At 44.6% G+C, this 115,343-nt stretch carries 106 protein-coding genes and 3 pseudogenes (1 of these 109 running past the window's edge); 43 read left to right on the top strand and 66 right to left on the bottom strand.

All coding sequences use genetic code 11. The features are described from left to right. The 12 genes from gucD to dgoD form a co-directional block, all read right to left on the bottom strand. Window positions 1–340, bottom strand: partial view of an alpha-ketoglutaric semialdehyde dehydrogenase GucD gene (gucD, locus tag ACE4RR_RS10705; protein ID WP_375535416.1) — the 5' end (the start) only. 1,109 nt of this gene lie to the left of the window's left edge; only the first 340 of its 1,449 coding nucleotides appear in the window; the start codon lies at window positions 338–340; its stop codon lies off the left edge, out of view. 34 nt (window positions 341–374) lie between these two features. Further along, window positions 375–1,553: a UxaA family hydrolase gene (locus ACE4RR_RS10700; protein ID WP_375535485.1), complete on the bottom strand. Its 1,179-nt coding sequence runs from the start codon at window positions 1,551–1,553 to the stop codon at window positions 375–377. Continuing rightward, window positions 1,540–1,845, bottom strand: a complete 306-nt coding sequence (locus ACE4RR_RS10695) for a UxaA family hydrolase (RefSeq protein WP_375535415.1) — start codon at window positions 1,843–1,845, stop codon at window positions 1,540–1,542. The genes ACE4RR_RS10700 and ACE4RR_RS10695 overlap by 14 nt, the downstream gene beginning before the upstream one ends. A 12-nt stretch (window positions 1,846–1,857) precedes the next feature. Then, window positions 1,858–2,760, bottom strand: a complete 903-nt coding sequence (locus ACE4RR_RS10690; protein ID WP_375535414.1) for a fumarylacetoacetate hydrolase family protein — start codon at window positions 2,758–2,760, stop codon at window positions 1,858–1,860. A gap of 72 nt (window positions 2,761–2,832) precedes the next feature. Next, window positions 2,833–3,609, bottom strand: coding sequence for an IclR family transcriptional regulator (locus ACE4RR_RS10685; protein WP_375535413.1), 777 nt, complete (start codon window positions 3,607–3,609; stop codon window positions 2,833–2,835). Between the two features lie 174 nt (window positions 3,610–3,783). Then, entirely contained in the window at window positions 3,784–4,731 is a 948-nt protein-coding gene (locus tag ACE4RR_RS10680) for a U32 family peptidase (protein ID WP_375535412.1), read from the bottom strand. A 12-nt stretch (window positions 4,732–4,743) separates the two neighbouring features. Continuing rightward, window positions 4,744–6,948 (bottom strand): dihydroxy-acid dehydratase domain-containing protein, encoded by a 2,205-nt coding sequence (locus ACE4RR_RS10675; RefSeq protein ID WP_375535411.1) that lies wholly within the window; start codon window positions 6,946–6,948, stop codon window positions 4,744–4,746. A gap of 17 nt (window positions 6,949–6,965) precedes the next feature. Next, the gene (locus ACE4RR_RS10670; protein WP_375535410.1) at window positions 6,966–8,318 is read right to left on the bottom strand and encodes a hypothetical protein; all 1,353 of its coding nucleotides are present in this window, start codon (window positions 8,316–8,318) and stop codon (window positions 6,966–6,968) included. Between the two features lie 5 nt (window positions 8,319–8,323). Further along, entirely contained in the window at window positions 8,324–9,577 is a 1,254-nt protein-coding gene (locus ACE4RR_RS10665; protein WP_375535409.1) for a nickel pincer cofactor-dependent isomerase, group 22, read from the bottom strand. A gap of 27 nt (window positions 9,578–9,604) precedes the next feature. Then, the gene (locus ACE4RR_RS10660; RefSeq protein ID WP_375535408.1) at window positions 9,605–10,528 is read right to left on the bottom strand and encodes a dihydrodipicolinate synthase family protein; all 924 of its coding nucleotides are present in this window, start codon (window positions 10,526–10,528) and stop codon (window positions 9,605–9,607) included. A 25-nt stretch (window positions 10,529–10,553) separates the two neighbouring features. Continuing rightward, window positions 10,554–11,546, bottom strand: coding sequence for a C-terminal binding protein (locus tag ACE4RR_RS10655; RefSeq protein ID WP_375535407.1), 993 nt, complete (start codon window positions 11,544–11,546; stop codon window positions 10,554–10,556). Window positions 11,547–11,586: 40 nt separating this feature from the next. Beyond that, window positions 11,587–12,735 carry a galactonate dehydratase gene (gene dgoD / locus ACE4RR_RS10650; protein WP_375535406.1) on the bottom strand — a complete coding sequence of 383 codons (1,149 nt, stop codon included), beginning with the start codon at window positions 12,733–12,735 and terminating at the stop codon, window positions 11,587–11,589. Window positions 12,736–12,901: 166 nt separating this feature from the next. Between dgoD and ACE4RR_RS10645 the strand changes: the two genes are divergently transcribed. Beyond that, entirely contained in the window at window positions 12,902–14,884 is a 1,983-nt protein-coding gene (locus ACE4RR_RS10645) for a YjhG/YagF family D-xylonate dehydratase (RefSeq protein ID WP_375535405.1), read from the top strand. A gap of 875 nt (window positions 14,885–15,759) precedes the next feature. Here the strand turns inward: ACE4RR_RS10645 and ACE4RR_RS10640 are convergent. The 5 genes from ACE4RR_RS10640 to gnd all read right to left on the bottom strand — a co-directional run bounded on the left by ACE4RR_RS10640 (window position 15,760) and on the right by gnd (window position 20,243). Next, window positions 15,760–17,040, bottom strand: a complete 1,281-nt coding sequence (locus ACE4RR_RS10640; protein WP_375535404.1) for a TRAP transporter large permease — start codon at window positions 17,038–17,040, stop codon at window positions 15,760–15,762. Window positions 17,041–17,070: 30 nt separating this feature from the next. After that, complete coding sequence (locus ACE4RR_RS10635) at window positions 17,071–17,646, bottom strand: TRAP transporter small permease (protein ID WP_375535403.1); 576 nt, start codon at window positions 17,644–17,646, stop codon at window positions 17,071–17,073. Between the two features lie 185 nt (window positions 17,647–17,831). Further along, window positions 17,832–18,080, bottom strand: a complete 249-nt coding sequence (locus ACE4RR_RS10630) for an HPr family phosphocarrier protein (RefSeq protein ID WP_375535402.1) — start codon at window positions 18,078–18,080, stop codon at window positions 17,832–17,834. A gap of 101 nt (window positions 18,081–18,181) precedes the next feature. Next, a complete protein-coding gene (locus ACE4RR_RS10625) occupies window positions 18,182–19,270 on the bottom strand; it encodes a TRAP transporter substrate-binding protein (protein WP_375535401.1) in 1,089 nt (362 codons plus the stop codon). A 76-nt stretch (window positions 19,271–19,346) separates the two neighbouring features. Next, window positions 19,347–20,243: a phosphogluconate dehydrogenase (NAD(+)-dependent, decarboxylating) gene (gene gnd, locus ACE4RR_RS10620; RefSeq protein ID WP_375535400.1), complete on the bottom strand. Its 897-nt coding sequence runs from the start codon at window positions 20,241–20,243 to the stop codon at window positions 19,347–19,349. 197 nt (window positions 20,244–20,440) lie between these two features. Here gnd and ACE4RR_RS10615 point away from each other — a divergent pair, with 197 nt between their 5' ends. The 3 genes from ACE4RR_RS10615 to ACE4RR_RS10605 all read left to right on the top strand — a co-directional run bounded on the left by ACE4RR_RS10615 (window position 20,441) and on the right by ACE4RR_RS10605 (window position 25,035). Next, entirely contained in the window at window positions 20,441–21,286 is an 846-nt protein-coding gene (locus tag ACE4RR_RS10615) for a MurR/RpiR family transcriptional regulator (RefSeq protein ID WP_375535399.1), read from the top strand. Window positions 21,287–21,310: 24 nt separating this feature from the next. Then, window positions 21,311–22,837, top strand: a complete 1,527-nt coding sequence (locus ACE4RR_RS10610) for a gluconokinase (RefSeq protein ID WP_375535398.1) — start codon at window positions 21,311–21,313, stop codon at window positions 22,835–22,837. Window positions 22,838–23,028: 191 nt separating this feature from the next. Continuing rightward, entirely contained in the window at window positions 23,029–25,035 is a 2,007-nt protein-coding gene (locus ACE4RR_RS10605) for a putative bifunctional diguanylate cyclase/phosphodiesterase (RefSeq protein ID WP_375535397.1), read from the top strand. 13 nt (window positions 25,036–25,048) lie between these two features. On the opposite strand, the gene ACE4RR_RS10600 is transcribed toward ACE4RR_RS10605, so the two are convergent. Beyond that, window positions 25,049–25,999, bottom strand: a complete 951-nt coding sequence (locus ACE4RR_RS10600) for a 2-hydroxyacid dehydrogenase (protein WP_375535396.1) — start codon at window positions 25,997–25,999, stop codon at window positions 25,049–25,051. 346 nt (window positions 26,000–26,345) lie between these two features. Here ACE4RR_RS10600 and ACE4RR_RS10595 point away from each other — a divergent pair, with 346 nt between their 5' ends. Beyond that, a complete protein-coding gene (locus tag ACE4RR_RS10595) occupies window positions 26,346–28,205 on the top strand; it encodes an SEC-C metal-binding domain-containing protein (RefSeq protein ID WP_375535395.1) in 1,860 nt (619 codons plus the stop codon). Window positions 28,206–28,274: 69 nt separating this feature from the next. Continuing rightward, window positions 28,275–28,457, top strand: a complete 183-nt coding sequence (locus ACE4RR_RS10590; RefSeq protein WP_375535394.1) for a CsbD family protein — start codon at window positions 28,275–28,277, stop codon at window positions 28,455–28,457. A gap of 420 nt (window positions 28,458–28,877) precedes the next feature. Here ACE4RR_RS10590 and ytvA read toward each other — a convergent pair whose 3' ends face one another. The 11 genes from ytvA to ACE4RR_RS10535 form a co-directional block, all read right to left on the bottom strand. Continuing rightward, window positions 28,878–29,663 (bottom strand): YtvA family blue-light photoreceptor, encoded by a 786-nt coding sequence (gene ytvA / locus ACE4RR_RS10585; RefSeq protein ID WP_375535393.1) that lies wholly within the window; start codon window positions 29,661–29,663, stop codon window positions 28,878–28,880. Between the two features lie 102 nt (window positions 29,664–29,765). Continuing rightward, window positions 29,766–31,655 carry a cytochrome c oxidase subunit I gene (locus ACE4RR_RS10580; protein WP_375535392.1) on the bottom strand — a complete coding sequence of 630 codons (1,890 nt, stop codon included), beginning with the start codon at window positions 31,653–31,655 and terminating at the stop codon, window positions 29,766–29,768. A gap of 120 nt (window positions 31,656–31,775) precedes the next feature. Beyond that, window positions 31,776–32,981, bottom strand: a complete 1,206-nt coding sequence (locus ACE4RR_RS10575; RefSeq protein ID WP_375535391.1) for a multidrug effflux MFS transporter — start codon at window positions 32,979–32,981, stop codon at window positions 31,776–31,778. Window positions 32,982–33,206: 225 nt separating this feature from the next. After that, window positions 33,207–33,428, bottom strand: a complete 222-nt coding sequence (locus ACE4RR_RS10570) for a hypothetical protein (RefSeq protein ID WP_375535390.1) — start codon at window positions 33,426–33,428, stop codon at window positions 33,207–33,209. Window positions 33,429–33,482: 54 nt separating this feature from the next. Then, window positions 33,483–34,385: an ABC transporter permease gene (locus tag ACE4RR_RS10565; protein ID WP_375535389.1), complete on the bottom strand. Its 903-nt coding sequence runs from the start codon at window positions 34,383–34,385 to the stop codon at window positions 33,483–33,485. Between the two features lie 27 nt (window positions 34,386–34,412). Further along, window positions 34,413–35,414 carry an ABC transporter permease gene (locus ACE4RR_RS10560; protein WP_375535388.1) on the bottom strand — a complete coding sequence of 334 codons (1,002 nt, stop codon included), beginning with the start codon at window positions 35,412–35,414 and terminating at the stop codon, window positions 34,413–34,415. Between the two features lie 57 nt (window positions 35,415–35,471). Then, window positions 35,472–37,070 (bottom strand): ABC transporter substrate-binding protein, encoded by a 1,599-nt coding sequence (locus ACE4RR_RS10555; RefSeq protein WP_375535387.1) that lies wholly within the window; start codon window positions 37,068–37,070, stop codon window positions 35,472–35,474. Window positions 37,071–37,095: 25 nt separating this feature from the next. Further along, on the bottom strand, window positions 37,096–38,085 hold the full coding sequence (locus tag ACE4RR_RS10550) for an ABC transporter ATP-binding protein (protein WP_375535386.1): 990 nt from the start codon (window positions 38,083–38,085) through the stop codon (window positions 37,096–37,098). Beyond that, window positions 38,082–39,071 (bottom strand): ABC transporter ATP-binding protein, encoded by a 990-nt coding sequence (locus tag ACE4RR_RS10545; RefSeq protein WP_375535385.1) that lies wholly within the window; start codon window positions 39,069–39,071, stop codon window positions 38,082–38,084. The genes ACE4RR_RS10550 and ACE4RR_RS10545 overlap by 4 nt, the downstream gene beginning before the upstream one ends. A gap of 430 nt (window positions 39,072–39,501) precedes the next feature. Then, on the bottom strand, window positions 39,502–39,696 hold the full coding sequence (locus ACE4RR_RS10540) for a hypothetical protein (RefSeq protein ID WP_375535384.1): 195 nt from the start codon (window positions 39,694–39,696) through the stop codon (window positions 39,502–39,504). A gap of 15 nt (window positions 39,697–39,711) precedes the next feature. Further along, window positions 39,712–40,095: a thioredoxin domain-containing protein gene (locus ACE4RR_RS10535; protein ID WP_375535383.1), complete on the bottom strand. Its 384-nt coding sequence runs from the start codon at window positions 40,093–40,095 to the stop codon at window positions 39,712–39,714. A gap of 458 nt (window positions 40,096–40,553) precedes the next feature. Between ACE4RR_RS10535 and ACE4RR_RS10530 the strand changes: the two genes are divergently transcribed. The 7 genes from ACE4RR_RS10530 (at window position 40,554) to ACE4RR_RS10500 (ending at window position 47,794) form a co-directional block, all read left to right on the top strand. Continuing rightward, the gene (locus ACE4RR_RS10530) at window positions 40,554–41,630 is read left to right on the top strand and encodes a branched-chain amino acid aminotransferase (protein WP_375535382.1); all 1,077 of its coding nucleotides are present in this window, start codon (window positions 40,554–40,556) and stop codon (window positions 41,628–41,630) included. Window positions 41,631–42,276: 646 nt separating this feature from the next. Continuing rightward, the gene (locus ACE4RR_RS10525) at window positions 42,277–43,029 is read left to right on the top strand and encodes an STAS domain-containing protein (protein ID WP_375535381.1); all 753 of its coding nucleotides are present in this window, start codon (window positions 42,277–42,279) and stop codon (window positions 43,027–43,029) included. 23 nt (window positions 43,030–43,052) lie between these two features. Further along, a complete protein-coding gene (locus ACE4RR_RS10520) occupies window positions 43,053–43,292 on the top strand; it encodes a hypothetical protein (protein WP_375535380.1) in 240 nt (79 codons plus the stop codon). A gap of 378 nt (window positions 43,293–43,670) precedes the next feature. Next, window positions 43,671–44,525 carry a LysR family transcriptional regulator gene (locus ACE4RR_RS10515; protein WP_375535379.1) on the top strand — a complete coding sequence of 285 codons (855 nt, stop codon included), beginning with the start codon at window positions 43,671–43,673 and terminating at the stop codon, window positions 44,523–44,525. A 199-nt stretch (window positions 44,526–44,724) separates the two neighbouring features. After that, entirely contained in the window at window positions 44,725–45,837 is a 1,113-nt protein-coding gene (locus ACE4RR_RS10510) for a Bug family tripartite tricarboxylate transporter substrate binding protein (RefSeq protein WP_375535378.1), read from the top strand. Window positions 45,838–45,861: 24 nt separating this feature from the next. Next, on the top strand, window positions 45,862–47,358 hold the full coding sequence (locus tag ACE4RR_RS10505) for a tripartite tricarboxylate transporter permease (RefSeq protein WP_375535377.1): 1,497 nt from the start codon (window positions 45,862–45,864) through the stop codon (window positions 47,356–47,358). After that, the gene (locus ACE4RR_RS10500) at window positions 47,351–47,794 is read left to right on the top strand and encodes a tripartite tricarboxylate transporter TctB family protein (RefSeq protein WP_375535376.1); all 444 of its coding nucleotides are present in this window, start codon (window positions 47,351–47,353) and stop codon (window positions 47,792–47,794) included. The genes ACE4RR_RS10505 and ACE4RR_RS10500 overlap by 8 nt, the downstream gene beginning before the upstream one ends. Before the next feature lie 45 nt (window positions 47,795–47,839). On the opposite strand, the gene ACE4RR_RS10495 is transcribed toward ACE4RR_RS10500, so the two are convergent. Next, the gene (locus ACE4RR_RS10495) at window positions 47,840–48,766 is read right to left on the bottom strand and encodes an NAD(P)-dependent oxidoreductase (RefSeq protein ID WP_375535375.1); all 927 of its coding nucleotides are present in this window, start codon (window positions 48,764–48,766) and stop codon (window positions 47,840–47,842) included. A 183-nt stretch (window positions 48,767–48,949) separates the two neighbouring features. Between ACE4RR_RS10495 and ACE4RR_RS10490 the strand changes: the two genes are divergently transcribed. From ACE4RR_RS10490 to ACE4RR_RS10480, 3 genes are read left to right on the top strand one after another with little or no spacing between them, the layout of a single operon-like run. Beyond that, the gene (locus ACE4RR_RS10490; protein ID WP_375535374.1) at window positions 48,950–50,137 is read left to right on the top strand and encodes a 2-methylaconitate cis-trans isomerase PrpF family protein; all 1,188 of its coding nucleotides are present in this window, start codon (window positions 48,950–48,952) and stop codon (window positions 50,135–50,137) included. A 20-nt stretch (window positions 50,138–50,157) separates the two neighbouring features. Further along, window positions 50,158–51,666 carry an FAD-dependent tricarballylate dehydrogenase TcuA gene (gene tcuA, locus ACE4RR_RS10485; protein WP_375535373.1) on the top strand — a complete coding sequence of 503 codons (1,509 nt, stop codon included), beginning with the start codon at window positions 50,158–50,160 and terminating at the stop codon, window positions 51,664–51,666. Between the two features lie 15 nt (window positions 51,667–51,681). Continuing rightward, complete coding sequence (locus ACE4RR_RS10480; protein ID WP_375535372.1) at window positions 51,682–52,764, top strand: isocitrate/isopropylmalate dehydrogenase family protein; 1,083 nt, start codon at window positions 51,682–51,684, stop codon at window positions 52,762–52,764. Between the two features lie 495 nt (window positions 52,765–53,259). Here ACE4RR_RS10480 and ACE4RR_RS10475 read toward each other — a convergent pair whose 3' ends face one another. Next, the gene (locus ACE4RR_RS10475; protein ID WP_375535371.1) at window positions 53,260–53,952 is read right to left on the bottom strand and encodes a class D sortase; all 693 of its coding nucleotides are present in this window, start codon (window positions 53,950–53,952) and stop codon (window positions 53,260–53,262) included. A 415-nt stretch (window positions 53,953–54,367) separates the two neighbouring features. Here ACE4RR_RS10475 and ACE4RR_RS10470 point away from each other — a divergent pair. After that, window positions 54,368–54,943: pseudogene (locus ACE4RR_RS10470) on the top strand (peptide-methionine (S)-S-oxide reductase MsrA); the annotation flags it as partial. A 289-nt stretch (window positions 54,944–55,232) separates the two neighbouring features. Here ACE4RR_RS10470 and ACE4RR_RS10465 read toward each other — a convergent pair. After that, on the bottom strand, window positions 55,233–55,736 hold the full coding sequence (locus tag ACE4RR_RS10465) for a hypothetical protein (protein ID WP_375535370.1): 504 nt from the start codon (window positions 55,734–55,736) through the stop codon (window positions 55,233–55,235). 114 nt (window positions 55,737–55,850) lie between these two features. Further along, the gene (locus tag ACE4RR_RS10460; RefSeq protein WP_375535369.1) at window positions 55,851–57,659 is read right to left on the bottom strand and encodes an S-layer homology domain-containing protein; all 1,809 of its coding nucleotides are present in this window, start codon (window positions 57,657–57,659) and stop codon (window positions 55,851–55,853) included. Between the two features lie 344 nt (window positions 57,660–58,003). Here ACE4RR_RS10460 and ACE4RR_RS10455 point away from each other — a divergent pair, with 344 nt between their 5' ends. Next, window positions 58,004–58,513 (top strand): sigma-70 family RNA polymerase sigma factor, encoded by a 510-nt coding sequence (locus ACE4RR_RS10455; protein WP_375535368.1) that lies wholly within the window; start codon window positions 58,004–58,006, stop codon window positions 58,511–58,513. Window positions 58,514–59,039: 526 nt separating this feature from the next. On the opposite strand, the gene ACE4RR_RS10450 is transcribed toward ACE4RR_RS10455, so the two are convergent. Further along, entirely contained in the window at window positions 59,040–59,525 is a 486-nt protein-coding gene (locus tag ACE4RR_RS10450) for a hypothetical protein (RefSeq protein ID WP_375535367.1), read from the bottom strand. Window positions 59,526–59,561: 36 nt separating this feature from the next. Further along, window positions 59,562–60,863: a ParM/StbA family protein gene (locus ACE4RR_RS10445; RefSeq protein WP_375535366.1), complete on the bottom strand. Its 1,302-nt coding sequence runs from the start codon at window positions 60,861–60,863 to the stop codon at window positions 59,562–59,564. A gap of 598 nt (window positions 60,864–61,461) precedes the next feature. Here ACE4RR_RS10445 and putP point away from each other — a divergent pair. The 8 genes from putP to ACE4RR_RS10405 all read left to right on the top strand — a co-directional run bounded on the left by putP (window position 61,462) and on the right by ACE4RR_RS10405 (window position 68,985). Beyond that, the gene (gene putP / locus ACE4RR_RS10440; RefSeq protein WP_375535365.1) at window positions 61,462–62,961 is read left to right on the top strand and encodes a sodium/proline symporter PutP; all 1,500 of its coding nucleotides are present in this window, start codon (window positions 61,462–61,464) and stop codon (window positions 62,959–62,961) included. 198 nt (window positions 62,962–63,159) lie between these two features. Continuing rightward, window positions 63,160–63,816, top strand: a complete 657-nt coding sequence (locus ACE4RR_RS10435; protein WP_375535364.1) for a GntR family transcriptional regulator — start codon at window positions 63,160–63,162, stop codon at window positions 63,814–63,816. 11 nt (window positions 63,817–63,827) lie between these two features. Continuing rightward, a complete protein-coding gene (locus tag ACE4RR_RS10430; protein ID WP_375535363.1) occupies window positions 63,828–64,532 on the top strand; it encodes a DUF2848 family protein in 705 nt (234 codons plus the stop codon). Then, on the top strand, window positions 64,529–65,323 hold the full coding sequence (locus tag ACE4RR_RS10425) for a carbon-nitrogen family hydrolase (RefSeq protein ID WP_375535362.1): 795 nt from the start codon (window positions 64,529–64,531) through the stop codon (window positions 65,321–65,323). The genes ACE4RR_RS10430 and ACE4RR_RS10425 overlap by 4 nt, the downstream gene beginning before the upstream one ends. 19 nt (window positions 65,324–65,342) lie before the next feature. Beyond that, window positions 65,343–66,359 carry a DctP family TRAP transporter solute-binding subunit gene (locus ACE4RR_RS10420; RefSeq protein ID WP_375535361.1) on the top strand — a complete coding sequence of 339 codons (1,017 nt, stop codon included), beginning with the start codon at window positions 65,343–65,345 and terminating at the stop codon, window positions 66,357–66,359. Window positions 66,360–66,439: 80 nt separating this feature from the next. Then, window positions 66,440–66,892, top strand: coding sequence for a TRAP transporter small permease (locus ACE4RR_RS10415; protein WP_375535360.1), 453 nt, complete (start codon window positions 66,440–66,442; stop codon window positions 66,890–66,892). Next, complete coding sequence (locus ACE4RR_RS10410; protein WP_375535359.1) at window positions 66,889–68,178, top strand: TRAP transporter large permease; 1,290 nt, start codon at window positions 66,889–66,891, stop codon at window positions 68,176–68,178. The genes ACE4RR_RS10415 and ACE4RR_RS10410 overlap by 4 nt, the downstream gene beginning before the upstream one ends. 27 nt (window positions 68,179–68,205) lie before the next feature. Continuing rightward, entirely contained in the window at window positions 68,206–68,985 is a 780-nt protein-coding gene (locus tag ACE4RR_RS10405) for a putative hydro-lyase (RefSeq protein WP_375535358.1), read from the top strand. Between the two features lie 382 nt (window positions 68,986–69,367). Here the strand turns inward: ACE4RR_RS10405 and ACE4RR_RS10400 are convergent, their stop codons facing one another. Beyond that, window positions 69,368–70,057: an aspartate/glutamate racemase family protein gene (locus ACE4RR_RS10400; RefSeq protein ID WP_375535357.1), complete on the bottom strand. Its 690-nt coding sequence runs from the start codon at window positions 70,055–70,057 to the stop codon at window positions 69,368–69,370. 195 nt (window positions 70,058–70,252) lie between these two features. Between ACE4RR_RS10400 and ACE4RR_RS10395 the strand changes: the two genes are divergently transcribed. Beyond that, window positions 70,253–70,549, top strand: coding sequence for a hypothetical protein (locus tag ACE4RR_RS10395; RefSeq protein WP_375535356.1), 297 nt, complete (start codon window positions 70,253–70,255; stop codon window positions 70,547–70,549). A 42-nt stretch (window positions 70,550–70,591) separates the two neighbouring features. Here ACE4RR_RS10395 and ACE4RR_RS10390 read toward each other — a convergent pair whose 3' ends face one another. The 14 genes from ACE4RR_RS10390 to ACE4RR_RS10325 form a co-directional block, all read right to left on the bottom strand. Further along, on the bottom strand, window positions 70,592–71,149 hold the full coding sequence (locus ACE4RR_RS10390) for a DJ-1/PfpI family protein (RefSeq protein WP_375535355.1): 558 nt from the start codon (window positions 71,147–71,149) through the stop codon (window positions 70,592–70,594). Window positions 71,150–71,505: 356 nt separating this feature from the next. Next, on the bottom strand, window positions 71,506–72,396 hold the full coding sequence (locus ACE4RR_RS10385; RefSeq protein ID WP_375535354.1) for a DUF6282 family protein: 891 nt from the start codon (window positions 72,394–72,396) through the stop codon (window positions 71,506–71,508). A 15-nt stretch (window positions 72,397–72,411) separates the two neighbouring features. After that, window positions 72,412–73,320 carry an alpha/beta hydrolase gene (locus ACE4RR_RS10380; RefSeq protein WP_375535353.1) on the bottom strand — a complete coding sequence of 303 codons (909 nt, stop codon included), beginning with the start codon at window positions 73,318–73,320 and terminating at the stop codon, window positions 72,412–72,414. Window positions 73,321–73,353: 33 nt separating this feature from the next. Beyond that, entirely contained in the window at window positions 73,354–74,709 is a 1,356-nt protein-coding gene (locus ACE4RR_RS10375; RefSeq protein WP_375535352.1) for a sodium/glutamate symporter, read from the bottom strand. A gap of 118 nt (window positions 74,710–74,827) precedes the next feature. Then, the gene (locus tag ACE4RR_RS10370; protein WP_375535351.1) at window positions 74,828–75,205 is read right to left on the bottom strand and encodes a hypothetical protein; all 378 of its coding nucleotides are present in this window, start codon (window positions 75,203–75,205) and stop codon (window positions 74,828–74,830) included. Continuing rightward, window positions 75,192–76,631: a nitrilase-related carbon-nitrogen hydrolase gene (locus tag ACE4RR_RS10365; protein WP_375535350.1), complete on the bottom strand. Its 1,440-nt coding sequence runs from the start codon at window positions 76,629–76,631 to the stop codon at window positions 75,192–75,194. Before ACE4RR_RS10365 ends, ACE4RR_RS10370 begins: the two co-directional genes overlap by 14 nt. A 453-nt stretch (window positions 76,632–77,084) precedes the next feature. Continuing rightward, on the bottom strand, window positions 77,085–77,219 hold the full coding sequence (locus ACE4RR_RS10360) for a hypothetical protein (RefSeq protein WP_375535349.1): 135 nt from the start codon (window positions 77,217–77,219) through the stop codon (window positions 77,085–77,087). Between the two features lie 4 nt (window positions 77,220–77,223). Next, window positions 77,224–77,880, bottom strand: coding sequence for a class II aldolase/adducin family protein (locus tag ACE4RR_RS10355; RefSeq protein WP_375535348.1), 657 nt, complete (start codon window positions 77,878–77,880; stop codon window positions 77,224–77,226). After that, window positions 77,880–78,812 carry a 1-phosphofructokinase family hexose kinase gene (locus tag ACE4RR_RS10350; protein ID WP_375535347.1) on the bottom strand — a complete coding sequence of 311 codons (933 nt, stop codon included), beginning with the start codon at window positions 78,810–78,812 and terminating at the stop codon, window positions 77,880–77,882. Before ACE4RR_RS10350 ends, ACE4RR_RS10355 begins: the two co-directional genes overlap by 1 nt. Then, complete coding sequence (locus tag ACE4RR_RS10345) at window positions 78,809–80,191, bottom strand: PTS galactitol transporter subunit IIC (RefSeq protein WP_375535346.1); 1,383 nt, start codon at window positions 80,189–80,191, stop codon at window positions 78,809–78,811. The genes ACE4RR_RS10350 and ACE4RR_RS10345 overlap by 4 nt, the downstream gene beginning before the upstream one ends. 13 nt (window positions 80,192–80,204) lie before the next feature. Further along, entirely contained in the window at window positions 80,205–80,480 is a 276-nt protein-coding gene (locus tag ACE4RR_RS10340) for a PTS sugar transporter subunit IIB (RefSeq protein WP_375535345.1), read from the bottom strand. Beyond that, window positions 80,477–80,953 carry a PTS sugar transporter subunit IIA gene (locus tag ACE4RR_RS10335; RefSeq protein ID WP_375535344.1) on the bottom strand — a complete coding sequence of 159 codons (477 nt, stop codon included), beginning with the start codon at window positions 80,951–80,953 and terminating at the stop codon, window positions 80,477–80,479. The genes ACE4RR_RS10340 and ACE4RR_RS10335 overlap by 4 nt, the downstream gene beginning before the upstream one ends. Beyond that, window positions 80,943–82,994: a PRD domain-containing protein gene (locus ACE4RR_RS10330; protein ID WP_375535343.1), complete on the bottom strand. Its 2,052-nt coding sequence runs from the start codon at window positions 82,992–82,994 to the stop codon at window positions 80,943–80,945. The genes ACE4RR_RS10335 and ACE4RR_RS10330 overlap by 11 nt, the downstream gene beginning before the upstream one ends. 535 nt (window positions 82,995–83,529) lie before the next feature. After that, complete coding sequence (locus ACE4RR_RS10325) at window positions 83,530–83,775, bottom strand: hypothetical protein (RefSeq protein WP_375535342.1); 246 nt, start codon at window positions 83,773–83,775, stop codon at window positions 83,530–83,532. A gap of 166 nt (window positions 83,776–83,941) precedes the next feature. Here ACE4RR_RS10325 and ACE4RR_RS10320 point away from each other — a divergent pair, with 166 nt between their 5' ends. The 8 genes from ACE4RR_RS10320 (at window position 83,942) to ACE4RR_RS10285 (ending at window position 92,105) form a co-directional block, all read left to right on the top strand. Continuing rightward, a complete protein-coding gene (locus tag ACE4RR_RS10320; RefSeq protein ID WP_375535341.1) occupies window positions 83,942–85,174 on the top strand; it encodes a PrsW family glutamic-type intramembrane protease in 1,233 nt (410 codons plus the stop codon). 246 nt (window positions 85,175–85,420) lie between these two features. Further along, complete coding sequence (locus ACE4RR_RS10315) at window positions 85,421–86,044, top strand: GntR family transcriptional regulator (protein WP_375535340.1); 624 nt, start codon at window positions 85,421–85,423, stop codon at window positions 86,042–86,044. Window positions 86,045–86,065: 21 nt separating this feature from the next. Further along, window positions 86,066–87,301 (top strand): glucuronate isomerase, encoded by a 1,236-nt coding sequence (locus tag ACE4RR_RS10310; protein ID WP_375535339.1) that lies wholly within the window; start codon window positions 86,066–86,068, stop codon window positions 87,299–87,301. A gap of 12 nt (window positions 87,302–87,313) precedes the next feature. After that, complete coding sequence (locus ACE4RR_RS10305) at window positions 87,314–88,330, top strand: C4-dicarboxylate TRAP transporter substrate-binding protein (protein WP_375535338.1); 1,017 nt, start codon at window positions 87,314–87,316, stop codon at window positions 88,328–88,330. A gap of 29 nt (window positions 88,331–88,359) precedes the next feature. Next, a complete protein-coding gene (locus ACE4RR_RS10300) occupies window positions 88,360–88,881 on the top strand; it encodes a TRAP transporter small permease (protein WP_375535337.1) in 522 nt (173 codons plus the stop codon). Further along, a complete protein-coding gene (locus ACE4RR_RS10295; RefSeq protein ID WP_375535336.1) occupies window positions 88,878–90,158 on the top strand; it encodes a TRAP transporter large permease in 1,281 nt (426 codons plus the stop codon). The genes ACE4RR_RS10300 and ACE4RR_RS10295 overlap by 4 nt, the downstream gene beginning before the upstream one ends. Window positions 90,159–90,191: 33 nt before the next feature. Further along, window positions 90,192–91,256, top strand: coding sequence for a mannonate dehydratase (uxuA, locus tag ACE4RR_RS10290; protein ID WP_375535335.1), 1,065 nt, complete (start codon window positions 90,192–90,194; stop codon window positions 91,254–91,256). Then, the gene (locus tag ACE4RR_RS10285; RefSeq protein WP_375535334.1) at window positions 91,257–92,105 is read left to right on the top strand and encodes an SDR family oxidoreductase; all 849 of its coding nucleotides are present in this window, start codon (window positions 91,257–91,259) and stop codon (window positions 92,103–92,105) included. It begins immediately after the preceding gene. A gap of 226 nt (window positions 92,106–92,331) precedes the next feature. Here ACE4RR_RS10285 and ACE4RR_RS10280 read toward each other — a convergent pair whose 3' ends face one another. Beyond that, on the bottom strand, window positions 92,332–93,147 hold the full coding sequence (locus ACE4RR_RS10280) for an HAD family hydrolase (RefSeq protein WP_375535333.1): 816 nt from the start codon (window positions 93,145–93,147) through the stop codon (window positions 92,332–92,334). A 188-nt stretch (window positions 93,148–93,335) separates the two neighbouring features. Further along, on the bottom strand, window positions 93,336–93,887 hold the full coding sequence (locus ACE4RR_RS10275) for an AAA family ATPase (protein ID WP_375535332.1): 552 nt from the start codon (window positions 93,885–93,887) through the stop codon (window positions 93,336–93,338). An 82-nt stretch (window positions 93,888–93,969) separates the two neighbouring features. On the opposite strand from ACE4RR_RS10275, the pseudogene ACE4RR_RS10270 reads away from it, so the two are divergent. Continuing rightward, window positions 93,970–94,236 (top strand): annotated as a pseudogene (locus ACE4RR_RS10270) (helix-turn-helix domain-containing protein); the annotation flags it as partial. A gap of 331 nt (window positions 94,237–94,567) precedes the next feature. Here the strand turns inward: ACE4RR_RS10270 and ACE4RR_RS10265 are convergent. Then, on the bottom strand, window positions 94,568–94,888 hold the full coding sequence (locus ACE4RR_RS10265) for a MazG nucleotide pyrophosphohydrolase domain-containing protein (RefSeq protein ID WP_375535331.1): 321 nt from the start codon (window positions 94,886–94,888) through the stop codon (window positions 94,568–94,570). A gap of 91 nt (window positions 94,889–94,979) precedes the next feature. On the opposite strand from ACE4RR_RS10265, the gene ACE4RR_RS10260 reads away from it, so the two are divergent. After that, on the top strand, window positions 94,980–95,561 hold the full coding sequence (locus ACE4RR_RS10260) for an LOG family protein (RefSeq protein WP_375535330.1): 582 nt from the start codon (window positions 94,980–94,982) through the stop codon (window positions 95,559–95,561). Between the two features lie 208 nt (window positions 95,562–95,769). Further along, window positions 95,770–96,990, top strand: coding sequence for an MFS transporter (locus ACE4RR_RS10255; RefSeq protein ID WP_375535329.1), 1,221 nt, complete (start codon window positions 95,770–95,772; stop codon window positions 96,988–96,990). 245 nt (window positions 96,991–97,235) lie between these two features. Here the strand turns inward: ACE4RR_RS10255 and ACE4RR_RS10250 are convergent. The 4 genes and pseudogenes from ACE4RR_RS10250 to ACE4RR_RS10235 form a co-directional block, all read right to left on the bottom strand. Then, window positions 97,236–97,346: pseudogene (locus tag ACE4RR_RS10250) on the bottom strand (carbohydrate ABC transporter permease); the annotation flags it as partial. Window positions 97,347–97,409: 63 nt separating this feature from the next. Then, window positions 97,410–98,405: a tripartite tricarboxylate transporter substrate binding protein gene (locus ACE4RR_RS10245; RefSeq protein WP_375535328.1), complete on the bottom strand. Its 996-nt coding sequence runs from the start codon at window positions 98,403–98,405 to the stop codon at window positions 97,410–97,412. Window positions 98,406–98,502: 97 nt separating this feature from the next. Next, window positions 98,503–99,516, bottom strand: a complete 1,014-nt coding sequence (locus tag ACE4RR_RS10240; protein ID WP_375535327.1) for a mannonate dehydratase — start codon at window positions 99,514–99,516, stop codon at window positions 98,503–98,505. 786 nt (window positions 99,517–100,302) lie between these two features. Next, window positions 100,303–100,656 carry a hypothetical protein gene (locus ACE4RR_RS10235; RefSeq protein WP_375535326.1) on the bottom strand — a complete coding sequence of 118 codons (354 nt, stop codon included), beginning with the start codon at window positions 100,654–100,656 and terminating at the stop codon, window positions 100,303–100,305. Between the two features lie 87 nt (window positions 100,657–100,743). On the opposite strand from ACE4RR_RS10235, the gene ACE4RR_RS10230 reads away from it, so the two are divergent. Further along, complete coding sequence (locus ACE4RR_RS10230) at window positions 100,744–101,274, top strand: YiiX/YebB-like N1pC/P60 family cysteine hydrolase (RefSeq protein WP_375535484.1); 531 nt, start codon at window positions 100,744–100,746, stop codon at window positions 101,272–101,274. Between the two features lie 795 nt (window positions 101,275–102,069). On the opposite strand, the gene ACE4RR_RS10225 is transcribed toward ACE4RR_RS10230, so the two are convergent. From ACE4RR_RS10225 to ACE4RR_RS10210, 4 genes are all read right to left on the bottom strand, one after another. After that, a complete protein-coding gene (locus ACE4RR_RS10225; RefSeq protein WP_375535483.1) occupies window positions 102,070–102,765 on the bottom strand; it encodes a FadR/GntR family transcriptional regulator in 696 nt (231 codons plus the stop codon). Between the two features lie 872 nt (window positions 102,766–103,637). Further along, complete coding sequence (locus ACE4RR_RS10220; protein WP_375535325.1) at window positions 103,638–104,075, bottom strand: disulfide oxidoreductase; 438 nt, start codon at window positions 104,073–104,075, stop codon at window positions 103,638–103,640. Then, a complete protein-coding gene (locus ACE4RR_RS10215) occupies window positions 104,068–104,748 on the bottom strand; it encodes a DsbA family protein (RefSeq protein WP_375535324.1) in 681 nt (226 codons plus the stop codon). The genes ACE4RR_RS10220 and ACE4RR_RS10215 overlap by 8 nt, the downstream gene beginning before the upstream one ends. 289 nt (window positions 104,749–105,037) lie before the next feature. Continuing rightward, window positions 105,038–105,565, bottom strand: a complete 528-nt coding sequence (locus ACE4RR_RS10210) for a dihydrofolate reductase family protein (protein ID WP_375535323.1) — start codon at window positions 105,563–105,565, stop codon at window positions 105,038–105,040. A 562-nt stretch (window positions 105,566–106,127) separates the two neighbouring features. Here ACE4RR_RS10210 and ACE4RR_RS10205 point away from each other — a divergent pair. Further along, a complete protein-coding gene (locus tag ACE4RR_RS10205) occupies window positions 106,128–107,069 on the top strand; it encodes an ABC transporter ATP-binding protein (RefSeq protein WP_375535322.1) in 942 nt (313 codons plus the stop codon). Further along, window positions 107,066–107,920 carry an ABC transporter permease gene (locus tag ACE4RR_RS10200; RefSeq protein ID WP_375535321.1) on the top strand — a complete coding sequence of 285 codons (855 nt, stop codon included), beginning with the start codon at window positions 107,066–107,068 and terminating at the stop codon, window positions 107,918–107,920. Before ACE4RR_RS10205 ends, ACE4RR_RS10200 begins: the two co-directional genes overlap by 4 nt. 41 nt (window positions 107,921–107,961) lie before the next feature. On the opposite strand, the gene ACE4RR_RS10195 is transcribed toward ACE4RR_RS10200, so the two are convergent. From ACE4RR_RS10195 to ACE4RR_RS10180, 4 genes are all read right to left on the bottom strand, one after another. After that, entirely contained in the window at window positions 107,962–108,732 is a 771-nt protein-coding gene (locus ACE4RR_RS10195) for a DUF817 domain-containing protein (protein WP_375535320.1), read from the bottom strand. Between the two features lie 88 nt (window positions 108,733–108,820). Continuing rightward, window positions 108,821–109,060: a helix-turn-helix domain-containing protein gene (locus ACE4RR_RS10190; RefSeq protein ID WP_375535319.1), complete on the bottom strand. Its 240-nt coding sequence runs from the start codon at window positions 109,058–109,060 to the stop codon at window positions 108,821–108,823. 15 nt (window positions 109,061–109,075) lie between these two features. Further along, window positions 109,076–109,558: a DUF2975 domain-containing protein gene (locus ACE4RR_RS10185; protein WP_375535318.1), complete on the bottom strand. Its 483-nt coding sequence runs from the start codon at window positions 109,556–109,558 to the stop codon at window positions 109,076–109,078. 339 nt (window positions 109,559–109,897) lie between these two features. Beyond that, window positions 109,898–111,463 (bottom strand): MFS transporter, encoded by a 1,566-nt coding sequence (locus ACE4RR_RS10180; protein ID WP_375535317.1) that lies wholly within the window; start codon window positions 111,461–111,463, stop codon window positions 109,898–109,900. 238 nt (window positions 111,464–111,701) lie between these two features. Here ACE4RR_RS10180 and ACE4RR_RS10175 point away from each other — a divergent pair, with 238 nt between their 5' ends. Beyond that, the gene (locus ACE4RR_RS10175; RefSeq protein ID WP_375535316.1) at window positions 111,702–111,869 is read left to right on the top strand and encodes a hypothetical protein; all 168 of its coding nucleotides are present in this window, start codon (window positions 111,702–111,704) and stop codon (window positions 111,867–111,869) included. Here the strand turns inward: ACE4RR_RS10175 and ACE4RR_RS10170 are convergent. After that, window positions 111,866–112,228 carry a hypothetical protein gene (locus tag ACE4RR_RS10170; protein WP_375535315.1) on the bottom strand — a complete coding sequence of 121 codons (363 nt, stop codon included), beginning with the start codon at window positions 112,226–112,228 and terminating at the stop codon, window positions 111,866–111,868. The genes ACE4RR_RS10175 and ACE4RR_RS10170 overlap by 4 nt on opposite strands. A gap of 243 nt (window positions 112,229–112,471) precedes the next feature. Between ACE4RR_RS10170 and ACE4RR_RS10165 the strand changes: the two genes are divergently transcribed. Continuing rightward, entirely contained in the window at window positions 112,472–115,003 is a 2,532-nt protein-coding gene (locus ACE4RR_RS10165) for an NlpC/P60 family protein (protein WP_375535314.1), read from the top strand. Window positions 115,004–115,343 lie beyond the last annotated feature (340 nt).

Below are 115,343 nucleotides of genomic sequence, written 5' to 3'. Positions count from 1 at the left end.
CATAATATCGGAGAATAGCGACACCACGCATGGTTTCACCTTTCGCCTCAGGAAATGTTTTCCCCATCTCTCTTGTCATCATTTCTGCTACTTCATCCACTCGCTTTTCGAGTGCATCGGCTGCTTTGTGCAGGATATTTCCACGGGCCGGGCCGCCGATTTTCTGCCATTCTTTTTGTGCCTGCTTGGCAGCCTGTACCGCTTTATCCAGATCTTCCTTCGTTGATTTTTGAACGTTTCCTACATTATCATCTGCATTCGCAGGATTAATGCTTCCAGTAGTTTCTCCTGCAGCTCCATCTACCCATTCTCCGTTGATTAGATTCTTATACGTAGTCATATATATCCTCGTCCTTTCCATAGTTGAAATAAAATTAAAATGTTGGTCCGATTCTCCAAATTCCAAAATCATGCTGCTTTAAAATTTCTGCTTTTGTTTTCTTCCCTGAGCTTACCTGCATAATTTCTTCGAGAAGACGCCCGCCTACTTCATCAACAGACTCTTTTCCTTCAATCACTGTGCCTGCATTGATATCCATGTTGTCGCCCATACTTTCATACATCGTCGTGTTTGTGGAAATTTTGATGACCGGTGCAATTGGAGAGCCTGTTGGTGTACCACGGCCGGTCGTAAATAAAACCACCTGTGCTCCACCTGCTACCATCCCCGTAAGCTGTTCAATATCATGCCCGGGCGTATCCATCCAAACGAGGCCTTTTTTTGTCGGCGGCTCCGCATAATCAATCAGTTCCTGCAATGGGCTTGTTCCTGCTTTGTTAGCAGCACCGAGTGATTTTTCCTCCAGGGTGGACAGCCCGCCGCGGACATTACCAGGACTCGGATTGCCCGTACGAATATCCACGCCCATTTGAATGGAGCGGTTTTCCATTGCTTCAATTACTTCATATACACGTTTGGCTACCTGATCATCTGCAGCCCGCTCCGCCAAAAGATGCTCTGCACCAATCAGCTCAGTTGTTTCCGCCAAAATCGCAGTAGCTCCCCGCTCGACAAGCTTGTCAGAAACGGCCCCTACAGCAGGATTGGCTGATAAGCCCGAGCATGCATCGGAACCTCCGCACTCCGTGCCAACGATCAATTCATTAATATCACACGGCTCGCGGTGGACCATCGAAGCGTCCTGGACCATTTGAGAGGCTACCTTCGCTCCTTCTGCAATCGTCTGAAGCGTGCCTCCGTTTTCCTGAATGGAGACGGTTTCTACCGGTTTCCCGCTTTTTTTAGCAATTTCATCCGCGACTGTCCATGCTTGATGTGTTTCACAGCCGAGACCGAGAACAACAACACCATATACATTAGGGTTCATTCCCAGGCCGGCGTACGTGCGAAACGTCTGCTCATAATCAACTCCCACCTGCGCACAGCCATGCTGATGAATAAAGGTTACAGTACCGTCCACCAGCTCATTGATCTGCTTTGCAGCCTGGGTCGCACAGGTAATGGTAGGCAGTATGAGCACGTGATTACGCACCCCGACTTTCCCATCCGGCCTTCTATACCCCAAAAATTGACCATCTTTAAGCTCCAGCAATTTTGTCACCTCTTCCTCTTTTCCCTTCGACGTTGTGGACATGTACATGTTCGCCTACAGCTATTGCCCGCTGCGCGCTTCCTATGACTTCGCCGTATTTCATTACATCATCCCCTGGTTTCATTTGCTTCACCGCAAATTTGTGCCCAAATTCTATATCATGCTTCAGAGTGACGTGAAACTGTTCCTGTTGAGATGTAATTATGAGAGACGTCCCTTTTTCCAGGGCCTGAAGTGCAACTGCCACTGTGTCGACCGGCTTCATCATCACTGCTTTATGTTGTTCGCTCACCGTATTTCCTCCTTATGAAGAAGCTGCTGTTTTTGAAGCAGGCTGTTTGACAGGGTTGCGAAGGATACCGATGCCGGGAATTTCAATTTCGATCTGATCGCCGTCCTGCAGGGTAAATTCATTTGGAGGAACGACACAAGTACCGGTTAATAGAATCATCCCATCAAAGACATCATTATCTTTCACCAAATATTCCACCAGCTCTTCCAGTTTTCGTTTCAGTTGATTGACGTAGGCTTCCCCTTCAAATACTTTTTCCCCGTCCCGGAAAATTCTGCACTGAAGCTGGAAATCATAAGGGTTTTTCACCGTTTCAGCTAATCGGATTGCAGGACCGATAGAGCAGGAGTTTTTCCATATTTTTGCCTGCGGCAGATACAATGGATTTTCCCCTTCAATGTCACGGCAGCTCATATCGTTACCAATCGTGTAGCCGATAATTTCGCCTTTTCGATTCAGCACGAGCCCAAGCTCCGGCTCAGGAATCTGCCAATTGGAATCCGAGCGGAGATAGACGTCCGTATTTTGGCCGACGACACGCTGTCCCGTCGCTTTAAAAAATATCTCCGGACGCACTGCTTCGTACACTTTATCATAAAAAGTGGCTGCATCCAGCTTTCCTTCTGTCGCTTCGTAATTTCTCGCCTCCCTGCTTTTTTGATACGTCACACCTGAGGCCCACACTTCTGTCACTTCTGTGGGAACAAGCAGCTCGAGTTCTTCAGGATTAGTGCTCACCGGCTCTTGATTTTGGATAAGCTCCTCTACGAGTTCGAGGGTGGTTTTTCCCTGTGATACAGCTTCCGCAAATAATTTTGTAGTCGTGTCAAACGGAAGAGCATATACTTCTTCCTGATCTGTCAATGCCGCTGTCTGTACTTCTTTTTCCGCCGATTTTATCCGAATAATTCTCATTTTCCGCCTCCAAAGTTTTATAATATAGAACTAAGTTTTTATGAAAAGCAACAAAGAATTCGTGATTCCTTGTTAATACCCTCTGATTGATTGATAGCCGTAGCCGAGCTTCTGGGAGAGCTCTGTTCCGGCCTGCTTCAAAAGCTCTACGTACCGCAGTATTTCTTCCTCACTGACCTTCATCGTATTCGCAGAAATACTAATAGCGGCTGCCACATCACCGGTATGGTCTCTTACCGGTATGGCCACGCAGCGTACCCCTGGTTCATTTTCCTGATTATCTTCCGCATAGCCTTTGTCACGGATCTTCTGAATTTCTTTTCGAAAGGATTTTTCATTTGTAATTGTATTTTCTGTGCGCACGATATAGTCATAATCCTTTAGTATACTGTTGATTTCCCGCTCCGTCTTGAACGCAACCAGCGCTTTGCCGACACCGCTGCAGTGAATCGGAATCCGCCTGCCTATTCTTGAATAGAGCACTGTTGCCGTTGAGCTTTCCACCTTATCTATATACACGCCTTCCTTGCCGTCGAGTATAACAAGGTGAACGGTCTGGCCCGAATCCTTTGATAATGAAAATAAAAACTCTCTTGCGATCGCGCGAATGTCACGGCTGTGAATAACAAAATTTCCTCTTTCAAACAGCTTCATTCCGAGTTTATACTTCCCGTTTTCTGGATTCTGCTCAATATAATCGTGTTTCTGCAGCGTTTTTAAGAGGGAGTGAACCGTGCTTTTGTGCAGCAGCATTTTGTCACTGATATCTGTTATTTTCAGTTCTGTTTCGTATTCGTCGAATAAATCGAGAATTTTCAAAGCGCGGTCAACTGACTGAATAATGGGCATAGAAGTCTTCCTCCTGTAGAAGCAGTTTCTCTGACGTTTTCTCTATCATAGCACGAATGAGAGCGATTTTTTAGCTGAGCTGTCCGAGCGAAGAGAATTTACTGCCTCTACCGGGGATGTCCAACCGCACGGCACCTGTCATTTCATGCTTTTATTATACAGCTTATATTTGTGTCAGCGCTGCTGTAAAGCAGTGTCTGCAGGAAGCCCGAGACCTTCTGCCCCTTTTTGTGACACCTTTGCATCCGGTGCATAGCGCTGGAGCAGATCCAGGCCTATTTTTGCTCTTCTGACTCTTTCTTTCGTCAGTTTGATAGCCGTATCTTCTAAATGGGTCCCTGACGGATAAATATTCGGAGCATTACGCAGACCGAATTTAATATAGACGGGAGCCGCAACTCGAATAATTTCAGGGATATCATAATGACGGATAAAACCACCGATGTCATCCGGAGCCTCGATGTAAATATCAATTGGAATATCAATGGCCTGTCGAACTGCCGCCAGGCGGGCCAGCGTCATATCGGTCGGTACATTGTACGTATCCGCCCCTATGGTTTCCATCAGCTTGATAGAAACGGGATTAGCATGTGCCACCTGCACAGAAACCTTTACGACGAGGTCCTGCGGAAGCTCGCCGGCTTTTTTTGCTTCATTCACAAGCCAGAGCAGTCCTTCATCTGCCACAAGAATTCCCCGGATGCCGAGTTCGCAGGCTCTTTTTACATCCTCGAGTGCATAAACAAGCTGATCCATCCCCTGCGAGCGCAGACCCGATACCTGTCCGGCACTTGCCCGCTGCATTGGAGTGATATCAAAAGTTCCGCGTGGACCGACAAACAAGCTGAGCTCCATCTTTTCCTCCCGGCAGGTGGCTGCCATTTCCTGCATTTCTTCATCGGTCTGCAGCATTATTCCGCTTCCCTGCGATACCCTGTGCACCTCAATGCCGTATTCTTTTGTTTTTTCCACCATAGCTTTCAGTGCGTTCGGACCTTCCACACTTGGAATTTCTACCCGGTACTGCGCCCCGTCCGGAAAACGCTTCTCCGATGTTGGGAGATCGTTTGCGTCTCCTCTTAGAAAACCTAGCTTTTCAATAAATTCACGTGTTTTTTCCATCAGTACAGCCTCCTAATTTGTCGTCTTCGTCTTCCATGAACCCTGTTCAAGAATTGGACGGTAATCCTCCCATGCATCTTCCAGGACTGCTTCCGGCACCACACCGTTAGCTGCATCCGTATGACGGGTCATCCGGTTACTTGCAGCAATCAGCTTCTGACGCTTTTTCATCAACGCAAGCCGCTGTTCCGCAAGCTCTTTTCTGCTTTCTTTAATGCCTTCAAAGGAATATTCGAGCTTTCCTTCAGAAAATGCTTTCTTGTCAGCAAATTCAATGACATTTTCCCGAAGGCCGAGATAAAGTATGTCTCCGGTATTTACATAAAGAATGCCGCCCCCATTTATCGCCTCCGGTGTCATATGTCCTATCGCCGCTCCGAAGGTGACACCAGAATAACGCCCATCGCTGATGATGGTTCCGAGCTTTTTCATTTTGCGGTTTGCATTCAAATGCTGCATCGGAGTGAACATCTCAGGCATTCCAAATGCTTCCGGCCCCTGACCGGAAATCACGATCGCAAGCTTCAGCGCTCCGCTCGCTGCCATGTAGTCAAACAGTTCCTCGTAGGAAGCATCTCTATACTGTTCAACTGCTTCCGGTTCATTGTGCTTCAGCTGACTGCGGAGAATGTCTTCTGGAAAAGTCCTATTGTCCCGAAGCTCATCCACGAGTCCGGAGTTAAGCAGATGCCGGTTTGCTTCTTCTTCATTTTCATAATAAAGAACGAGGGCGGTTTTCTTATCAAATTGGTCCAGCTGCAGAGTCGGCATACCGCTGATTTTTACGACAGCACTTTCGAAAAAGTTGCCTTTCAGTACATCAACACCGCTGTAAGCCCTGCGCGGCTTCGAAAGGATAATCGGATTTTCTTTTACATTATCTGCAGACAGAGTTTCTTCATCGTCCAGTCTGTCCCTCCACGCCTGGCCGGTCACAGTCAGGGCATGAATATCCATCGGCACTCCATTTTCAATTAATTCGTAGAAAAGACTTTCCATACCGCGGCTGTCGCTGTCACAGCACTGAATGGCGAGCTGAAAGATATCACGGTCTTCTGTGAGACTATAATTAAACAAATCAGGAATCATATGCTCGTGATGAAGCTTATCAAGGTCCCACAAGCTGAATTGGTAACCGCCAAAAAGCATGGCTGAGACTACATGCATCATCAGATTCGTGGATCCGCCGCTTGCACTGTGAATCCGGATTGCATTCCGAATATTTGCGCCGACCAGCTTGGAGACCCCAAATTCTGGTTTATTAATAATATGGGCAAGACTGTCCAATGCAGCATTTACCTGATGCTGCTCCGGTGCCGCGGTCAGCAGCTCCAGGCTGGGGTGAACGAGCCCAAAACCGGCGACAATATGGCGGGAGCTGTTGCCCGTGCCATTGAAAGCACAGATTCCTCCAGAGCCGTCACATGTGTTGACTGCCAGCCGCTGTTCGAAATATTTGTGTTCTTTCTTAGAAATAATGCCGCGGTCTGCCGCTCTTTCAAACACCCCTTGAAAGGATGTGTTCGAGGAGCATTGTAATATATAAGCCATTGCATCATGCAGGTCCTCCGAAATATCCGGAAATTCCTGCTGCACAGCCCGCTCCGCTACTTCCTCAAGCTCTTTAACGAGATCTGCAGGAATTGTTCCTCCCTCCAGCACATGAGCTGGGGCAAATGTTGCGAAAAACGGTGCTTCTCCGCGTTCCTGTCTTAGACGGTCAAGATGAGCGAGGCCGCTTACGACTCCGAGCGGCTGTTTATCACATCCCTGAATGATAAATGCGCCATGATAGCTGTGGGCTTCGAGCTGGTTTACGATCATCTGGGCCACCGCGTTCCGGCTTTGCAGGGAATAGCTCATCCCTTTATTGTTCTGCGCTGTGCCGTCACACATAACCGGAGTGGAAAAGTAAAACGGAACACCGCCGTTCTGCCAGATACGAACCGCAGCTCTGGCAGAGGTTTGAAAATCCATGATATGAGCCGGATGATCAGATGAGCCTCCGATTATAGCGATTCGCGGCGCGTTGTTCTCCAGGCGTTCATAAATTGCATCAAGTGACCAGTCCGGCGTATCGCCTTCATACGTATTTCCGAGTATCTGCTTCGAGCGATCGAGCAGTCCCGCTACGGTGATCGGCTCATTAGCTTTCCCTTGAACGTTGTCTCTATAGGGGTTTACTGAGTTTTCAATGAGCGGATATGTAGCACTCATTATTTTCACAACCTTTCTCAACTAAAAAATAATATGACGAGAGCAAAAAGCGTACCGATACTGCTGAATAAAAAAGCAAATCCGATATTCCACATCGAGACCCGGTACGGGTTTTGATGAATCAGCATTCCAGTAAGCGATACACTTATATTAAACGGACCGGCGATGACTGTACTCAGGCCGGATGTAATAAGCACAATCGCGACACTGAACGGAGAAACGGAATCCAGAAGCGGCTGAATCATACCACCGACAAGACTTATTGTCACTAGTGGGTGAAACCCTACCATTGCCAGGCCGAGAAACAATAGTTGAATGACAACGAATAACAGGACCGGCAGATTTTCCAGCAGCAGAAACGGGTACTGCAGGTATTCAATTAGAACAGACTGTTCAAGAATACTAATGAAAAACCCGACGGAGAGAAACAATACTACATAATTCTGCAGTGCAGATGTTCTTGCTTTCCATGTGCGTATTCCATAGACCAGAAAGGAACGGATCCTTCTTATCGAAAACGCCCAAAAAAACGAATACGGAATGATGACAAGCCCTACCGTTTCAAGAAATGACAGTTCCAGGCTCTGGCGAGTAAAAATAACGACAAAAATAAATAAAAATAGAAAGAATAAGAGACTGGCAATCTTTTTATAAATAACTGAAGGATCAAGCTGAGTTTTCTCTGTTTCTACGGGATATCCCTGAAAAGACCTGCCTGCAAGAAACGTGATCAACAGGAGCAGAAGGGAAAACAATAATAGCAGCGGCAGCAGCCTTCCATAGCCGACACCTGTAATATCCACAGAGAGTGCGACGAGAATTTCCATCGGACTCCATACGAGACAAAGCGCGTAGCCCCGCAGCATCGCAGAGCTGATAAACTTATTGCGAAGCGCGGTCGTCTGGTTTTTCAGGTTTCGCTGCAGCACTTGAATAATAAGCGGAATCGTAGCTATATTTAAAAAAGAGCCGAGTAAAAAGCTTACGGTCGATACTTTCCGGTAAAGCTGACTCATATCATCCACATTCATTTTCAACAATCTATTAACCTTCTGGTCGTATCTTCCAACAATAATGACGCTGTTTATAAACGGAAGTACATAAAAGATTAAAATTAGAATAGCCGTAGACGTCATATAATATGGAAAGTCCCGCACTGGTATTCCCTCTGCAGCAGCGGTGATGACAGCAATCAGCACAAAAATCGCTGCAGTCACTTTAAATAAACGCTGTGCTTTATGAAACGATGTTAAAACTGCCAGAATGACGAGCAGCCCCGTCGTATATTCGAGCCCTTCCGCTTTTATAAATATAGTACCGGCATAGCTGAAAACGAGCGCACTGTAAATGAACAGAAAAACTGTTTTCAATGCAATTAACCTGTTGGAAACATAGGCTCGGGATCAGATAAAATCTCCATCTGCGGGTGATCGTTTACTTCTTCTGCCAGTGCTTCGGAAACATAAATATCTTTAATATCAAGGGTGTTTTTAATTCTCACGGCCCGGACCTTTTTCATATCCAGGGCATTGCAGGTTTTGACCGCAGCCTTCACAGCAAGCTCGGGAGTGTCCATCACCATCGGAACTTTGACGACATCAATAACGGTACTGGTGAGAGCATTGGCATAGCCTTTATGCCATTCGATTTGATCAAACGCTTGTTTAGTAGTAATGTGCGCCATGCCGATGCCATTGGCATTGCCGTGGGTCTTTTCAGTGAGCCGCAGCACTACAACTTTAGAAGCGTCTGCCCCGCCTTCAGCGTAAGGAGTGGCAAAGGTGCCGGTGATATTCGGGTCCATCCCGTCACCGGAAATATCTTTGCCAATCTCATCAACAATTAGAACATCCATCGGGTTGACCAGAATACCAGGCATCAGTGCTTTTGCCTCGAGCAGCAGCTCCGGCTCCTCTTCCTCAAACCGCCCGGCCGGGACGGCGACAATTTTAGCCGGCCTGTCATACGCATTTTCAATAGTGCCGAGCCCTAATAAAATAGGGGACTCACGGCATACAATTTTGCACATTTCCGGTACATGCTCGGCCATATGCTTAAAGCCGTATAAATGAGCCGCTTCCGCCCCTTTTTGTTTACCAAGGCCGATCGTCACCATTTTCATCAATCCGCTCTCGACTTTTCCCCGAAAAGCGGTATGCGGCTTGATGCGGTTCACGACAATAATATGATCTGCTTCAAAGGCGTTTTTATCAGTGTAAATCGGCAGACCGTTAGGAAGATCTCCTACATGGACCACTTCCATGCTGGCTCGAATCGGGGCCTCTACAAAGCTTTCAGTGACTCCGAGATCCTCTAACACTTCTTTCTGTCCCGGTCCGGTTGCCCCGCCATGACTTCCCATCGCAGGCACTATAAAAGGCTCGCCGCCCGCTGCCCGGATGACCCGTACGGTTTCCCTCACTAATATATGAAGATCTGCCACGCCGCGGCTGCCTGCGGCTATCGCTACAGTCTGCCCCTGTTTTACTTTCTTCAGAGCCTCTGACTGCTGTAGAACTCTGGCTGTTTCTCCGGCGACATCGGCGATTTCTTTATCATCAAAGTACTGCCGGACCTTCATCATTTTTGGTACTGGAATCGTCTCAAGAAGTTCATCTATAATCGACATTATCCTTCCTCCTTTGCTGGAAACCGCTCAGCGGACAGCTGAAGACAACAGACCTGCTTTGGCCAGTAAATCTTTTAGTTCACCTCTGGTTTTATCAGTGAGGGTCTCCCCCGGCCCGAAGACGTGTGGCTGAATAGCTTTTCCCCGAATCAGCATTGCTTCCTTGATCACATTTACAAACGGAGTATCGAGCTTATACATAAGAGGAATGTAGGCGAGCTTCCGGTGTAAATGAACTGCCGTTTCAAAATCCTTCTGCAGATACGCATTATAAATTCCAACCTGAAGCTCAGGCGCAAAATTCACCCCGGCTGAAATGGCCCCGTCGCCGCCAAGTGTCAGTGTATTGAGGAGATGGTCATCAAAGCCCGAGAACACTTTAAATTCAGGCCGCACCTCTTTTGTTTTTATAATCATTTCTCTAATATGGCCTGCTTCATCCACCGTTTCTTTAATCCCAATAATCGATGGAATCCCACTGGCAAGTCTCACGGTAAAATCAGGGGTCAGGTCCTGTCCGGTTGCCCCGGGAAAATTGTACAGCACGATTGGCAGAGTAACAGAATCTGCCAGAGACTGATAATAAGAAAAGAGATGATCCTCACTTACATTCCAGTAATAAGGATTGATGATAACCAGTGCGTCTGCTCCCGCATGCTGCGCATGCAGAGATAATTCTTTTGTTTCTTCATATCCGGCTGTCCCGGTACCTATTAAAACAGGCACCCTGCCCGCTGTTTCACGGACGGCAATCTCTGCTGTCTGCTTTCGCAGGTGAATCGGTACTTGAGCAAATTCTCCTCCGGTCCCTAAGAAAAACAGACCATCAACTCCGCTCTCAATTAATTCGTTAATATGCTGTTTCATTGCAGGCTCATCGATGGTTTTATCACGGTTTAATAATGTTACCACTGGAGGGATAATCCCTTTAAGATCAAGAGTATTACTCACATCTTTCACCGGCTTTCACAAATATTTATTTCACGAACACGGATTCATTCTTTTTGACTTCCACGTTAAAAAGATAGGCCGGATAACTTCCCTTTAATACGTCCGTGACATTCTGCGCTGTTTTTGTTTTTAGTTCAAGCTGTGATTCCTCTGAATACCAGGCGACGTGAGGATTTAAAATCACCTGGTCCATTTCCAGCAGCGGACTGTCGCTGGAAATCGGTTCTTCTTCCACTACATCAAGCCCGGCCCCGGCTATTTCACCTTCCTGAAGCGCTCCAATCAGCGCTTTTTCATCAATAACAGGTCCGCGGGCGGTATTGACAATGAATGCCTCTTTTTTCATTAAAGAAAATTGTCTGGTACTCATCATGCCGCGGGTGCTTTCCACCAGCGGCGCATGAACTGATATAAAATCGGACCTTTCACATAATTCATCCAGCTCCACGATCTCTGTATTTAATTCACGTGCCGTTTCTTTATTCACATACGGATCATGCGCAATAACTTTTAGTCCGAGCGCCTGCGCTTTCACCGCAAGTGTCTGAGGGATTTTTCCAAATCCGACAAGCCCGAGCGTCCGCCCGCGAAGCCGGAAAATAGGAACACCAGCTTTATAATCCCAATTTCCGGATTTTACAGCGTTATTCAGTAACGTAACTTTTCGCGAGCACGCCATAATGAGGGCAAGGGCATGATCGGATACCTCATCCATGCAGTAGTCAGTCACGTTCGCTACGATGATTCCTCTTTCAGTTGCCGCATCAATATCAATCGTGTTTACCCCGACTCCGTAACGGGAGATAACCTTGCAGTTCTCCAATTTTTCAATGACAGCTCTTGATATCGGAGCATATTGATTAATGATGCCATCCGCGTCACGACATGCTTCTATCACTTCTTCTTCAGTTTTGCACTGTGCTTTCACAAATTCCACGTCAGCCTGTGCCAGCACCTTTTCCTCCGGTGCTAACGTTGCAAATTCATAATCTGTAATAACTACTTTATATTTAGCCATTTTGTTTCGTCACCTCGTTTGTATTGTGAAAAGCTGCAGTTTACCACTCTGCAATCGTTCCATCTTTATGGCGCCAGATTGGATTTTTCCACTGATGCCCTTCCTTTGCTTTTTCCCGGACGTACTCTTCATTAATATCAATTCCAAGACCCGGTCCTTTAGGGAGCGTTACGTACCCGTCCTTGTATTCAAAAACTGTGCGGTCTTTTACATAATCCAGAATGTCATTACCTTTGTTATAATGAATCCCAAGGCTCTGCTCCTGGATAAATGCGTTATGGGAAGTAGCGTCCACCTGCAGGCACGAAGCAAGTGCAATGGGTCCGAGCGGGCAGTGCGGAGCAAGAGCCACATCGTATGCTTCAGCCATGGAAGCAATCTTTTTACACTCTGTGATTCCGCCTGCATGAGAGAGATCCGGCTGGATAATGTCCACATATCCCTGCTCCAGCAGCGGTTTAAAGTCCCAGCGGCTGTACATTCTCTCGCCCGTTGCTATCGGGGTTGACGTCTGCGCTGCCACTTCGCGGAGTGCCTCGTTGTTCTCGGCAAGGACAGGCTCTTCAATGAACATCGGCCGGTAGGGTTCCAGCTCCTTTACGAGAACCTTTGCCATTGCTTTATGTACTCTTCCGTGAAAATCAATCCCGATTCCGATGTTCCTGCCTGCTGTTTCTCTAATCGCTGCTACTCTTTCCAGCACTTCATCTATTTTGGAATACGAATCAATGTACTGCATTTCCTCGGTGCCATTCATTTTAATGGCCTGAAATCCTGTGTCTGCGACCGCTTTTGCTGCTTTTCCGACGTCGCTCGGACGGTCCCCGCCAATCCAGGAATATACTTTAATAGAGTCACGGCACGCGCCACCCATTAATTCATAAACGGGTGCGTTATAATATTTACCTTTGATATCCCACAGAGCCTGGTCTACCCCTGCAATCGCACTCATTAAGATAGGACCGCCTCTGTAAAAGCCGCTGCGGTACATTTTGTTCCAGTGATCTTCGATGTGAAGCGGATTCTCTCCTATTAAATAATCACTAAGTTCTTCGACTGCTGCTTTGACGGTTGCAGCACGGCCTTCCACAACTGGCTCCCCCCAGCCTGCAATACCTTCGTCGGTTGAAATTTTTAAAAAACACCACCTCGGCGGGACTAAAAAGCATTCTAAATTTGTTATTTTCATTATCCTCATCCATTTCCTCTGTATTGTTTTATATTATAAAACTCAGTTCTATTAAATTGACAAAAATTAAATTTCCTATTACTATTAATTTGTATTTTATATGAAACCGCTTTTAAAATCAATCTTTTCCAATTAATCTTTTTACAATTAATTTTAGGAGGTTATTATGTATTCTTCATTGAAAGAATTAATGGAGCCCCTTCATAAATGGGCCTATGACATACAGACAAAAGCAGAGGGTCCGGAGGGCTCACTCCCCCTTGACAGCAATATGCTCAAGAATTCTCCGAGCGGAAATCTGTTCGGTCTTTCCCAAAATGTAGGAATGGGCTGGGAGCCCGGCAAGCTGAATGGAAAACAGGTTCTCCTATTAAGCACACAGGGCGGCATGAGAGGAGAAGATGGCGAACCGATTGCACTCGGATATCATACCGGCCATTGGGAAGTCGGCTTACTAATGAAAGAGGCTGCGGAGGAAATCAGTCATTTCGGCGGGATTCCGTTCGCAGGTTATGTTAGTGATCCGTGTGACGGCCGTTCGCAGGGAACAACTGGAATGTTTGATTCCTTTCCGTATCGAAATGATGCAGCGATGGTGTACCGGCGCCTGATCCGCTCACTGCCGACAAGAAAGGCAGTCGTCGGAATTGCGACGTGTGATAAAGGACTTCCTGCAATGATGATCGCACTTGCTTCTATGCACAATCTCCCGACGGTTGTCGTTCCGGGCGGTGTCACTCTGCCGCCGGCCAGAGGCGAAGATGCCGGAAAGGTACAAACTATCGGAGCACGCTATTCCAACGATGAATTGACTATGGAAGAAGCTGCGGAGCTCGGCTGCCGCGCCTGTGCTACTCCGGGCGGCGGCTGTCAGTTCCTCGGAACGGCTGCGACTGCTCAGGTCGTAGGAGAAGCGATGGGACTGTCTGTTCCTCATTCCGCTCTTGCTCCATCCGGCCAGGAAATCTGGAAAGACATGGCAAGACAGTCTGCCCGCGCTGCGATGAAGCTGGAGGAAGAGGGAACAACGACGAAGGATATATTAACTGACGGAGCAGTCCGCAACGCCATGATTATTCACGCCGCCTTCGGCGGATCTACCAATCTATTGCTTCATATTCCAGCGATTGCCCATGCAGCACGCCTTTCCATTCCATCCGTAGAGGATTGGAGCGAAATCAATAAAACTGTGCCCCGTCTTGTCAGTGTCCTTCCAAATGGGCCGGTTCACCACCCGACGGTCCAGGTTTATTTAGCAGGCGGTGTACCTGAGGTTATGCTGCGGATCAGGCATTTAAATCTGCTGGATGAATCAGTGAAGACAGTAACCGGACAGACATTAGGTGAGGTACTGGATTGGTGGGAAGCCTCTGATCGCAGAAAGATGATGAAGCAGCGGCTTCTCGAGGAAGATAATGTAGACGCGGATGAAGTCATTATGACACCGGAACGGGCAGCTGAACGCGGCTTAACGTCTACGGTGACGTTTCCAATCGGCAATTTAGCCCCGGAAGGAGCGGTGATAAAATCTACCTCCATCGACCCTTCTGTGCTTGATGAAAATGGAATCTATCACCACCGTGGGAACGTGAAGGTCTTTACGACAGAAAGAGCGGCAATACGCGCCATTAAGGATGGCACGATTAAAAAGGGTGACATAATGGCAGTGACCGGCCGCGGCCCGTTAGGCACGGGAATGGAGGAGACATATCAGCTCACCTCCGCATTGAAGCACCTATCGTACGGAAAATATGTAACCCTTTTAACCGATGCTAGATTTTCCGGTGTTTCTACGGGAGCCTGCTTCGGTCATATAGGACCAGAGGGTCTGGCAGGCGGACCGATTGGAAAGCTTCAGGATGGGGATGTTGTTGATGTACGTGTGGACACACGAGCGCTGGAGGGACATATCCATTTTGTCGGAACGAAGGAAAATGAACTATCTCCTGAAGAGGGAAAACTTGAACTAATGAGACGAAGCAGCCATTCCGCGATGGCACCCGATGACGACCTTCCTGACGATACTCGGCTGTGGGCGGCGCTGCAGGAAGTAAGCGGCGGCACATGGCGTGGAAGTGTGTATGACACGGATCGAATTATCGAAGTGCTTGAAGCTGGTAAGAAAGCGATGGCTGAGCAGAAATCATAGATTCTATTGTTGTAAGAGCAAGGGGCTGTATCATAATTGATACTCGCCCCTTTTTGCATGGTAAAAAAGCATTGGACAAGTCCTTCACTTTCCGTGGGCAGCGCTTCAGCTAACCGGGCGAAACCCGCGCCCGGCGGATCTTCAGCCGCTGCTCTTCCCACAGGAGTCTTCGGACTTGTCCCCTGCTATCTTCTATTTAGGATACTACTTTTTCTATAAAAAGGGGCTTTTGATACAGCCCCTCTTTGTTGTGATCAACATTTGTACTCCATTGGACTCATTTGGCAGTTGAAACGCTTTTCGTGGAAAGCTTCCTCCTGCCCGCAGCGTGCGGTTTCTTAGCGAAAAAGTATTCCGGGCAGCCAGGACAGGTTCTCCGGACACTCGTGCCGCTATTGGCCGAAAAAGAGAGGTTTTAAATCAAAGTACGGCTCTCCTGTCCGCACCAGCCCAAGAACGTGGCGGTTTTCATCGACCAGGAGTCTCGCATTTTGACTACGCAAATGACTTAATTCAAAAGAACAGAAGGCGGCGACTCCGTTGGGATCAGCGCAGTCTGAAAATCCATTCTGGCGAAGCTTTGCTGAGACAGAATTAGTTGAAGACAAGCCCCGCGGAAAGCGTCCGCCTGCAGGGATGAAATCAACAAAAACTTTCTAATCATTAAAAATAAACTGTATCGAAAGAAGATAATCTATTAACTTCATCCCAAAAATAATCCCGTATCACTATAAAAGTGGTACGGGATAACTTGTTTTGGTGTGATTTTAACCACCAAAGTGAGGACTAAAATTTTTTGAAAAGACTTTTGATACAGCCCCCAGGAAGTGCTGTATCAATAAGTTGGTCACACCGTTTAGGACGCACACTGCTTCTTATTGTTTAAATTCGAGCAGGTACAGAGAGATCTGTGGTAAAAAGATAATAATAAACAACGTAATTAACATCGCGATGAAATAAGGAATCACCGCTTTAGACAGTGCTTCTATCGATAACCCTGAGATACCTGACCCGACAAATAGATTTACACCCAGCGGCGGAGTGATAAACCCAATAGCAAGGTTGACAATCATGATAATACCAAAGTGAATCGGATCATAGCCAAGCTGGGTTGCGATCGGAAGCAGAATTGGCGTCAGAATAATAATAGCCGCCAGCGTGTCCATGAAGCAGCCAACGATCAGCAGCAGCACTGTAATCAGCAAGATAATGACGATCGGATTTTCCGAAATAGAGATCATAAAGCTTGCGACCTGATTCGGAATTTGTTCGATCGTCAGGAGTCTTCCGAATGCCGTAGCAGTACCGACAATGATAAGCACAGTGGCTGTAGTAAGCGCTGCATCTCCGAATACCTTTGGCAGATCTCTGATTTTAAGCTCTTTGTAAAAGATCACTCCGGCAAACAAACCGTACACTACCGCAATGACCGCAGCTTCCGTCGGCGTGAAAATACCGCCGTAAATACCACCGAGAATGATAACCGGGATGAGCATGGCCCATTTTGCTTCCCACAGTGCTTTACCGATTCCTTTTAAGGTTGTTTTTTCATTCATTCCTTTGTAGCCATTTTTCTTAGAATGAATATACGCGTAAGCAATAAGTCCAAGTGCCACGATAATACCTGGGACGATACCTGCGATAAATAGATCTCCAATGGAAGTACTTCCTGTTACACCATAAATAACCATCGGAATACTCGGCGGAATGATAACCCCGAGTGAACCTGCAGCTGCCACGGTAGCTGTAGCAAACCGCTTATCATAGCCCTGTCGCACCATCGCCGGTATCATAATGCCCCCGATTGCTGCAACCGTTGCCGGTGCAGAGCCCGAAATAGCCGCAAAAAACATACAAGTAATGATCGTTGCGATCGCAAATCCGCCGGTTTTATTACCGACAATGGCATTTGCAACCCGGAATAACCGGTCTGATACTCCGCCTTTTCCCATGATTTCCCCCGCGAGAATAAAAAACGGAACAGCCATCAGCGGGAATGAATCTACGGAAGTAACGAGCCCCTGCGCCAGAAATTCAACCGGCAGGGAGCCAGAGTAAACAATGGAAAAAAGTGTTGCCAGACCAAGCGCGATACCGATGGGAACACTAAGTAATAGAAAAAATGCAAAGCTTCCGAATAATACTGCAGCAGTCATAATCCAACTTCCTCCTCTCAGCCTGCCAGCTTATTTTGATTTTACCTCTACACCGCTGGCTTTAAGATTTTCCTGAACTTCCCCGGATTCGAGAACCTCATCCATTTCTGTTTTTACTTTGAACTCTCTTTTACCCATTAATGCAAGAACCTGCTTGATCATCTGCTGAATAATCCGGAAAGAGGTTAATGCCATGCCGACCGGCGTTGCCGCATATACAAGACTCATCGGTACCTTGAGTGACGGTGACGTTTGTCCGAATCCCATCTGTTGTTCTACGACGCCGTACCCGACAAAAATAACAAAAATGGCAAAGCCAAGAAATAATAAATTAGCAATTAAGCCGAGAATAATTTTGCCGCGTTCTTTCAAAAGCACAAGCAGCACATCTACTTTTATGTGTCTTTGTTTTTTTACACCATAGCTGATGCCGATATAGACAAGCCAAATAAAGCAATAACGTGCAAGCTCCTCTGACCAGGATAATGAACTGCCGAGCACGTACCTCATAAATACCTGCAGGGAAATGACAACAACCATGACCAGAGTAAATAAAACCAGCAGAACTTCTTCTAAATGATCATCGAGGTATTTAACTGCTTTCATTTCTCCTCACCACCTTACATTCATTGAACCGCTTACATAATTGGAAAAAATACTAATTTCTTATCTGCAATACTACATAAAACAATTTTTGTTTTACATTATAAAATCAAGTTTTGTTATTTACTATAAATCATAATAATACATGTTTCATAGTAGGTCAATCTTCTTTTTTACAGGCTTCGACATTATGTTAGATATTCCACAACCGCTTCAAGTGCATTTTCTGCATCTTTTCCTTCGGTGCGTACATTGACTCTATCGCCGTTTTGAAGTCTCATCGTAATTAAGCCGAGAAAGCTTTTTAAATTCACTTCTATAATATGGGAGCCATCCTTCTTTTCCAGGTAAATTTCTGCTTGATAGGGGTGCAGTAATTGACTGAGCTCCGTAATTGTTTGATTTTCACTGATTTGGATAATAATTTCTTTTTTCACTGCTCATCCGTCCTTTCTATAATTGCACCACGGTTATATAGAAAAAGCAGGACCGGCCGGAGCAGCTTAATGCTCTGGACCGGCCCCGCCCTCCTCATAAACTACTCCTGGGCAGCTTCTACTGCGTCATACACTTCCTGTACGGTGTCTTCACCGATTTCAGATGCATATTCGTCAATGACAGGTTGAACGATTTCTGCCATTTCTTCACGATCTTCCTCTGATACCTCGGTAATTGTAACACCCTCATCTTCAAGTCCCTGAACATATTCTTCATTTGCTGAACGGTTTTCTTCCCGCTGATATTCTCCAGCTTCGATTGCTGCTTCTTCTACAATCGTCTGCTCTTCGCCGGAAAGTCCATCATAGAACTGTTTGCTCATCATAAATACGAACGGGCTGTATACGTGGCGTGTTGTAGAAACGTAATCCTGAACTTCAGCAAACCCTTCAAGATAAATCGTAGACATTGGGTTTTCCTGGCCGTCAACCGTTCCCTGCTGCAGAGCTGTAAACAGCTCAGTAAATGCCATCGGGGTAGGGTTGGCGCCAAGCTCACGGAAAGCATCAATGTGAAGGTCATTTTCCATCGTACGGATAGAGAGTCCCTTCATATCTTCAGCAGTTGCTACTTCCCTGTCACTATTTGAAAGATCACGGAATCCATTTTCCCAATATGCCAGGCCGACCATTTGCTGATCCTCAAGCATGTCAAGAAACTTTGTGCCAACTTCCCCGTCAAGTACTTCGTCTGCTACTTCCTCTGTTGGAAATAGGAAAGGGAAATCAAACACTGTATATTCAGGTACGAAGTTTGCAATTGGAGCTGTGGAAGGCACAGTGACTTCCTGAGAGCCGAGCTGAAGTGATTCCATCATCGAACGGTCGTCACCAAGCTGACCGCTGTGGTAGAGCTCTACTTCAAGGCTTCCGCCGCTTTCTTCTTCAACAATCTCTTTAAAACGCTCAAGACCCATATATTGTGGATGCTCATTATTTAGACCAATTCCGGCGCGGATCGTTTTGGCATCGCCGCTGTTTTCTGCTTCGCCGCCTTCTTCTTCACCAGATCCGGAAGCGCTGTCATTTTCGCCGCCATTTTCTTCTTCACTGTCGTCTCCGCCGCCGCAAGCAGCGAGAACGAATACCAGCATTGCTGCCATAAGTAAACCTATTAATTTCTTAGCCATTTCTTATTCTCCCCCATATTAATATTGTTTTTATAATGAAGGCCGGTAAGGTGCCGGCCTTTCAAACTATGTCAGGTTAAGACTTTACTACATCATGCCCGCCAAATTCGTTGCGGAGCGCAGCGACCACCTTGCCGGTAAACGTGTCATCTTCCTGGGAACGGTAGCGCATCATCAAGGATAACGCGATAACTGGAGCAGCCGTTTCAAAATCAAGGGCTGATTCTACGGTCCACTTTCCTTCACCGGAAGAATTCATAACTCCACGGATGCCGTCAAGTCTTGCATCTTTGCTGAAGGCACTCTCTGTCAGCTCCATCAACCAGGAGCGCACTACTGAGCCATTGTTGAATACGCGGGCGACTGCTTCATAATCATAATCAAATGGGCTTTTCTCCAAAATGTCAAACCCTTCGGCAATCGCCTGCATCATGCCGTACTCAATGCCGTTGTGAATCATTTTCAAAAAGTGTCCGCTGCCCGGATTTCCAGTATACAAATAGCCGTTTTCAACGGTCACATCCTCAAAAATGCTTTCGATAGAACGAACGGTTTCTTCTCTGCCGCCAACCATCAGACACGCACCGTTTCTGGCACCGCTGACACCGCCGCTTGTTCCGGAATCAACGAGGTCGATTCCTTTTTCTTGTAAGGACTCGCCTCTTGCCAACGTCTGTTTGTAGTTAGAGTTGCCTCCATCAATGATTGTGTCGCCTTTATCGAGTAATTCACCCAGCTGATTAATTACTTTGTCTGTGATCTCTCCCGCCGGCACCATCACCCATACGGTTCTGGGCTTATTTAGCTTTTCTACAAGCGCTTCCAAGGTTTCCGCTTTTTCTGCGCCTTTTTCTGCAATGGCTTCCAGCTGCTCCTGATTCGTGTCATTGGCCACCACTTCATGCTGCTTCTCCAGTAAATTTTCCGTTAATTGAAAACCCATTTTTCCAAGGCCGATCATTCCTAGTCTCATAAATAGCGGCTCCTTTCAATACTCTCCCAGACGAAAGCTTATTTCGTTTATTTTATGTTTTGTGAAATTAATTTTCTTTGACTTAATTATATAATAAAAAATTTCTTTTACAACCCTTTTTTGTGAAAAATATTTTTTTATTGGTTATAATTCGCTATACTATAAAGTAAGCCATTACATGACGCAGGAGGAAGCCTATGACAAAACACTGCTTGCCGAGAATTAAGTCGTCCTACTCTTTGTTCAGCGAAAAAGAAAAACGGATTGCTGATTATATTATGGAACAGCCTCAGGAAATAGTTCATTCTTCCATCAGTCAAGTTGCAGATGATTTAGGTGTTGCAGAAGCTACAGTCTTTCGTTTTTGCAAAAGACTTGGATTTAAAGGATATCAGGCGATGAAAATTGCCCTCGCCTCTGAGATTGTTTCTCCTATTAAAGACATTCACGAAACGATTCAGGAGGATGATGATGAAAGAGACATCGCAGAAAAAGTTTTTAAATCAAATATCCGGACACTTGAGGATACGCTTCAGGTTTTTCAGCAGGAGCATTTCCAGTGCGCTGTAAGCGCTTTACTTGAAGCCGGCCGGATTGAATTTTATGGCAACGGCGGCTCCGGGATTATTGCGATGGATGCCCACCACAAATTTATGCGCACAGGCCTGACTACCTATGCATACCAGGATTCACATTTTCAAATCATGTCCGCATCCCAGCTTACAGAAAAGGACGTTGCCGTACTCATTTCCCACTCCGGCTCTAACCGGGATATGCTTGAAATTCTTGATCTCGTCAAAGAAAAAGGCACAAAAACAATTGGAATTACGACACTTGCTAAATCACCGCTCAGTGAGAAAGTTGATATTCCTTTATATACCGTTTCTCAAGAAACAGAGTTCCGATCTGAGGCACTGGCTTCCCGGCTGGCTCAGCTGAGCATCATTGACGCGCTGTTTGTAAACGTGGCGAAAAAACGCCAGCAGCTTATGACTACATCTCTTCAAAACATGCGCCAGGCCATATCACGAAAGCGTGTGTAAGGAAGAAAAGAAAGAGGTTTAACCATGCAAAAAAAGTATGTATTAGGTCTTGATATAGGTACTACAAGTGCAAAAGCCGTTATTTTTTCGATCGATGGAAAGGTAGTCGCTGAAGTGGAGCGCGGCTTCCCGACGATGCACCCCCGTCCGGGCCGGAGCGAGCAGGATCCGGAAAATATCCGTGTCCAGACAGAAACCGCAGTTAAGGCAGTCATCAACTCCAGCGGGATCGCGGCCGACGAGCTTCATGCGATGGGCTTGTCCACCGCGATGCATTCTCTTATTTGCTGTGATGGAGAAGGTTTTGCACTTTCCCCACTTCTCACATGGGCGGACGGACGCAGCAGCGAGATTGCAGATGAATGGAAAAAAGACGGGACAGATAAGATATATTTAGAAACCGGCACCCCTCTCCATCCTATGTCTCCAATTCTGAAGCTTGCCTGGATGAAAAGAGTTCAGTATGAACCGTATGTTAATGCGAGCTACTTTTTCTCCATGAAGGAATATTTACTGTGGCACTGGTCCGGAGAGTCTGTTGTAGATTATTCAGTTGCTTCCTCTAATGGATTTTTTAATATTTTCAGCCTTGATTGGCATGAGGACGCTCTTCGTCTAGCGGGGATTTCAAGAGACAAGCTCTCACGTCCGGTGCCCCCGGAATATCAGTTAAACAGTATTGACAAGGCTGCTGCTGAACGGATGGGTATTTCCCCGTCACTTCCCATTGTGATAGGCGGCAGTGACGGGCCTCTGGCAAACCTTGGCATCGGGGCAATCCAGCCTGGGGCTTCAGCGCTGACCGTGGGAACGAGCGGGGCCATCCGCCAGATGACTACGGAGCCTGTGACCGATGATAAAAAAGAAATTTTCTGCTATGCCGTCGATAAAAACCTCTGGGTAATGGGTGGCCCGACTAATAATGGAGCAGTGGTGCTTCAATGGCTCAAAGAATTATTTCAACACGAGCACGATGAAGTGAACGCTGCTTCCCTTGACCTTGAGGCACTGACGAAGGAAGCCGCTGCGATTCGCCCTGGTGCAGAAGGTCTCTTATTTCTTCCCTATTTGAATGGTGAACGCGCGCCCTACTGGGATGCGGATGCACGCGGCTCGTATGTTGGCCTCTCGATGATACATAAGCGCCCGCACCTTGTCCGAGCCGGGATGGAGGGGGTAATTTTTAACCTGTATCAAATATTTAATACTGTGAACCGGCTCGGCGGAGAATCTCAACAGGTTTACGCGAGCGGCGGCTTTGCCCGTTCTTCTTTATGGCTGCAGATGCTGGCTGACATTTTCGGCAAGGATATCCACGTGCCACTCAGTCATCAGAGCTCCGCCTGGGGCGCCGCCTGGTATGCACTTAAATCCGTTGGAGCCGTTTCCTCATTGGAAGCGATCGCTGATTCAGTCCCAATGAAGGAAGTCATTTGTACTAACATGCAGGCTCATGAGGAATATGAAGCGTATTATGAAACGTTCCGGGAGCTGTATGCAGTGATGCACCCCCATTTTAAGAAGCTGGCGAAAGCCGCCCGTAACCAATAATACCCGGCCTGGCCCCGTTGTAAAAACGGGGCCAGGCCCCCCTCATAATCCCACAATCATTGGACGTTCTTTATTCATTCCTTTAACGCCATGTACACCAATACAACGCAATTCTTCGACAGTCTACTATTTTATTACTCGAATTATTGAGCTATAATAGTACTAATAGACTAGCAAAGGAGGAATGCGGAATGAAAGAGAGGAGCATGATCCGTCAGCCATTGCATGAAATGAAGCAAAATGGCCGTTTGAAAAGCCAGCTCGTGATTTTATTCACCCTGCTGACGATTGTTTTGCTTTTGTACGGCACTTTTTCTTCCTTTGGCAGCACCGCCAGCGGGGATCTGAAATGGTGGCTTATTTTATCATATGTACTTGTTGGGCTGGCGGGAAGTCCTCTGGCGATGGATTATAAGATATACTCTGCGTTATCTCCGATTATTTTTTACAGTGCGATACTTTTAATGGACCTTCCCAGCGCTTTTTTCATTTTATCAGCAGGTACCTTCCTTTTACTTTTATTTTATTTTTTCCACTCCGTGCTTTTTGACGAAATTTTATTGCAATCGTTCATTTATGCAATAACCGGCTTCGTACTTCATTTCCTTCTTGATTCTGCAGGTGTTTATGAGACAGGTGTGTACAATGCTGAACTCTTATTAATTGTTGCTTTTTATGTATGGGCAGCCGCAGTGACTGCAAGTACACTTATGGCTGGCTATCAATTTTTTATTTTACATAACCGACCTTCTATAGATTCTTTATTTATAACGACCGTACGTGGAGCTCTCCTGCTTCCAAGTGCGGTACTCAGCTTTCTCTTATTTTATGAAGCGATGGAATGGCTGGGCATTCTCTTTTTTGATGCACTTCTTATTCTTTATGGTATTACTTTATACCAGCGCTTCACACTCCAGCAAAAATTGTATACCAAAACCTTTTACGATGATTTAACTGGCGTTCAAAACCGTCATAGTCTCCGCAGAAAAGCGGCCGAATGGATAGAAGCAGAGAAGTCTTTCCGTTTATATATCATCAATATCGACGAATTCAAGCAAATAAATCAATATTTCAGCCGCAGCGCAGGGGATATTGTATTGACTGAATATGTCAATCGTCTTCGCAGGCTTGAAAATAAACAAACGCTCGTTTTTCGAATGAATGGGGATGAGTTCGCTTTTTTACAAAAACTTCAGCCTGGCGAAAATATAAACAATTTCCCGCGCGAAATTATTGCCTTATTTCGAGATTCCTTTTCCATCGGGCAGGAAACAATATTTTTAGAGTGCAGTATTGGCGGAAGCGACTATCTTCCAGAAAGGCTCTACGATGTTGAACAGCTTTTGCAGCAATCTGCCCTCGCTCTGGATCATGCCAAAGAAAAAGCTGGTTCTTCTTTTCAAATGTATAATGAATTCGTGGCAAACAAAGTGTGGCGAAGCATTAAAATGCAAAAAGATTTACGTACTGCCCTGGCGCAGCAAAGGCTTCATCTCATTTATCAGCCGCAGATTGCCATGGATGGTCTCCAGCCTTTTGGGTTTGAAGCGCTCCTGCGCTGGGACCATCCAGAATGGGGGCCAGTGTCACCTGTGGATTTCATTCCAGCAGCAGAAAATTCCAGTTTGATTCACCCGGTCGGCCGCTGGGTGCTTGAAGAAACTTGCAGGACTCTAAAGAACAGAATAGATAACGGGGAGGAGGTTTGGTCTGTAGGTGTCAACGTTTCCTTCCGCCAGTTCCAGCGTGATGATTTTGCGGACGAAGTTGTAAAGATAGTCGACCGCTACCAAATAAACCCGTCGTTAATTACAATTGAATTAACGGAATCAACCGCAGGGGAAAATTTAATTGACGTTATACCTATCCTGAAAAAGTGGAAAAAATATGGCTTTCAGTTGTCGCTTGATGATTTTGGAACAGGGTATTCCTCTATATATTATATGGAGGAGCTGCCACTTGACGTCGTTAAAATCGACCGGTCATTCATTAAAAATCTCACCTCTAATATAGAGAAAGCATCTATAACAAAAGCTATTATTTCCCTTGCCCATGATCTTGACATGATGGTAGTTGCTGAAGGGGTGGAAACAGAGGAACAGTGGGACTGGCTGAGTGAGCATCGTTGTGATGTTGCACAGGGGTTTTTAATTGGAAAAGGCACCTCCGCCTTGAAGGTGCCTGATCTCGTCATTTAACATAAGTGCGTTCTTACCCCGGAATAACATGTGCCGGCGTGCGTCCGTGAACGCCGTCAACGCATTGCTCTGCCGCATCTACAAACATTGCATGGCGGGTTTCGTGGGTGGCTGTGCCGATATGCGGGAGAGTCACAACATTATCCAGCTCTTGGAACGGGCTTTTTTCCCCAAGCGGCTCCCTATCAAACACATCAAGCCCAGCAGCCAGGATATCCCCTTTTTGCAGTGCTTTTACTAAATCATTTTCAACGACTACCGGTCCGCGGCCTCCGTTTAGGAAAATAGCATCCTTCTTCATTAATTCGAACTCGCGCGCCCCGATAAGATGCTTCGTCTGCTCAGTGAGCGGTGTCAGAACCATGACAAAATCACACGTTTTCAGAAGATCATCTAACTCGGCGTAGGAAGCACCACAGCGTTCTTCTGCATCCGGGCGCTGCCTCCGGTTGTAATATACGACGTCCATATGAAAGCCGATTCCTGCCCGGCGTGCCACTTCTTCACCAATTCGCCCCATTCCGATAATTCCGAGCTTTTTGCGGCTGACGTTGACGCCGAACCATTCCGGGCTGGTAGGTTTCACCCACTTCCCTTCTCTCACCAGCCTGTCCATTTCCGGCATTCTTCTGGCGGTTGCCAGCATTAATCCCATCATCGTATCTGCCATCGTATCAATTAATACCGTTGGTGTGTGTGTCGCTATTACTCCTTGTTTGTAAATATCTTCTATGTTTAGATTGTCGTAACCTACAGAAACATTACTCACAACTTTCAATTGCGGTGCTTTTTGAAGCAGCTCTGCATTGACCTGTAAACCAGAGCCATACAGCCCGTCTGCTTTTTGAAGGGCCTCTTCAAAAGCCTCTTTATGTTTTGGGCGTTCGACAATAACTTCACACGTTTCCTTCATCATTGAAAGTACATCTTCTGGTGGTTCGACATAAGACAAAATTGTTGGCATCCCACTTTTCCTCCCCAAAATCCTTTTTCATTCATGATATCATATATACAGCAATTGGGCTTCTAAGGAAAAAGTCTGGCGGGCAGACACAGCCGGTTCTCAGGCCACTGATTCCGCTATTTGCTCCTAAAAGCCTTGTTTTAAGATTTTGCCGGACCTGGGTTCCGTAATCGGCCAAAAAGCAAGCTGAATTCCCTGCTATTTAGGCAATTAGCGAACCTCATGTCCGCCAATCTTTGGAAAAAGAGCAGCTGAATAGTTCAACTTTTAAAAATGCGTATTACCAATTCGCACTCAATAATAGTCACTTTCTCGTGGTACACTAACTTGAAAAGGAGGCGTAGTCATGACAACAGGCCGAAACGACCCCTGCCCTTGCGGAAGTGGAAAAAAATATAAGAAGTGCTGCGGCAAGATAAGCTCTCTGCCTGTATACAGCGAGGGAGAAATATTAGAGGTTCAGGAATACCTAAGGCAATTTGCAGTCGAGGGCGAGTTAGAACTTTTGAATTCTTTTTATCAGAAATATTATCATTATCCAAGTCTGCCGGAAGAATACACGTTTTCCTTAGAAAACTTATCCGCGGCTGACCTGTTGTTCGGAACTTCTCCTGAGGCTGAGCATCTAAGCGAAAGTATTTCACAAATAAAGAATCACCCGCGTATGACAAGATTATTTCAGGGCTGGCGTGAATCGCCGGCTTCCGTATACATGGTTACCCAAACGAAAGAGGGGCGGGCCGAGGTTATAGATCTATGGACAGCAGAAAACTACCATATAGAGCTATCCCCTTTTTATAAGACTCTTCCAGAAGAGCTCCTGATATTAGGACATCTCTTACCGGTAAAAGACAAGAATTATTTGTTTTTCGGAGGCTTTATTATTGAAAAAGACTGCGCGGACGGAATCCAGCTGGCCGTCAAACGACTAGCAGATAAACATTCGGTGAAACCAGAAGATCTATTTAATGAAAATCTCCCACTCGTATTTCAAGAGCTGGTGCCTATCATTAATAGTTATGAACGTTCTGCTGGAGAGGCCCCCGGATTATCACCAGCAGAAGAAGAGGTTTTCGAGCTATTTCTCGAGAAGGCCAACCCATCCAGTAAAAAAATGGAGGAAACAAGGGCAGTCTGGGAAAGGTTCTGCTATGATAATGCACCACTCATTAAAAACCCTGCATCCTATGCAGCAGCGCTTGAATATATTTTTTCAAGACTTACTCAAAAACAAATTGCTGAAAAATATAATATCTCCAATCACACGGTCAGTAAAATGTATCGGAGAATTGTCGACAATAAGGCATCTCTCCCGCATGATTTCTTGAGGAAACCGGCAAGCGAGACAGACATCATGCTGTCGCAATATCGGCAAACCATCAGCCAGGAAAAAATGATGTATGACATGACCAAAGCTGCTGAGCAGCATGTGGACAGTGGGGAAGATATCGATTCGTTTAACCCTACGGAAAAAAATTCGATACAGATGAAGACCAAAAAAGAACAAGCACAGCTTAGCTTGTACGAAGCTCTTTTAGCAGATGATCAGGCGAAAATAGATAAAATTCACAAGAAAGAGCCGGACCTGCCTGATTATTATATCTTAAAAGCAATACGAGCAGAAAGTGAAAAAGAAGTAGCTCATTTTTATTCCCAGGCGGTGGCAGCCGGCAGAAAATTTCTAGGATCAGCTTTTTTCAAAAAAAACAAAGGAGATTTTTGGGGTATTGTGGATACCCGCCCTTTTATGAGAGCAATGTATGACTATGGAATCTTTCTGCGCGGCACGGAAAATCCGGGGGATGCAGCGGAGATATTTAAAGAAATGCTTGAGCTGAATCCAAATGATAATCAAGGTGTCCGCTATGAGCTCCTTCCTCTGCTTCTTGAAGAAAAACAGTTGAAAGAAGCGAAGCTATTATTGAAGCGATACGACGAACAATCTGCTTTTATGCTGTTTGATAAAGCAATTCTGGAGTTTTTAGAGCATGGTGCCACAAGTACATTTCGTAAGCGCTGGAAGGATGCCACCGATTTCAATCCTTATGTGCTCAAATTACTCCATCGGCTCGATGATAATGTTATGGAACCAATCGAAACTTACAGCCCCGGCGGCGAATCAGAAGCAAAAATATATATACAGACCCACCTCGGTGTTTTCGTTAAAAATGATAACCTGCTTAATAAAATCGCATCTTATATGTAAAAAGAACGTTTGCGATGAGCCCGGAACAGGGAATACGGGAGTTAATACTAACAAATGAGGTGATTTCACATGGCCGGAAAAGAAGGCTGGAGTGATAAAATTAAAGGCGCTGTCAGCAGAGTGCGCGGCGAAGCAAAAGACCAGACAGGCAATGCCAAAGGCGATTCAAAGATGCAGCGCGAAGGAAAAAAGGACAAGCTCAAGGGCGACCTTCAAAATGATATTGGAGATATGAAAAATAAAGATCGTTAATCCTCAGAATATTGTCCGGGCACATTCGTCCGGACATTTTTGATTATCAAATGCAGGATGTGACATGCTTCAATCAGTTCTATAATGGAATCATAAAAGGGCGGGATAAAAGTATATTATTTATTGCAAAATCCAGATGATTCTACTGAATCTGTCTGGATTGTTTGTTCATTATGAGTTTTCAACATATGCTCCGTCAAAACGCTTCGCTTTCCGCTGGCACGGCTCAAGCCTCCTCGGCAGAAAAAACACTGCCTGTGGCGTCTTGAGACTCGTGCTGTTCCTCGACGCACAGGACGTGGCCGGTTTTAATCGACCAGGAGTCTTCGCATTTTGACTACGCCATGGACCTGTTTTCTCATTCAAAGAATGTAATATTCGTCTTTCAAGACACAATTTTTGATTTGTCCCCGCCTCAGTTTACACCATTATATTAAATGACTTCAGTACTTCCTTTACATTTGTTGCCGTTTTAATCAGTGGCAGTGAGATATTTCTGGTGGTTAAAGATATCGAGAGCCGCGGATGAATTCCGGTGATGATCAACTCCGCTCCAAGCAGTTTCAGCAGTTTGCAGAGATTTATAATACTGTCCACCACCTGATCATCATAATCCTCCATTCCGGATAAATCTAAAATCAAATAGCTGTAATGCATTTTCGAATACGACTGTGCAATCTTATCGGAAATAATTTCGAAACGGTCATAGGAGAGGTCCCCAATCACCGGCAGGATGGCAATATCATCGGTAATTGGTACGATCGGAGTCGATAAGCTTGAAACCTGCTGTTTGGACAAAGCTAAGTCCTGTTCATAATGCTTTTGTTTTGTTATATCCTTTTGTACACCGAGAAAATAAGATTTACCATCCATTTCGAGCGGTTCAATGTAGATTTCGTTCCAAAACTGCTCTCCATTTTTTTTATAGTTCAGCAGCTCGACACTGGTGGATAACCTATTGTTAATGGCCTGCTTTAATTGTTTAATGGCCCCTTTATCCCGATCCTCTCCCTGTAAAAAACGGCAATTCCTTCCGAGGGACTCTTCGGCAGGATATCCGGTCATTTCAGTAAATCCGTCATTTACATAAATAATCGGATTATCCTCCAGTGACGGATCCGTGATGGTGATTCCAATTCTTGTATGGTCGACTGCTTTTAATATAAGAGATTTTTTAAATGCTTCACTTATGTTCATTTGTGTCATAACAATATGTTCCTTTCTTTTTTGTCATCCTAAGAAAAGAGTAATCATGCCTCATTTTATCATTTTGTCAGCATTATATCACAATTTATGACACTTATCTGATTACATCGAGTCCGTTCTATTTTTTTCTTCCTGCTCCACTTTCGCTAAGGGGATGTGAAAGCCGTGATCCTCTTTAATAGAACGGACAAGCATCGAACCGAAAGTAAGAAGAACTCCTGCTCCAATGATGATAAAAGGATTAATAATCAGATCATCAATGTTGAGCGTCATCAATCCAAATCCCCATATAAATAATCCGAATGCGATCAACAGCGGCAGAATGGAACCATTTGGCATATGGATGTCTCCGAGAGGCTCTGCCGGCTTCATTTTTCCGTCGCCATGAACTTTTTCATAAAATAGCGGATCAAGCGCACGGACCTGTGGAACCTGGGCAAAATTATACTCCGGAACAGGAATCGGAACGGCCCATTCAAGTGTCCGGGCATCCCAGGGATCGGCATTTGTAATCCGTTCGGATTTTAAAGCGGAATATATAATATTAATCAACAGCATCAGGATCGCGGCTGTCATCAGAAACGTCCCCATCGTAGAAACGAAATTATAGCCATTCAGCCCCTGCCCGTCGAGATAAGTGAAATATCGGCGCGGCATTCCAATGACACCAAGAATATGCTGCACAAAAAAGGTAAGATGCAGTCCCGTAAACATCAGCCAGAACATGATCTGGCCTAATATTTCATTTAACTTGTGCCCAAACATAATTGGATACCAGTAATAAAGACCAGCAAACAGTCCAAGAATGATCCCTCCGATAAATACGTAGTGGAAGTGGGCTACCACAAAATAAGTATCGTGATACAAGTAATCCACAGGTGCCATAGAAACCATAACACCTGTCACTCCGCCAAGTGTAAATGTGGGAATAAAAGAAGAGGCACAGAGCATCGACGTGTTAAAGGTCACCTTTCCTCCCCACATTGTAAACAGCCAGTTAAAGACCTTCACTCCTGTCGGAATCGCAATGGCCATCGAGGAAAGGGCAAATACTGCGTTTGTAATCGGCCCAATGCCTGCGGTAAACATGTGATGAACCCAGACCATAAAGCCAAGAAATGCGATAAGCAAAGTGGCAAAAACCATCGCGGTATAGCCGAACAATCGTTTTCTTGAAAATGCGGGAAGTACTTCAGAAATAATCCCAAATGCCGGAAGCATTAAAATATAAACCTCCGGATGGCCGAAAATCCAGAAAATGTGCTGCCAAATAAGTGCGCTTCCTCCCATATCAATGGTGAAAAACTGAGCCCCAAAAATCCGGTCGAGCATAAGCATCGCAAGTCCAGCTGCAAGCGGAGTGAAGGCAAACACAATTAAGATGGAGACCACCAGACTCGTCCAGCAGAAAAGAGTCATCCTCATCATCGTCATCCCCGGCGCACGCATATTTATAATAGTAACGATAAAGTTAATACCGGAAACAAGTGTCCCGAGTCCGGAGATCTGGAGACCGAGCACATAAAAATCCATTCCGAGGCTGCCATATTCTCTTGCTGAATGAGGAACATACGCCGTCCATCCTGCGTCCGGGGCCCCTCCAAAAAACCAGCTCAGGCTGAGAAGAAAACCTCCGAACAAAAATGTCCAAAATCCCAGTGCGTTGACAAATGGAAAGGCCACATCCCTTGCTCCGATCTGAAGCGGAATAATGTAATTCATAAATGCAAAAATAAGTGGCGTAACAGCCAAAAAAAGCATGATCGTTCCATGCATCGTCATCAATTCATTATATGTCTGGCCGGTTAGGAAATCATTTTCAGGATACATCAGCTGGATCCGCATAAACAATGCCATTAAACCAGCTTTAATAAAGAAAAGGGTCCCCGCTACTAAGTATAAAACTGCAATTTTTTTATGATCAACGGTCGTCAGCCAGTCCCAAAGGACGCTCTTTTGTTTCGGTTCTTGTTCGTACACTGCTTCTGCCATGAATTTCTGCCTCCCGGTATAAGTCATCCGGAAACATTATCACCATAATCAGCAGAATTTATACGTGAACACAAGGCTTGCCAGGTCATGCTCAGGGAAGAAGAAAGGGCCAGCTGCCATTTACTCTTTCACGAGAAACCGGTACGAAGCGAGAGCTCCTACATTCGAAATCATAATGACCATACCCATCGGAACTGCCGTCGACTCTCCGCTAATGCCGACCAGCGGTGCAGACGCAGCTCCAAGTACAAACGGAAGCAATCCAAGAAGCGCAGAAGCACTTCCGGCCCGGTGCCCCTGTGTTTCCATTGCCAGTGAGAAGCTTGTCGTCCCGATCACACCTATACACGAAACGATAAAAAAGATCGGCAGCACGATAAACAACAGCGGTGCCTGCAGCCAAGCCATTATACATAAAAATACCGCAGACACGCTTGACAGGAGCAGGCCGGCATACAGCATCTTTTTTTCCGAAATCTGTCCAGCATACCGTCCGGTCAACTGGCTTCCTGCGATTAAGCCGAGTCCGTTCATTCCAAATAGAATGCTGAAGGTTTGTGCAGATACTCCATAAATATCCTGATAAACAAAAGGAGTACCTGACACATACGCAAAGATGCCCGCCATCACAAGTCCCTGCGTCAGTGCATAGCCCGCAAACGATCGATCCTTCACAAGGTCGCCGAAAGTCAAAATCGTTTTTTTCAAATTCATTGTCTGACGATTCTGCTTTGGCAGCGTTTCCGGCAATGCAAAAAACGTAGCTGCAAGCATGATTGTTCCAATAATACTCAGAACCACAAACACCCCGTGCCAGGTCGTCACTTCAAGCACAATTCCACCGGATACAGGCGCAAGAATAGGGGCAAGCCCGTTCACGAGCATAAGCAGAGCAAAGAATTTCGTCAAATCGTGCCCAGAATACATATCACGCACCACCGCACGAGAAATAACGATTCCTGCTGATGCCGAAAAACCCTGAACGAAACGCATCGCAATCAATAACCAGATCGAAGGAGCAAGGGCACATAATATAGAAGCAATAATGTAAATTAAAATGCAGAAAAGCATTGGTCCCCGCCGCCCTTTTCCATCACTGAGCGGGCCGATTACCAGCTGCCCGCCTGCAAGCCCGAGCAGACAGGCAGTTAAACTTAATTGTACGAGAGAAGCACTCGTTTCAAGATCGTCGGCAATTGCCGGAAAGCTGGGCAAGTACATATCAATGGTCAGCGGACCAAATGCAGCAAGCGAGCCCAGCATAACTGCCATCCAGAGCCGCCGGCCGCGTGAAATAGGCGTAGATGCCGCAGTATTTATATTCATAGTTTAGCAACCTTTCCCCATGGAAACTTTGAAAAACGAAAGATGTTTTCTATTGTACCGTAAATTTATGTAAAAATGGTTAAATAAGTTTTGAGAAATTTTGATTGTGTCTGCTTTTGTTTCTTTTGTTAGGAAAGGGGAATGCTGGAGGTGATTGCTGGATGGATATTGCTGCATAGCTGATCGCTGCACTGCTTTTTCCACCACAGCTGAGTGATATCCACCTTACATGAGGCTTTTCGGTTTTGACGGACGGTTTCCACGTTTCCTCGCTGCCTTTCCACCGCTGCGCTCTTCTTTTTCCGCTGTTCCTGCTAAGTTTCCCCCGCCACCGCCTGGTTTCCCGCCTCCGGGTCTCGTTTCCACCGAAGCGGTCCGATTTCCACCTCTCGTCCTGCTTTTCCCGACACGACAAACGATATCCATTTTTCCTGCTGCCATTACCATCAGAAAAGCTGCCCCGAAAAATTCGAGGCAGCTTTTCTTTCCATATTTAATTCTTTATTCTTTCATCTTCGGATCAAGCGCATCCCGCAGCCCATCCCCCATCAAGTTAAAGCCGAGGACTGTCAGCATGATGGCCAGTCCAGGAAAGAATACGGTCCATGGCGCCTGCTGCAAGTATTGTCGTGAATCACTCAGCATGCGACCCCACTCTGGATAAGGAGCCTGCGCTCCAAGCCCAAGAAAGCCGAGGGCTGCTGCTTCCAGAATGGCCGTCGCGACACATAGTGTTCCCTGAACAATGATCGGTGCCAGTGAATTCGGCAGAATATGAAAGGTGAGAATTCTACGGTCCTTCATTCCGACAGAGTGTGCTGCCTGAATGTATTCCTCCTGTTTTAATCCAAGTACCTTTGAGCGCACAAGCCTGCCAAAGGTAGGAACATTTATGATCCCAATTGCTATAAGTGCGTTCTGAAGAGATGGTCCCAGCACGGCTACAATAGCAATCGCAAGCAAAATACTCGGAAAGGCAAGCAGGATATCAAACATCCGGGAAATGATACTGTCGATCCAACGTCCATAGTAGCCCGCAATAATCCCAAAGAATGTACCGATGATAACAGATCCTGCTACTGCAAAGAATCCAACTGTAAGTGAAAGCCTGGCACCGTGCAGAATACGGCTGAAGATATCGCGGCCAAAGTCATCGGTGCCCATCCAGTATTCAGCAGATGGAGCCAGCAGGCGGTCTGCCGATTTTTGTTCATTTATTCCTTCCGGCGCAATGATGTTGGAAAGAACTGCTAAAATAATAAAGAACAGTACGATTCCAAATCCGACGAGAGCGAGCTTATTCTTCTTAAAACCATGCCATGTTTCTTTAAGAATAGAGCCGTCTCCATCATCGGCAGACACCTCGATCGGTGCAGGATTTACTTCTTTTGCCGGTTCGGGCATGAGGGGTCCCCCCTTTTAAACGATTAATTAATATTTAATTCTAGGATCAAATGCAGCATAGAGCAGGTCCACCACTAAGTTGACCAGCACAAAAATAGTCGCGATAACAAGGATTCCGGCTTGAATAACCGGATAATCCCGGTATTGAATAGATTCATAGACATACCGACCAATACCTGGCCAGCTGAAGATAGTCTCGGTCAATATGGCCCCGCCGAGCAGCAGCCCGGTTTGAAGCCCGATTACCGTTAGTACCGGGATAAAGGCGTTTTTCAACGCGTGCTTATACACAACTACAAACATTTTTTGCCCTTTTGCCCGGACGGTCCGGATATAATCGGAACGCATCACCTCGAGCATGCTTGATCTCGTCATTCTTGCAATTATTGCCATAGGGATCGTGCCAAGCGCAATACCCGGAAGAAGAATATGTCGAATTGTTTCGATAAATAATTCCATATTTCCCTGCAGGAGGGTATCTATTAAGTATAAGTGGGTAATCGGCTCTACTGGATTCCGAACGGAGTCACGACCGATAGACGGCAGCCAGTTTAATTCGAGTGCAAATATCCACTGCTCCATTAACCCAAGCCAGAACACCGGCATGGATACACCGATCAGAGCAATGACCATAGCTGTATAATCAAAAATGGAATTCTGAAACCAGGCGCTGAGAATTCCTGCATTAACACCAACAATTACCGCAATAAGAAGTGCCACGAAAGCAAGTTCTATGGTGGCTGCTAAATAAGGCCAAATATCAGCGCTGATGGATGAGTCGGTTCGGATGGACGTTCCGAGATCTCCAGTAAGAAGGTCTCCCATGTAGCTGAAATATTGAATTATAATATGGTCGTTTAAGCCGAGCTCTTCGCGGAGATTTTCCACGGCAGCTGCCGATGCTTTATCCCCGAGAATGGTTTGAGCCGGATCGCCGGGAATAGCCCGGATAATAAAAAACACGATGATTGACATCCCGATCAGCACAGGAATGAGTGAACCTAAACGACGCAGGGTATAGTTGAGCACAAGTTAGTCACCTCACAATAATGAAGGCAGGGAAGCAGCCGCCTCCCCGCCCATGGATTATTCTGTAAACTGCACGTCCGTGAAGCTTTCAGAACCGGTAGGAGCCGGTGTGTGCCCGTCTAAAGTGCCGACGCCGGCCAAAATAGATTCGTAGTGTACAAGTGGTACTGTTGGCGCGTCTTCATTGAGAAGCTCCTGAGCTTCCATGTACAGCTCTTCCCGGACTTCTTCATCCGTTTCCGCCTGTGCTTCCCGCAGCACTGCATCTACCTCTTCATTTGAATAATTAGAATAGTTGTTTCCGCTGCCTGTTCCAAGCAGGGTATAAAGGAAATTATCAGCATCCCCGTTATCCCCGATCCAGCCGATCAGGAAAGCAGGCATTTCACCATTTTGTGCCGCTTCAAGATAGGAGGACCAGTCCATTGTTTTAATTTCAGCTGTCACACCAATTTCATCGAGATCACTTTGAATGGATTCTGCAATTTTCTGAGGAGCCGGCATATAAGGACGCGGATTGTCCATTGTCCACAGATCTATCGTCAATTCTCCTTCTTCATAGCCTGCTTCTTCGAGTAAATCAATCGCTGCTTCAGGATCGTATTCATATCCTTCTACTTCATCGTTGTAGCCGGCGATAGTCGGTGGAAGCATATTTTTGGCCGGCTCCGCATTACCTTCATAAAAACCGTCAATCAATGCCTGTTTATCAATAGCATGATTGAATGCCCGGCGGACAAGCGGCTCATCAAATGGTTCTTCTTCATTATTCATCGGCATATATGCTACATTCAGCGGCGGCCGCATAAATGCTTCCAGGTTTTCGTCTCCTTCAATTTGGTCCTGATCAGAAGGATTCACCCCGTCGATTAAGTCTACTTCTCCATTCTGAAGGGCAGTCAGTCTCGATGAATTATCAGGGATAACCTGGAAAATAACTCGATTCAAATAAGGCTTGCCATCTTCCCAATATTCTTCATTTTTTTCAAGCGTGATCGAATCATTGCGGCTCCAGTCACTTAATGTAAACGGACCAGTGCCTGCCGGTTCTTCCCCGAGAGTATCAAAGGAATCCGGGCTTGCGATTGCAAATGGCGACATGGCCAGGTTTTTCAAAAATGGAGCAGATGAATCGCGCAGGCTGAAGGTAACCTCGTAATCACCGGTCGCCTCAACGGATTCTATAATATTATCTTCACTATCTTCATAGCCCCCGAACATCGATCCATAATAAACGTAGTCCTCCGAGCTCATCCAGCGTTCGACGTTTGCAACGACCGCTTCTGCATTAAACTCAGCTCCATCATGAAAAGTAACACCTTCGCGGAGCTGCAGGGTAAATTCATCCCCCTCTTCGTTTGCTTCCCATTCTGTGGCAAGGGACGGTTCAAGTTCCGTAGATCCATCCTCATATCGAATCAAAGTATCATAAATCTGCTGGGTTACATAAAACGTTTCCCCATCAGTTTCTGTAGCTGGATCGAGCGATGTAGCGTCAGCCCCACGCGCAAAGACAAGTGTATCCTGAGTATCTCCACCGCCGGATTCACTACCGTCGCGGCCGTCTCCTTCTCCCCCTGATTCTTCAGACGAACAGGCTGCAATCAATAATACAGCCACCATGGCCATCAAAAGACTAAGTAAGTTCCTTTTCATTACGTTTCCCCCTTAATAAATAGTGTTACATTGCCATATGTTTATCGTCGTATAAATGACACGCGACGTTATGACCTGCTTTTTCTTCCTTATATTCCGGCACGACAGATCTGCAGACATCCATCACATGCGGACATCTCGTATGAAACGGGCAGCCGGAAGGTGGATCAGCTGGATTTGGCACATCCCCGCTAAGTTCTATCTGCTCCTGTTGATATTCGGGATCCGGTACAGGTACAGAGGAAAGCAGCGCCTGCGTGTAAGGATGCAGCGGCTCCTCATATAAAGCATCCCGGTCGGCCATTTCGACAATCCGGCCAAGATACATCACTCCGACCCTGTCACTAATGTGGCGGACAACACTAAGATCATGAGCGATGAAAAGAAAGGTTAAATCAAATTCGGACTGTAAATCCTCGAGCAGATTCAGCACCTGGGACTGAATGGAAACGTCAAGCGCTGAGACAGGCTCGTCCGCAATAATGAGCTTGGGCTCAACCGCAAGCGCTCGGGCAATCCCGATACGCTGACGCTGCCCTCCGCTGAATTGATGAGGATAGCGTTTAGCATGGTAACTGTTCAATCCTACCACTTCGAGCAGCTCCTGCACTCGTTTTTTTCTGTATGATTTATCCCCCATGCCATGGACGATCATAGGCTCTTCAATAATGCGTCCCACTCGCTGGCGCGGGTTCAGGGAGGCGTACGGATCCTGAAAAATCATTTGAATATCTTTACGCATCAGGCGCATATCATTCAACGAAAGAGAGGCGAGCTCTTTTCCTTGGAAATGAATGGATCCAGCTGTCGGATTAATCAACCGCATCAGCATTCGGCCTGTCGTTGATTTTCCACAGCCGGATTCGCCGACAAGGCCCAGAGTTTCCCCGCTTGAAATAGAGAAAGAAACGCCGTCCACTGCTTTTACAGACGGGGCTGTCCGGTTGATCAGCTTACCGCCCGACGAGAAATGTTTTTTTAAATCACGGACTTCCAGTAAATAATCTGTCGTCATGCGGACCCCCTCTTTTCGTCGTGATACAGCCAGCAGCGGACCTTCTGACCATTTTCAGCAGGGAGAAGAACGGGTGTCTCTTCCACGCAGCGATCATAGGCGTGCTCACAGCGGGGAGCAAAAGGACAGCCCTCTTTAATGGAACCAGGTTTAGGAACATTCCCCGGAATCGAATAGAGCCGCTCTTTTTTTTCCCGCATGTCCGGTACTGAATCAATCAGACCCTGCGTATAAGGATGCTTTGGGTCCTTGAAAATAGCACGGACGCTGCCCTCCTCTACAACCTTACCCGCGTACATGACGGCTACTCTATCACACATTTCCGCGACCACTCCGAGATCATGGGTGATCAGCATAATCGCGGTATCCATTTCATTATTTAAACGTTTCATCAAATTAAGTATCTGTTTTTGTATTGTTACATCAAGCGCGGTAGTCGGTTCATCGGCAATTAAAAGCTTCGGATCACAGGCCATTGCAATTGCAATCATGACACGCTGCCTCATTCCCCCGGACAGTTGATGCGGGTAACTGTTCATTAGATCGTCCACTCTCGATAAACCAACAAGTGTCAGCATTTTCTTTGCACGGCCGGCGGCTTCTTTTTTTGATCCTTTATTATGTAATCGTATGCCTTCTATTAATTGATCCCCTATTTTAAATACTGGATTTAAGGATGTCATCGGCTCCTGGAAAATCATTGCAATGTCATTCCCGCGGATCTTCCGCATTCTTTTTTCCTTAGCTTTCGTCAGATCTTCCCCATTAAAGAGAATCTCTCCCCCGGCAATTCTTCCCGGTGGGGATGGTACAAGTCCCATAACGGATAAGGAAGTAACACTTTTTCCACAGCCCGATTCTCCTACGATTCCAAGCACTTCTCCGGCATCAACATAAAAATCAACGCCATCAACTGCTGGAATATCTCCATCTCTGGAGGAAAAATATGTCTTTAAGTTTTTCACATCTAATACATGGCCCGACAAGGTTATCCCCTTCCTGCCTCATTTTAGCTGCCCGTGCATTTTTATTATTACAAAGATAAAACTATTATTCAATAAAAATTTCACAAATGTCTGTATATTCAAAAATCAATAAATGAATCATTATTCATGTGTCATTATTCCTGTAAAATTCCTTACAAACAAGGTTTTCTATTGTCATTGAAAGTTGAACCACCTGTCAATATGGGAGTTTTTGTTTATCCTTACATTTCCAATATGTTTTATTAGAAATGTTTATACTCGAAATAGTTTGTGAGGAAAGTGCGGTGTCTTTTTCTTTGAAACTCACACAAAAAATAAGTCTTTTCTCCTGGTTATTTTTTCATCTCCATCTTTGCCGGATGGCACCGCAAAAAAAGCTGCCCCCTCTGGAAGGAGCAGTTCAACGATACTATTGGTATGATTGCAAAAGCTATGCTGTTGCTGTTTTTACCTGAAGCATTTTCACGGAGCAGGGTGCAAGATCTGTTTTCACTACATCATAAAACGCTCTTGCCTGAGCCTTTGTGTCAAAGAGAATTTCCGGTTTTGACGGATTCTCGGTGTAAGATTCGAGGCCTACTTCATTGCCATCCTGATCGACAGCGATAATTAGGTATTTTTCCAAATTCTTTCATCCTTTCTAATCGACTTCACAAGAAACATTCTCTGCGATAAAAGCGGAAATGTCTTCTTTCTCCCCAGTCCCTGTGTATTTTTCAGTAGTCTGCTGGTTTTCAACAAGAAAAAGAGTCGGAAATTCTTTTACTTGGAGGTAATCCACTATGGCAGATTCTTCTGAGGATACAATCTCTACTCCAATTTTTTCCCTGCATTCATTTACAGCCTGGAGGAGCGCATTATAATAGGGCTGATCCATTAATAAATCTTCGTCATTGGAGAACAGCAAGAACGCTTTATCCTCATTTATATCCTTAATCAACGACGGGGTTGCTGAAGCAGTACATCCTGCAGTTACTGCAGTTGTAATGAAGACAATGACAATAAGGACAAATCGTGTCTGCACTGCTCCTCCCCCCTTTCCTATACTGTTATGGGAAGGCCTGCCATTTAATCTGCTAGTTTATGATATACCTTTTTTACCTGGTCATAAAACCTCTTATTTTCCGTTTGCCATTCTAAAGTGCTGGGTATATACAAATATTAACAAGGAGTTGAAGCTATGCATTATTCTCTTTCTCGACATATCAAATTTTGTTCCGTTTCAGGCAGTTATGTAAACCAGGAATTTTCCATAATCATCGAAGATGGCCTGATGGACTGCTCTGTTACTTGTACGGGGATTGAGAGCCGCTGCATCCGCTGCCCTCTTCTGAAATTAAATGAACGAACTGTCGATGTCCTCCGCAAAAGACCGGCACTTCCCTTATAAGGGAGGCCGATCTTTTTTTTTGCTGAAAAATAAAAGCAATTAGCGTACACTGAATGTAATGAAGATCTTATGACAGAAAAGAGGGTTGCTGTGTGTCACTTCAATTGACGATTCACAAAACAAAAAAGAAAAAGGAAAAACCTGATTACAATAACCTCAGCTTCGGAAAGCATTTCACCGACCATATGTTTATTATGGATTACAGCGCTGAAAAAGGCTGGTACGATCCACGGATCACTACTTACGAACCGTTGACACTGGATCCGTCCTCCCTCGTCTTTCATTATGGACAGGCTGTATTTGAAGGACTGAAGGCGTATCATTCAGAAAAAGGTGTGCTTCTTTTCCGGCCGGACAAAAATTTCCGCCGTCTCAATATTTCCAATGAGAGAATGAATATTCCAGAGGTCGACGTTGATTTTATGGTCGACTCTTTAAAGCAGCTTTTACATATCGACCGGGACTGGATTCCGTCTACCGAGGGGCAGTCGCTTTATATTCGCCCGTTCATCATCGCTACCGAGCCGGGCCTCAGTGTCAAACCGTCCGGGGAGTATAAGCTCATGATTATCCTTTCACCGGTCGGAGCCTACTACTCTAACGCTGATCAAATGAGCCCGGTAAAAATTTACGTAGAAGATGAATTTGTCCGCTCTGTGAAAGGCGGGGTCGGCTTTACCAAAACAGCCGGCAACTATGCAGCCAGCCTCAAAGCACAGACGAAAGCAAATGAACTAGGCTTTGATCAGGTACTCTGGCTTGATGCGATGGAAAAAAAATATATCGAAGAAGTCGGCAGCATGAATATTTTCTTTAAAATTAACGGGAAAATTATTACCCCGGCTTTAAATGGGAGCATTCTTGACGGTATTACCCGTGATTCTGTCATTGAACTGCTGCGTTATTGGAATTTTGACGTAGAAGAACGACGTATTACAATGGAAGAAGTATATCAGTCTCAGCAAAATGGATCGCTCGAGGAAGTCTTCGGAACCGGCACTGCTGCGGTCATTTCCCCTGTCGGCACTCTGCAATGGCAAAATGAAGAATTTACGGTGAATAACAATGAAACGGGCAAGCTTTCACTTAAGCTCTATGAGACGATTGCCGGTATCCAGACCGGGAAGAAAGAAGACCCTCTCGGCTGGACGATTCCGCTTGATTCTTAAACTGATAAGAAGGCTGGAAGCTAACCGAGGTCACTGAAAAAGTCCTTTCTAATTTGAAAGAGCTGTTAACGTTTGTTGTGGATTCTTCTCGCGAATCGCTTATCGTGGAATCAACAAACGAAAAGCGGTCTGTATGGAAATTAAATTCCACACAGACCGCTTTATTAAAATTCTCTTTTCAAAGACCTTCAGTTTTTCAGTGGCCTCAGCTAACCAGCCTTCTTTTTTGTAAAAAGAAATATTATATTTTCCGATCAAACTTTGTTAAAATTAGGAAGAATTACTACATCAATTTTCAATTATAGCGTAAGGCGACGACTCCAGGTCGATTAAAACCGGCCACGTCCTGTGGCCGGTTTTAATCGACACTAGCACGTCCGGTGCATCGCGGAAAAGCAACAGCTGAAAATTCCGTAGGAAGCTTTTTTGCTGCTGAGGCGGCTGAGGCAAAGCCCACGGAGCCTGAAGCGAGAATAGAATGACAAAGAGAATGTTAATTTTAATATTCTCATTTTTTGTTGTGAATTTGATTCACTTAATTCAAAAAACAGGTTTATTGATTACCAAAGTCGGGTATTAAATTTTCGTGAAAAATTTGAAACTCGTTTTTGAAACTCGTTAATGAAAGAAGAGGGGTCTCTCATTTATGAATCAAACCAATTTTGCAATCGAAAAACATCTTCATTTTATACCTGGTATAATTTGGATCGCAGATGAAAACCTCGTGTTAAAAGACATTCAAGGGGAGCTTTTAACAGCCTGGAATCTGGAAAGAGAAAAGCTGATAGGAAAAAGCATCGCGGAATTTACAGATGAAGGGGCGCATGGCCGCAACACTTTTTTTCACAAAAAAACACTATCTACTCAAGAGGCTACTTATCGTACGGAACTGTTTGGAAGTACATATGAATGCAAGCTCAGATGGGAGGATGAATCGTCCACCATCATCTGCGTTGCCACCGATATTTCGGACCGCATTCTCTTAGAGGAAGAGATATCCAAAAAGAAAAAAGAAGTTCTGGCTTCATCAACGCCGATTGTGCCATTATGGAAAGACACTATCATCCTGCCGATTACAGGGGTGCTTGATCAGGATAAAGCTTCTCACATCATGTCGAGTGTCACAGAAGATATTCACAGCCGCAGCGATATAAACTACGTGATTATAGACCTCTCCGGGGTTCATACGATTGATCGGACGAACATATCTTATATTCACGACATACAAAAAATCATTTCTTTTCTTGGAATCGAAACAGTAATCTCAGGACTGCGTCCGGAAATTGTTCAGACACTAGTCAATAGTGATGTTCGTATTCCGAATGTAAAAACATATCAATCTGTTGAGCAGGCTCTGTCTCCATTGTTAAGACAGCATGTGGAACAGACCACTTTGTAGATTGAATTAGGGAGGAACTCATTTTGCCATCACAGCCTCAAAAAAGTGCAGGAGTTGCCGCTGTACTGAGTGCCATTTGGAGCGGACTCGGCCAAATTTATAACGGCCAGATCCTCAAAGGCATCATCCTCATGATTATTCAGGGAATTAACGCTTTTTTGTTCGTCGTTCTAATCGGATTCATTTTTTATCCAATTGTATGGATCTACGGCATGATAGATGCTTATAAGCAGGCGGAACGCTACAACCAAAGAATTAAGTAGTAAACACTGTCTAAAAAAACTTGTCTAATCGCTATACTCAGGACGTCGAGAAACCCACGCTTTTTGCAGCGTGGGTTCTTTATGAATAAATAACAACCTAATATATTTTATTTTTTAATAGAGGTTATTAAGAAGACTTTCTCAACAGCCTAACTTGGCTTGAAGCCAAGTTTTTTTATTTTTTCTACTATCAAACGACATTATTCCCCAGGAAATAACACGATTTCTTCCCCTCACTTCTTTTGAATTACTCTTCCAGCCGCAGTTGATATTAATGATTCACTTATTCCATTACTGCAAACCCTATATGATAAAATTGTAATCGTATATCGGTCTTCATCGATAAATAATATTAATGAAAGGAAGGTAATAAAAATTATGAACGAGCAGGATTGGACCTTGTTAAAAGTTCTGTATGAAGAAAAAAACATGACAAGATCCGCACAAAAGCTGTTTATTTCGCAGCCTGCCTTAACGTACCGCCTCAATCATCTGGAGAAAGAATTCGGGGCAAAGTTGATATTGCGGGAGAAAAAAGGACTCGAGTTTACTTCGGAGGGAGAACATTTACTAAAGTATGCTAGGACTATGATTCATGAGCTGCAGAGGACAAAAGATGAATTATTAAATATGGGCAGCAATATTCAGGGAAACCTTCGTGTTGGTACCTCCGGCCATTTCGCCCTGTACCGGCTTCCCTCCATTTTAAAAGAATTTTTGAATGAATATCCGCAGGTGCAGATTAATGTAAATACCGGTCTAAGCTCTGACATTATGGAGTTAATGGATCAATCTGATGTTCATGTCGGAATCGTCCGCGGCGACATTGCCTGGCACGGGACGAAGCACTTACTTAGTGAAGAAAATATTTGTGTGATCTCCAGCAGTCCGGTAGAGATAGAAGAGCTCGTAAAGCTTCCTATGATCAGCTACAAAACCGATTTAGGATTACGAAAATCAATTGATGATTGGTGGAAAACGCAATTCAATCAGCCTCCGCTCGTGATGATGGAGGTAGACCGTCTGGAAACATGCAAGGAAATGGTGAAAAACGGTCTTGGATTTGCGATTATTCCAAGCATTGGCCTGCGGGACTCCGATCAGTTGTTTTTTAAGGAAACAGGCGCCAAACCTAGAAAAACATGGCTCGTTTATGATGAACGCGCCTTAAACCTGACCGTCGTAAACGTGTTCACGGAATTTTTGCAGGCTTATTTCCAAAATCATCGCTGATTTAATAAGCGATGAACTTGTTTTATATTGAATACACTCACTCACCAGAGAGAATCTTTTGAAAAAATCATAAAAATTATTTATAAAATTAAATAAAAAATAATTATTTTACTTATCATTATTGCTCACTTAAGCTTAACGGTAAGATCAATTATTTCGAAAAGATTGATTATTCAAAACAAGAGAGGGGATTAGTCGAATGAAAAAATACAAAACGATGTCGATATTTACTTTGGCTTCAGTGATCGGACTTGCAGGGTGCAACACCCAATCATCCGAAGGAGAATCGGCAGATGCCGACACCTTTTACCAGGATCAGGACGTCTCCATAGTCATTCCTTATGACACAGGCGGAGGAACGGACGTATTCGGACGATTTGCCGGGCCATACTTTGGAAAACACTTAGCCGGTGAGCCGGATGTACAGCCGAAAAATATCCCTGGAGGGGGAAGCATAACAGGAACGAACGAGTACGCAAATGCGATGGACGCAGATGGCTATAACCTTCTCGCCACAAGCGGATCTACGCATATTCCATTCCTGCTCGAACAGGAATCAGTGGAATACGACCTTTCTAAATTAAAGCCTGTGCTCGGATTTCCGACCGGGGGCGTTGTGTATACCTCCCCTTCCACCGGAATTGAAGAACCGGGCGACCTTGAAAATGTCGAAGAAGAGCTCACCTATGCGGGTATTAGTGCAAGCGGACTGGATTTGGTTACGCTTTTGGCGTTTGAAGTTCTTGATCTTGATGTAGATGCCGTAATGGGCTATGAAGGACGTGGACCATCCCGGGTAGCCTTTGAGCAGGGAGAAAGCAACATCGATTATCAGACCACCTCTGCTTACACGGAAAGTGTGGAACCAATGGTGGAATCAGGAGATGCCGTTCCACTGTTTACGTTTGGGCAGGTCAATGATAAGGGCGAGCTCGAACGCGATCCTGCTTTTCCAGATATTCCTACCCTGCAGGAAGTATATGAAGAAATACACGGAGAATCGCCTTCAGGTATTGAGTGGGATTCCTACCTCGATTTTGTAAGCGCTTCCTATACTATACAGAAAATTATATGGGTTCATGAAGATGCTCCGGATGCTTCTCATGAATCATTGGAAGCATCGGTTGAGGAAATGATCGAAGATGATCAATTTCTAGAAGAAGGTGCCGAGGTATTAGAAAATTACGAGCCATTTGAAAAAGAAGAGCTGGAATCACTGGTTGATAACATGACAGATACAAATGATGACGTGATTGAATGGGTACAGCAGTATTTGAAGGAGGAATATGATACCGACGTTTCTGAACTTTAATAATGAGATAAGGAGGAGTCTGGCATGATAGAAGCAGCGATAGAAGCATTAGTGATATTACTCGACCCGTCCCGGATTGCATTCATGTTTCTAGGGATATTCATTGGCCTTACGGTTGGGCTCCTGCCGGGGTTAAGCGGCACCGTGGGAATGTCCCTGCTTCTCCCATTCGTATTTGGGATGGACACGTACACAGGGATGGCTTTGTTGATTGGTATGGTGGCCGTCGTTCACACTGGAGATACTTTTCCCGCCGTTCTACTTGGTATTCCAGGCACATCCGGTTCCCAGGCAACGATTATGGATGGCCATCCGCTGGCAAAAAAAGGGCAGGCGTCGCGGGCTCTCGGCGCCGCCTTCTTTTGTTCCATGATTGGCGGGGTTATTGGAGGCATTGCTTTATACCTCACAATTCCGATTGCACGGCCATTGATTCTTGCGTTCGGCTCTCCGGAATTATTTATGCTGGCGCTGCTCGGGTTAAGCATGGTCGGTATTTTAGCGGGAAATTCTCCGTTAAAAGGGCTGATATCAGGAATTCTCGGCATGATGATCGGCACCGTTGGAAGTGCTCCTGCTGTCGCACAGTATCGCTTCACCTTCGAATCAACGTATTTATCCAATGGCATTCCATTGGCCGCACTTGCCCTCGGATTGTTTGCTTTTCCGGCGTTAATTAATATGCTGAGCGGCCAGAAAAGCATTTCGGATGCGCCCCCGCTTCAAAGAGGCGTACTTAAGGGTGTTACTGATGCCATTCACAATAAGTGGCTCGTATTGCGCAGCGCCGTGCTCGGTGCCGTTATCGGGTTTATTCCAGGTCTGGGCGGCAGTGTCGTCGACTGGATCAGCTACGGGGTCGGTAAAAAAACCGTACGGGACAATCATTTTGGAGAAGGAGATATACGTGGAGTGATTGCCCCTGAAAGCGCAAATAATGCGAAGGAAGGCGGATCATTAATTCCTGCTTTACTGTTTGGTATTCCCGGGAGCGGTACGACGGCTGTTCTGCTTGGCGGATTGACTCTCATGGGGCTGCAGGCGGGGCCGACCATGCTTACCTCTGACCTCTCCGTCACTCTATCCATCATTTGGACCTTAGTGCTCGCAAACGTGGTAGGCGTACTGCTTTGTATCCTTTTAACGAAACCAATTTCAAGCTTAAGCTTTATTCCTGCCAATAAGCTGATTCCCTTTTTAATCATAATTATCGTACTCGGAGCCTACCAAAGCTCCTATGCGTGGGGAGATATTTTGATATTTCTGGGGATCGGGCTGCTCGGTCTAGTGATGGAAAGCCTTGACTGGCCTCGCGCACCGCTGTTGATCGGGTTTGTATTATCGTTATCTGCTGAGCGCTATCTCTGGCTTTCGGTCGAAAGATATGAATGGACGTGGCTGTTAAATCCATTGGTCATCGTGCTGTGGGTCCTCATTGGACTGCTCTTGTTTGGAGGGGTTATCGTGAAAAAATTCAGCAGTACAATCGAAAGAAACGACAGGGGGAACAGCAATGGATAAAAAATTCGCTTCCATCTTATTTTCCGCCTTCCTGATGATTGTGTTTATATACACGGCGTGGACGGCTAATGAATTTACCCGGCTTGCAAAGTATTTCCCTTTTTATATCTCGATCATCGGCGCCCTTTTCTGTTTTTTGTACACCCTGATACAGATCAAGAATTGGAGAAAGGCAAAAAAACAAGAGGGTGACAGAGAAGTGCTGCGCTGGAGACGGCCCTTAATATATACCTGCTGGCTGCTTGGTTACGTGCTGCTAATTTATATTGCAGGCTTAATGGCAGCAACAGCTGTTTTTCTAGGTGCTTTTCTGTATTATGAATCAAAAATAAAGCTGTGGAAAACCGCCGCCACTACTGCATTTGTCCTAGTCGCGGTCAATGTATTCAGTATGTATATGAACTTATATTGGCCGGACAACCTGCTGGGGTGGTAAATTTTATGGAGGCCGGGACTATGACACCCGCGCCTCCTTTTTGCTTCAGCTTTCAAAATAGTTTTCCACATTCGTAAGTGCGTTTTCTGCAAACCGCTTCAGGACCTCCGTTGTAATATAGCCGATATGAGGAGTCAGCAGAACGTTTTGGCAGGAAGCAAAAGGATTCTTCTGCAGCGGCTCTTCTATAAAAACATCCAGCCCTGCCCCGCGCAGGCGTCCACTTTCCAACATCTCTGCAAGAGCATATTCATCCACAAATGCGCCTCGGGAAGTGTTGACAAAAATCGCTTCTTTTTTCATCAGCTCGAGGTTTCCCCTATGTAAAAATCCTTTCCATTCCGGCGTCAGTCTCATATGCAGGCTGGTGACATCCGAAGTGGACAATACCTCTTCCAGTGCTGCTGCCTCCACCCCTGCCCTGCTTTCTGTACCGTCTGTGCCGGTCGGCCTCCACACCTTTACTTTCATTCCAAGTGCCTGCGCAGCAGCAGCCACCTTTTTTCCTATCGCACCGAAACCTAAAATACCTAGCTGTTTCCCGTGTAATTCTATGCCAGGGGTCTGTATCCATTCTCCTTCCTGGAAGGATGCCTGATGGATAGGGAACTGTCTCGCCGCTCCAATCATCATTCCGATCGTCAGCTCCACCACAGAATCTGCTGAACCACCTGGGGTAGTCGTCAGTTCAATATGATGCTGGTTTAGTGCCTCCCGATCCAGGTGCGCTGTTCCCTTTCCGGTCTGGGAAATGAGCCGGACGTGAGAAAGCTGAGCAATTATATCCTCTGGCAGCGCGGTCCGTTCCCGGACTAATACGATGGCGTCTGTCCCGGAAGCAAGTCCTGGAACATCTGCCGGCTTCACCGGCTCCGTGATGGCCTGCACCTCCCACCCTTTTTCCGTTAAGCGCAGAGCCGCACTCGAGGACGAATGTACATTTTCATAATCTCCAAGTATAAGTACTTTCATCGCCTTCTCCTCTTTTCAGCATGTGTGTGATTACTGTCCATACTACAGCAACTTCAGCGGCATGATCATAAATAATTTTTATGATAATTAATAAATTATTAATATTTTAATTATTAAAAATTATACTGTAGTATTTTTTGTAACCGCAACCATTGTCATTATTTGAAAAAGGGAGTGACAGCATTGGCGCGAGATTATAAGCGAATTAAAGCAGCAATTATCCGGGGCGGCACGAGCAAAGGGGTCTATCTGATGGACAATGAGCTCCCAGCAGATCCACAGCACAGAGAAAAAGTGATTCTATCAATCTATGGAAGTCCCGACCACCGCCAGATCGATGGTCTGGGAGGCGCAGATCCATTGACGAGCAAGGTTGCGATTATTAAGCCTTCCCTCCGCTCTGACGCGGACATTGATTATACGTTTGGCCAGGTTTCCATCGATAAACCTCATATTGATTACAGGAGCAACTGCGGCAATATTTCTTCAGGGGTCGGGCCATATGCAGTGGATGAAGGGCTCGTCCCGGCGGTGGAGCCATTGACCATTGTCCGGATTTATAACACGAATACGAAAAAAATTATCGAGGCGGAAGTACCGGTCAAATACGGAAAATCGTTGACAGCCGGGGAAACCTTTATTCCGGGAGTTCCCAATCCAGGGGCAAGAATCATGCTTAACTTCGTAAATTCCGGGGGCTCGCTCACCGGTAAAATTCTGCCGACCGGTAACCCAAGAGATGTGATTACATTAGAAAGCGGCCGGGACATCGAAGTCAGCATTGTTGACGCTTCGACACCGGCCGCATTTGTCAAAGCCGTCGATATCGGCTTAACCGGTAGAGAAACCCCGATGGAGATTGAATCAAATCACGGCCATCTCGCCCTTCTTGAGGAAATTCGTGCGACCGTGGCCTGCAGGCTTGGTTTTGTGAAAACAAAAGAGGAAGCAAAGCTGATCTCACAGTCCGTTCCGAAAATTATCTTTGTCTCCCCTCCTTTCTATGGTTTAGAGAAAAGAAGTAAAGCTGATGAAGACATTGATTTTACAGCGCGTGCGATGGCAATGGGGAAAATGCACAAGGCCTTCGCGGTAACAGGTGGAATCTGCACATCCACTGCAGCGTTAATTCCTGGCACGGTGGTTCATGAGATCAGCGCCTACCGCGGCTGGGGAAATATCACGATCGGCCACCCGACTGGAAAGATGGATTTTAGCATAACAGTTGAATACCACAGCGGGGAGTATCACATCACCCGTTCTGCAGTGGCCAGAACCTCGCGCCGGCTGATGGATGGGTTTGCCTACGTGCCTGCCCAGGTGCTGGAAGATCCACTCCCAGCCTCCGTATCCCGTGCAAAACACCACTAAATGAATGGAGGAATAGATAAATGTCAGCTGATATAATTTACTATGATGTTGTTGTTGCCGGTGCAGGGAACGCCGCCTTATGCGCAGCCATTTCAGCAAAGGAATCCGGACTTCAGGTATTAGTGCTTGAACGTGCCCCGCGCCATAAACGTGGAGGCAATTCCTATTTTACAGATGGAGCGATACGGTTTGCGTACCGCGGGCTTGAAGATATCAGAAAGGTTATTCCGGAGATAACTGATGCAGAAGCAAGTGAAATTGTAATGCCGGAATACAAGGAAGAGAATTACTACAACGATATTATGAGGGTAACAAGAGATAAAAGTGATCCAGAGCTTGCCGGACAGCTTGTAAATGAATCGTTTTCCACTATCTCCTGGATGCACAGCCACGGCATTACCTTTACTCTAAACTACGCAAATCAATCCTTTAAGAAAAATGGAAAAAATCATTTCTGGGGCGGCCTCCCCGTTAAAACAGAAAACATCGGCGTCGGCCTGATTGAAAAATTAAATGAACGGGCAGCAGAGCTCGGCATTGACATCTGGTACGAGTCCCGCGCTGTGAGGATTCATCAGGAGGAAGGACGAGTTTCCGGAATTGAAGTTGAACAACACGAAAGAGTGCTTACGGTAAAAACTGAAAGTGTCGTACTCGCCTGCGGCGGCTTTGAAGCTAATAAAAAAATGCGGTCAGAGCATATTGGCTCTGAGTGGAATGCAGCGATCGTCCGCGGAACCGAATTCAATACAGGAGACGGCTTATCGATGGCAATGGAGGCCGGTGCCGAGCCTTACGGGGACTGGAGCGGCTGCCATTCCATCGGCACTGACTACAACGCCCCGAAGGTCGGTGATTTCACGAAGCCGGGTGATATATTTAAAAAGCATTCGTATCCGCTTGGTATTATGGTAAACCGGGACGGCGCGCGCTTCGTGGATGAAGGAGCTGATTTTCGAAATTACACGTATGCGAAGTACGGGCGTGAAGTATTGAAACAGCCGGGGGCAATGGCCTACCAGCTTTTCGACAACCAGGTGCGGCCGATGCTTCGTGAAGAATACAACAGAGAAGAAGCTACTTTTTTTCAGGCGGACTCCCTGGAAGAGCTGGCGGAGCTTCTCACAATTAATAAAGAGTCATTTCTGCAAACCATCAAAGAATACAACGCTGCCGTGCAGGATGGAGAATACTATCCGAATGAAAAGGATGGCAAGGGAACAACTGGCATCACCCCGCCAAAAAGTAACTGGGCTCTTCGCCTGGAAGAAGGACCATTTTATGCTTATCCAATTACCTGCGGCATTACTTTTTCTTTTGGAGGTATCCACGCTGCTCCGACGGGAGAGGTTCTATCGAAAGATAAGACGCCGATTCAAGGTCTGTTTGCAGCAGGAGAAATGATCGGCGGCATCTTTTATGAAAACTACCCCGGCGGATCCGGGTTGATGTCAGGCTCCGTCTTTGGAAGGCTCGCTGGTGCCGCTGCCGCAGCCTATGCCCGGAACAACAGGGCTCACAATCGCTGACAAAGGAGATAAACGATGAATAGTTATCAGATTGCTGTCATGGAAGGGGACGGAATTGGGCCTGAAATAGTAAATGTAACCTTCAACGTGCTTAGAGCAGCACAGGAACGCTGCGGCAATTTCAGATTGAATTTCAGGCACCTTCCGGCAGGCCTTTCCGCTTACAAGAAATATGGCACGACCCTCCCCGAGGAAACAATTGCCGGCCTGACCCATTCGGATGCCGCGATACTTGGTCCACTGACCACCCATATTTACGATACAGCCGACCCTGCGATGGTCAATCCGAGCGGAAGACTGAGAAAGCACTTCGATTTATACGCGAACTTCCGCCCTGCCCGAAATTATGACGGTGTCCGCACCCGCTACCAGAATGTTGACCTTGTTGTCGTAAGAGAAAACACCGAAGGAATGTACGCCGACCGTAACCTTTACTCGAATTCCGGGGAATTTATGACAGATCCGGACACAGCGCTCTCCATACGGCTCGTTACTAGAAAAGCCTCTGAAAGAATAGCAGAGATGGCGTTTGCGTCAGCCGCTTCCCGCAAAAAACATGTCACTATCGTTCATAAGAAAAATGTTCTCCGACAGGGCTGCGGCTTATTTCACGAAAGCTGCCTCCGTGTAGCTGAGCGCTTCCCTGACATTGTCGTTGATGATTTTCATGTTGATGCCTTTGCACTTCATCTTACCCAGAAACCAGAAGCCTTTGATGTTATTGTGACCACTAACATGTTTGGAGATATACTATCGGACCAGGCCGCAGGCTTAATAGGCGGTCTCGGGCTCGCTCCAGGCTTAAATCTGGGAGAAACCTTGATGATAGCACAGGCCACTCATGGATCCGCACCTGATATTGCAGGAAAAGGAGCTGCTAACCCGGTATCAGAAATAATGTCTGCGCAGATGATGCTTGACTGGCTCGGCCGGCGCCGAAAAGACGACACTCTGCTCGAAGCAGCTTCCTCAATCAACCGTGCCGTTGAGAAGATACTGGCACAGGGCAGGAAAACAGCCGATCTCGGCGGGAGCCTCACAACCGAAGAATTCGGCACACAAATAATCAACATGTTGAACGACGGACAGTGTAAGTAATAACATAGAAGCAGCAGATCGCCGGGCCGGCCGATCTCTCGATATCACAGAGATTGCCGCTGAAATTCAGGCAAAGGATATACTTATTGCAGATTACATGCTGGCGTCCGATCAGAATCTATTAAATGCCTTATTAGAAAGCTTCACGCACCATTTCATCGAGTTGATTTCCGAAGAGGTTTTGTCCTATACTAGGTTCCATAGGTAGGGACTCCTTTCTTGTTTGGTTGGATTCAACTTGGAGGGTACCCTACCTTTTTTTGTTTTCAAGTTTTACACAAAATATTGTGCGCGATAAAAAATAGCAAAATTCTACAGAATAACGGATCTCCTGTCCGCATCCAGCGCAGGCCTAAATTTTCATTGTTGTCAATCAGCCCAACAGACGTTCAGTGGTGTATGGTGTCGAGGCTGAGACACCGAAGAGAGCGGTCTGCGGTACACTCGCCAGCGACACCGTGGCGTGAACTTAAAAAAGAACACGTTCGTGCAAGTTTATTCGGTTCTGTCGCTCGTCTCCACCAGTTCTGCCTCAATGATGTAACGGTCCGGTGCGGATCCTAAGTAATTGAAGGGGTAACAGGTGGTGAGAGTCAACGTCGGTGCTTCCTTATCGACAATTACAGAGCGGTCGTCCGCCTCAGTAATCCACGTTTTTCTTATCTGATATTCATATTGGACATCTTCAAAATTCATATAGATCCGGTCGCCGTCATCGAGATCTCCGAGTTCCCTAAAAACAGTATCCCGGTGGCCCGAGAGGACCGTGTGTCTATATCCATCCGGCGGGGTTGTAAAGTCCCCGTCATGGTAACCTACGCCCTTCTCAAGTGTCTCATCATCCGTGCCCCAATACACCGGATATTTACTATCTACGGCAGGAATGAGCAGCTCACCTATCTTATCTCCCCGATCATATTCTTCATAGGAACGCTCCTCTATTTCCTCTGTCTCTTCCCCATCAGTCTCTTTGATGTCTGTCGGTTCTTCATCTGCTTCATCCACAGCCGCTGCATTCTCCGAATCAATGACGTCGATATAGTCACGATTCTCCCAGCCTTCTAACTCTATTTCTTCGGGGGCAAGCTTTTCTTTGCCTGTCTTGCTTTCCTTTGCCCACACATATCCATTCCACCCGGCCACACTCAATCCGCCAATAATGAGCAGTATAGGTATTATTTTTCTCATCTTAAAAGCCCCCCTCCGACCTTACTTTGTAAGAAAAATGACATATCGTTCATGGCCCTGCCCGGATTATGTGCTGCTTTTACAGCGATGGTCGTTTAAGTAAAGTGTAGGCTTTCTTGACTTCCGCATCAAGGAAGCTGTATTATTTTGTAAATATATTCAATGTATCTCGCGGTATTGACGTCAATTGTTTCACGTGAAACCATCCCATTTCTTCCAGTTTTTAGATAATTAAATGGAGTTTTAACACTTTTTATAGTTGAAAAAGCAGATGGGAATCTTTGCTGACGCAGGGCTGATTGAATTACACTAAATAAAAGGAGGTCTTTACGTGGAAAAATATCAACCTGAGCAGCCATTGCTGCGGACTAAGATAGAAACGGCGACATTTGGACTGGGCTGATTTTGGGGACCTGATGCCCAGTTTGGGCAGCTGGAAGGAGTCATCCGCACTCGAGTAGGCTATACTGGTGGAACGAAGTCCGCGCCGACGTACCGGAGAATGGGCGATCATACAGAATCCATCCAGATTGATTTTCATCCGGACAAAATTTCTTATGAAGAGCTGCTTGATATCTTTTGGACAAGCCATAATCCGCAAAAAAGCCTCTTTCGCAGCAGGCAGTATATGTCCTTGTTGATGTATCATAACGAAGAACAAAAGAAGAAGGCAGAACAGTCGCGAGAGAAATGGGAAGCGGAACTTGGCCGGACGATCCAGACAGAATTTACAGAAGATGCCGTATTTTATTATGCCGAGGATTATCATCAAAAATATATGCTGAAGCGGCACAGAAAAGTTGTGGAAACATTGCGGGCACTGTATCCGGATGAACAAACCTTTACAGATGCTACGCTCACCGCCCGCTTAAACGGCTTTGTAAAAGGACGCGGCAGCATGCCGGCATTAAAAGATGAAATAGAGGGCTGGGGATTGTCCGAAGAAGAAAAACTCTCTGTTTTTCAGACATTGGACGCTCTTCGCTGGTAAACCCGGAGTCAGGCTCTTCTTTTCTATTAAGAAGAGTCTTGATTTCGATGCAGCTTCTTTACGCTTATAATAAAAAATCTACTTCACCACTTTTGTTTTTGGGCGTCCCTTTCCGCGTGAGCTTCGAAGGTATATTGCATTAAATAGTTGATATCCTCTTTTTCTGTACTTCCTGTCGTTGCCTCTACCACACTCAGTGAGTCTTGCTCCCACCAATCTTGTTCATTTAATTCCTTTTCTGTCAACTGATTAATGTCGTCCTCGGAATATACTTCGGGGTTATTAGTTTTCACTTTATATATGTTTGTATTAATTCTTTTGCGTGACCGCTTATTTCACTCAAATATTTATTTTGCTCTTCAATAAATCCTGCCATCTTATGATAATCCAGAATTTCTTTTTCTGAAAAATTGTCCGCATTATTATTTGCAGTTTCATAAAGTTGATTAAATGTTTGTTCCTGCTTTAAAAATAACGATTGATCCTCAATATTCTGATAGTTTTTAAATGCGTTGAATTGAATCTCAGTCAAGATAAATGGAAACAGGTGGATTAGAACGGACTGAATAATTTCTCTTTCTTTTACTATTCCCCCATATTCATCCGCCACTATAAACAGACGGCCTTTAGGTGAATTAGAAAATCTGGGGTTTATTATTACGACCTTGTACCTACTTCCTCTATTCATAAAATAAGGACTCATTTGAGCTGTTTCCAGAAATCTCATATGTGGCTTGGCTAATTCTTTAAATTCCCCTGAAGCAGGCTTGCAGCCCGCTATAACTCTTCCCACTTTGCAGTCCTCCGTTCTCGGTTGATAGTTTTTGTGTATATATCTCCGACAGCTGCAGCTTGCCTTTACTACCTTATCTATCAAAAAACCCCCAATAGCGGGGGCCAATTGTTTTTATTCATTTATCTCTTCAATTGTATAACGAAGTTTATCTTCCTGAACATTGTCCCAGAGATCGCTGACTATGCCGCCTTCGACATATACATACACATCTCCGCCAGGCAGAGTAGAAGCTTCTTCAAAGTGAAGTTGAATTTCGCTGCCATCAATATCTATATCCGTCGCAGAGTTGCTGGGATTCGTATGATAAAAGCTTCTTAGAATCTTTTCTTCCGAGGCATCTTCGTCAAAAACCACCTCTTCATTAAACACTAACGTCACATGCTCAGAATCTGCATTTCGGTGACCTGTTATTACCGGAGGATCTTTTTCAGCGATCACATCTATTATAAATGGGTCAGACTTCTTCAGGCCATTTCCGGCATAATCGACAATATCTTCTGAGATATGAAGCTCATAGCGTCCGTCGGAAATATCAGAAGCGTAGCTGAGCACAGCTTCTCTGCCTCCATTTTGCAGAGAGGCTTTCTCTATCTCTACGTCAGAGCCCTTCGCTTTTTCGAGGGAAAACGCTTTTTTCAGCTGACTTTCATTCGGGTCTATCGGTTCGCTGAAAATGACCTTTGCCGTCCGCAGACCGACGACTTCCGCATCACGTGCTTCCGGAGAAGTGTCATCGCTAAATTGAACATCGAAAAGCTCTTCTTTTCCCAAAATATTTTCTGAAAGTACCACACTTGCTTCTGTTCCCTTATCCTGTTTCTCTTCTAAGGTAATCCAAATCGAAGCTCCATCAACTCGTACATCCTCAACCGCAATCTGGTGCCCATTTTTATCGCTTACCTGATACTCATCAACCATTCCGGCTTCCTTTTTGTTAGAAAGATCCTGATTTAATTGAATACCGATTTCTTTTAAACTTCTCGAAAAAGTATCCATAACTTCCAGTTCATCAATCAGAGGATCCCCATCAAGCGTCTCTGCATCAAGTGTGAGAGAAGTGCGCGTCCCTTCATAATAAAGCCTGTAAGCCTCACCTTCGATTTGCTCATCCGTTGTCACTCGAACGATGCTTTGGTCCTCTTTAGTCGAGAGAAGATCAGAGTCGACAACATCCAGCTCAGGATCAAATGAAAACTTTTGAGCTTCGGTCTCTTCTTCTGAGAGATCACGGGTAAACGTCACCTCAAACGATGTGGCATCTGCAGCGCGAAGGCTCTCGATTCCCTGTCCTTTGGTGAAATCGATGCTCAGCGCTCGTTCTAAAAACACCGCAAACTGAGCGCGTGTCACTGGTTCAAGTGGCCGAAAATTACCTTCCTTGGTGGAGGTTATACCATACTGAGCCAATATCTTCACATTTTGCTTGTGTGTTTCATGTGCACTATGGAGATCTGTGACATCTCGCTCTGAGTTTTCGACAGGCTCTAAATCAAAAGCTCGAACTAAAATCGTCGCCATCTGCTCCCGTGAAAGCTTCTGCGCTGCCTCAAACTCCGTGCCTTCATTTCTTCCTACCATCAATCCGGCCTCCCGCACCGCTTCCGCAAATGGAGTAGAGAAGCTGTCATCGGTTAAATCGTTAAATGTCGATTCCGGATTTTCCTCCATCGGCAGATCACAGGCTGCGACGAGCAGCGATGCCGCCTGCCCCCTGGAAATATCTTGATTTGGCGCATATGTACCATCTTTATTCCCGTTAAGGATTCCCTGATCCTTCATACGCTGAATTGGTCCAGAAGCCCAGTAATCTTCATGCACATCTGAAAAAGAATCAGCGGCATCTGTATTATCTAGTTCCGCAGCTGAAATCATCGTTGCAATAACAATTGCTGTTAATGCTGCGGCCCATTTTTTGTACATCAAACCCCCCCTATTTCTCTATTATTTCATTAGTATTTCAAGGAAATAAATTGCTGAATCACCCTAATAGTACCAGTTTATAAGCATTTAAGAGAGGGTCAATAGTCATAATCACTTCTTCTGTGAATGTGCTGTGAATTTTACTGAATTTAAAAATCCCCCACCTTCTCAAGAAATTATAGTAGGTATATGGGACTAATCAAGCTATTAATTTTTATAAAATGATGATTTTTCCGCAGGGAATTTGACCAGCTGAGTTGTGACTTATAGAGCGCACACTTCTATGATAAATCTACCATGGAAAACCAAAGAAGGCGCGCCGTTCTATTAAGGAATTCGACCATATGAATGTATCTCTCGGTATCCCATTTGACGAAGTGGCCAACGATTTTACCCCTTTAATTTTTGGCATGTTAAAACGATTAAATATCCATAAAAATAAAGAAGAATATACGCAGATTGGCTTCATAGCTCTATGGAAAGCATATGATATGTACGATAAAAAAAAAGGAGCATTCTCCACTCTTGCTTACTCCTATGTTCGCGGGGACATGCTTGCCCACTTGAGAAAAGAAGCCCGCTACGGGGAACGCTTTGAACTCAGCAGCTTTGAGACAGAGCAGGAAGCGGCACCGGCCTCAGAAAGTCCAACCATTTCCCAGGAAATAAACAGCATACTTCCTTATTTAAAAAATCTGAGTGCCCGTGAACGTGTTTGGGTGGTCGAGCACACCGTTTACGGGAAAGGAATCAGCGAAATTGCAGCTCAGTACGGCGTTGCCGATTCTACCGTAAAATCCTGGCGGAAAACGGCACTGCAGAAATTGCGGGAAAGTGCACAATTGTTCGAATGAAACTGGATGATCAACCTGCCTGCCAGGGGAAATGGACCGTTTTCGGTTGTTAATGTCTCGTGGGAAGGGATATCTTTGACTGCCTCGTGTTATCCCTCTAATCCGGTGGATAAGATTCTCCCAACTTGGGATACACTTCTCGGAAATGGGGATACCGCATTACGTGCTCGGGATAACTTCTCCCTGCAGTGGAAATCTCATATTATTCCGGGAAATCGTCCGTTTCCGGTTGTTTCTTCCCCCTGAACGAGATAGTTTTTCCCCCTCGTGACACCAAATAAACTCGATCCGACAGAAAAGGGGCTGTATCATAAATGATACTCGCCCCTTTTGCATGGTAAAAAAAGCAGGGGACAAGTCCTTCGCTTTCCGTGGGCAGCGCTTCAGCTAACCGGGCGAAACCCGCGCCCGGCGGATCTTCAGCCGCTGCTCTTCCCACCGGAGTCTTCGGACTTGTCCCCTGCTTATCTTCTATTTAGGATACTACTTTTTCTATAAAAAGGGGCTTTTGCTACAGCCCCTTCGTTTAAATATTTTGGCGTTTCAGCTTATTTTTCGCACGCTGCAATGGTGAAAGTTTACCATTATTATCGTTCGCATCCTCTGTTTCCTGTTTTGCCGCAGATGGGGCCTCAATAGAAGGTGCAGTATTGTGATCGGGGGGCGGTGGTGCAGGCACTTCAGCAGGCGAAGGGGCCTGAGCACCCGGCTGCATAAGCAACAGGCGAATAGCATTTCCTAAGAAAAGCTTGCCTTCTTCACTGTTCAAAAACTCACGCTGCTGGTCTGTGAGTCCCTCCGAAGGGATGGATATTTGCATTCCCTGGTCATTGCCGCGCTGTGCATCCAGACCTTTTTTTATGAGGTGTTCTGTAAGACGATTTCTGCTCCATTCCGGTTCATCTTCCAGAATTTCATTAAACTCCTCGACCCAATCTGCTTTTAAGGAAGGAGCGAAGGTACGGCCGACTCCTTTAACATAGCCTGCTTTATTGTTTTTCGTCTGCGCCACGCCGCCTCCCCCTTTCCTTTATTTTCCTTATATAAGTTACTTCACCGGCTCTAATGCTGCTTCTTCACTTTCTGTTAATTGAATGAGGTTAGCAATCAGATAGCCCCGGGATGTAAAGAATGGTGCTTCCTCCACCTGATCAGGCATGATAACCCATTCCTGACCCTGCAGCTCAAGAAATCTTTCCTGCACTTCTTTAAAGACAGGATAGCCGAATAATACACCTCCGCCAACTAACACGAGATCATCTACGCCGGCGCTGTTCCAGGCTGAGGTGATCGCTTTTTTATGGTCGTTTGCATATTTCGTGATTTCTTCCATTACAATATCAGTAATATCCGTTGTTTTCTTTGCCTTTAACAGACGCGCTTCAAAGACTGGTTTCTCCCGCTCTCCGCGGATTACTTTTAAAATTGCCGGTTCAATCACTTCGCTCATAAACTCTTCGCGGGATTGGTAGGCACGCTCTGATTCATCAAGATTGAACAATTCCTTCAGCGTCTTGAACTCTTCAAGATTGTCCACACGCTCGCGAATGCGGTCGATATAAGGGTTTGTCCCTTCAATATCAAGACTTTGGGAAAGGTTTCCATCTATTCCTTCTTCAGTAAAAATAATCATTTCGGAGGTTCCTGCCCCTAAATCTCCAAGTGCATAAGTTTCTGACAAACGCTCCTGAAGCGAGGTTTCCACTAGCTCGCCATTATGAATGTCGAAGTTCAGTGAAAGGTCAGTGATTGCACCTTCTCCGTACATTTTGCCGCTGTCAATAATAAGCGTAATTACTTTCTTTTCAAGCGGGCCATCCATAAATTCGACAGTATGGGTGCCTTTTACACTCTCCAGTGCTTTTTCCGATCCAAGCTCCTTGATTTCACTGACCGGCAGACCGCCTGCATAAGGAATGTGTACCTCTTCCTTGTCTTCTCTGGCAGCCATTACCGCTAATCCTGCAATTGTTGTGATTACATGAAGGTCGTTTGAAAACTTCGTGTGGGACATGTGCTTGTCCGATTCCGAAGCAGGGTTATAGGCAGGCTCTTCTTTGCCTTTCTTATTACGGGCAAAATGTCCAACATATACGTATCTTTCCTGGTTAACTGTCGAGAGGGATTTTGACGTGATTTTTAAATGAAGCTTTTTCTCAATACTTGTTGCTTCCGTTGCACCTTCTACTTTTGACTTTTTCTCTTCAGCCGGTGCAACGATCGTCGGAATAGCAAACGAGTTAATGACTCCCTTTTGGTTTAAGTAACTGAATTTTGCACTCTTATTTCCCTGGTCCACTCCGGAAATTAAAACATTTTCCTTATATAACTTTTTTACTCTATCCAGCATTTTTTCACTCCTCCAGACTAATTACTGATAAAACAAACATCTTTCTTATTTTCATCATATATCAAAACCAACATGTTTACAAACATGTAAAGCAAAAAAGGTACAGAAGTATTGAGTTTATTCTCATGATGAATAGTTAATAAAACCTACGAACAAGCGATTCTACTATCTTGAAATATTAAACATGTTTCAAAACAAGTTTAATAAACTAGTTTAGAAACATGTTTATGTTTTTCTATTTAAAACAAGTTGGTAAACATGTTTGTCTATACTTTAACGAGTTGAAGTGAAAAAATGAATGAATTTTTATTATATAAATATAATTATTTTGTTGTAATGGTTGTATTTTCAAGAGTAAAAAAATACCATGAATGTACTAATAAAAGGAAAAATTGACAGCATAGTCCGAATATTATATATTTTAATGAATCCTTTATAGCTATAATATTTAGTTTTTTGAAAATGAGGGAGGGAGGAAGAAGAAATGGAAGAATTTACGCTGACGGGATGGACGTGGTTCTGGTTTGTCGTACCGATGCCGCTGCTAGCGGTCTGGGTAATAATCAGCTATTTAAAAGAAGGAAAGGGGGAGGAATAAGTGGATGCTACATTAATTACATTCATAGTATACTTATCTATTATGTTGACTATTGGTATCATCACGTACCGAATGACCAACACCTTGTCTGATTACATTCTCGGCGGCCGCTCTCTGAACAGCTGGGTCGCAGCCTTCTCCACTGCGGCAAGTGATTTTAGTGGATGGCTGTTGATCGGTCTTCCGGGTGCAGCCTATGCTGCAGGCTTCGATGCTTTCAGTCTTTGGATCGCAGTCGGACTTGCGATCGGTGCTACCTTTAACTGGCAGTATGTGGCTAAAAGACTGCGTGTTTACACACAGTTTTCCAATAATTCGATTACGCTTCCTGAATTTTTTGAAAATCGTTTTCATGACCGGTCAAATTTATTAAGGCTGATTTCCGCTCTATTTATTCTGCTATTTTTCTTATTTTACACCGCATCCGGCCTCGTGGCAGGTGCGAAGCTTTTCCAGGGCACCTTTGAAATGGATTACCATCTCTCGTTGCTGATTGGGGCAGCAATCATCGTAGGATATACTTTTTTGGGAGGCTTTTTGGCAGTCAGTTATACCGATTTTCTGCAGGGAGCTTTAATGTTTTTGGCCCTCCTTGTTACCGCTGTTTACGGTCTGGTGGAAATCGGTGGATTCCAGGCACTCTTTAATCAGCTTGGCTCTATTAACGTCAGCCTGCTGGATGCCTTTGAGGCGACGAGCTACGATCAGGCAGAAGGTGTATTTTGGGAGCCTGCAGGTGCGATAGGATTTGTAGGAATTATTTCCGCTCTCGCCTGGGGCCTTGGCTACTTTGGACAGCCACATATACTTGCACGCTTTATGGCGATCCGCTCCGCCAAAGAAGTCAGAAAAGCAAAAGTAATCGGAGTCTTGCTCGGGGTAGTCATTCCTCTCTATTGCGCCCTGTTAGTAGGGATGATCGGGATCGTCAGCTTTGACGAGCCACTAAACGATCCAGAGCAAGTGTTTATTCAGCTTGTGCAGGTAGCGTACAGCCCCTGGGTGGCAGGCTTCTTGCTGGCAGCCGTCCTGGCCGCAATAATGAGCACAGTCGACTCGCAATTGCTCGTCTCTTCCAGTGCGCTCTCTGAAGATTTTTATAGAAAATACTTCCGAAAAAAAGCAAGTGAAACCGAGCTTGTCTGGATAGGGCGCGGGGCAGTGCTGCTAATCGCTATTATCGCGCTGCTGCTTGCCTGGAACGATGAAAGCTCCGTTTTGGATCTCGTTTCCTACGCATGGGCAGGCTTTGGAGCTACCTTTGGCCCGCCGATATTATTTTCACTCTTTTGGAGAAGAACAAGCCGAAACGGTGCATTAGCAGGCTTACTCGTAGGTGGTATAACTGTGTTTACCTGGCAGTACACCGGTTCAGATCTATATGAAATGGTGCCCGGTTTCCTCTTCTCTTCCATCGCCATTGTCATCTTTAGTCTGATTGGGCCAGGCCCTTCTCCACAGGTAAAAGAAGAGTACGATAAAGTGGTTAGTATGAAATAAGAAGAAATCATACTCCTTGCAGAAATTTGTAAGGAGTATTTTTATTTAAACGTGTAATCGCTTGCAATTATAGAAACAATTTGACAATTCTATCATTTATATATACTATTGAATCAACCGGTATACCAGATACCGTATATCATATATCGCGAGAATTTTACATTGTATAAAATCTGGGATTCAAGGGAGCTGTGAGAGTTGAAGAAGATTGGAAAGTTTGTTTCATATACGGATCAGGTTTATCGCGAGTTGAAAGCAGCCATCGTCAGTGGGGATATCCAGCCAGGAAATCTTCTGCAGGAGCGATCCATCGCTGAAAAACTCGGTGTCAGCCGGACTCCGGTCAGAGAAGCAATCAAACGGCTGGAATTTGAAGATTGGGTGGAGACATTGCCGTGGAAAGGTGTGATCATCAAAGAGGTTGACAAGCAGGATATTGTTGAGGTGTTTCAGTGCCGGCACGCTAATGAAAGCTTTGTCGGAGAACTCGTTGCACCTATTATCACCGATGAAAACATAGCTGAGTTGAAGCGTATTCATCAAACGATGGAATTGCTCTCGAAGCAAAGCCGCCAAGATTTCATTAATGAAGACCGCAGGTTCCATATGCATCTTGCGCAGCTTACGAATAACAGCCGTCTTATTCAGTTTCTTGATCATCTCGGGGATCAGATGCTCCGCTTTGGTATATTAGCTGTTAAAAATGAAGAAAGAATGACAGGTACGCTGCAAGAGCATGCTGACATTATTAAAGCCTTGGAAACCAGATCTTCCGGGAAAACGAAGTTAGCTATTCAAAACCATATAGATAATAGTAAAGATGTATTGTTTCACTTATTAAAAGAGAAAGAATAGGAGAGTCCACTATGACTAAAGCATCTACACCATTTACTTTTGAAACCAAACAAGCGGTGAAAACGATACCGGTCAGCACCGTTTATTGTATTGGCTATACCGGACGGAACCAGGAAAAGGTCGAGGCGCATGTGGAAGAACTTGCAGAGCTCGGCGTGCCGCGTCCCGACAGTATTCCAGCCTTTTATCCAATGAGACTTTCCAGTTTATCGACGAAAGACGCCATCCAGGTATCCGGAAATGAAACCTCGGGCGAAGCGGAAATTGTACTGATTTTTGCGGATGCTGAGGTATATGTCACCGTCGGCAGTGATCATACAGACCGCGAATTAGAAACCGTAGACATTGGAAAATCGAAGCAGGTCTGTGATAAACCGATTGCAAAAGAAGCTTGGAAAGTAGAAGAGGTTCTTCCCCACTGGGACAAGCTGACGCTTTCGACTGATATTCTCATCGAGGGGAAGTGGAAGCCTTATCAGCATGATAAGTTTTCTGCCATCCTTTCCTTTGATAATATTGCTGAATTGCTTAAACACCGGTCGTTTCCAACGGAAAACGCTGTATTCTTCGCAGGAACTGTTCCGCTCCTTCATGGTTTTCAGTTTGGAGAAGCTTACAAAATGGCGTTAGAGGACCCCGTTTTGCAGCGAAAAATAGAGCTCACGTATGAGGTCACTAATTTAACAGCATCTAAGCGTGAGGTGAACAACTCGTGAATGTATCTGTCCTTCAATTCGATATTGTTCCCGGCAGCCCAGCGGCTAACCGTGAGAATGCAGCACGTCTCATCAAAGATGAGGTTAATCAAAATAATCCAGATATCATTGTCCTTCCAGAAATGTGGACTACTGCCTATACCCTGCAGAATTTAAATAATATCGCAGATGATAAGAGCAGCGAAACGATTCCTTTCTTACAAAAACTCGCAAAGGAATGTAACGTTCACCTTGTCGCCGGTTCCATCGCATACAAAAACGGCGATAAAATGTTCAACCGGGCGCTGGTTATCAATCAGAAAGGCGATCTTGTTTATCACTACGATAAGCTGCATCTCGTACCGATGCTTGATGAGCCAACTTATCTTACTGCTGGTGAAAATAAGGCCGCTGTATTTGAAATTGACGGTATGAAAATGGGCCTTATTATTTGCTACGACCTTCGTTTTCCAGAACTTACGCGGGCACTTGCACTAGAGGGAGCACAAGCTATTTTTATTGCAGCGGAATGGCCACAGGCAAGAAGAGACCATTGGAGATATCTTCAGCTGGCGAGAGCGATCGAAAATCAAGTATATATCCTCTCCTGCAACCGGATCGGCGAATATGACGGGGTGGAGTTTGCCGGCACCTCCATGATTATTGATCCATGGGGAAATATTCTTGGCGAAGGAAGCCAGAATAAAGAAGAGACGATCCGCGCTGTAATTTCTTCTGACGAGGTTAATATAGCTCGCCAAAAGGTTCCCGTTTTTGAGAGCCGGGTTCCCAATTTCTACACCTACTATTAAAACGAGGAGTGTTCATTATATGAAAAAGTTTCTGATTTCCACGATGGTAATTAGTTCTGTTATCTTCACTGCCGCATGCGGAAGCGGGGATTCTAATGGAGAAGCAGACGGAGGTGATTCGGAAGACAGTGTCACCCTTAGATTAGCCCATACTGGCTCCGACACTCATCAATACCACATTGCTGCTGAGAAATTTAAAGAACTGGCGGAAGAAAAGACCGATGGATCCGTAACCATCGATATTCATGGCAATGCCAACCTGGGAAGTGAAGATGAAGCAGTAGAGCAAATTCTAGATGGAACACTAGATATGACAACTGTGGCAGCAGACAGCTCTTTTGCAAATACCGTTCCTGAAATGAACGTATTCGGGATCCCCTACATTTTTGAAGACAGAGATCATGTATACAGCGTACTTGATGGAGAGATTGGGGAGAGCTTAATGGAAACCGTGGAAGAGAACAACATGAAAGGACTGGGATTTTGGGAAGTAGGCTTTAGGCACATCACGAATAATGAAAAAGAAATCAATACACCACAAGATGTTCAAGGACTAAGCATTCGTGTCCAGCCTTCAAAGGTATGGGAAGCTCACATGAATGCGCTTGGAGCAAGCCCGACACCGGTAGACTTTAATGAACTGTACTCTGCTTTGGACCAGGGCGTAGTAGATGGGCAGGAAAATCCGCTCCCTACGATTGATTCGATGAAATTTTATGAGGTGCAGGACTATGTAACACTAACCTCCCACACGTATTCCCCAGCCATCACTGTAGCAAGCAATGCAGCCTGGGAAAAATTAAGTGAAGATCAGCAGGCAGCTCTCGAAGAAGCAGTTCAGGAAACAACAGACTATCAGCGTGAAGAGCTTGCTGAAAAAGAAGAAGAAATCGTAGAAACCTTAGAAGAGAACGGCGTTACGATTAATGAAGAGCCGGACCGGGAGGCTTTTAGAGAAGCAACAGCTGATGTCAGGGATGTATTGTCTGAAGAAGTTCCCGCTTCCCTGCTTGAAGAAATTGAAGCAGCAAAATAATTAAGAACATTCCAGGTGTATTCAGTTATACACCTGGGGTTAATTCATCAGCAAAGTCGATTCAGAAATGAGGGGGATACATGCAAAAGATTGATGCCCTGATTATTAAAATCTTGGAATTACTCATGTTCCTTTTTTTAGTCATTACAGTATTTGTAACATTTCTGCAAGTATTTTACCGCTACGTACTAGGTCAATCGCTTGCCTGGTCGCAGGAATTTGTATTAATCACATTTGTTTATGCCGTCCTGCTTGGAGCAGTGGTCTGTCTTTATCACAAGGATCACCTGCAGGTCGATCTGCTCGATAACAAACCACTGTGGCTGCAGAAGATGGCAACCGTTCTTGAGTTTGTCATCGTTGGGTTTTTTATAGTTATTTTCACCTATTACGGGTTCCAGCTCGTAAATAATAACCTGACATCCGGCCAGACTGTTGGTATTCTGCCTGTTCAGACAGCTTATGTCTATTTCGCCATACCAATCAGCGGTTTGTTTATGCTGTATTTTCATATTAGGCAGGTGATTCGATGATCTGGCTCATTCCATTATTATTCTTATTGATATTACTGAGGGTACCGATTGCCTTTGCCCTGGGTGCTGTGTCGATGACAGGAATTTTACTTACAGACCCTTACCTTCTCATCAATGTCCCGCGTCAGATTTTCGGCGGTATTGAAAGCTTCAGCTTAATAGCAGTGCCATTGTTCATCCTTGCCGGCGAAGTAATGACACGCGGTGGAATATCGGAGCGGTTGATTCGATTCTCGCAGATGCTTGTCGGATTTATGCCAGGCGGACTTGCCATGGTTGTTGTAGTAGCGAGTATGTTTTTTTCTGCATTGACCGGAACGGCGATCGCCGCAGCAGCAGCCATTGGTGGAATGATGCTGCCTGCGATGAAAAAAGAGAACTACGATGTCGGCTTCTCCGCAAGTCTCGTGGCCACCTCAGCTACTATCGGCCCTATTATTCCTCCAAGTATTGTGCTTATTTTGTTCGGTGTAATTGCAAGTGTATCTATAGGTGATCTTTTTATTGCTGGATTTGTACCCGGTATAATGATGGGGCTTGGATTAATGATTTACAGCTTTATTGTAGGCAAAAAGAATAACTACAAAGCAAGAGATACAATTCCAAAGCCCAAAGAATTTTTCAAAGGTTTCGCAGACGCACTACTTGCCTTAATTATGCCGATTATTATCATCGGAGGAATTATCTCAGGAATTTTCACCGCCACAGAGTCAGGTGTAGTAGCTGTATTCTATGCTCTAATTATCGGCATGTTTGTGTATAAAGAATTAACTCTAAAGGATTTAAAGGATGTATTTATAGCAACAGGTAAAACAACCGCATCGATTGTTTTCCTTATCGGGACGGCATCACTGTTTATTTGGTTTTTATCTTATGAAAGTATCCCGGCACAGTTGACGAATATGCTTGGGCCTGTGGCTGAAAATCCACTATTACTGCTGCTGGTCATTAACATTATATTACTGCTGGCAGGCACTTTTATAGATACTATTAGTGCTGTATCAATATTTACACCATTGTTTCTGCCACTGGTGATTGCAGCCGGAATTGACCCCGTTCATTTCGGGATCATTATGGCAGTGAACCTGACGATCGGTATGGCCACACCTCCGCTCGGTGTTACACTTTTTGTCACGGCAAAAATAGCTAAAATAAAAGTACAGGATATGTTTAAGCATCTTGTCCCTCAGGTAGGCATATTAATTGCTGTCTTGCTGCTTATAACGTATATCCCTGAAATCAGCCTGTATCTCCCTGAACTTTACCGTGATATATTTGGAGCATAGAATCTATCAGAAAGAAGGGATATCATCGTGCAGACTCCCCGAGAGCTTCGTCAGCTGATTCGCACTGGAGTATTCCGGCAGCCTACGTCCGGCTACTGCGCTGACTATGTGCAGGCGAACGTAGTCATCCTGCCGAAAGCATATGCCTTCGATTTCTTTTTATTTGCGCATAGAAATCCGAAGTCCTGCCCTATTGTCGATGTGCTTGAGGCGGGGGAATTCGAATCCTCCCTTGCCCCAGGCTCGGATATTCGAAGCGATGTTCCGCTGTACAGAATTTATGAAAAAGGGGAACTCATCAACGAACAGGACGACATCGAGAGCACGTGGAGAGATGATTTTGTCACATTTCTTATTGGCTGCAGCTTTACCTTTGAAAGCATGCTGCAAAGTGCCAATATACCGTTAAGACATGTCGATGAAAAAAAGAACGTAGCGATGTATGTCACGAATCGTCCTTCAGAAAAAGCAGGAGTCTTTGAAGGCCCGCTTGTCGTTTCGATGAGACCGTTGCCACGTCATCTGACCAGCAATGCCAGCGACATCACAGCCAAATACCCTAACATGCACGGATCACCCGTTCATATTGGAGACCCGGCGGAGCTTGGTATTCGTGATATTAATGCCCCTGATTACGGAGACGCTATTGATATCAAGCCTGATGAGGACCCTGTATTCTGGGCCTGCGGCGTGACCCCGCAGATGGCCACTGTAACAAGCGGAATCCCATTAATGATCACTCATTCTCCCGGTCATATGTTCGTCACGGATATCACAAATGATGAGTTTTTGAAAAGATATGCGTAACAATAATCAAGCAGACGGGCACTCGTTCCGTTTGCTTGGTTTTTCCTTGATGGTTTCCCCTGCTGCGGTCGGATTTTCAGCAGTGCAGTGCTATTTCCACGCTATCTCTGCTTTTTCCACGCTTCATCCTCCCGTTTCCACCGTTGCATCTACCGTTTCCACCGCTCCCAATGGTTTTTCCCCGATTCAGCTAATTTTTCCCTTTGTCTCTTCTTTTTCCCCTGCTCGCATGCCGCTTTCCCCTGCAGCGGTCGGATTTCCACCGCTGCGATCCCGTTTCCACGCTATCTCTGCTTTTTCCACGCTTCCCCCTCCCGTTTCCACCGCCATATGTACTTTTTACATGTACTGTTAACGGCCCACCTGCTTCACGGCACATTACTTAGGTAAGCATCTGCTCCACCGCCTGCCGCACATGGATATCAAGCGTGTTAAACTGTGGAAGCTGGTGATCCCCGGCATCAACGATAAGTGGAATCTCAGTACAGCCAAGCACCAATCCTTCAGCTCCCTTTTCCATCAAAGCGTCCATCATTCGGAGGATTGATTGTTTTGATTGTTTTTGAAAAGAACCGTGACAAAGCTCTTCATAAATAATGCGGTTTAGTTCCTTTCGTTCCTGTTCCTCTGGAATAAGCACCTCAATACCAAGCTTCTCCAGGCGTTCCTTATAAAAGGTATCCTCCATTGTATAAATGGTGCCAAGCAGCCCAATTTTATTCAGCTTCTGATTTTGTATTTCTGCAGCGGCGGCTTCGCCGATATGAAGCAGGGGAATTGTAATATTTTCCTGCACGTCACCCGCAATTTTATGCATCGTATTTGCACAGATCATGAGATAATCGGCTCCAGCCGCCTCCAATTTCCTCGCAGCATAAACAAGCTTTTCTGCCGCATTATGCCACTCACCTCTGCGCTGAAAAGCTTCTATCTCTGCAAAATCTACACTGTACATTACACACTTGGCCGAATGCAGCCCGCCCAGCCTATTACTAACCAGTTCATTTATTTTTCTATAATACTCTAAGGAGGACTCCCAGCTCATCCCGCCGATTAAACCAATTGTCTTCATAACTCCCTCCAACTTTTTTTGATCATAATTTTTCATTTTTTGCATAAAATAATTTAGACTTTCGATTGGTTCTTTCTGAACTAGTACAAGCTATTAATTTTCATAATATACCAAATATAACCTTTTATTATTTCATTTAAAAGGACCTTTGCATTATTTAATCTGATAATTTAGAATATTTATAGGGGGTTTATTATGACTAAAAGAATGATACAAAAAAAACATAAGGATGCAAATATTACCCAGTGGCGCAGCGGGTATTATCTTTTATCAGACACTCCTGCGGTGGCTAACGTCATTAAAGCCAATGATTTCTTCGGCATGCAGGTTTATAAGGCAGATCGTAAAAGAAAAAATCCACGGCGCGCGCTCAGTGCAGCCAGCCGTAAATATCCGTACTGCCATCTGTTTGAAATTATGACAGCAGAGACAAGAGAAGGAAAATATCATTACGCCGTGCTGGAAAAAACAATGAAGTCACCTGATAAATAAGGAAGGGGGGCCGACCTGTAAAACAGGAATGCCCCCTTTGTTTTAATAAGAATTTATCTGCTTCACAAACTCCTTCATAATCGCAGGCAGGTCTGGCCAGGCATGGCCGGATATAAGATTACGATCGACGTAATCCATTTCGTTCATGTACTCTGCCCCGGTGCTTTCTACTTCTGGCCTGCATGCCTGATAAGCGGTCATTTTCCTTCCTTTTACGACGTCAGCAATTGGTGTCAGAACAAGACTTCCGTGGCACATAACGCAGACCGGTTTATCCGCTTCAAAAAAGTGTGTCACGATGCCGGGCAGGTATTCGTTCATGCGGATGTGCTCGGGAGCGCGGCCGCCGGGAATAATGATCCCGTCATACTGCTCCGCCTTTACATCTTCAAATGCCAGGTTTGCTTCGACGAGATAGCCGGGCTTTTCCGTGTATGTTTCCCAGTCTTCGAAGTCGTGAATAACCGTGTGTAATTTTTTCTTATGCGGCGCAGCTATATCTGCTTCGAACCCCTCCTCCATACAGCGAAAATAAGGATAATAGACTTCCAGTGCTTCTACTGCATCACCAGTCACAATCAGGATTTTCTTTGCAGCCATTTCACTTCCTCCTTTGAATAATTGCTTTCTTCCTTATTTTCACATACCCGGTTTTTCTATTTTTCTATCCTATTGTTGGAAGGAGACGAGACAGGCTTTGTTTTGCTCGTGCGTCTTATCGGCGAAAATTTTTGTTTGATCAGCGCTTTGGTGGTAATCATGAGCGGAATTGTTGAATTCATGAGCGATTTTTCGAAAATCATCAGCGGAATATTCAATTTCATCGGCGATATTTCTAAATCCATCGGCGAAAATTTCAGTAGCGGGCATTTTTAATCGATTATTGTTCGACATTTTCCGGGAAATATCAACAAGAAAAGACCCTTCTCTCGTTCGTCGAAAGAAGGATCACCTCGTTATTTTAATAGTTTCTCAGGGTTTGTTTTGATCATAGTAGTAATTTCAGTCTCTGTTATTCCGCTTTCAAGCAGCTCCTCAATAAACTTACTCATGCCTTCGATTGGAGCCACATTATGCTGCTGGCCGTAATCCGTAACAAGCACACACGAATCAGGACCGAGCGTGTGGATAGTCGCAGCCATTTCCCCGACAGTGAGATTGTCAAAATCCTCACTGCAGGCAAGGTAGCATTTTTCGATAAGACAGCCTTTCTGGGCAAGTTCTTTTTGCTGATCGATCGGAATTTGGGCGATGCCTAGATCAGCATGCTGGATTAAGATTTTGGTGACTCCGGCTGCCTTGGCTTCCTCCACGAGCGGAGTGACCTCATTCGGAGCAAGGTGGCCCGTCGCGAGAATTGCATCATATTCAGCCACCAGCGAGAGAATTTTCTTCACTTCATCTTTCACCCGTTTGTGATTGTCATCCATCACCTTTAAGAGAGATTGTGAATAATCCAATGATTTATTGCTGTTGAAAAAGCGATCCTTTTGGTGCTCAGCGAAATATCTTTGATGCTGCTCGGCAGAGATGGTCGGCATCCAAATAATTTTGGCTCCCATCTGCAGAGCCATGCTGACACTGTGCGGTGATAAACCGCCGCTGTAGATGTTGCAGACTAGACCGCCATGAACAGCCAGCTCCGGATGCTTTTCCTGAAGGAGCGTGGCTCTGTCATAGGTTACACCTTCATGTGCTTTCAATACCAGGCCGGCCATACCGGCCTGCACTGCATCCTGCACGAGATCCCAGTCCGTCTGTTTTCTCGGAAAAATACTAGGGGAGCTGTGAACATGCATTTCGTAGGCTCCCTCTAATAAAGGATGAAATTGATTTGCTGCTTTCATATCCATTATCTCCTTTTAAATGGTTTGGTGGGGTACTCGCTGCATTGCCTTGTTGAAAAAGAGGTTCAAAGAATCTATTAATCTTAAAAACTCCGGGTGATCACTGTACATGAAATCATTGTGCCTGCCGTGAATTTCGAAGAATTGCTTCGGATCATTGGCATGCTGATAGAGCTTGCGGGCTTCATCAACCGGGTGCAGTATGTTACTGACGCCATGCCCGATAAACAATGGCACAGACTCAATCTCAGCCGCTGCTTTTTCTGCATTCATCGCAATAATAGATTCGGTAAATTGAATGTACGTTTGGTGACCGAAGCCGTCGAGCGATGCCAATTCTTTTTCAACATAGCTTGCTGTTGCCGGGTCCAGCGGGTAATGCAGAAAGGTATCTGCCAGCCTGGAGCTGCCTTCAGTCACGCGGCGGACTCTGTCTTCCTTTACGGTTTCGAGGAGTGCCAGCCAATCCTTGTACGAATGAATTGTCTTTAACCAGCGGGCTCCGTTATAAAAGCCGTTTAGTGCGGCGACTGCAGAGATGTTTTGATCGGCTGCAGTTACCTGCAGAACGTGGGCAGCACCCATCCCCCACCCGAGCAGTCCGATGCGTTCCTCATCGACCTCCTCCTGCAGTTTTAAAAACGTAAGGGCATTGTGAATGTCCTCGACTTGTTCTTCAATGAGCACTCTTCCTTTTTCTCCTTCACTTTCCGCAAAACCTCGGTAATCAAAACCGAGACAGACATAGCCCTCTTTGGTCAGTGCCTCTGCAAACATTTTCGGATAAAATTCATTGACTCCCTGATAGCCTGAATTAGGAATAATAGCCGGCCGTTTCTCACCCGCAGCGTAATCATCCGGTAGATACAGCGTTCCTTTCAGCTTACAGCCTTCACTATAAAAGTTGATTTGTTTTTCTCTCATTTTCATCTCTCCCTAAGGTTTTAATAGTATCAATCATCCTGCTTTTTTGCGTCGTTCAGAAACCACTTCTTTTTTCACGAACCAGCCGCTCTTTCCCGCAATAACAATCAGCAGTGCTGCTGTACCAAGGAGAGCGAAGGAGTAGACTCCGGCCAGACCGCTCATCATCATAAGCGGACCAAAGGTGATAATCACAACCTCTACGGGCACCATGCCGACGTAGCCGAGGGCATAATCATCAAGAGTGGAGCTTTTCGTTTTCGGGTCGACGATACGAAGCAGCGCAATACCCATCGCTACTGTGCCGGTACTCCATCCCCACCCGAAAATACCATTTTCAAACCAGTGCTGATGAAACACTCTCGGTGAAATAAAATGAAAGATGGCGTAAGCCCACAGCAGCCCAAAAATAAATAAGGCAGCGAGCGGCACGATATAATTCGAAACTATTGATAGATTAATTGATGCAATTCCAAATGCCACCGTTAAATCTGTGGCTGTCCCGCTTAAGCGGTCAATCACTTTTTTATCTACATAATAATCAGCCTTTGCTGCACGCATCGACTGCTGGACGAGAAGTCCTACAATAAATGCAACGCTGAGAAGCGGCACACTGATCTGGGGGAAAATGGATCCGAGGCCGTTTTGCAGAAAGTAACTGATAACGACCACCATCGCAATAATGGCGAGATGAAAGAATAATGGATCGACTGTATTGCTTGAAACCGTATCATGTCCGGAGGATTCACGGTCATCCTTTGAAACCAGCCCCGTCCGAAGTTCCGAGGGCAGATCTTTAAAGTCAGAAATAAAATTTGTTTTATTTTCTCTCGCGGACTTTTTAATAATCAGCAATCCGCCGATAATTGCACACAAAAGGCCGATGGTGGCAGACGTATAGCCAAGATCAGTCGCATCCTCCCAGCCCATGCTGCTGAATGCTTCTCCCACTGCGGCAGCAGTGCCGTGACCGCCAAGAAAGCCTGCTCCGAGTACAAGGCCAAAGCCCTGGGGGATATTCCAAATATGACTGAGCAGCAAATAGGTTATCATCGCTCCGCCTCCCCACATAAGCAGGGTAAGAAGCATGGAGTAGACCCACATATTGCGGACCCGGCCGAACGTTTTTTTCCAATTGATCCGAGCCGCCCCAATTGGAATCGCCCCGAAGATAACCGCAATAAGAATGGTCGGATAATCAGCGATGGCCTCAGAAAACGGCAGCCACCCGAACCCATTCGGCCCAAATGCAAGACCGGCAAATCCAGCAATAATGCTTGCCGGAATAAAAACCTTCTGCAAAGCTTTTACTTTTGCTCTTAGGATTACCCCGAGAAGCAGAAGCATTGATATCAGGCCGATATCGATCGTCAAATCAAAAACAGACATAATGAACCTCCTTTTTCGGAAAGCGCTATCAAAATTTGTATTACGAGTATACAACATGACAAATTATTTTGAACAGGGGGAATTTAATCATTTCTAACATTTTTTTCTCAGCGAGTGGCTACTCTTCTATTAAAGGCTCATAATGATGTGCCTGTCTGGAGTCGATAAGCTGCTCCTGATTAAACCACCAGTCCTCGGCAAGAGTTTCAAAGGAAGATGTTTTAGCTTCTTCCTCATCTTCGGAAGCAATATCCACTTCATCGAGGCCATATAAAGGATCAATTCCGTACGCCCCGGCGCCTCCGAGATATTCCTGCTCTGTTCCTGTAAAATTCCCGACCACCGTATAGGCTTGAGAGCCGATTGCCAACGCATCCCACGTTACCATCGCATTCTTCGGATAAGGATTTTCTGAAAGCTTGTCGTCAATTTCCATTTCTCCTCCGTACTGCCCGTTCCAGGACGAAGGAACTGCTATAATATCAGCACGGTTCACTGCCACCGGCAGTTTCGGGATAGAGCGCGTCCTCCCCGATAAGAAGACCGATTTTTCCTAATGTATCCGTCTCAAATACCGAGAGCTTGTCCCCTGCTGCAGCCCATTCTTTATCCTCTTCACTTAAATGTGATTTTCGGTATTTACCAGCCTTTTCTCCATTTTCATCAAGAAGCATGGCTGAATTAAAAAGAGAATTTCCCTCCTTCTCAATAAATCCATATACGATCGCGGTGTTATATTTTTCCGCAAGCTTTGCCATGCTTTGCATCGTTTTCCCATTTTCATTTTCTGCAAGCTTTCGAAGCTGGGAAGATTTTTCATTTTCCAGCGGTCCGGTCAGACTCATTTCTGGTAGGACCGTTAATTTAAAATCCTCTTCCTGTGAAGCACTCACTGCCAGCTTTTCTATTTTTTTCAGATTGGATTTTTTATCTCCGGGCTTCGGTTCATATTGAGGGGTAAAGGTTGTTATATTTTTCTCGTCCGTATTTTTGGTTTCATCCCACGGAGAAATGCGCTGCCCCAATTCTTTATATAGCTCCGGCCGCCGCTCTTCCACTCTCTCCTTGTTGTCATTTTCATAATCGCTCTGCTCAATCTCTGCATACTCAATATTCGTTTCCTCGATCGCTTCCTCTTCTTCCATCACGACCGGTGCTTCAGCAAGCTTCTCTCCCTGAGGGGACCATACTGCACTGCCTCCCACCATGTGAAACCCTTTTTCCGTATTGGAGCGATTCGCGCTGACAACATACATTCCGTTCTGCTGTGCCCGCGCCGGCAGCGAGGAAATCGCCTGGGCCGATGAATTTGTAGGGAAAGCTAAAATATCCGCATCCTTTATCCCTGCTAGACGCGCCGGCTCCACATAAGCAGAATCCATGCAGATATTGATCGCAATCCGGCCTATTTCTGTATCAAATACAGGCACACCAAGGTCTCCCCATGCGCCCCAATGCATCTCTGTCTCCCACATCTGCGTTTTTCTATACTTGCCCATGTAGCCGTCAGGACCAATTAACACGGCTGAATTATAATAGAGTTCTGTTTCCTTCTCCTCTTCCGGCATTCCAAACACGATGTGCCCGTCATACTCTTTCGTCAATTCTGAAAATTTTTCCGTCGTCTCACCTGGAATCTGTTCTACAAACGGAGCAATATCCTCACGTTCCTCATACATGTAGCCTGTGGTGGCCATCTCTGGTGCCACTACTAGATCAGCGCCATTTTCAAATGCTTTCTCTGTTTCCTGCAGTAACGCGTCTACATTCTTTTCCTTCTCATATAGCTCCGGATTGAACTGAATGGCTGCTGCAGTAATTGTCGATTCCTCCTCCTGAGGCTCCGGCTCCGCATTTGTTTCAGCCTGACAGCCTGTGAAAAACACAATAGAGACAACAAGGAATAACCACTTCCCCTTCAACAAGAAACCCTCCTTCAGCTGAAATAATCTAAACTTTGGCAAATTTACCACATTGTCTACTTGTCATACAACCTATTTTTTGAAAAATAATATTTACGCTTTCAGCGATTATGAGAATTAGCCGGTATCCCGGGTTCTATAAGTAAAAAAGAAATATTTGTCATCGGATTGTAAGGTAATGTGGAGCAGGTGAGGCGGGCGGCAAGATGATAGATTCATAATCGAATGTAGCTGGGGGGGGTTGGAGTGGCGATCGGCGATAATTCTTGTTTGATCAGCGCTTCGGCAGGAAGTATCAGCGGAAATTTTGAATTCATGAGCGAAAATTCGTAATGTTTGAGCGATAATTTCAATTTCATCGGCGTAAAATCAAAATCTAGCGTCGTAAATGTAAGCAGCATTCATATCTCAAAAACCGCTCGACATTTCCCGGGAAATGTCGAGCGGTTTTTCTTAATTATGCCATCTTTTCTCTGCCACTACCGCCAAAATGAGAGCCGCAGCAGCAATCAGAATATTTTGCAAAAGCACACCAGCAATGAGCAGCCCAGCACTTAAAAAAATGAGAAGCTGAATGGATAGAGACATCCTATTATTCCTCTAGATTATATTGAAGCTCACGGCCGCTGGCACCACCTAATTTCTTTATGGATAGAGAATCGAAAATCAGTGTTTTATAAGCCACATAGGCATTATACTCTATACGTTCAAGCATGTCGTATGCTTTTCGCAGCGATTTATCAAGCACAACGATTCCGTGTTTATTTAATAGCATTGCCAACGGTATCTGATCAGCTTGTCGTGATGTGACGTAGTTTTTCACGATGCCGGCAAGCTCAAGAGATGTGGCGGGAGCAAATGGCAATGTTGGAATCCGGCCAAGCTTCTGTGTCGCTTCTGTTAAATTTGGCATTTCCATATCCATTGTAGCAAACACGAGCGACTCACGGGGGTGGGCATGCAGAACACACCCTATATCCGGCCGCTCACGGTAGCAGGCCATATGCATATTAATTTCTCTTGTAATGTTACCGTCCCCTTCCACTTTCTGTTCGTTCATATTCACAACAAGTATTTCGTGCCATTCAAGATCACAGAATTTCTGCTGGGACATCAACGTAGGGGTCATAATGATGTGATCGTTATTCATTCTTACGCTGACATTGCCTCCGGCAGCATTTGTTTCAAACCTTTCAAACATTGTTTTGACGACAGTACATAGTTCCTCGCGTTCCTTTTTATATAACATTATCCTACCCCTTTCGTTATCTTAACAAGTGTCTTTGCCCTGAACATTTTTGCTTCTTCCACATCAAAATCGGCACTGGTCATTTTTGTTGCTTTTGATGCGGAGCAGCCTGTCGCAAATGCAAGTGACTGCTCCCACGAATAACCTCGTTCTCTTCCAGCAAACAAAGCACCTACAAAAATATCTCCTGCCCCAGTGTCGTTTCGTTCCTTCACTTTTGGCGCAGATACATGAAAACAATCTCCATCTATCAATGCAGTGCATCCACGCTTCCCTCTTGAAAACACCACATAACGAACCGTTTTATTCAGCAAAGATAACTGCTTTTCTACCGTTTCACCTGAAGGAGCCAGCTCCATCAGCTCCTGTTCATTCGGTTTAATGAAATCAACCTTTTCAGTTATCGCTGTTCTCAGCGCTTCTCCGCTGAAGTCACAGGCAATGAGGCATTGCTTTTCTTTTAATAGATGAAGAATTTCTTTTAAGCGATCTTGTGAATATCCCGGGGGGAGAGATCCTGAAAGAATAACCGTGTCCGATGTGGCTGCATGTCTGAGCAAAAACTGCCATAGCATGTCGTGTGTTTCACGTGAAACTGCAAAGCCGTGTTCGGTTACCATTAAGCTCCCTTCCCCACTTGAGTCCATCAGCACGAACGTGTCCCGGGTGGAAGCATCCTGCTCTAAAAAAAGTTCATATCGCAATTCCCGTTGTTTCAACAACGACACCAGCTGAGCTTCATTTTCGGCACCTGCATAAGTAAGTGCACAATTTTCAATTTGAAGCTGCGTGAGCGCATGAGAAACATGCAGGCCTTTCCCCCCCAGATCAAGTGCTTTTTCAGAAACACGGTTATTCTTTCGTTTTGTTAATGGCTCACTTGCATACATAATATGGTCGATTGCCGGATTAAAGGTTATCGTATAAATCACATTACCTTCTCCTTAAATTCTGATTCCTCTACTGCCTTCTCTTCGGTACTGCGATGTTTCATTGTTTTTAAATACAGTGCCAAAAGTGCAACCCAGGCTGCTACAAACAGCAGTCCAAAAAAATTGCCTTCGGTAATTAAACCGGCTTGAGAAAAGATATAGCGAAAGACAGGGTATTCAATGGTACTCCAAGAAATCATCTGTCCGCTGTCAATGGATATCGCCCCTGTTTGCTGAGCAAGCTCTGTAATAGTTGGAGCGAATCCAGTAGCCACATACAAGAATACCGGTGTCGTTATCATCCCTAAAAGAATCATGCGAAGCAGGTTTCCACCAGTAATAATTAAAGCCGGAGCTGCCAGAGAAATATTAATAATGCCCGCAAACGGCAGCACATTGTTCCCTGGTAATAGAACTGCATAGCCGAGGGTAATCGGCACCCATATAATGATGGCGACCCAAAGCTCGTTGCTGCCGGCAAGAATCGGCCAATCGAGTCCAATATGAAGTTTTCGGTTTTTGAATCTCTTTTTCATAAAATCAGATATCGCCTCTGATAATGGGGACAACGCCTGCATGAACAATTTCGCCACCATTGGGAATAATGTTAATGCTGCTGCAGCCTGCACGGCCAGCGTAAGTGCTTCAGAAACACCGTAACCTGCTACAATTCCGAGCAGACCTCCAATGATAAAACCCATCACATGATTTTCAGCGAAAATACCCAGACGATCTTTTAATGTATTAGCGTCGACGTGACGGTCGAGTAAAGGAATTTTACTGAGCAGCCAATTAAAAGGTAGTAAGAAAACACCGAATATCATCATTCCATGAGAAACCGTTACCCCGGGAATTCCGGTGATTTTTTCAATATGCTTTTGATTCACATCCGCAATCAATAGCTCTGCCACCATCTGAATCGAGGCTACTACAAAGGCTAGTACAACGCTGTTGGTTACCCCAATCACAAGTACAGCAGTGAGTATCTTACCCCAAACATTCCAGAGATCAACGTTAAGTGTCTGCGTGCGGTTCATAGCGAGCAACAGTGCATTTACCGCCATTTGCAGCGGAAACATTAGAAACGCCAGCGGCCATGCCCAGGCGAGAGTGGCAAGAGATGTCCATCCGGCATCGATTACGTTCAGCTCAATACCGGTACGCTCCACAAGCCCCTGGCCAGCCGGGGTAAGCGCATCAAGCATAAAGTCGATAACTATGCCCATCCCTGCAAATGCCACTCCAAGAATAATCCCTGCACTAATCGCATCCTTCCATTTCATACGCACCGCCACTCCGACCATGATCATAATTAATGGAACGAAGACGGAGGCACCTAGATCAAGAACATATTCAAAGATAATTTGAATGGTGTCCATATGGCTCTCCCCTTTATTTTAGAATTTTAATTAGCTGGTCTGTTTCTTCCTCCATCCCCATGCCTGTCAAAAAGGCAATTCCATTGAGTGTCGGGATATTGTAACTTTTTGTTCCTCCGGTAATGGCGATATAGACATCACTATGAGGAATATATTGATCGAGCGACTTGATATCGACCGCTTCCACATTGGCCTTCACCTTGTTTTCACTAAGAATTTTCTGCACCTTTAATGCTACAGTCTGACTCGTCGCAACACCGGAACCGCACGCTACAATTACTCTTTTCATAACACTTCACTCCTCACTGGATTTTGTATTGCTTCGTATAGCTCACTTTCATTACTTGCTGCCTTCAAAGCATTCACAAAGCGTTTATCAGAAAATAAATTCATTAAATACTGCAAAACCTCTACCTGTTCTTCCGGCTCAGTAATACCTAGAAAAAAGAAATAGGATACGTCGAACTGGTTGTCTGTGTTTCCCATGTCCCCCACTTTTAGCGGCTCCGTAGTTTTTGCTGCTGCAATGAAAGGCTCGCGGATATGCTCAACATCCGTATGAGGAATCGCGATGGTTATACCCTCGAGCTGAAGACCGGTGGGAAAATGCTTTTCCCGTTCAATTAATGCAGTCGTAAACGTCGGCTCTACGTACTCAGAAGCTATTAAAAGAGAGCCTATTTTCTCGAAGAGTTGGTAAATATTCTGAGAATCGATATTGTAGTAAAGTAAATTCTGTTGAAATAATTGGTTACATTGCATAGAGACCGTTCTCCTCCTTTTGTAATTCTGCGATGATATCCACGACTTCAGCAGCCCGAAAAATGCGTTTTGCACGCTCCTCATCCAAAAATATTTCATTTAAACGGAGCAAAGTCGGAACATGATGCTGAAAATCTATTGGTGCCAGCGTAACAAGAGCTTTCGCGGTTCCTCCGTCCGGCATCCTGACGGGTTCTCGGAAAATTAACACTTCAAAATCTTCCTGCAGTACGCCTGCCTCAGGCTTTGCATGAGGTAAATACACATGAGGACCAAGCACCATCCTGGAACATTCTTTCTCAAAGGATGACTGAACCTCTAGAATGTAACCTTCGTCAATAGAGCTTCTCATTTTCATTCGCTCCAGACTTTCAGCAAGGGCTTTTTGCCAGTCTATTTTGGTTTGTACGAGGCGTACATTTTCCTCGTTAAAAGAAAAATACGATTCTTTTTGCGCTAGACTTGCTTCCTGTGGGCGCTTATTCGGTCCTTGTTCAAAAAAAGTTACAATTTTATCGCGGACCATCTCCTGTTGATCCGAGGAAATATACTCCTTTAACGAATGGACGAGCTCCTTTGCCCGCTTTTCGTTATCGTGCTCAATTGAATGCATCACCTTTCTTCTAAGCACCATTCTCTCTTTTTGACCAAGAACGGGAGGCACGATAAACGTTTTTTGATTAGTACGCAGCGGTACGGTAGTAAATATAAAATCTACTTTTGGCTGTGCAGAAAAGGTCCTCTCTGAATATGCTCCTATGAAGTCTATATGTGGAAACATTAGTCTCAGGGTTTCCAGCAATAGCTTGGAAACCGATGTGCCGTTCCGGCAGACCACCATCGCTCGAAATATAGTTTCCCCCTGTTCATTCGTCTGATAAATCCAGGCCTGAACAAGCATTGCTATATAAACCCTCTCTTCTTCCGCAATTTCCTTTCCTATGAAGGACTCAAGTGATCCTACCGCTCCATCCACGATGGAACATATGGAAGAGTTTTCTTCTGTAAAAACCTTCGTCAGTGGGTTTCTGACAAGCAGTCCCAGTCTGGTTCGATATACAGCAGGGCGTATGTGAACGATCAGTTTTTCCCTGAGCTCGTTTCTTCGAATTAAATTCGTCACCAGCTGCAATTCAATTTGATCTAAAAAGAGATCAATAGCTGTTTCCAGTTCATGGCTCTGCGATAAATCAATCGCTGCCTCCAGCATATTTGAGGATAGCACCTGAAGAGCCAGATACAGCCGATCCTTTTCTGTAAGCTCCTGTTGATCCCAAAACATTTCCTTCAACAGCTCATATTCTTTTGTTTCCATTCCTTCATAGCGTGAGGTTTCAGGAATCCATTCTCGTTGAAAGGCCTGTATACGCTGGATGAGCAAATGAAGAATTACCGGCAGCTCCTCTATCTGTTCATCGGTAAACGATACCTCCAGCCGCTTCTCAATCCTTAGCAGACGCTGCCTCAGCAAAAATACCTCGTTAGGGTGAAGCAGCTGCTTTTGCTTTAAAAGATAATAAGCTATCTCATAATGAAATAATTGCTTTGCTTCAGTAACAAGAAGATTTCTAAGCTTATACTCCGACCCTTTTAAGAAATAACCATCCTTTCGGCTGTAATTAATCTGCAGTGCTTTTTCCTTCAGCACAAGCTTTAACAGCTTCATATCATGCAGTACGGTATTCTTGCTGACCTCTGTAGTTTCTGCCAAATCCTGAAGCGAGAGAGGACGACTTTCCATTAACAGCTTAAGCAGCATTACATGCACTCTCAGCTCCGGAGTCAAATAATCAACAGAAAAATAAGTCGCTTCCCGAAGAATTGTAAATAACCCTTCCCTCATATCAGCCGTTAATGAAATTTCCTGCTTTTCGTCTGCACTAAGAGCCGGAAATTTATGCTCCTGGAGCTCTTTATCAATTGATTGAATGACTTTTTCCAGCTGGCTGCTGGAAACTTCCAACTGTTCTTCCAAATCAGTGAGGGTTGCTCTCTCATTGCAAAGCAAATGAAGCATCGCCTGTTTCATTAAGTGTTCCACCTTACCATCCTCCCCTCCGTCTCTATCGTGAGTTCATTATATATTTTCATTTCAGCTCGTACGCATCCCTTTCTCACAATTTTAGAAAACGCTTACATTAATAATTGTGATGATACCGTAATTAGGTGGCCGTGCCGCGGTTAATCCTTGTGAAGAGAATGAGGTAGAATTGTAGTTTTTTGTTAATGGAAATGTAGTGTGATCTTATGAATTTTTGTAGAGGGTGGATAATATGATGAGCTAAAAACGGAGGGAATTTAAAATCTGCGATAATTGGAATGGGTTCGGCGCTCTGGCAGGAAGTATCAGCGGAAATTTTGAATTCATGAGCGAAAATTCGTAAAGTATGAGCGATAATTTGAATTTCATCGGCGGTATTTCGAAATTCATCGGCGAAATCTGCACTAGCGGCACAGCTGCGGATCAATGACCTCATTTTCATGGACTTATGCCTTTAAAGTGTTTCATGTGAAACAAAAAAAGCTGCCCATAACGAGAGGCAACTGAAAAAGGTCTTTCTAATCTGAAAGAGCTGTTACAGTTTGTTGTGGATTCTCACGAATCGCTTATCGGTGGATGTTTGCCGCGGGCACGGCATCATCTTATTTGCCCGGCGCTGCACGTCGTTCGTCGATAACCTTTCCAGGAGCCGCTCATTGTTTTTTTTCCTCTCTTTTAAAGAGGGACCGTGGCGTTCATGCAATTCCAATATCTCATCCAGCTTTTTTTCAAAACGATCGGCTGCATCCGTCCAATTTGTATCTAGTTTTTTCTCTGTCAAGCTGATGCTCCTCCCTGAATGGAATTATGCTAGCTTCATTCGAGTATATTACTATATGCTGTAATTTTACCTCATACATGCATTCTGGCTCTATCCTTTGGGAGGAATAATCTGGGTATTTGTCGAATGAACTACGTACGGAGACCTACATGCAGGAGGGACGAGGATGGATAGATGGTATTACTCTTACTATGATCAGGTGCTTGGGCCTAAATCTCGGGAAGAGATGCTTGAGCTGAATCGCAAAGGGATTGTTGAGGAAGAAACATTAATTAAAAAAGAAGAGCAGGAGGAATGGGTGGCGTTTGAGAATTCGGAGCTCGGTCATGAATTAGCGGCGACAACGGAAACAGTGGATCCCGGCTTCTCCGGCCAGGTGAGAGGTGCTTTTCTGAATGCTACTGCGAAAGTGAATCAAATGGTCGGGGAAAAAGGTAATATTGATTTAAATATGAGAGATGTATTTTCGGATGTCTTCAAAAAGCACTCGAAGGAAGAAGGAGAATTATTGTTTATTTCCGGCACCTCTGTTACCACCCCGGAGGAAAGTGAAATATCCTATTCCTGGCCGAAGCCTTGGTTGTTTTCACGAATATTTCTAGCTTCTGTTCTCATTTATATCCTATTATATGTTTGTGTGACGACATTTCAAAATGCGAATGCGATTCCGGGCATGATTGTGATTGGAGCTTTTGCAGTGCCGTTTTCTTTGCTCGTGTTTTTCTGGGAAACAAATGCTCCCCGAAATATCAGCATTTTCGAAGTCATCCGCATGTTTTTTGTTGGAGGGGTGGCGTCCATTGCAGCCACCCTTTTCATATTCTCCTTCTTTCCTGTATTTCAGCTTGATTTCAGCGGAGCGATCGCTGTAAGTATCACTGAAGAGCTGGGAAAGTTGGCTATTATCGCTTATTTTATTAATAAATTGCAGGTCAAATACATTCTAAACGGCTTGTTGATCGGTGCTGCCATTGGTGCCGGGTTTGCTGCCTTTGAATCTGCAGGCTATGCCTTTAATATAGGGTTGGTTCTCGGTGGGGAAGCCATGATTGCAAATATTATGGACCGCGCGCTGCTTGCTGTCGGAGGCCATGTCGTCTGGGCTGCGATTACCGGGGCCGCCCTGACACTCGTTAAGGGAAATGCTCCCCTTTCGAGAGAGCATCTTCTGCACCCTACTTTTCTGAAGCTGTTCCTTGTACCTGTCATTTTGCATGCAGTCTGGAACATGCCGCTCCCGCTTCTTCATACGTTTTATGCTATCTTTCTCGTGCTGATCGTCATTGCCTGGGTGTTCATATTCACCTTAATGAATGCGGGACTAAAGCAGATCCCGAGGCTGAATACCTCATATGAAGATCACGAGAAACAACTGAGGTCGCGCAGGTACAGCAAATAATAATAAAAAGCCACAGAAGAGTGGCTTTTTATTATTCGTGAACCTGCATAAACATGAATTGTGTAATTTTTGGCGGGGCCTGGCCCCCCAAAAAACCTCCCCCCACCAAAAATCATCCCTCTGTCCTTGTAATTCGTATAATAAAATGCTAGTATACAAGTATTCTAATATACCATAGCCATTCATTCCAATATAAAGTGAGGGTGATTAAAAATAAATACTTCCGTTAGAAGTAACGCCTACAGCGTGATCAAGGACCAGATTATCAGACTCGAGCTGATTCCCGGACAAAAGGTGTCAGAAAATCGACTTGCTGAAAGCCTGGAAGTCAGCAGGACGCCCGTTCGTGAAGCATTTGTACGTCTTTCTCAAGAAGGACTGATTGATGTTTACCCCCAGAGAGGATCCTTCATCTCTTTAATCAATGAGGAATACGTGGAAGAAGGCCGTTTCATGAGAGAACACATGGAAATTGCCGTTGTGAAGCTTGCCTGCAGCCATATGCCGAAGGATCATCTTCAACACCTTTCAGAAAACATTGTTCTTCAGAAAAACAGCGTCAAAGAAAAAAACCATCAGCGTCTGTTCCAGCTGGATGAAGAATTTCATCAAACGATATTCTCCGGCTGTAAAAAAGTGCGGACCTGGCAGACCGTCCAAAATATGATGGTGCACTTGAACAGAACTAGAATGCTGAGTCTCGCATCAGAATTGAACTGGGAAATGCTTGTAGAACAGCATACCGATATTTTAGCAGCCATTAAAAATCAGGATGCCGGCAAAGCTGAAAAATTAATGAAGGAACATTTAACCCTTGTCAATATTGACCTCGAAGACTTAAAAACTCAATATGCCAGCTATTTCAAATAAATTAAAAAGGAGAGACATTTCTTGGATTCCCATTTACAAGCAACGATTAAAGACATTGTCAACACTACGCCGATAGTAGATATGCATACTCATCTCTTCCCTCCTCCCTTCAGCGATTTATGCTTAACCGGAATAGATGAATTATTAACCTATCATTATTTGGTTTCTGAAGCTTTTCTATGGATGAAAGAGGATTACGAGAATTTCTTTCATCGTTCAAAAACCTCGCAGGCCCAGGTCGTCTGGGACGAGCTTTTCGTGAAGCGGTCCCCGACGAGCGAGGCTGCTCTGGGAATACTGACAATCCTCCAGGAATTAGAGATTCCATTTACAACAAATCTTGAAGAAATAAGAAACCGCTTCCAGGATCTGTCTATATCTAACAGCGACTACGCGGATTATATCCTGGAGAAATCCAATATCTCCTCGATTACGATGACAAATAACCCATTCGATCCATTGGAAAGAAAGTATTGGGACAAGCCGCAGCCATTTTCCAGGAACACGTTCACTCCAGCATTACGGGTAGATCCATTAATCAGTCAATGGAAGGAGACCTGCCGGCAATTAGTGGAAGAAGGATATGAGGTGACTGAAGACCTCTCTTCTGAGACGGTAAAAGAAATTAAACGGTTTTTGCGAGTCTGGGTGGAAAAAATGGAACCTGTCTACATGGCCGCCTCTCTGCCGTGGAATTTTCCAACTGCCTCTAATGAAAGCGTTTTACTTGAGGAGTGTGTGCTGGCTGTCTGCCAAGAGTACCGCCTCCCTCTTTCATTGATGCTCGGCACAAAACGCCGGCTTAATCCTCAGCTCGACATCGCAGGGGACGGGGTCGGTCAAACAAACTTTGATTATTTAGAAAAGCTGTGTGTCCAGCATCCCGCTCAAAAATTTTTACTAACGATCTTATCTCGTGAAAATCAATATGAATTAACCGTACTTGGTCAAAAATTCAGAAATGTGATGGTATTTGGCTGCTGGTGGTTTTTAAATACTCCACAATTTATGACGGAAATGACCACCATGAGAATGGATCAGCTTGGCCAGCGCTTTATACCCCAGCATTCGGACTGCCGCGTTCTTGAACAGCTGCTATACAAATGGAAGCATTTTCGAAAGGTGTTCAGTTCCATTCTGATTGATCGTTATCAATTACTTGAAGAAAAAGGTGTTCCTCTTACGGCAGACGTTATTCAACAGGATGTCAATCAACTGTTCCGTGATAACTTTCAAGAATTTATTCAAGAAAAGTGAGGAGATATTATCATGAAGAAATTCATATCAATGATGAGCCTATCAGGAATTTTTATTCTAACAGCCTGTGGCGGCGGCAGTGATGAAGAAAATGCCGAAGGCTCAGGAGGAGCGGAGGATCCCACTTATTCCCTTCAAGTAGGCATTGTCGTGTCTGAAAACGATCCAATGTATGAAGGACTGGAAACCTTCAAGGAAAACGTCGAAGATAGAACAGATGGTGACCTGGAAGTCGAAATTTTTACAGACTCATCTCTAGGAGACACACCTGATATCCAGGAACAGGCGATTTCCGGAGCCAATGTCGGAACACTTGCCGACGCTGCCATCATGGCAGATTACAAGGAAGAATTAGGCATCCTGCAGGGTCCTTACCTGTTTGAAGATTACGAGGATATACAGAAAGTCACCGACTCCGATTTATTTAATGAATGGTCTGCTGATTTAGCCGAAACTCAAAATCTTCAGATTCTATCTTTCAATTGGTATCAGGGAGCACGCCACATGGTGACAAATAATGAAATTCAGACTCCGGAAGATTTACAGGGACAGAATATCCGAACCATTGGTGCCGACATTTTCACAGAAACTATGTCAGCGATGGGCGCAAATCCTACAGGAATGGATTGGGCTGAGGTTTATTCTGGAATCCAGCAGGGAGCGATCGACGGGGCAGAAGCTCAGCATTCTGCTACCCACGGAGCAAGCCTTTATGAAGTAGCGGACTATGTATCGAAAACCAATCATATTCAGCTTATTACCGGCTTTGTAGTAGGTGCTGACTGGTATAACAATCTCCCGGAAGACTACAAAGAAATCTTAGTAGAAGAAGCGAATACGGGCGGAGAAGATGCCTCAGAAATCGTACGGGACAGCACAGAGGAATACGAAAGCATGATGGAAGAAGAAGGCATGACGATCGCAGAGCCGGACGTGGAACCGTTTAGAGAAGCTACGAAAGGCGTATATGAAAAATTTGATGGTTATCCAGAGCTTCGTGAAGAAATCCTTACCTTGATTGAAGAGTAAAAAGAAGGACGATGGAGGGGAGCACTACCATGAGAACCCTTGTCAACACACTTACAACAATCGAAGAAATCGTTACGAAGCTCTTACTGGCAGCGATCGTTCTATTGGTTTTCTATTCTGCCATGGTCCGCTGGGCCGGTTTCCCCGTTGCATGGTCTGTAGAAATGGCACAATTGCTGTTTATATGGCTCGTCTTTATCGGTGCCAATCAGGCACTGAGAAAGAATCGTCATATCGGGATCGATTTCTTCGTTTTAAAGCTGCCTCCCGTCATGCAGACCATAGTCTTTGTAGTGGCAAACCTTATTATCGCAGTGTTTTTATTGTTTTGTGTAATCTATGGACTGGAACACAGCCTGAGCAATTCATTGCGCCAGGTTCAGAACCTTGACCTGAGCTATTCTTACATCACAGCGTCCATCCCTGTCGGCTGCACGCTGATGTTGATCACGCTGCTCGTTAAATGGATTTCCTATTTTATAAGGAAACAAACACCCGGACCACGGAATGAATCTACTAACGACCGCAGCGACGGAGGTGTCATTTCATGATTTGGGTACTCATTGCATTTGCAGCATTAATTATAGTAAATGTACCAATTGCATTTGCCATCGGCGCTTCCGGGCTTCTCTTTTTTATCCTTGAGCCGAATCTTCCGACAAGCCTTGCTCTTCAGCGTTTTGCAGAAGGGACACAATCATTTCCTCTGCTTGCGGTCCCATTTTTCGTGCTTGCCGGTAATCTGTTAAATGAAACCGGGATTACCAAGCGCTTAATCAATTTTGCGAATGCGTTAACGGGACATCTGGTCGGCGGCCTTGCTCATATCTCAATTGTGCTCAGTGCGATGATGGGAGGCATTTCCGGTTCTGCGAATGCCGACGCTGCGATGCAAAGTCGGATCCTCGCTCCGCAGATGATGGGAAGAGGTTATTCCGGCGGTTTTTCTACGTCCGTTATCGCCTATAGTGCTTTAATTACGGCCACCATTCCACCGAGCATCGGGCTGATTCTTTATGGCTTTGTTGGAGAAGTATCCATCGGCCAGCTATTTTTAGCCGGTATTGTACCAGGGGTTTTAATGACTATCATACTTATGGTAACTTCCACTTTAATTGCAAAAAAACGCCATTATACCCCGGCAAGAGTAGAAAGGGCCTCATTTAAAGAAGTGGCTGCCACATTTAAAGCCAGTTTCTGGGGCTTATTATTTCCGGTCATATTGATCGTCGGAATCCGCTTTGGCGTCTTTACCGCTTCAGAAGCAGGCGCGTTTGCCGTTGTTTATGCTTTTGTCGTGGGGGCCTTTATTTATAAAGAGCTTGATTGGAAAACACTGAACAAGGTGTTAAAAAATACAGTCGAAGATAACGCCATCATTATGCTGATTATTGCCTGTGCTTCTATTCTCGGCTACGTTATTACGTCTGCTCGGCTGCCGCAGGAAGCCTCGGCATCGCTGCTCGCTTTGACAGAAAGTCCGCTGCTTATCACAGCTATTGTACTGCTATTTTTATTGTTGGCAGGCATGTTTATGGAAAGCACGGTGAACACCCTTTTACTGACACCAATATTTTTGCCGATCATGACAAATATCGGAATGGACCCTGTGCATTTTGGTATCCTGATGATGACGATTGTGACAATGGGAGGGATGACACCGCCTATCGGCGTAACGATGTATACCGTGTGTTCCTTATCAAATGTCCCGGTGACCGACTATATGAAAGAGTCCTTACCGTTTATAGGAGCCGTTGTTGTATTTATCGTGTTATTAGTAGTCTTTCCACAGATATCACTATTTTTGCCAGAACAGCTGATGCGCTGATTTTCCCACAATGACTAGAATGGAGTAATGACTATGCAGATAGCCTTTCGATGGTATGGAGCCAATAACGACAGTGTCACGCTGCGGCAGATCAAGCAGATTCCAGGCACTGCCTCTATCGTGTGGGCCCTCCATCATAAAAAGCCTGGAGAACTATGGACTCTTGATGAAATCGAAAAAGAAGTGACAGAAATTAAAAAGCACGGCTTTCACTTTAACATCGTCGAAAGCGTAAATATTCATGAAGACATCAAGCTTGGCCTGCCTTCCAGGGATGAGTATATTGCAAATTATAAACAAACGATTCGTAATCTTGCTGCCAGCGGCGTCGATACAATCTGCTACAACTTTATGCCGGTGTTTGACTGGATCCGCACAGACCTGAATAAAGAATTGGCAGACGGTTCCACGGCGATGTTTTATGAAGCAGCAAAAATAAATAATATTACCCCGCAGGAACTCGTGTCTAAAATCACGGAAATACCTGACTTCACGATGCCGGGCTGGGAACCGGACCGACTGAAAAATATTCAGCATTTAATAGAGCAGTACCACAAAGTCTCGAAGGATACCCTGTGGGACAACCTTCAGTACTTTTTAAACAGCATCCTGCCGGTATGCGAAGAGCATGGGGTTCGAATGGCAGTACATCCAGACGATCCGCCATGGCCATTATTCGGGCTGCCCCGTATAATGAACAGCTATGAAGATCTAGAAAGGCTCCTGCAGCTATCCGACAGCTCTGCCAATGGCATTACGTTATGCACTGGCTCTCTTGGCGCAAAAGAAGAAAACAACCTTTCAGACATGATTTATGCGTTTAAAGACCGCATTTATTTTGCTCATGTACGCAATGTCCGCCGGTACGAAAATGGGGATTTTATCGAAACCTCCCACCGTACCAGAGACGGTTCGGTAAATATCGCCGGTATTATGAGAGCATTCCATGACATAGGTTACGACGGATATATCCGTCCGGACCACGGAAGACAGATCTGGGATGAGCAATGCCGCCCCGGCTATGGCCTGTATGATAGAGCACTCGGCATTATGTATCTTCTCGGAATCTGGGACACTCTACAAAAAGGAGAATTATAAATGACATCAGCTCAATTTAACTTACAAGGTAAAGTTGCCGTTATCACAGGAGGAGGTGGCGTTCTCTGCGGAGAAATGGCCAAAGCGCTGGCACGACAAGGAGTCAAAATCGCCGTCCTCAGTCGAAGACAGGAAAATGCCCAAAAAGTGGCGGATGAGATTCTTGAAGAAAATGGAGAAGCAATCGCCGTCGCCTGCGATGTACTTGACAAGGACAGCATTGTTGCCGCTGATGAAAAAATACAGGCTCATTATAAAAGCTACGACATTCTGATAAACGGAGCCGGTGGTAACCATCCTGATGCTGCCACCTCTGAAGAATATTTCAAACAGGACCACTTGAACGATGAAGATACTAAATCCTTCTTTGACCTGACGAAAGAAGGAATGGAGCACGTCTTTCACTTAAACTATATCGGAGCGGTTCTCTCTACCCAGGTTTTTATGAAGCATATGCTCGGAAAAGAGGATGCCAGTGTCATTAACATCTCGTCCATGAGCGCCCCAAGCCCAATGACAAAGGTGGTGTCCTACAGTGCCGCTAAAGCAGGCATTGATAACTTCACCCAATGGCTGGCGGTACACATGGCAAAAGAAAACGTTCGCTGTAACGCAATCGCACCAGGGTTTTTCCTCACCTCTCAAAACCGCAATCTCTTATTAAATGAAGATGGAAGCTACACCGAGCGCTCGAACAAAATTATCAGCCACACCCCAATGGAGCGCTTTGGAAAACCCGAGGACTTAACCGGCACACTGCTCTGGCTTGCCGACACAGGCATGTCCCGCTTTGTCAATGGTGTTACGATCCCGGTAGACGGCGGTTTTATGGCGTACTCCGGAGTTTAAAAAATCAATGTAAAAGGACTGCTCCTTACGACGGTGATGTAAACCGAGTAATGGGAGCAGTCTTTTTTTGGAGTGAGCAGCCGTCTTACGCTTCCGGCAATCCCTTGGGCGAGGTCATGTTTGAATTGTGTAATTTGGGGCGGGGCCTGGCCCCACCCCAAAATTACACAATAAAAAAAGCCGCTCCACCGTTTTCAGCAGAGGGACTTTCGAAGATGTATGCACCTTACAAAGAGGACACTTTGGCCCGCGTTGTATGCCAGCTTGGCGATAATACGGTATTCTCAAGAAAATGGGCAATGCCATCCTGCTCATGGTGTAAAGTTATCGCGTCAGCCACCTGTTTAAGTTCATCGCAGGCATTTCCCATCGCCACGCCGATACCGCTTGACTGCAGCATCTGCACATCATTCGGCCCATCACCGAAGCTGATGACTTCTGCGGGATGAATACCGTAATTCCGTAGCAGCATGCGGATCGTATGCCATTTCGACACATCCTTCGGCACAAGCTCGAAGCCATCCTCCCAATAAATCACTTCACAGTCGTTCGAAAAATGGCGTCCGTGCCGTGATCCGATCGCATCGGTTCGCACGCTGTACTTCAGCACGTTCGGCGGACGATAGGAATGAAAGTCCTCCACTGCCAAGGGCGGTTTACCGCATTCCTTCACCCAAGTCTCTACCATTTCATCATGCTGCTTGCAGTAAATGCCGTCGGCAAGGTGGACGATTACATTTCGAAAGTGTGTCCTTGCGAGATCATAAAATAAATCAGTCTGGATACGGACATTTTTTGTCCAGAGGGGGTGATAAGAGAAGGGATCATAAACCGCAGCACCGTTCAAACAAACGAGGGGAGTAGTAAGCTCGAGCTGCTGATGATAAGGGGAAGCAATATCGCACTGACGGCCCGTCGCTAAAAACACGTGAATACCTTCCTCTCGGAGCTGATCAATCACTTCCTTGTTCCGATTCGAAATCTCGTTTCCGGTTGTAAGCAGCGTCCCATCCATGTCCAAAAATACAGCCTTAACATTCATACGTTGTCTGTCTCCTCCTTCACTGACTCCGATTCGAATGATGCAGACCTTTGTATGCCTGCACCTTCATTCTATAGAACGATTGTGAAGCTGATAAAAAGCAGAAATAAAGATTTTGTAAATGAGTTCCCCATTTTTGAAATGCTGTATCTGAAACCGCCAATAAGTTTTTCTTTGTCTTTAACTATTTACTTTGGAAATAGTCTTATTACATCGCTGGTCACTAATTTTATAATCGCTGCAGCACTCTCATCAACGCTTTGATTCGTCGTATCGAGGACATGCGATTCATATTCTCCTACATCAGCAAAATCACGCCACATCCCTGCCACCACCTCAGGATTCACTAATGCTTCAGCTTCCTCTCTTACTATTGCCCGAGCAATGGTTGTTTCTACGTCCGGACGCAGTACAACATAATGAACATCCACTCCTCCGCGGACGGCTTGATGCCAGGAAGACAGGAACCATGGTCCAATCACCCCATCTACAAAAGTTTCATAGCCTCCTGACGCAAATCGGGCGGCACTGGCCGTAAACGCTTCGATAATCACCTTATTTTGATACTGTGCGTCAGGCAGCCATGGAGAAACATATCCTTTTCGAATGTACTTATAAAAGTCATCTGAGTGCATATGGATCGAACGTTCATGTGCTGATTGTTCCGCAAGACGTTGTGCAATAGTGCTCTTTCCGGCTCCCGGAGGTCCAGAAATAATTATTATAGGGGCAGATTGCATTTTTATTAATTCTCCTCCTTTTGAAGTTCGTTTAAAGAAAATAAATCACCCAACTAACTAAAACTGCCCTTAAAGCAAGGGTAGTGATAAGGAATTGAAAGAAAAAGTAATCCGCGATAGTAAGCAGTTGGCTCACCCGAAATGGAAAGTATTTTTTGATAGTTTGTTTTTGTTAGGAGTATTTTTATTAATTGTGAAGTTAATATTTCTTGGGCTGCACTATTTGGTTAGTACAGAAATAATGATTCCACATGGCTCTCTAAAAATTATCTCAAATTTTTTGCCATTAGCTTTGATGGTAATTGGCGGAATTGGTTCAGATCAGCTGAAAAATAAATATATTGATTAATTAACAGCACAGTTTCTAACACAGCTTTTCAGCTGTGTTTTTTTGTTTTTAAACAAAATATTAGATTCCACTATCAAAGGCTTTATGTAGCATGTTAAAGAAGGAAGGGGTAATTAACCTTTCACATTTTGCAAATATTTCCTAACCTTTATACTGCAATTTGTCCCTAGTATATACATGACTGGCGCCAAGCTTTATTCAAAACTGGCGCCCGATTGCCTAAGAATAGTTATTTCAAAGGTAACTCTTATTCTAGGAATTCTACTAATTAGAGAACGACATTCTATTAGTATCTTCAAAGTACATCAAGGTTACGTATTTCATCACCATATTATTCTTTTGAATATCGGAGATCCAGTTTTTCTTGGTGCGATTGAAAAACATCTTCTAAAGGGATTTCGTATTTATTTGCGATGACAATTACATTGCCAAGAACGTCTCCCAGCTCTTCGACTAATTCTTGTTTTAATCCATCCGACGTTCCAGGGGCTTCGTCTGGTCTATCTCGACCGATCTCTAATGCTCTAATGGCTCTTGCTACTTCACCTGTTTCTTCCGCTAAAAATCCAATACGAATAAAAATATCAAGCTCCGACCACCCTCTTTTTTTGTAATATTCTTTGACCCATGATTGAAACTCGGTAACGTCCATTGATAAGCCTCCTAAAAAAATCGTCCATTTTAGTTTATCAATACTTTCTTTATAATGTGGAGTGGACTTTTTTAGACAGGAGGAAATCATCATGAAACGAGTAGCTGTTTTTTGTGGTTCCAGCAATGGCGCTTCTCCCATATATCAGGAAGGCGCAAAGACCCTGGGAAAAACATTAGCTCAACGCGGTATCACGTTGGTATATGGCGGCGCTAGTGTAGGCCTAATGGGAGCCGTAGCCAATGGTGTATTAGAAGAAGGCGGGCAAGTGATCGGTATTATCCCTAAGATGCTCGAAGACCGGGAAATCTCGCATAAACATTTAACAAAGTTAATTGTGGTTGATTCAATGCATGAACGTAAAGCAAAAATGTCCGAGTTAGCTGACGGCTTTATTGCTCTTCCAGGAGGTCCAGGAACATTAGAGGAATTCATAGAAATCTTTACGTGGGCTCAATTGGGTCTCCACCAAAAACCTTGTGGACTATTAAACATTAACCAGTATTTTGCCCCTATCGTATCTTTTTTTGATCACATGATAGAAGAGCAGTTTTTACAAAAAAAGTACCGTTTCATGGCGGTAGTGGATTCATCTCCAGATGTTCTCCTTGATAAATTTAATACATATGAACCCCCAGCAGTAAAAACGTATATTAGAGAAGATCAATCCTAAGAATCAAAAACAAATGGGATAACACTGGTGGTTTTGCAACGGTGTTATCCTTTTATTATCATTCATTTAATCTATGGGCTTAGAACTTCCCCATTAAAACGGTTCAATACCTCTTCTGATTACCTCTCAATTCCCAAACCTCAATGAAAAAGTATAACCATCAATGGTATCATGAACAAATATCCCTTAACTAAAGTTGGTGTTCCTCATGAAATCCAATATGCGCCGAAGAAATATAATAACAATTTCATTAGTTACTGCCTGCTGTTTACTCGGGGACTCCATGCTCTATATTGCTCTTCCGATTTACTGGAGAGAAGCGGGGCTGGATGCTATATGGCAGGTCGGTGTGCTGCTATCCATAAACCGCTTTGTCCGTCTGCCCTTAAATCCTTTAGTAGGTTGGATCTATGAAAAAATATCGTTAAAAACGGGGCTGTTGTTTGCCGTTATACTTAGTGTGATCACTACCATCGGTTACGGTATAGCAGCTGGATTTATCGCCTGGATTATTCTCCGTTGTTTATGGGGGCTTTCCTGGTCCTTTTTACGCATCGGAGGTCTATCTACGGTATCTGTTTACGGCGAAAGTAAGAAACAAGGCGAAGCTATGGGGTTATACAACGGTTTATACAGGCTGGGAAGCCTTGTGGGGATGCTTGGCGGAGGGATTTTGACGCCTTTTTTTGGTTTATCATGGGTGTCAATCTCCTTTGGTTTCGTGTCTGCGATTGGAGTCGTTGTTCTTGGTCTATTTTTCAAAACTGAAAGAAATTCCAGGCCAAAAAGGGTGAAAAAAGTTTATAAGACTCCCGCACTTTCATTGCTGCGTAAAAACTCTCTGATTATGGGCAGCAGCTTTGGAGTTACTTTCATTATTCAAGGCGTATTTACATCTACACTGTCCACGCTGATTGTTTACCACTATGGAGAGGATGTCGATTTACTATCCATCGTCATTGCCTCCTCTGCCCTTTCAGGAACATTACAAGCTCTGCGCTGGACATGGGAACCGTTTTTAGCAAGGAAAATCGGCATGTGGTCAGATGGGGCAAAGGGAAGAATTCCATACTTAATCGGAGCACTCTTAATCGGTGGTGTAAGTTTTCCACTCTTAGCGTTTTCTTTTCATCCCTTCCTCTGGATCATGATTACCATTGTTACGTTGCTAGTCTCTACAGCACTAACGACCCTTATGGACGCAGCTGCTTCTGATCATTCACCAGACGAGGGTAAAATTCGTTTTTTCACGTATTATACAATTATTCAGGATTTAGGAGCAGCTGCTGGACCATTAGCAGGGTACCTGCTTATTTCATTAGCCTTTGGATATGAAATGCTTTATATGGGATGTGCGCTTATATTCTTACTTTTCATGATCTTTTGGATGAATAAAAGAAAAAAACAACTATCATCTACCATAGGTTAACCATATAGTTTTTGCGGGTCTGTATCATAAATGATACTCGCCCCCTTTTGCATGGTAAAAATGCAGTGGACAAGTCCTTCGCTTTCCGTGGGCAGCGCTTCAGCTAACCGGGCGAAACCCGCGCCCGTCGGATCTTCAGCCGCTGCTCTTCCCACTGGAGTCTTCGGACTTGTCCCCTGCTATCTTCTATTTAGGATACTACTTTTTCTATAAAAAGGGGCTTTTGCTACAGCCCCTATGTTCCATCATTTCAATACAAACTGCATGCCTTTCTTGAAGTTCTTACTAAAGATAATAAACAATATGAGTATCGGCAGCGTTAACAGCACGGAAGCTGCGTACATCGGGCCAGGATACCCTAGAGTGCGCGTACCGGGCCACACCAAAAAGCAAAAAAGGGCGCGGTATCGCGCCCTTTTTTATTCGGTAGACTCATTCAGTTCTGTGTAGTATTCATTCGTTTCATCTAATAACTTCTCAGCTTCATCTGGATTCATGTATTCAGGCTGAACAGCATAACTGCTGATCTCTTCTCTGAATTCCTCGTTATCTGTCACCACAGTCTCCATCGCTTCAGAAAATGTGTTTACAACCTCTTCCGGTGTTTCAGGCGGAAACGCCCACATGAACGTTTTATCAAACGTTACATCGATTCCCTGTTCTTGAAAAGTAGGCACATCTGGAAACTGTTCCAACCTTTCTTCTGCTAGAATTCCTAAACTCTTCATTTCTCCGGATTCCACGTACTCCTCTACTAAACCAAGGGAAGTTGGCACTACATCAACCTGCCCGCCTAAAAGGGCAGTTATTTTATCAGAAGCACCACCAGCATCTACAATATTAAATTCTGCACCCGTTTCCTGTTGAATAGCCAAAAGCTGCAAATGTGTAAATGCGCCTGTTTCCGTGGCGACGTTAACATCTCCCGGGTTTTTTTTCGCATATTCAATCATTTCCTCGGCATTATCATATTCTGCTTCTGCGCTCACCATGAAAGTGTTACTTTGATCAAGGATGCTGATTCCTGCTAATTCGAAATCTGAATAGGAATAATCTGTTAAACCTAAAATATTGTTCAGAAGCATTGCATCATGATATGCTACGACACGGTACCCATCCGGATCCGAATCCAGAACTTCACTGGTGCCTGTGCTGCCACCGGACCCTTCGACATTTTGTATAACTAGCGATACCCCTAGTTCTTCTTCCATGTAATTTGCCAGTGTTCTCGTATTGCGATCTGTATCACCGCCTGCTCCGGCTGGGACGACCACTTCAATTGAGTCTTCGGGATACTTGCTGCCTTCCCCTTCGCTCGAGCCCGAGCTTTCTTCTGATCCGCAAGCGGCCAGCATCACTGTCATCGTGCTTATCATAAATATTGAACCCGTCTTTTTACTCATCCATTTACTCATACAATCCCTCCCCTATATACTTTTGGTAGTTTTTCCACGCCTTAAATATCACTGATACAAGTGCCATAATTTAGAATAAAAAAGGAATAGGTTCCGCTTATTTTCCTTCGAATTCAGTTAGTGCTGCGAGCATCGCTTTAATGTATCCAATCGAATAGGCAAAACCCATACTGGAAGCAGTCCAACCGATATTTGAATTTTTCCAGTTTCTGTCTAAATCTGGACTGTCGCCTTCCATTAGAGGCACATGATCTGGGTTCAAACAGCCGTCGTAACCTACTTTGCGAAGTTCTAATAAGATTTTAAACATGTTCATGTCTCCATCATCGAGAAGCGCTTCTTCAAATGCTCCCGCTGTTGGAAGTGATCCTTTCACATTGCGAAAGTGAACCAGAAAAATGCGGTTTTTCCTTCCGTAATGGTTGATTTCGTCGATTACTAACGGCGTGCCTCCTGCTTCAGCTCGAGTACCTGTACAGTACACATAACCCACATTTTTATTGGGAAACTGCTCGATGATTCGGTGATAGCCAAGGGTCCCGAAAGGTGTACCAGGCAACGGGGCGTCAGAAGGATGCATGGCTATTTTTACGTCATGATCTAATGATGTTAAGACGAGCTGTTGATAAGCTTTACTGAAAGCCTCCCACCATGCTTCATGCTCTTCGAGTGTTCTTGTTGGCTGCGGCGTTTTGTTGAAATACAAACTTTCCCCGCGGCCAATAGACCCGCCACGCTGCAACGCTTTGTACTCCTTAGTCACTCCTGGAAAAGTGTCCCCTTCAAATCGTTGACGGACGATCTTAATACCCGCTTCGCCAAACACTTTAATAGCATTTATCGAGTTTTCTACTTCTCTTTCAGAACCTTCTTGTTGATGCATATAGGAATTTGAAATATTTGGAAGTGTCACTCTGTTTATGTCCAATCCCCAAGTTTGCAATTTTTTTCTAAGCCGAATCAATGCATCCAGATCTGGATATCCTTGTTCTGGAACTCCTGAAAACGATGACCCGCTGCCAAAGTCGATATAATCAACGCCCAATTGGCTCAATTGTTTTAAATCAACTTCGGTTAACTGCGTCGTGTTGACTGTAATTGATACATTCATAGTGCTGCCTCCTCTTTTGTAATCGCTTACTATTTTTTAAAAGAAAAAACGTCTAAGGTTAGGACGCTTCTCACTTCTATTACAGGGATCAAAAATATTAATCTTTCTAGTAAAAATATTCAAAAAAGTAAAATGCTGTCTTTCTACTTAAAGCAGGAGAGGAAATCAGTTATAATTGTTTGATTATTAATTTTTTTAATTGTAAGACAAATAAATTAAGCAGTCAACCTTGTTTTCTTCTATATTTGTTTTATTCATTGCTTCGAATCCTTTTACCGCCCTTCCCATGGCAGGAAATTATTAAAAAGAAAAAAATCCATGAATCAATTGATTCACGGAACATTTCATTATTTATTTGCAAACTTTAAAAACAAATACTAGAGCGAAAAGTTAAAAAGGAATTGAATCAATATGCTTCTCATGAAGAAAATTCTTCTTTTTGGCTCTTACTTATATCAATAGAGTAGCAGGATTTCACTGTTCTTTTGCGATTTTTACGTCGTTGTCATATGTACATTACTTCTACTTTTTTTTAATAATATTTTTGAATATGATATGCGTTTTTTGTTGAATTCTATAATAAAAATCACTAAGAAAATGAGATACGAGAAATCTTACAAAATAGAAAAATATATTAGTAATAATTATTAACAGTAAAATAGTCAATCCTTTAAGATGGACCCCATTGTCAAGACACGGATTTTGAATAAATAAGGTGGAGATAATTTTAGTTGAATTCCTTAAATGACAAGGAGAAATACGTAGATATATGGATCTATTTATATTTTATTGTTCCGCATGTTTTGGATTGTCTTTAGATCCATTGATACCTTTTTGATATATTTCATTGTTGTTGATTCCATATCGATATTTCATATCTTTTTCATCCGAAAAAACCACGACTACACTATAAGCAGCATGTGTTCCTGAAAATTTAGGATTAAATTCCGCATCTAAAGATAAAATCTCCTCTTCCTGATACCCTTTCTCCTTTATCAAGTAAGTTTCTACCTCATGTTGAATCTCTATCATTTTATCTTCTGACGGTTCACCCGGTGGGTTATTGCTGTAATAAATAAAGATACCCATTCCTGAAAACACTGCAAGAAAAATCGAAGCTAATAAAATATAAATTTTCACTTCTATAGAACTCCTTTTTTTTGTACAATATTGGTATAAACTGAAAATTATGGAGGGTTATAAAAATTGGGCCAACATTATTAGTTAATAGTATCATCTATATTCTTACTCTGTCTTGTATTAATTTTCCAAAGTAATCATGTAAGTGCGGCTAGCTATCCAAGTACTACAGCTACTGTTGAACCTGGTGATATTTTAGTTACAAAAACAACAAATTGTAAGGATGAGGATGAATGTAAAGGCATTACTGGTCATGCTGGGATAGTTATAGATAATACATATGCTGTTCATATTTCAGGACCAGGTGCTAACCCTGAAAGAATCTCTATTTCGGAATGGTTTGAAGAGTATCATTCTACAAAGGTTGTGAGAGCTGACAGTAAATATAGAGGTGATCCATCAAAAGCAGCAACATGGGCCGAAGAGTATGTGAAAGATTTCTCTCATGCTGACTATTCGGTAACGGCGAACATCGCGTCAAAAGATCCGACATATTGCTCTAAATTAGTATATCAAGCATATTATTCTACTGGATATCCTATAGTAGCAACCTCTGGAATTATTCATCCTTATGAGTTTTTAAAAAAGGGAGATATAGTTACTTCTGAAAATTGGTAAAATATCGAAACAGATAAACTCTTACCCTATAACTGTTAAAGTTATATCATAAAAATCTATATCTATGAAGGTATAACATAAGCAGGGTTTCCACCCTGCTTTTTTTGTAGAAAAACTATTATAACCACCAAAAAAAGTATATATGACTTTGCCTAAGGATAAAACCTTATCACATAGGCTTTTTTAAGTCTTAAGGTTTGTACGTTCTATACAATATAACTACAATTTGAAATCTCCGATTATACCGTCAATTTAAAAGATATTGTTTCAGTCCGAAATAAGGTTAGAAGGATTTAAATTTCACTTTTGGAGTTGTTTTGCACCTATTTTAAACGATATTTTGCACTATAAACCACCTATTTCTTTATTGTTTTATAAATAGGAGTCACCGTCTACATTTCAGAAATTTCGAGAGGAGTTCAACCTAAAAAGGTCGAATTCCTGTACTCTAAAGAATCGACATTTGAATTTGGCTTGCTAAGCTAAAGCGCCAGTTACTTAAACAAGAAATAAATGAAGATATAAAATCTATACATCCTCATTATTGATAAAAGTATGTTAAATGTTTTAATCGGGAGGATAGGATACATGACTATACTTGTTCAATCGTCTGCAAAGTAATTCCCTCCCATAAGGAGAGTTATTTTCCTTAATTAAAGTTATTTTGCTGTATAGAAGAAGTTCCGATTCGATTGATGGATTCATATTAAAATCTTTCCTCTAACGCACCTTCCATCTGTTTCACGTCGTCTAAAAAACCCCTCCTACTCTCGGCATAGTAAGAAGATGCCTGCATTAATTTTCTTTGTCTAAAACTTTGTTACGGACAAAATTCAAATGCTGGTACATCGCTTGGTAAGCTGCTTGAGGATCTCGAGCTTCTAAAGCATCATAAATGGCATTATGATGTGAAATCGTCTTTGATTTTTCTCTTTTTTGAATTTGCATATTAACCTTTTTGTGTGCAACCAAGAGAGAATCAACCATTCCCTGGATAATGGGATTATCAACACTTAACGCAATAATGCGATGAAATTTGAGATCTTGATCACCATAATCATTATCATCAGTGGCTTCGATGGCTTCGATGCTTCTCTTTAATTGACGGAGTTCATCTTCTGTAATTTTTTCGGCTGCAAAAGTGACTAACCCCAGCTCTAACGTCATTCTTGCCTCCACCACTGCTTCTAAATTACCGGTCATTAAGGACAGCATAGTTGAAAATGGTTTTGTTCCCACTTTTTCATTAAAATATATTCCGTCTTTTGCTCTTCTTGTTAAAATCCCAAGCGATTCTAAGGAGCTGAGCGCTTCTTTCATCACAGGTTTGCTGACTTGAAGCATCTCAACTAGTTCTTTTTCAGTTGGAAGTTTGTCCCCCGGCTTTAGCTGAGCCGTCAATAATAAATCTACGAGCTGTTCTTCCACTCTTTGTGCTAACGTCATTCTAGATAAAGATGTGGCAACTGGCCGGTACTCATCGTTTTTCATACCTTTGCGTAGCCTATTTTCAGCGGCCACGCTTCCCTCCCATCGTCGCTCTTTTAAACACACTTCCTTTATTTTAATACAAACTATTCTTTATGATAACCATTACGAAATAAATGCAAGCTTAACTTTAGAATAAGTAATTCTTAATTGCCGTAAATGGGTAAACAAGGAATGGACAAAATCCATTAAATGAAGAATGTTTTTACTATTATGCTTTCTTTGTAAAAGGAGAGATTGTAATACATTCGCTTGCAGTATAACAAAAAGAAAGAGCTTACGCTGGCAAGCTCTTTCTTATGGCAAACCACCTAATAAGGAGGATTTATAATCATTATAATCCCTCTTCATTTGTATGTAAACAAAAAAGTTTCCTTTAGGCAAAAATAAAGCCTGGCAATTTTACATAATGGTAACGATTTCTTAGTCTATCCCGATAAAAGAAAACCACCACTTCGATTAAGACGGTGTTTTACTTACGTTAATTCTGCTTATTTTAATTCCCTAAAAAAGAATATTCCTGTAAAGGAATTTATTATTTTTAAAAAAATTAAGGCAAATTTGCCTTACCATAGGTTTAATAGGTGTTTGAACAATCAGAAAGAATTTGTTTATTGGAAGGAAAAGAGAGAAGCTTAAAGTAGGGGGCGAAGGACTAAAATGCCCCCTGCGGTTAAAATAAAGCTCGGGCCTCAGCGGACATCTGATACGCTATTTGACTGAATGGAGAGGAATTTAGCTGTCTTTTTGGCCATTTACGAAACCCATGTCCGGCAAATCCCAAAAACACGGCTTTTTGATACTGATTGCGGAACCAAAGTGTCCGGAGAAACCACCATGAACTGCCGCTTCCGGACTGTTCCGCACGTAGCCTATTATTCTTTTCCTAGGTCCGACCTTATTAATATCATACATACGATAATAAGCGTAAAAGCTGACAGTGCGAGAAATGGAATTGTAATAAATCCAAGCCAGTTAATATATTCAGTATTGCAGGGAACGCCGTTCACGCACGGTTTGATGCTGGCAAAGCCCGGAACTTTTTGTTCCAGATAGTGAAATAAAGAAATGGGCCAGCCAATGATGGCTAACGGAAGAGCGTATTTTCTAACAGAAATTTCATTTTGAAACGTGCCAATTCCTAGTATTATAGCCAATGGATACATGAAGATTCGCTGATACCAGCAAAGCTCACATGGCACGAACCCTCGTATGTCACTGAAATATAAACTCCCAAGTGCTGCAATCAGCGAAACGAGCCAGGCGGAATATAGAAATAATGAGTTAATATCTATTTTGTTTCTGTTATTCATTGCCTTCTAACTCTTCCTCTATCGTTGTTTGAATAGCTTCATAGTCAAATGGATCTTCAATGACAGTGTCATTTACGATAATAGTAGGGGTCAGCTGGATATCAAACTCATTGACTAACTCTGTGTCTTTATTTACTTCATTCATTGCTGCACCGTTTTCGATGTCTGACGCCAGTTTATCTGTATCTACATTCGGCACATCTTCCGCTACTTCCAGAATCTTTTCCTCTGTTACCCATTCACTGTCGTGGTCACCACTGGGCTGTTCGTCAAAAAGAGCTTTATGAAATTCCCAGTAGCCGTCAGGGTCTTGTTGATAGACGGATTCGGCTGCCAGAGCGGCTAACTCAGACTCTTCCCCGTGAAACAGGACGTTCACATAGGAAAACGCTACTTTTTCTGTATCCACATATTCATCTGTCAGCTGAGGAAAAATACTCTCTCCCCACTCTTTGCAGGCAGGGCATTTATAATCTCCAAACTCTACTACTTTTACAGGAGCCTCCGATTCACCTAAGACTGGCTGTCCATCGATCGGGACGTGGTTTTCCACTGTAGATTCATTCGACTCAGAATCCATATTGCCAACAATAACCAGGGCCACAAGCAGGACAGTAATACCTAATGTAATTCCTACAACTAATTTTAACGGCGACTGTTTTTCCTTCATCATAAGCAATCCCTTCTAGTATTATCTATTTCAGCATACAACAACCTGGTAATAATTTTCACTTCATATACTTTTTTTGAAAATATTACAACTTTCTCATAGGATAATATTAAGAAGGGATCATAATAGTTTAATTAGCTAGAAGAATTTATTAGATGAATATAAGAGGGGTTAAATATTACATTGAAAATTGCAGAACCTTCTACTCGCTTTGCTATTTTCGCCAGATAAGATTTCAGGCCGGCACCCTGATCTATGCCGGCCTGAACAAATTATCTTTAAGGTGTAATGGTTATGGTTTTAACCGAAGTGAAAAATTCGACTGCGGCTTTTCCCTGCTCCCGAGAATGAGAGCAGGACTGAGATGGGCTTTCATACACTGTTGAATGGTATCCGCCCCGCCCATCACCTGAACATTATTGTCATTCGCGGCTTTTAAAGCCTGTTCAACGGCACTTACAATACCCTCGGTAACAAAGGTGAACGCAGTTTCTCCTTCGGGCACCTTTTCGGGAACGTCATGGGTGGGTACAAATACCGGAACTCCGTGAATAGGATGGCTTCCTCCCCATCCACCTGTAAGATCGTACGTCCGCCTGCCTGCCACAATTGCCCCTGTAGTACCAAATGATTCATCAAAAACTCTCCTATTAATGCTGGAAAGCTTAAAAAACTCATTAAATTTACTAGGGTTCTCTCCATTAAAGAGCCACTCATGAAGAACTTCTCCTCCCTCACCAAGTCCCTGCCTGTGGTTAACGTTCGGACCGGCGATAAAGCCATCCAGTGACATAGAGATGTCTAAAATAACTTTTCCCATTGGCACACTCCTTTCTATTTGTTATTTAAACTTACCACTTACAAATGGAAATAAAATTTTTAATATTTTTTATGTGACGTTAAAATGAAAGTTATGCAACATAATTGGAAAATGTGATATTAAATTGAGTAGGTTTTTTCTTTATCAGATAAGATGTCCGATCGACTGGAATTAGTAAAATGAGTAATGAGGTGAGCAGGTGAGTTTTTATTATAAAAAAACAAAAGCACGACCAACGGTAGAAGAAACGTTAATATCCCAAAGTTGAAAGCTCGTAGTATTTTAGTTTTCGATAGTTTAACTTATTTGAAACTAATAATCATCCCCTAATACCATCTCCCTCCACCTCCTTTATTGCTGCTAAAGCTACTAGAAAATCATAGATTCCCGAACAAAAACTGTAACGCTAAAGAATCAAGCCTTTATCTATTGGTTAACTTTATAATGCCAGAGGTATAGTTATTTTCCCGATAAAAGAATACAATAATACTATCTATTAGTCGGCAACACTGCCGCACAACCAAGGCGAAGTGGATATTATTTTTGAAAGGAGGTACTGTCGATGGAGAATTTTTCTCAAAATCAAGATCATGTGATTGAAGTACGGCAGTTACATATGCGCTATGGTTCAAAAGAAGTGTTAAAAGACGTCAATTTTTCCGTGAAACGCGGGGAAGTGCTTGCTTTATTGGGGCCGAACGGAGCTGGAAAAACGACCACGATCGAAGTGATGGAGGGTTTTCGCGTGCCTTCTGGCGGAGATGTTCGTGTATTGGGTGTGCCTCCAAAAGATGGCGACGAGTCATGGAGAGCACATCTTGGAATTGTCATGCAGTCCTGGCGGGATCATCCGAAATGGAAAGTATATGAGCTGCTGAATCATCTGGGGAAGTATTACGAACCGTATGCTACTTCCACTCGTCTGAGACCGATGGATGCAAAGGAATTAATTGATAAAGTAGGTCTGCAGGAACAGATGTATCAAAAAGTGAGCAGTCTGTCAGGCGGGCAACGAAGGCGCCTGGATGTGGCCATCGGCTTAATAGGCAATCCGGAGATTCTGTTTTTGGATGAGCCGACCACCGGCTTTGACCCACAAGCCCGCCGTGATTTTCATGAAGTTATCCGCCGTTTGTCCGAACTGGAAGAAACCACGATCCTGTTAACGACACACGATCTGAATGAAGCGGAAAAGTTATCCGATCGCATTCTTATTCTTGCAGGAGGCATTATCGCTGCCAATGGCAGTGCAGAAGAGTTGGCAGAACAAGTGGAAGGTACCTCAGAGGTTCGCTGGGCAGTAAACCATGAACGATTTCGAGAGGACGTAAAGGATGCCGCGCGGTTTGTTCAAACCTTATTTGAAAAACACGGCGACGCCATCACGGACCTTGAAGTGCGCAAGGCAACGCTCGAGGACACGTATATCAAAATGGTTCAGCAAATAAAAACGGAGGGCGATTTGGAACATCCATTGGCAGCCTTTGAGGGAGGGACAGAATGAATCCTGTATTACATGCAGCGAAACTTGGGGTGGCACGCGGGTGGATTGAATTTAAACAAATGCTGAGAAATCCTCAGGATTTTGGCTTTAACATTATTATGACAATCGTATTTTTAATTGTACTGTATTTTCAGCGCAATCGTACCATCGAGGGCACAGATATGGCACTGGCTATGTTTGCCCTTCCCAGTCTGCTCGGCATGCTCGTTGTGTTTGGAGGATTTATGGGAGCAGCTACGACATTGACATATGAACGAGAAGATGGAACGCTGCTCCGGGCCAAAGCAACGCCAAATGGCATGATCAGCTATTTAATCAGCCGGATTATGAGTGTGACGTCCTATTCTTTAGTAAGTGTCATCATGCTGCTTGTTCCTGGGCTATTTTTGATTAAAGGATTGGCAAATACACCCTGGACGGGATGGTTGATGTTATTTTTCGTTTTTATCATCGGGATATTAGCCACGCTTCCCTGGGGAGCTGTCGTCGGTTCAGTCGTTAAAAGCACAGCTTCCTCTTTTAATGTTACGATGCTGCCGATCGGCGCCTTGACTGCCATTTCTGGTATTTTTGTTCCTATTACCGGGCTGCCGGTCTGGCTGCAGGGAATCGCCCAAATCTTCCCTGTGTATTGGCTTGGCCTCGGTATGCGTTCTGCATTGCTTCCAGAAAGTGCGGCATTGGCTGAGATCGGAGAATCGTGGCGGCACCTTGAAATGTTCGGTGTGCTTGGAATTTGGACGATTGCGGGTTTCTTGATCGTACCGAAGTTACTGCGTCGCATGGCACGTAAAGAATCCGGCTCAACGATGGAAAAGCGGAAGCAGGAAGTGATGTCTCGTGGATATTAATAATCGTCTAGCAGGGCATTCGGACTTCTGCCCGTTCCAAGTTACGTCGGATGCCGTTTTCCCTTTACCTGCTTTAACGTCGCGACTATAAGAAAGCTCACAATCACTAATAAGAGCCATGAACTCACTTTTCCTAAATGAACGAGACTCCATACTTCAGCCTGGTTCGGGTATTCCCAGGCTCCGAAGAATGTTGCGATATTTTCAGCTATCCATATAAAAAATCCGATGAGGACAAAAGCGAGAGCGATCGGCATACGGTAACGGGTTTCATTCACTTCGTATGTGACCCGGGACTGCCAAAAAAGGATAATAACAAGGGCAGATAAGCCCCAGCGAATATCCATCCAATAATGATGAGTAAAAAAATTCAAATAAATCGCAGCTGCAAGCGAGACGACTACGAAAAACGGCGGCCAATTCACCAGTTCCACCTTCAGTCTCCTCCACGCCTGACAAAGATAGCTCGCTACACTCGCATACATAAACCCACTGTACAGGGGTACTCCATAAAGCTTGAAATATCCCTCTTCCGGATAAGACCAAGAGCCCATGTGAACCTTAAACAGTTCAAGAGCAAGGCCAATAAGGTGAAACACTGTGATCACCTTTAGTTCATCCCATGTTTCAAGGCCGGTGCGCACCATCCACCACTGCATGAACAAGCAGATGAGGAGGAGCCAGTCGTAGCGCGGCAGGAAAGGAAGCGGCACGAATTGGGTCAGAGCCAGGGAGGTAAAAATAACGACAGGAAACAAACAGGAGAGCGCCTGTTCCCAGCCAAAACGAATGAGCTGCTTTAGTGGTCTCATGACTTCTTCCTCCAAAGGCTTTTGCTAAAAAGACGATGAGACCGCTCGATCAGGCCCCCTGCCGAATACCTTTCTTTCCCCTTCCGACTCACGTAACCTTACCTTGATCACCCGGCATGTCTTCCTCATTTTTGTATTCTAATATATCGCCGGGCTGGCATTCTAAAGCCTTACAAATCGCCTCTAACGTGGATAAACGAATCGCTTTGGCCTTCCCATTTTTCAAGATAGAAAGGTTAGCCATCGTGATTCCGACCCTCTCCGAAAGCTCTGTCACGCTCATTTTCCTTTTCGCAAGCATCACGTCAATATTGATTACAATTGCCATTTTGTTCACCTCAGATCAGACTATTAAATCGTTTTCCGATTTTATTTCGATGGCATCCTGTAAAAGTCTTTGGAGAACGGCTGCAAAAACCGCAATAACCATCGCACCAAAAATCATGATCATTCCAAGTATGATGACACCAGGGGCGTCGTCCCTCTCCGCCACGAGATAGAATAGCGGCATGCCTGCCACATACAAGATACCGATGATGACAGCACAATTTTTTATGTTCTTTAAAGCCTTTACCGATAATTCCGAGAAGGCTTTGTTTTTGTCAATATAGTTTAATAGCTTAAACGCCTGATACAAAGCAGCATAAAAAGGAATCGCCGTTGCGTACAAATCGATAAATACGAAATATTTAATATAAGTCATATCCGGATACAATTCTGCTGCAAAATTCGCGATCTCCGGCACCAGAAATATGCACAAAGCAAGGACCGGGAGTCCCATAAAAATAACAGCTGCCTTTAGAAAAAGCGTTGATCCACGTTTCATAACACGCACCTCATTTGTTTAATGTTTATTTGATTTGATTTTAGCACGATATTTATCGATAAACAATAAATTATTATCTAATTACATTTTTTATTTATTGTTAATTATATATTCGATAGAAAGATAAAAGATACCAGGTCACCAAATATAATGAATTTACCCTCCTGGCGGTGTATGTGAAATAGTACACCGCCGGAGCACAAGATAATCTTGATTTCCTCAAACAAAATGCTTCCGATTATCAATTTATTGATAATCGGAAGCATTTTCTGCTCTCCATCCCATCCCAGCCCGCCAGGCCCCGCCTGTTTAATAATAACCCACAATCACGCATAAAAATTAATTGTGTAATTTTTGGCGGGGCCTGGCCCCCACGCCGGCCCCCAATCTTCCTACAAAAATGGCGAGGGCAAGTAGGATCACGGCACTGAGCCCTCCCACGACATTCATACCGCTCAGAAAAGCCTCCTGTGCAGAGAGAAGCAGCTCGGACGCCGAATTTCCTGATAGCCTGCCCGTTTCCGTTAAAGCACCGGCGAGATTATCTCCAGCGACTTCAGCTGATTTCGGGGGAACGTTTGAAGGAACAGCGAACTGCAAACGATATACGACGGCGCCGGCACTTCCTAATGCAGCAATACCAAGAGCAATACCAAGCTCTCCGCTCGTTTCTGATAAAGATGCTGCGGAGCCTGACTTTTCCGGGGGAGCGGACCCAATGATCAAGTCAGTCGTGAGTACCATCAGCGGCCCCATACCAATCGTCAGAAACAAACTGCTGATGGTAGGGAGAAGCAGTCCCGTGTTAATATCGATCAGTGTAATCATAAAGCAGCTTACGGCTGATAACACCAAGCCTATTCCAATGGTATTAGCTTTGGACATATAGCGAGTGAGCAGCGGCGCCAACAAAGCCCCGATAACACTTCCAGCGGATAAAGGCACCATCCATACCCCTGCCTGCAAAGGAGAAAGTCCCTTCACCATTTGAAGATATTGAGCAAACAACAAGATGAATCCGCCAATGGTGATAGTTCCGAGAAGCAGTATACCCAGGGACCCGCTGAAAAAACGATTTTTAAACATTTGAATATCTATCAGCGGATTCTTCAGTTTGAGCTGCCTTCGAACAAAAATCCAACCCACCAATACACCAATCATAATTACGACGAATGGTGTTACATTCCAGCCACTTTTAGCAATGTCTTTGAAACCATAGATTATTGATAAAAGAGTTATAAGAGATAATGCTGCACTGGAAAGGTCCAGCCTCCCTGCATTCGAATCCCGGTATTCCGGCAATAATATCGGCCCGGCAATAAGAAGCAGCACCATGACTGGCACTCCAAGCAGAAATACAGACCCCCACCAAAAAAACTCAAGCATCACCCCGCCAATGACAGGCCCAAGCACGGCTCCTCCCGAAAAACACATCATCCATATACCAATCGCCATCGTCCGCTGCCCAGGGTCGTGAAACATATTTCTGATCAGCGAAAGCGTGGAAGGCATTAAGGTGGCTCCGGCTATTCCAAGCAGAGCCCGCGTCACGATCAGCATCTCCGCACTAGTCGAATAGGCGGCCGCGATGGAGGCAGCGCCGAATGCTGCTGCTCCAATCAACAACAGCCGCCTGCGCCCAATTCGATCCCCGAGCGTTCCCATCGTGACGAGAAACCCGGCAATCATGAACCCATAAATATCCAGGATCCACAATTGCTGCGTGCTGCTAGGATTCAGGTCTGCAGCCAGATGTGGAAGAGCCAGGTGTAAGACGGTGGCATCTAGTGCCAGCAGTAGACAGGGCAGTGCGAGGACAGCCAGGCCTATCCATTCTCTTTTTTCAGCCCTGAGAGGAACTTCTGTTGGTTCGGCAGCCTTCCGCTGGTCATGTGATTCATTCATAATGAACTCCCTTTCTGCTTTGTTTATATAAGTGATTCATAATATATTTTAAAAGGCTTTTCAAAACAATACATCGTTCCACCGTCTAAAACATATATCCCGAAATGGCCTTCATCATGGCTCAGACCTTTGTCTGAGGGAATAAGTCTGGCCGGGCAGCAGTAGATTCTGCGGACAATGGTTGTTATTTGCTCCAAACAGCCTGGTTTGATGGCTTTTCCGGATATGAGTTTCGTTAATGGCTAAAAAGAATGCACATTTCCCCGTCATTCAGGCAAATAGCGTATCTGCTGTCCGCCAACCATTCATAAAGTGCATTATTTTAAAGAATAACGGTTCTCCTGTCCGCATCCACAGGCACTCAGATGAAAAGAAAAAAACCCTGTTTTCACAGGGAAAAAATTAAGCCGATTCTTCTTCGTTCTTTTCTTTAGGAAGTTTGCGGACTATATAAATATAGCTCAGCAGCGCAAACACAATACACAGCGCCCCCCACACATTCAAATCCTTAAAATCGGAGGAAAACAGAAATCCAAGGACCCCGGCAATCACCCAAAATACCACAGCGGTGAGATGAGTTCCCCTGCTGTTTCTAGCGGCCACCGTCAAGATACCTGAAACTAACATGACGACAGCTATCATAATCCCAATCATTCCGCTTACTTCGTTTCCACCCATCCACAAGTTACCGACTCCTGCAATGATCGACTGAAAAATTACAAACACAGATAATACGATAGAAAAAATTCCTAAAGTTAACCTCACACAAGCTCCCTCCTTTTTAAATGAATATGTCAGTCAGTCATCCAACATGAATAGCATGTGACACGTTTCTTTTAAAATCACGAACAAAGTCACCCCAAACTTGGAATAGGTATTATTTGTTCTTTTGGCATCTGAGTAAAATTTATGCATATTATTCGTTTTATTTCAAAACTTTCAAGGAAAGGAGTGGGTATAAAAGTTACACAATAGTAGGGGATTATTAAAAAGAAAGTTGGGTTATGTATGAAAGCCGGCAGATACATAGTTACATTGGTGTTTGCGTACGCCGTCTTTGATTCCGTCTCGTCCGCCGAGGCAGCAGCTTTTTCTGATGTAAGAGAAGATTATTGGGCCGTGGATGAAATTGAATTTCTCGCCGATGAAGGAATTATTAAAGGGTACGATGACGACACCTTTCGGCCGAACCAGTCCGTAAAGCGGAGCCAGGCAGCATCAATGATCATTAAAGCGCTGAATTTGGAGACAGATGGACGGCCTGATCCGCCATTTACAGATATCAGCCCGTCTTTTTCCGGATATGAGCATGCTGCCACTGTCTATGACGAAGGGATCATTACCGGAAGAAACGGTGAGTATATCGGGAATGCGAAAATGACGCGCGGGCAGATGGCATTGATTTTAGACCGCTCCTTTGATTACAACAGGGCTGAAGCAGCGAACGATTTTCGCGATGTGAGAGAAGGAACGACGTTTTATCCGGCGGTGCAGACGATTGCAGCCGCCGGGGTGACGACAGGTTATACGGAAGACAATACCTTCCGCCCGAATAATGATACGACTCGGGCCCAGTTTTCTGTCTTCGTCGCGCGCACGCTGAACGATTCTTTTAAAGAAGGAGAAGGGATCGGAACAGAGGAATCGTATGATGATCCGGCCGCGCAGCTCGCAGTCGACAGCATTGGCGAAAACAGCGAAAATTACATTACATCTGAATTTGTTCAATATGTGTTTGAAGAAGCAAAAGGAGTCTCCCTCCCACGCTACGCCCGGGAGCAGCAGAGCATCGGCACAGCGGTGGAGCGGGAGGATTTACGAGCAGGAGACGTCGTCTTTTTCCAGGGGACGTATTTAATGTCCGGCATTTATATCGGTGACAGCCGGTTTGTGATCGTGACAAGTGACGGCATTTCTGAAAGAAATATGGATACGAGCGACTACTGGTCGGACGCCTATGTCGGAGCGAAAAAATACACAGAAGACAATCTCGGGCCTGCACCAACTGACAATGAGATTGTCGAGGAGGCAAGAGATCTCCTCGGAAGCCCGTATAACAGCGAAGGTGAGGATCCGGAAAACGGGTTTAACAGTGGTTCACTAGTGCACTACGTATATCAGGAGGTTACCGGAAGCCTGCTCTCGAAAAAGCCGGCCGGTCTTTATGATGCCGGAGAAAAAATCAGCGAGGATGAACTGCAGCCTGGCGATCTTGTCTTTTTCCAGGACTCGTATTTAAACGCCGGAATCTACACTGGAGACCGCCAGTTTATCATTTCCACCCCATCCAACGACGTCGTTGAGCAGCATCTTGATCACCACACCTATTATGCCGATCGATATGAAGGGGCTGTCCGCTATTCGGACGAATTACTGTCCAAATCCAACCCGGACACCTATGCGGACCATGAAAATCCTGTGATTCGGGAAGCGATGAAATACATGGGCACCCCATATTTAATGACAGGCAGCACACTTGACGCATTTGATTGTTCCTTCTTGATTCAAACAGCGTTTAGAAACTCTTCCGGTGTCTATCTGCCGCGGATCAGCTACAAGCAGTGGGAGGTCGGCGAAACCATTCTTGACGCCGGAACCGATATCAATTCGATTGAACTCGATAATCAACTGCAGCCCGGGGACGTTCTTTATTTCTCCGGAACATGGCAGGAAGGCATTTCTCATACCGCCATTTACCTTGGCGATGACCATTTTGCCCATGCCACCGGAGAAGAAGGAGAAACAACAATCTCGTACATGAACGATTATTGGAAGGAACATTTCACCGGCGCCAAACGATTTGACGATTTATCAATCAATTATGATAATGAAGCCGTTTATGAAGCCTATCAGTTAATCGGCACCGATTACGAGCTTGGCGGCGCATCACCGGAAGAAGGCTTTGATACCGGCGGCCTCACACAGTACATTTATAAGCAGGGGCTGAACATCGACCTGCCGCGCTATGGACAGAAACAATGGCAGGAAGGCAGAGAAATCTCCAGAGACGAAATGGAACGCGGCGATCTGATGTTCTTTGAAGGCTCCAGCATCATTCCAGCCGTCTATATCGGCAATAATCAAATGATTGTTGCCACGCAGTCTTCCGGTGTAGCCATCGTCGACCTGACGACCAGCTCGTACTGGCCGTCACGCTACCTCGGCAGCAGGACGTACGATCAGCCGCAGGAGGAAAACGAGGAAGCACTGCTTGCGGAAGACTATGAAGGTGACTCTTACGAAGGATCTTCGGCCGAATTTATTCAGCAGATCTTCGAGGAAGGCTCCGGCATTGAACTGCCATCGTCTACCGAAACTCTTCGCGAAAGCGGCGAAGAAATTCATATCGAAGAACTCGAGCAAGGAGACCTCATGTTCTTTGCAGACGAAGACGGCGGAGACGCAGCAGAGCTTGCCGGTCTGTATCTCGGCGAAGGCCGCTTTGCCGCAGTGATCGACGGGCAGGTTGTCATCGAGGAAATGAGTACGGATGAGGAATGGATTGAACGACTGCTCGAAGGAAGACGAATTTCAGAATAACTGATTGGAGGCACAGTGCGGAGCCCGGCGGACGGCATCGTTTGGCTGCTCAGCCGGGCACACATCGTCTGATTGCCCGGCTGCTGCCTGCCGGACACTGGTTCCGCTAAATGCCCCAAACAAGCCTGTTTTTCAGGTTTGTCGGACTTCCGTTCCGCTATCACCCTATTTGACAGCCATTTGGAGTGCTGGAAAGCCAAATAGCGGATCTCCTGCTGTTAGTATGATTGGTAGACACCTCTATAACGGAATGGCATCATCATACCAAGGAGGGGTTCACATGGGTGAACAACGGCAACGTTATAGTGAAAAATTCAAAAAAGAAACGGTTCGATTTGTC

Origin of the sequence: Alteribacillus sp. HJP-4 (genome assembly GCF_042139015.1) — a bacterium.
In the GTDB taxonomy this organism is placed as follows: Bacteria; Bacillota; Bacilli; order Bacillales; family Marinococcaceae; genus JBHIKY01.
Note: the sequence above shows the minus strand (reverse complement) of the source record. Positions and strands in the feature narration are given on the sequence as shown.

Coding starts and splice junctions, on each gene's coding strand:
- ACE4RR_RS10385 (WP_375535354.1), bottom strand. CDS start 72,396: ATGAAAGCAGCAAATCAATTTCATCCTTTATTAGAGGGAGCCTACGAA.
- gnd (WP_375535400.1), bottom strand. CDS start 20,243: ATGAGACTAGGAATGATCGGCCTTGGAAAAATGGGTTTTCAATTAACG.
- uxuA (WP_375535335.1), top strand. CDS start 90,192: ATGCAGATAGCCTTTCGATGGTATGGAGCCAATAACGACAGTGTCACG.
- ACE4RR_RS10180 (WP_375535317.1), bottom strand. CDS start 111,463: ATGAATGAATCACATGACCAGCGGAAGGCTGCCGAACCAACAGAAGTT.
- ACE4RR_RS10220 (WP_375535325.1), bottom strand. CDS start 104,075: ATGAATAACAGAAACAAAATAGATATTAACTCATTATTTCTATATTCC.
- ytvA (WP_375535393.1), bottom strand. CDS start 29,663: ATGACACAAATGAACATAAGTGAAGCATTTAAAAAATCTCTTATATTA.
- ACE4RR_RS10375 (WP_375535352.1), bottom strand. CDS start 74,709: ATGTCTGTTTTTGATTTGACGATCGATATCGGCCTGATATCAATGCTT.
- ACE4RR_RS10195 (WP_375535320.1), bottom strand. CDS start 108,732: ATGAGACCACTAAAGCAGCTCATTCGTTTTGGCTGGGAACAGGCGCTC.
- ACE4RR_RS10580 (WP_375535392.1), bottom strand. CDS start 31,655: ATGGCAGAAGCAGTGTACGAACAAGAACCGAAACAAAAGAGCGTCCTT.
- ACE4RR_RS10205 (WP_375535322.1), top strand. CDS start 106,128: ATGGAGAATTTTTCTCAAAATCAAGATCATGTGATTGAAGTACGGCAG.
- ACE4RR_RS10345 (WP_375535346.1), bottom strand. CDS start 80,191: ATGGACACCATTCAAATTATCTTTGAATATGTTCTTGATCTAGGTGCC.
- ACE4RR_RS10200 (WP_375535321.1), top strand. CDS start 107,066: ATGAATCCTGTATTACATGCAGCGAAACTTGGGGTGGCACGCGGGTGG.
- ACE4RR_RS10575 (WP_375535391.1), bottom strand. CDS start 32,981: ATGAATATAAATACTGCGGCATCTACGCCTATTTCACGCGGCCGGCGG.
- ACE4RR_RS10455 (WP_375535368.1), top strand. CDS start 58,004: ATGAATGTATCTCTCGGTATCCCATTTGACGAAGTGGCCAACGATTTT.
- ACE4RR_RS10685 (WP_375535413.1), bottom strand. CDS start 3,609: ATGCCCATTATTCAGTCAGTTGACCGCGCTTTGAAAATTCTCGATTTA.
- ACE4RR_RS10380 (WP_375535353.1), bottom strand. CDS start 73,320: ATGAGAGAAAAACAAATCAACTTTTATAGTGAAGGCTGTAAGCTGAAA.
- ACE4RR_RS10255 (WP_375535329.1), top strand. CDS start 95,770: ATGAAATCCAATATGCGCCGAAGAAATATAATAACAATTTCATTAGTT.
- ACE4RR_RS10565 (WP_375535389.1), bottom strand. CDS start 34,385: ATGCCCGAACCGGCAAAAGAAGTAAATCCTGCACCGATCGAGGTGTCT.
- dgoD (WP_375535406.1), bottom strand. CDS start 12,735: ATGAAAATAACAAATTTAGAATGCTTTTTAGTCCCGCCGAGGTGGTGT.
- ACE4RR_RS10210 (WP_375535323.1), bottom strand. CDS start 105,565: ATGGGAAAAGTTATTTTAGACATCTCTATGTCACTGGATGGCTTTATC.
- ACE4RR_RS10420 (WP_375535361.1), top strand. CDS start 65,343: ATGAAAAAGTTTCTGATTTCCACGATGGTAATTAGTTCTGTTATCTTC.
- ACE4RR_RS10525 (WP_375535381.1), top strand. CDS start 42,277: ATGAATCAAACCAATTTTGCAATCGAAAAACATCTTCATTTTATACCT.
- ACE4RR_RS10460 (WP_375535369.1), bottom strand. CDS start 57,659: ATGTACAAAAAATGGGCCGCAGCATTAACAGCAATTGTTATTGCAACG.
- ACE4RR_RS10665 (WP_375535409.1), bottom strand. CDS start 9,577: ATGTCGATTATAGATGAACTTCTTGAGACGATTCCAGTACCAAAAATG.
- ACE4RR_RS10400 (WP_375535357.1), bottom strand. CDS start 70,057: ATGAAGACAATTGGTTTAATCGGCGGGATGAGCTGGGAGTCCTCCTTA.
- ACE4RR_RS10215 (WP_375535324.1), bottom strand. CDS start 104,748: ATGATGAAGGAAAAACAGTCGCCGTTAAAATTAGTTGTAGGAATTACA.
- ACE4RR_RS10280 (WP_375535333.1), bottom strand. CDS start 93,147: ATGAATGTTAAGGCTGTATTTTTGGACATGGATGGGACGCTGCTTACA.
- ACE4RR_RS10570 (WP_375535390.1), bottom strand. CDS start 33,428: ATGGTAATGGCAGCAGGAAAAATGGATATCGTTTGTCGTGTCGGGAAA.
- ACE4RR_RS10395 (WP_375535356.1), top strand. CDS start 70,253: ATGACTAAAAGAATGATACAAAAAAAACATAAGGATGCAAATATTACC.
- ACE4RR_RS10640 (WP_375535404.1), bottom strand. CDS start 17,040: ATGACTGCTGCAGTATTATTCGGAAGCTTTGCATTTTTTCTATTACTT.
- ACE4RR_RS10595 (WP_375535395.1), top strand. CDS start 26,346: ATGACAACAGGCCGAAACGACCCCTGCCCTTGCGGAAGTGGAAAAAAA.
- ACE4RR_RS10305 (WP_375535338.1), top strand. CDS start 87,314: ATGAAGAAATTCATATCAATGATGAGCCTATCAGGAATTTTTATTCTA.
- ACE4RR_RS10605 (WP_375535397.1), top strand. CDS start 23,029: ATGAAAGAGAGGAGCATGATCCGTCAGCCATTGCATGAAATGAAGCAA.
- ACE4RR_RS10625 (WP_375535401.1), bottom strand. CDS start 19,270: ATGGCTAAGAAATTAATAGGTTTACTTATGGCAGCAATGCTGGTATTC.
- ACE4RR_RS10615 (WP_375535399.1), top strand. CDS start 20,441: ATGACAAAACACTGCTTGCCGAGAATTAAGTCGTCCTACTCTTTGTTC.
- ACE4RR_RS10300 (WP_375535337.1), top strand. CDS start 88,360: ATGAGAACCCTTGTCAACACACTTACAACAATCGAAGAAATCGTTACG.
- ACE4RR_RS10165 (WP_375535314.1), top strand. CDS start 112,472: ATGAAAGCCGGCAGATACATAGTTACATTGGTGTTTGCGTACGCCGTC.
- ACE4RR_RS10515 (WP_375535379.1), top strand. CDS start 43,671: ATGAACGAGCAGGATTGGACCTTGTTAAAAGTTCTGTATGAAGAAAAA.
- ACE4RR_RS10360 (WP_375535349.1), bottom strand. CDS start 77,219: ATGTCTCTATCCATTCAGCTTCTCATTTTTTTAAGTGCTGGGCTGCTC.
- ACE4RR_RS10675 (WP_375535411.1), bottom strand. CDS start 6,948: ATGAGTGCTACATATCCGCTCATTGAAAACTCAGTAAACCCCTATAGA.
- ACE4RR_RS10320 (WP_375535341.1), top strand. CDS start 83,942: ATGGATAGATGGTATTACTCTTACTATGATCAGGTGCTTGGGCCTAAA.
- ACE4RR_RS10445 (WP_375535366.1), bottom strand. CDS start 60,863: ATGCTGGATAGAGTAAAAAAGTTATATAAGGAAAATGTTTTAATTTCC.
- ACE4RR_RS10340 (WP_375535345.1), bottom strand. CDS start 80,480: ATGAAAAGAGTAATTGTAGCGTGCGGTTCCGGTGTTGCGACGAGTCAG.
- ACE4RR_RS10610 (WP_375535398.1), top strand. CDS start 21,311: ATGCAAAAAAAGTATGTATTAGGTCTTGATATAGGTACTACAAGTGCA.
- ACE4RR_RS10190 (WP_375535319.1), bottom strand. CDS start 109,060: ATGGCAATTGTAATCAATATTGACGTGATGCTTGCGAAAAGGAAAATG.
- ACE4RR_RS10355 (WP_375535348.1), bottom strand. CDS start 77,880: ATGTTATATAAAAAGGAACGCGAGGAACTATGTACTGTCGTCAAAACA.
- ACE4RR_RS10495 (WP_375535375.1), bottom strand. CDS start 48,766: ATGAAAGTACTTATACTTGGAGATTATGAAAATGTACATTCGTCCTCG.
- tcuA (WP_375535373.1), top strand. CDS start 50,158: ATGTCAGCTGATATAATTTACTATGATGTTGTTGTTGCCGGTGCAGGG.
- ACE4RR_RS10690 (WP_375535414.1), bottom strand. CDS start 2,760: ATGAGAATTATTCGGATAAAATCGGCGGAAAAAGAAGTACAGACAGCG.
- ACE4RR_RS10645 (WP_375535405.1), top strand. CDS start 12,902: ATGTATTCTTCATTGAAAGAATTAATGGAGCCCCTTCATAAATGGGCC.
- ACE4RR_RS10245 (WP_375535328.1), bottom strand. CDS start 98,405: ATGAGTAAATGGATGAGTAAAAAGACGGGTTCAATATTTATGATAAGC.
- ACE4RR_RS10475 (WP_375535371.1), bottom strand. CDS start 53,952: ATGAGAAAAATAATACCTATACTGCTCATTATTGGCGGATTGAGTGTG.
- ACE4RR_RS10505 (WP_375535377.1), top strand. CDS start 45,862: ATGATAGAAGCAGCGATAGAAGCATTAGTGATATTACTCGACCCGTCC.
- ACE4RR_RS10335 (WP_375535344.1), bottom strand. CDS start 80,953: ATGCAATGTAACCAATTATTTCAACAGAATTTACTTTACTACAATATC.
- ACE4RR_RS10285 (WP_375535334.1), top strand. CDS start 91,257: ATGACATCAGCTCAATTTAACTTACAAGGTAAAGTTGCCGTTATCACA.
- ACE4RR_RS10240 (WP_375535327.1), bottom strand. CDS start 99,516: ATGAATGTATCAATTACAGTCAACACGACGCAGTTAACCGAAGTTGAT.
- ACE4RR_RS10175 (WP_375535316.1), top strand. CDS start 111,702: ATGGCTAAAAAGAATGCACATTTCCCCGTCATTCAGGCAAATAGCGTA.
- ACE4RR_RS10510 (WP_375535378.1), top strand. CDS start 44,725: ATGAAAAAATACAAAACGATGTCGATATTTACTTTGGCTTCAGTGATC.
- ACE4RR_RS10430 (WP_375535363.1), top strand. CDS start 63,828: ATGACTAAAGCATCTACACCATTTACTTTTGAAACCAAACAAGCGGTG.
- ACE4RR_RS10390 (WP_375535355.1), bottom strand. CDS start 71,149: ATGGCTGCAAAGAAAATCCTGATTGTGACTGGTGATGCAGTAGAAGCA.
- ACE4RR_RS10265 (WP_375535331.1), bottom strand. CDS start 94,888: ATGGACGTTACCGAGTTTCAATCATGGGTCAAAGAATATTACAAAAAA.
- ACE4RR_RS10550 (WP_375535386.1), bottom strand. CDS start 38,085: ATGACGACAGATTATTTACTGGAAGTCCGTGATTTAAAAAAACATTTC.
- ACE4RR_RS10600 (WP_375535396.1), bottom strand. CDS start 25,999: ATGCCAACAATTTTGTCTTATGTCGAACCACCAGAAGATGTACTTTCA.
- ACE4RR_RS10655 (WP_375535407.1), bottom strand. CDS start 11,546: ATGGCTAAATATAAAGTAGTTATTACAGATTATGAATTTGCAACGTTA.
- ACE4RR_RS10225 (WP_375535483.1), bottom strand. CDS start 102,765: ATGAAAAACGATGAGTACCGGCCAGTTGCCACATCTTTATCTAGAATG.
- ACE4RR_RS10275 (WP_375535332.1), bottom strand. CDS start 93,887: ATGCAATCTGCCCCTATAATAATTATTTCTGGACCTCCGGGAGCCGGA.
- ACE4RR_RS10500 (WP_375535376.1), top strand. CDS start 47,351: ATGGATAAAAAATTCGCTTCCATCTTATTTTCCGCCTTCCTGATGATT.
- ACE4RR_RS10680 (WP_375535412.1), bottom strand. CDS start 4,731: ATGGAAAAAACACGTGAATTTATTGAAAAGCTAGGTTTTCTAAGAGGA.
- ACE4RR_RS10295 (WP_375535336.1), top strand. CDS start 88,878: ATGATTTGGGTACTCATTGCATTTGCAGCATTAATTATAGTAAATGTA.
- ACE4RR_RS10590 (WP_375535394.1), top strand. CDS start 28,275: ATGGCCGGAAAAGAAGGCTGGAGTGATAAAATTAAAGGCGCTGTCAGC.
- ACE4RR_RS10635 (WP_375535403.1), bottom strand. CDS start 17,646: ATGAAAGCAGTTAAATACCTCGATGATCATTTAGAAGAAGTTCTGCTG.
- ACE4RR_RS10555 (WP_375535387.1), bottom strand. CDS start 37,070: ATGAAAAGGAACTTACTTAGTCTTTTGATGGCCATGGTGGCTGTATTA.
- ACE4RR_RS10260 (WP_375535330.1), top strand. CDS start 94,980: ATGAAACGAGTAGCTGTTTTTTGTGGTTCCAGCAATGGCGCTTCTCCC.
- ACE4RR_RS10410 (WP_375535359.1), top strand. CDS start 66,889: ATGATCTGGCTCATTCCATTATTATTCTTATTGATATTACTGAGGGTA.
- ACE4RR_RS10415 (WP_375535360.1), top strand. CDS start 66,440: ATGCAAAAGATTGATGCCCTGATTATTAAAATCTTGGAATTACTCATG.
- ACE4RR_RS10480 (WP_375535372.1), top strand. CDS start 51,682: ATGAATAGTTATCAGATTGCTGTCATGGAAGGGGACGGAATTGGGCCT.
- ACE4RR_RS10185 (WP_375535318.1), bottom strand. CDS start 109,558: ATGAAACGTGGATCAACGCTTTTTCTAAAGGCAGCTGTTATTTTTATG.